This window comes from Oribacterium sp. HCP3S3_B9, assembly GCF_052064255.1.
GTDB lineage: Bacteria > Bacillota > Clostridia > Lachnospirales > Lachnospiraceae > Oribacterium.
This window is the reverse complement of sequence record NZ_JBQHVY010000007.1, coordinates 1-105,877: the sequence shown is the minus strand read 5'-3', so window position 1 is coordinate 105,877 and position 105,877 is coordinate 1. Positions and strand designations below refer to the sequence as shown.

At 54.1% G+C, this 105,877-nt stretch carries 85 protein-coding genes, 3 tRNA genes, 1 rRNA gene, 1 other RNA gene and 4 pseudogenes; 85 read left to right on the top strand and 9 right to left on the bottom strand.

The features are described from left to right. The 28 genes from ACTNC3_RS05685 to ACTNC3_RS05550 all read left to right on the top strand — a co-directional run. Positions 1-87 (top strand): 23S ribosomal RNA (locus ACTNC3_RS05685); the annotation flags it as partial. Positions 88-229: 142 nt separating this feature from the next. Continuing rightward, a tRNA-Asn gene (locus tag ACTNC3_RS05680) sits at positions 230-302 on the top strand. 70 nt (positions 303-372) lie between these two features. Beyond that, positions 373-443 (top strand) — tRNA-Cys (locus tag ACTNC3_RS05675). Positions 444-449: 6 nt separating this feature from the next. Next, positions 450-521: transfer RNA gene (locus tag ACTNC3_RS05670), tRNA-Glu, on the top strand. 557 nt (positions 522-1,078) lie between these two features. Further along, complete coding sequence (locus ACTNC3_RS05665; RefSeq protein ID WP_410043180.1) at positions 1,079-1,282, top strand: hypothetical protein; 204 nt, start codon at positions 1,079-1,081, stop codon at positions 1,280-1,282. Between the two features lie 142 nt (positions 1,283-1,424). Then, positions 1,425-2,417: a biotin--[acetyl-CoA-carboxylase] ligase gene (locus tag ACTNC3_RS05660; RefSeq protein ID WP_441226763.1), complete on the top strand. Its 993-nt coding sequence runs from the start codon at positions 1,425-1,427 to the stop codon at positions 2,415-2,417. A gap of 18 nt (positions 2,418-2,435) precedes the next feature. Next, entirely contained in the window at positions 2,436-3,068 is a 633-nt protein-coding gene (locus ACTNC3_RS05655) for a hypothetical protein (protein ID WP_441226762.1), read from the top strand. 1 nt (position 3,069) lies between these two features. Beyond that, complete coding sequence (locus tag ACTNC3_RS05650; protein WP_441226761.1) at positions 3,070-3,645, top strand: guanylate kinase; 576 nt, start codon at positions 3,070-3,072, stop codon at positions 3,643-3,645. Between the two features lie 89 nt (positions 3,646-3,734). Further along, positions 3,735-4,652, top strand: coding sequence for a DNA polymerase III subunit (locus ACTNC3_RS05645; RefSeq protein WP_441226760.1), 918 nt, complete (start codon positions 3,735-3,737; stop codon positions 4,650-4,652). Between the two features lie 22 nt (positions 4,653-4,674). Then, positions 4,675-5,748 carry a PSP1 domain-containing protein gene (locus ACTNC3_RS05640; RefSeq protein ID WP_441226759.1) on the top strand — a complete coding sequence of 358 codons (1,074 nt, stop codon included), beginning with the start codon at positions 4,675-4,677 and terminating at the stop codon, positions 5,746-5,748. Positions 5,749-5,753: 5 nt separating this feature from the next. Further along, positions 5,754-6,479: a tRNA1(Val) (adenine(37)-N6)-methyltransferase gene (locus tag ACTNC3_RS05635; protein ID WP_441226758.1), complete on the top strand. Its 726-nt coding sequence runs from the start codon at positions 5,754-5,756 to the stop codon at positions 6,477-6,479. A gap of 278 nt (positions 6,480-6,757) precedes the next feature. Next, positions 6,758-7,867, top strand: a complete 1,110-nt coding sequence (locus ACTNC3_RS05630) for a hypothetical protein (protein ID WP_441226757.1) — start codon at positions 6,758-6,760, stop codon at positions 7,865-7,867. Next, positions 7,842-8,291 carry a signal peptidase I gene (locus ACTNC3_RS05625; RefSeq protein WP_410043172.1) on the top strand — a complete coding sequence of 150 codons (450 nt, stop codon included), beginning with the start codon at positions 7,842-7,844 and terminating at the stop codon, positions 8,289-8,291. Before ACTNC3_RS05630 ends, ACTNC3_RS05625 begins: the two co-directional genes overlap by 26 nt. Positions 8,292-8,344: 53 nt before the next feature. Continuing rightward, a complete protein-coding gene (locus ACTNC3_RS05620) occupies positions 8,345-9,040 on the top strand; it encodes a TasA family protein (RefSeq protein ID WP_441226756.1) in 696 nt (231 codons plus the stop codon). Beyond that, positions 9,037-9,939, top strand: coding sequence for a hypothetical protein (locus ACTNC3_RS05615; RefSeq protein ID WP_410043170.1), 903 nt, complete (start codon positions 9,037-9,039; stop codon positions 9,937-9,939). Before ACTNC3_RS05620 ends, ACTNC3_RS05615 begins: the two co-directional genes overlap by 4 nt. After that, positions 9,936-10,652 (top strand): hypothetical protein, encoded by a 717-nt coding sequence (locus ACTNC3_RS05610; RefSeq protein ID WP_441226755.1) that lies wholly within the window; start codon positions 9,936-9,938, stop codon positions 10,650-10,652. Before ACTNC3_RS05615 ends, ACTNC3_RS05610 begins: the two co-directional genes overlap by 4 nt. Continuing rightward, on the top strand, positions 10,642-11,892 hold the full coding sequence (locus tag ACTNC3_RS05605) for a hypothetical protein (protein ID WP_410043168.1): 1,251 nt from the start codon (positions 10,642-10,644) through the stop codon (positions 11,890-11,892). The genes ACTNC3_RS05610 and ACTNC3_RS05605 overlap by 11 nt, the downstream gene beginning before the upstream one ends. A gap of 73 nt (positions 11,893-11,965) precedes the next feature. Continuing rightward, positions 11,966-12,964, top strand: a complete 999-nt coding sequence (locus tag ACTNC3_RS05600; RefSeq protein ID WP_410043167.1) for a DUF2156 domain-containing protein — start codon at positions 11,966-11,968, stop codon at positions 12,962-12,964. A 106-nt stretch (positions 12,965-13,070) separates the two neighbouring features. After that, positions 13,071-13,751, top strand: coding sequence for a GNAT family N-acetyltransferase (locus tag ACTNC3_RS05595; protein WP_441226754.1), 681 nt, complete (start codon positions 13,071-13,073; stop codon positions 13,749-13,751). Positions 13,752-13,868: 117 nt separating this feature from the next. Then, positions 13,869-14,054: a DUF951 domain-containing protein gene (locus ACTNC3_RS05590; protein ID WP_410043165.1), complete on the top strand. Its 186-nt coding sequence runs from the start codon at positions 13,869-13,871 to the stop codon at positions 14,052-14,054. A 227-nt stretch (positions 14,055-14,281) separates the two neighbouring features. Then, positions 14,282-14,626 carry a 30S ribosomal protein S6 gene (rpsF, locus tag ACTNC3_RS05585; RefSeq protein WP_410043164.1) on the top strand — a complete coding sequence of 115 codons (345 nt, stop codon included), beginning with the start codon at positions 14,282-14,284 and terminating at the stop codon, positions 14,624-14,626. A 23-nt stretch (positions 14,627-14,649) separates the two neighbouring features. After that, a complete protein-coding gene (locus ACTNC3_RS05580) occupies positions 14,650-15,135 on the top strand; it encodes a single-stranded DNA-binding protein (RefSeq protein ID WP_410043163.1) in 486 nt (161 codons plus the stop codon). Positions 15,136-15,178: 43 nt separating this feature from the next. Continuing rightward, entirely contained in the window at positions 15,179-15,442 is a 264-nt protein-coding gene (gene rpsR, locus ACTNC3_RS05575; protein ID WP_410043162.1) for a 30S ribosomal protein S18, read from the top strand. 124 nt (positions 15,443-15,566) lie between these two features. Beyond that, positions 15,567-17,600, top strand: a complete 2,034-nt coding sequence (locus ACTNC3_RS05570) for a DHH family phosphoesterase (protein WP_441226768.1) — start codon at positions 15,567-15,569, stop codon at positions 17,598-17,600. After that, positions 17,600-18,046 carry a 50S ribosomal protein L9 gene (gene rplI / locus ACTNC3_RS05565; protein WP_410043161.1) on the top strand — a complete coding sequence of 149 codons (447 nt, stop codon included), beginning with the start codon at positions 17,600-17,602 and terminating at the stop codon, positions 18,044-18,046. Before ACTNC3_RS05570 ends, rplI begins: the two co-directional genes overlap by 1 nt. 89 nt (positions 18,047-18,135) lie before the next feature. Then, positions 18,136-19,494 (top strand): replicative DNA helicase, encoded by a 1,359-nt coding sequence (dnaB, locus tag ACTNC3_RS05560; protein ID WP_441226753.1) that lies wholly within the window; start codon positions 18,136-18,138, stop codon positions 19,492-19,494. A 188-nt stretch (positions 19,495-19,682) separates the two neighbouring features. After that, positions 19,683-20,453, top strand: a complete 771-nt coding sequence (locus ACTNC3_RS05555) for an adaptor protein MecA (protein WP_410043159.1) — start codon at positions 19,683-19,685, stop codon at positions 20,451-20,453. A 55-nt stretch (positions 20,454-20,508) separates the two neighbouring features. Further along, the gene (locus ACTNC3_RS05550) at positions 20,509-20,751 is read left to right on the top strand and encodes a DUF1858 domain-containing protein (RefSeq protein ID WP_410043158.1); all 243 of its coding nucleotides are present in this window, start codon (positions 20,509-20,511) and stop codon (positions 20,749-20,751) included. A gap of 131 nt (positions 20,752-20,882) precedes the next feature. Here the strand turns inward: ACTNC3_RS05550 and ACTNC3_RS05545 are convergent, their stop codons facing one another. Then, positions 20,883-21,476 (bottom strand): TetR/AcrR family transcriptional regulator, encoded by a 594-nt coding sequence (locus tag ACTNC3_RS05545; RefSeq protein WP_410043157.1) that lies wholly within the window; start codon positions 21,474-21,476, stop codon positions 20,883-20,885. Positions 21,477-21,775: 299 nt separating this feature from the next. On the opposite strand from ACTNC3_RS05545, the gene ACTNC3_RS05540 reads away from it, so the two are divergent. From ACTNC3_RS05540 to ACTNC3_RS05520, 5 genes are all read left to right on the top strand, one after another. Then, entirely contained in the window at positions 21,776-24,274 is a 2,499-nt protein-coding gene (locus ACTNC3_RS05540; protein WP_441226752.1) for an efflux RND transporter permease subunit, read from the top strand. Between the two features lie 13 nt (positions 24,275-24,287). Beyond that, entirely contained in the window at positions 24,288-26,918 is a 2,631-nt protein-coding gene (locus tag ACTNC3_RS05535) for a hypothetical protein (protein ID WP_441226751.1), read from the top strand. A 147-nt stretch (positions 26,919-27,065) separates the two neighbouring features. After that, the gene (locus ACTNC3_RS05530; protein WP_441226750.1) at positions 27,066-28,385 is read left to right on the top strand and encodes a hypothetical protein; all 1,320 of its coding nucleotides are present in this window, start codon (positions 27,066-27,068) and stop codon (positions 28,383-28,385) included. A gap of 200 nt (positions 28,386-28,585) precedes the next feature. Continuing rightward, complete coding sequence (locus tag ACTNC3_RS05525) at positions 28,586-29,482, top strand: AzlC family ABC transporter permease (protein ID WP_441226749.1); 897 nt, start codon at positions 28,586-28,588, stop codon at positions 29,480-29,482. Continuing rightward, positions 29,482-29,784 carry an AzlD domain-containing protein gene (locus ACTNC3_RS05520; protein ID WP_441226748.1) on the top strand — a complete coding sequence of 101 codons (303 nt, stop codon included), beginning with the start codon at positions 29,482-29,484 and terminating at the stop codon, positions 29,782-29,784. The genes ACTNC3_RS05525 and ACTNC3_RS05520 overlap by 1 nt, the downstream gene beginning before the upstream one ends. Before the next feature lie 39 nt (positions 29,785-29,823). Here the strand turns inward: ACTNC3_RS05520 and rsmI are convergent, their stop codons facing one another. Further along, on the bottom strand, positions 29,824-30,675 hold the full coding sequence (gene rsmI, locus ACTNC3_RS05515) for a 16S rRNA (cytidine(1402)-2'-O)-methyltransferase (protein WP_441226747.1): 852 nt from the start codon (positions 30,673-30,675) through the stop codon (positions 29,824-29,826). A gap of 357 nt (positions 30,676-31,032) precedes the next feature. Between rsmI and ACTNC3_RS05510 the strand changes: the two genes are divergently transcribed. From ACTNC3_RS05510 to ACTNC3_RS05485, 6 genes are all read left to right on the top strand, one after another. Then, the gene (locus ACTNC3_RS05510) at positions 31,033-31,596 is read left to right on the top strand and encodes a hypothetical protein (protein WP_441226746.1); all 564 of its coding nucleotides are present in this window, start codon (positions 31,033-31,035) and stop codon (positions 31,594-31,596) included. 73 nt (positions 31,597-31,669) lie between these two features. Then, positions 31,670-32,968 (top strand): glycoside hydrolase family 10 protein, encoded by a 1,299-nt coding sequence (locus ACTNC3_RS05505; RefSeq protein ID WP_441226745.1) that lies wholly within the window; start codon positions 31,670-31,672, stop codon positions 32,966-32,968. Next, the gene (locus tag ACTNC3_RS05500; RefSeq protein WP_441226744.1) at positions 32,968-35,037 is read left to right on the top strand and encodes an ATP-dependent helicase; all 2,070 of its coding nucleotides are present in this window, start codon (positions 32,968-32,970) and stop codon (positions 35,035-35,037) included. The genes ACTNC3_RS05505 and ACTNC3_RS05500 overlap by 1 nt, the downstream gene beginning before the upstream one ends. A 202-nt stretch (positions 35,038-35,239) precedes the next feature. Further along, a complete protein-coding gene (gene metG / locus ACTNC3_RS05495) occupies positions 35,240-37,330 on the top strand; it encodes a methionine--tRNA ligase (protein ID WP_410043147.1) in 2,091 nt (696 codons plus the stop codon). Positions 37,331-37,384: 54 nt separating this feature from the next. Then, on the top strand, positions 37,385-38,158 hold the full coding sequence (locus tag ACTNC3_RS05490; protein ID WP_441226743.1) for a TraX family protein: 774 nt from the start codon (positions 37,385-37,387) through the stop codon (positions 38,156-38,158). A 427-nt stretch (positions 38,159-38,585) separates the two neighbouring features. Then, on the top strand, positions 38,586-39,443 hold the full coding sequence (locus ACTNC3_RS05485; RefSeq protein ID WP_441226742.1) for a TatD family hydrolase: 858 nt from the start codon (positions 38,586-38,588) through the stop codon (positions 39,441-39,443). Between the two features lie 151 nt (positions 39,444-39,594). Here the strand turns inward: ACTNC3_RS05485 and ACTNC3_RS05480 are convergent, their stop codons facing one another. Further along, positions 39,595-40,473 (bottom strand): LysR family transcriptional regulator, encoded by an 879-nt coding sequence (locus tag ACTNC3_RS05480; RefSeq protein WP_441226741.1) that lies wholly within the window; start codon positions 40,471-40,473, stop codon positions 39,595-39,597. A gap of 185 nt (positions 40,474-40,658) precedes the next feature. Here ACTNC3_RS05480 and ACTNC3_RS05475 point away from each other — a divergent pair, with 185 nt between their 5' ends. After that, positions 40,659-42,050, top strand: a complete 1,392-nt coding sequence (locus ACTNC3_RS05475; RefSeq protein ID WP_410043143.1) for a sodium-dependent transporter — start codon at positions 40,659-40,661, stop codon at positions 42,048-42,050. Between the two features lie 162 nt (positions 42,051-42,212). On the opposite strand, the gene ffs is transcribed toward ACTNC3_RS05475, so the two are convergent. After that, an RNA gene (ffs, locus tag ACTNC3_RS05470) (signal recognition particle sRNA small type) lies at positions 42,213-42,311 on the bottom strand. Positions 42,312-42,470: 159 nt separating this feature from the next. Here ffs and ACTNC3_RS05465 point away from each other — a divergent pair. From ACTNC3_RS05465 to ACTNC3_RS05440, 6 genes and pseudogenes are all read left to right on the top strand, one after another. Next, a complete protein-coding gene (locus ACTNC3_RS05465) occupies positions 42,471-44,330 on the top strand; it encodes an MBOAT family O-acyltransferase (protein ID WP_410043142.1) in 1,860 nt (619 codons plus the stop codon). A 143-nt stretch (positions 44,331-44,473) separates the two neighbouring features. Next, the gene (locus ACTNC3_RS05460; protein ID WP_441226740.1) at positions 44,474-45,880 is read left to right on the top strand and encodes a DHHW family protein; all 1,407 of its coding nucleotides are present in this window, start codon (positions 44,474-44,476) and stop codon (positions 45,878-45,880) included. A 217-nt stretch (positions 45,881-46,097) separates the two neighbouring features. Then, positions 46,098-47,393, top strand: coding sequence for a UDP-N-acetylglucosamine 1-carboxyvinyltransferase (locus tag ACTNC3_RS05455; RefSeq protein ID WP_441226739.1), 1,296 nt, complete (start codon positions 46,098-46,100; stop codon positions 47,391-47,393). Positions 47,394-47,556: 163 nt separating this feature from the next. Further along, complete coding sequence (locus tag ACTNC3_RS05450; RefSeq protein ID WP_410043139.1) at positions 47,557-48,837, top strand: SLC13 family permease; 1,281 nt, start codon at positions 47,557-47,559, stop codon at positions 48,835-48,837. A 221-nt stretch (positions 48,838-49,058) separates the two neighbouring features. After that, a pseudogene (gene adhE, locus ACTNC3_RS05445) lies at positions 49,059-51,662 on the top strand (bifunctional acetaldehyde-CoA/alcohol dehydrogenase); the annotation flags it as partial. A 373-nt stretch (positions 51,663-52,035) separates the two neighbouring features. Then, a complete protein-coding gene (locus ACTNC3_RS05440) occupies positions 52,036-53,466 on the top strand; it encodes a GGDEF domain-containing protein (RefSeq protein ID WP_441226738.1) in 1,431 nt (476 codons plus the stop codon). A 232-nt stretch (positions 53,467-53,698) separates the two neighbouring features. Here the strand turns inward: ACTNC3_RS05440 and ACTNC3_RS05435 are convergent, their stop codons facing one another. Next, positions 53,699-54,292 carry a biotin transporter BioY gene (locus ACTNC3_RS05435; RefSeq protein ID WP_441226737.1) on the bottom strand — a complete coding sequence of 198 codons (594 nt, stop codon included), beginning with the start codon at positions 54,290-54,292 and terminating at the stop codon, positions 53,699-53,701. 162 nt (positions 54,293-54,454) lie between these two features. After that, positions 54,455-55,762, bottom strand: coding sequence for a hypothetical protein (locus tag ACTNC3_RS05430; RefSeq protein ID WP_441226736.1), 1,308 nt, complete (start codon positions 55,760-55,762; stop codon positions 54,455-54,457). Positions 55,763-56,197: 435 nt separating this feature from the next. On the opposite strand from ACTNC3_RS05430, the gene gdhA reads away from it, so the two are divergent. From gdhA to malQ, 7 genes are all read left to right on the top strand, one after another. Then, positions 56,198-57,532 carry an NADP-specific glutamate dehydrogenase gene (gene gdhA / locus ACTNC3_RS05425; protein ID WP_441226735.1) on the top strand — a complete coding sequence of 445 codons (1,335 nt, stop codon included), beginning with the start codon at positions 56,198-56,200 and terminating at the stop codon, positions 57,530-57,532. A 285-nt stretch (positions 57,533-57,817) separates the two neighbouring features. After that, entirely contained in the window at positions 57,818-60,814 is a 2,997-nt protein-coding gene (locus ACTNC3_RS05420; protein ID WP_441226734.1) for a response regulator, read from the top strand. Between the two features lie 17 nt (positions 60,815-60,831). Beyond that, positions 60,832-61,719, top strand: coding sequence for a DUF3881 family protein (locus ACTNC3_RS05415; RefSeq protein WP_441226733.1), 888 nt, complete (start codon positions 60,832-60,834; stop codon positions 61,717-61,719). Positions 61,720-61,944: 225 nt separating this feature from the next. Continuing rightward, complete coding sequence (locus ACTNC3_RS05410; RefSeq protein WP_441226732.1) at positions 61,945-62,703, top strand: exodeoxyribonuclease III; 759 nt, start codon at positions 61,945-61,947, stop codon at positions 62,701-62,703. Between the two features lie 138 nt (positions 62,704-62,841). Next, a complete protein-coding gene (locus ACTNC3_RS05405) occupies positions 62,842-64,944 on the top strand; it encodes an alpha-amylase (RefSeq protein ID WP_410043132.1) in 2,103 nt (700 codons plus the stop codon). A 17-nt stretch (positions 64,945-64,961) separates the two neighbouring features. Beyond that, a complete protein-coding gene (gene glgB, locus ACTNC3_RS05400) occupies positions 64,962-67,532 on the top strand; it encodes a 1,4-alpha-glucan branching protein GlgB (RefSeq protein WP_441226731.1) in 2,571 nt (856 codons plus the stop codon). Between the two features lie 100 nt (positions 67,533-67,632). After that, positions 67,633-69,360: a 4-alpha-glucanotransferase gene (gene malQ / locus ACTNC3_RS05395; RefSeq protein ID WP_441226767.1), complete on the top strand. Its 1,728-nt coding sequence runs from the start codon at positions 67,633-67,635 to the stop codon at positions 69,358-69,360. A gap of 141 nt (positions 69,361-69,501) precedes the next feature. On the opposite strand, the gene ACTNC3_RS05390 is transcribed toward malQ, so the two are convergent. Continuing rightward, the gene (locus ACTNC3_RS05390) at positions 69,502-70,164 is read right to left on the bottom strand and encodes a hypothetical protein (protein WP_410043129.1); all 663 of its coding nucleotides are present in this window, start codon (positions 70,162-70,164) and stop codon (positions 69,502-69,504) included. Positions 70,165-70,558: 394 nt separating this feature from the next. On the opposite strand from ACTNC3_RS05390, the gene rho reads away from it, so the two are divergent. From rho to ACTNC3_RS05235, 31 genes and pseudogenes are all read left to right on the top strand, one after another. After that, positions 70,559-72,775 (top strand): transcription termination factor Rho, encoded by a 2,217-nt coding sequence (rho, locus tag ACTNC3_RS05385; RefSeq protein WP_441226730.1) that lies wholly within the window; start codon positions 70,559-70,561, stop codon positions 72,773-72,775. Between the two features lie 565 nt (positions 72,776-73,340). Next, a complete protein-coding gene (locus ACTNC3_RS05380; protein WP_441226729.1) occupies positions 73,341-73,598 on the top strand; it encodes a hypothetical protein in 258 nt (85 codons plus the stop codon). A 433-nt stretch (positions 73,599-74,031) separates the two neighbouring features. Next, complete coding sequence (locus tag ACTNC3_RS05375; RefSeq protein ID WP_441226728.1) at positions 74,032-75,063, top strand: ATP-binding protein; 1,032 nt, start codon at positions 74,032-74,034, stop codon at positions 75,061-75,063. Positions 75,064-75,101: 38 nt separating this feature from the next. Then, positions 75,102-75,248 carry a hypothetical protein gene (locus ACTNC3_RS05370; RefSeq protein WP_441226727.1) on the top strand — a complete coding sequence of 49 codons (147 nt, stop codon included), beginning with the start codon at positions 75,102-75,104 and terminating at the stop codon, positions 75,246-75,248. Beyond that, positions 75,245-76,522: an AAA domain-containing protein gene (locus ACTNC3_RS05365; RefSeq protein ID WP_441226726.1), complete on the top strand. Its 1,278-nt coding sequence runs from the start codon at positions 75,245-75,247 to the stop codon at positions 76,520-76,522. The genes ACTNC3_RS05370 and ACTNC3_RS05365 overlap by 4 nt, the downstream gene beginning before the upstream one ends. Before the next feature lie 15 nt (positions 76,523-76,537). Next, a complete protein-coding gene (locus tag ACTNC3_RS05360; RefSeq protein WP_441226766.1) occupies positions 76,538-77,830 on the top strand; it encodes an AAA domain-containing protein in 1,293 nt (430 codons plus the stop codon). Between the two features lie 686 nt (positions 77,831-78,516). Next, positions 78,517-79,911, top strand: a complete 1,395-nt coding sequence (locus ACTNC3_RS05355; RefSeq protein ID WP_441226725.1) for an RNA-binding domain-containing protein — start codon at positions 78,517-78,519, stop codon at positions 79,909-79,911. 140 nt (positions 79,912-80,051) lie between these two features. Beyond that, positions 80,052-80,252, top strand: coding sequence for a 50S ribosomal protein L31 (gene rpmE, locus ACTNC3_RS05350; protein ID WP_410043125.1), 201 nt, complete (start codon positions 80,052-80,054; stop codon positions 80,250-80,252). A 467-nt stretch (positions 80,253-80,719) separates the two neighbouring features. After that, positions 80,720-81,703 carry a DUF1385 domain-containing protein gene (locus tag ACTNC3_RS05345; RefSeq protein ID WP_441226765.1) on the top strand — a complete coding sequence of 328 codons (984 nt, stop codon included), beginning with the start codon at positions 80,720-80,722 and terminating at the stop codon, positions 81,701-81,703. 140 nt (positions 81,704-81,843) lie between these two features. Beyond that, positions 81,844-82,104 (top strand): annotated as a pseudogene (locus ACTNC3_RS05340) (hypothetical protein); the annotation flags it as partial. Between the two features lie 42 nt (positions 82,105-82,146). Further along, a complete protein-coding gene (locus ACTNC3_RS05335; protein ID WP_441226764.1) occupies positions 82,147-83,016 on the top strand; it encodes a HemK/PrmC family methyltransferase in 870 nt (289 codons plus the stop codon). 125 nt (positions 83,017-83,141) lie between these two features. After that, complete coding sequence (gene prfA, locus ACTNC3_RS05330) at positions 83,142-84,221, top strand: peptide chain release factor 1 (RefSeq protein ID WP_410043182.1); 1,080 nt, start codon at positions 83,142-83,144, stop codon at positions 84,219-84,221. Positions 84,222-84,371: 150 nt separating this feature from the next. Beyond that, the gene (locus ACTNC3_RS05325) at positions 84,372-86,144 is read left to right on the top strand and encodes a glycosyl hydrolase family 18 protein (protein WP_441226724.1); all 1,773 of its coding nucleotides are present in this window, start codon (positions 84,372-84,374) and stop codon (positions 86,142-86,144) included. Between the two features lie 119 nt (positions 86,145-86,263). After that, positions 86,264-87,439: an L-threonylcarbamoyladenylate synthase gene (locus ACTNC3_RS05320; protein WP_441226723.1), complete on the top strand. Its 1,176-nt coding sequence runs from the start codon at positions 86,264-86,266 to the stop codon at positions 87,437-87,439. 115 nt (positions 87,440-87,554) lie between these two features. Beyond that, entirely contained in the window at positions 87,555-88,055 is a 501-nt protein-coding gene (locus ACTNC3_RS05315; protein ID WP_410043121.1) for a deoxycytidylate deaminase, read from the top strand. A 131-nt stretch (positions 88,056-88,186) separates the two neighbouring features. Next, positions 88,187-88,903, top strand: a complete 717-nt coding sequence (nth, locus tag ACTNC3_RS05310; RefSeq protein WP_441226722.1) for an endonuclease III — start codon at positions 88,187-88,189, stop codon at positions 88,901-88,903. 10 nt (positions 88,904-88,913) lie between these two features. Continuing rightward, on the top strand, positions 88,914-89,165 hold the full coding sequence (locus tag ACTNC3_RS05305; RefSeq protein WP_441226721.1) for a DUF6472 family protein: 252 nt from the start codon (positions 88,914-88,916) through the stop codon (positions 89,163-89,165). Between the two features lie 166 nt (positions 89,166-89,331). Further along, positions 89,332-89,544 (top strand): annotated as a pseudogene (locus ACTNC3_RS05300) (tRNA (cytidine(34)-2'-O)-methyltransferase); the annotation flags it as partial. Between the two features lie 222 nt (positions 89,545-89,766). Then, positions 89,767-90,036, top strand: a pseudogene (locus ACTNC3_RS05295) (tRNA (cytidine(34)-2'-O)-methyltransferase); the annotation flags it as partial. A 157-nt stretch (positions 90,037-90,193) separates the two neighbouring features. Then, positions 90,194-92,065 carry a hypothetical protein gene (locus ACTNC3_RS05290; RefSeq protein WP_441226720.1) on the top strand — a complete coding sequence of 624 codons (1,872 nt, stop codon included), beginning with the start codon at positions 90,194-90,196 and terminating at the stop codon, positions 92,063-92,065. A 224-nt stretch (positions 92,066-92,289) separates the two neighbouring features. Beyond that, the gene (locus ACTNC3_RS05285; RefSeq protein ID WP_410043181.1) at positions 92,290-92,619 is read left to right on the top strand and encodes an ArsR/SmtB family transcription factor; all 330 of its coding nucleotides are present in this window, start codon (positions 92,290-92,292) and stop codon (positions 92,617-92,619) included. A gap of 23 nt (positions 92,620-92,642) precedes the next feature. Beyond that, positions 92,643-92,858: a cation transporter gene (locus tag ACTNC3_RS05280; RefSeq protein WP_410043117.1), complete on the top strand. Its 216-nt coding sequence runs from the start codon at positions 92,643-92,645 to the stop codon at positions 92,856-92,858. Between the two features lie 13 nt (positions 92,859-92,871). Next, complete coding sequence (locus ACTNC3_RS05275; protein ID WP_441226719.1) at positions 92,872-94,902, top strand: heavy metal translocating P-type ATPase; 2,031 nt, start codon at positions 92,872-92,874, stop codon at positions 94,900-94,902. 141 nt (positions 94,903-95,043) lie between these two features. Next, on the top strand, positions 95,044-96,072 hold the full coding sequence (locus tag ACTNC3_RS05270; protein WP_441226718.1) for a hypothetical protein: 1,029 nt from the start codon (positions 95,044-95,046) through the stop codon (positions 96,070-96,072). Positions 96,073-96,298: 226 nt separating this feature from the next. Then, complete coding sequence (locus tag ACTNC3_RS05265; RefSeq protein WP_441226717.1) at positions 96,299-96,682, top strand: MerR family transcriptional regulator; 384 nt, start codon at positions 96,299-96,301, stop codon at positions 96,680-96,682. A gap of 144 nt (positions 96,683-96,826) precedes the next feature. Next, complete coding sequence (locus ACTNC3_RS05260) at positions 96,827-97,270, top strand: zinc-ribbon domain-containing protein (protein WP_441226716.1); 444 nt, start codon at positions 96,827-96,829, stop codon at positions 97,268-97,270. A gap of 304 nt (positions 97,271-97,574) precedes the next feature. Next, positions 97,575-97,814 carry a hypothetical protein gene (locus ACTNC3_RS05255; protein WP_441226715.1) on the top strand — a complete coding sequence of 80 codons (240 nt, stop codon included), beginning with the start codon at positions 97,575-97,577 and terminating at the stop codon, positions 97,812-97,814. A 50-nt stretch (positions 97,815-97,864) separates the two neighbouring features. Further along, complete coding sequence (locus ACTNC3_RS05250; protein ID WP_441226714.1) at positions 97,865-100,000, top strand: hypothetical protein; 2,136 nt, start codon at positions 97,865-97,867, stop codon at positions 99,998-100,000. Between the two features lie 52 nt (positions 100,001-100,052). Continuing rightward, positions 100,053-101,474, top strand: coding sequence for an HNH/ENDO VII family nuclease (locus ACTNC3_RS05245; protein WP_441226713.1), 1,422 nt, complete (start codon positions 100,053-100,055; stop codon positions 101,472-101,474). Further along, the gene (locus ACTNC3_RS05240) at positions 101,471-101,860 is read left to right on the top strand and encodes an SMI1/KNR4 family protein (RefSeq protein WP_441226712.1); all 390 of its coding nucleotides are present in this window, start codon (positions 101,471-101,473) and stop codon (positions 101,858-101,860) included. The genes ACTNC3_RS05245 and ACTNC3_RS05240 overlap by 4 nt, the downstream gene beginning before the upstream one ends. A 75-nt stretch (positions 101,861-101,935) precedes the next feature. Continuing rightward, a complete protein-coding gene (locus ACTNC3_RS05235; RefSeq protein ID WP_441226711.1) occupies positions 101,936-103,135 on the top strand; it encodes a hypothetical protein in 1,200 nt (399 codons plus the stop codon). A gap of 230 nt (positions 103,136-103,365) precedes the next feature. Here ACTNC3_RS05235 and ACTNC3_RS05230 read toward each other — a convergent pair whose 3' ends face one another. Beyond that, entirely contained in the window at positions 103,366-103,653 is a 288-nt protein-coding gene (locus ACTNC3_RS05230; RefSeq protein WP_441226710.1) for a DUF1653 domain-containing protein, read from the bottom strand. Between the two features lie 71 nt (positions 103,654-103,724). Next, the gene (locus ACTNC3_RS05225; protein WP_441226709.1) at positions 103,725-105,020 is read right to left on the bottom strand and encodes an ATP-binding protein; all 1,296 of its coding nucleotides are present in this window, start codon (positions 105,018-105,020) and stop codon (positions 103,725-103,727) included. A gap of 522 nt (positions 105,021-105,542) precedes the next feature. Between ACTNC3_RS05225 and ACTNC3_RS05220 the strand changes: the two genes are divergently transcribed. Beyond that, on the top strand, positions 105,543-105,734 hold the full coding sequence (locus ACTNC3_RS05220) for an AzlD domain-containing protein (protein ID WP_441226708.1): 192 nt from the start codon (positions 105,543-105,545) through the stop codon (positions 105,732-105,734). Positions 105,735-105,877 lie beyond the last annotated feature (143 nt).

Sequence of the window (105,877 nt, the reverse complement as noted above, 5' to 3'; positions counted from 1 at the left end):
TTGAAGACTACAAGGTTGATAGGGCTAAGCTGTAAGTGCTGCAAAGCATTCAGGTGATAGTTACTAATAGGTCGAGGGCTTATCCAATGTGCGCAAGACGAGTGAAGCGTGGAGATTTACATCCACATTCACGAGTATGCGGCATCTACGACAGTAGATGTGCTGGTAGGTTTGATGTTTTAAAATCTTTCTTTAGAATGAAAGATTTTGCAGATATTCTTGTTATTATTCCTTCATAGCTCAGTCGGTAGAGCACGCGGCTGTTAACCGCGGTGTCGTTGGTTCGAGTCCAACTGGAGGAGCTTCTGGACAGTGGGATTAAGACATCGATGCTTGTCTTAACCCTATTTGTTTTTTAAAAATGTATTTTATGGCGAGATAGCCAAGTGGTAAGGCATGGGTCTGCAACACCCTGAGCGCCGGTTCGAATCCGACTCTCGCCTCTCTTTGGCGCCATGGTCAAGCGGTTAAGACACCACCCTTTCACGGTGGTATCACGAGTTCGAATCTCGTTGGCGTCATCAGGTCCTGGGAAGTATCCTGGGACTTTTTTGTGCCCGGAAATAAAAAAAGATTCGGAATATGTGAATCAGAAGTATATGTTTCGAACATATCTCGCATATATAATGAGCAGAAATCCAGGTGTCAGAAAAAATTTTAAAATTATCGGTCGAAGATAATTCTCTACATATATAATATGAAAACGATTCAGGATGGAAATACATACTACATAAGGTATAGTCTGAAAACAGACCATAGTCGTTTTGCGGACTATAGTCTACATGTAGACTATATGCAGAATGAAATTTATACGGTATAATGCAATTGTTCACGAGAAAGTACAATCCTCGGAACATCCGGCAGATGTTGTTTGGAGAGCGAGACGTCTACGGATTGCGATCTGCGAAGGTTTAGTGGTGCCTCTGCGGTCGCAGATCCCCCTCTTTTCGAATCATCCTGACTATTTTAAATGTTTTGGCGATTCAGAACGAAAAAACAATGTGTTCATGATGTTCGGTGGTGCATACAGACGATCTGGGATTGGTCTGATGTGTATCTCCGGCAGGAGAGGAGCAGTATGGATTACCAGATGAACGTGAGATTTCTTGAAGGCCTTCAGAGACTTCGTGAGAAGGGCTTTCAGATCCTGTTTAATGGAGAAGAGTGCCCGGCTGAAAACTGGGACCAGATGCTTCATCGGAAAGATGGGGGATTTTTTAAACGAGAATATGTCGATGCGTGCTCATCCTCGATTAATTTCCAGTGGGTATCACTGGCATGAGGGAGCAGGTAGCGTAAAAATCTGTAGAAAATCGTAAGAAAGGGGGTCGGTATTGGTACGGCCTCCTTTCTTGTATTCAATATGGATTTTTGTTATTATTTACGGGTCAGAATAGTAAACTTGAGATCTGGTGGAGGCTGACATGACGGTTAAGGAAACATTGATCCGATTATTTGAAGAAAACAAGGGACACTATATCTCCGGTGAGGAAATCGCACAGGAGCTTCACTGCTCTCGTACGGCGGTCTGGAAGGCGGTAAATCAGCTGAAGGAGGATGGCTATGAAATCGAGGCTGTAAAAAATAAGGGATACATGCTTTCACTGGAAAGTGATGTGCTGTCAGAACAGGCCATCTCCCGTTATCTGGAGCATGCGTATCCGGTTTCGGTATTTCAGGAGATTACGAGTACGAATGATGTGCTGAAGAAGCTGGCGGTTTCAGAGCACGTGCCGGAAGGGACAACGGTGATTTCCGATTATCAGACCGGCGGCAAGGGAAGACTCGGGCGCAGTTTCTTCTCACCGAAAGGAACCGGTCTTTATATCAGCATGCTGCTTCGTCCGGAGGGTACCGTCATGGATAATCTGATGCTGACCGCGCAGTCTGCCGTCGCAGTTTATCGTGCTGTCTGCAAGGTCTGCGGAGTCGAGCTTTCCATCAAGTGGGTCAATGACCTGTATTATGAGGGCCACAAGGTCTGTGGTATTCTCTCGGAGGGGCAGACCAGTATGGAGTCGGGCCGCATGGAATTCGTCATCGTCGGCATCGGCATCAATCTTTATGAACCGGAGGAGGGCTTCCCGGAGGATATCCGCGAGAAGGCCGGATCGATTCTCGGAAAGCGTTCCGAGGGAAAAATCGTGGATCGTAACCGCATCGCAGCGGAGCTGATTCGGGAGTTCTATGCGCTCGCACCGGAGAAGACACTGGCACAGGAATACATCGATCATAACATGGTGCCGGGACATGACATCATGGTCATCGATGGAAAGACACAGCGGCCGGCCAGAGCCACCGGCATCCGCCCGGACGGAACGCTGGAGATCGTCGAGCAGGATGGAAGCGAGGGTACACTGGTTTTCGGTGAGGTCTCGGTGCGTCTGCGGGATGGCGATCAGATCGTGTACAAATAAGTTTGGGAGTCATGTGAAATGAGTGATTATAGAAAGCGGAGTACGAAACGAAAGAAGCGAAAGGAGGCGACGCTGGTCGGGGATCTGTTTAAGATTCTTTTTGCGGTGTCGATGCTGATCATCGCGATCCTGGTGGCGTTTTTCGTATTTAAAAATGTGAGTGGCTTTACGCTTCCAGATCTTCGGGTGACCGCGGCAGAAACACAGGAGAGTGAAACAGCGACCGTGGTCAGCATTGACACGAAGAAGAGTGCTGAGGTCGAAACGAGCGCTCAGATCCAGGTGACAGAAAGTGCGCAGCAGCCGTCGGAAACGGCAGCGACCGGTGCCGAGGATGAGGAGATCGAAAAGAAGATCGAGTCCGTTGAAGCCTCCATCGAGGAGAGTGTAAAGTCCTCTGAAGCAGAGTCGAAGAAGGAAAGCACGGCGGAAGACGAAAGCAGAGAGACGAAGGAATCGAAGTCCACGGATAAGGTAGAGGAGCTGCCGTCTCGAAAGGATACGGACATCGAAGGTCCTGTGCCTGGAGGTGACCGTCAGGGAGAGGTCAGTAACGGTCCGGTCGTCGGCCCGGATACCGTCAAGGAAAGTCCGGAGACGGTGCAGAAGGATGGTGCGATCATCAGCGAGGGCGGTCCGGTCGGAGGATGAGATGATCTATTATTTGTTTGGAAAGTCAGCAAGCGGAAAGGATACGATCTATAAGCGGCTGAAGGCGCTTCATCCGGACTGGAAGGAGGTCACGCCGTATACGACGCGTCCGATTCGTGAGGGTGAGCGCGAGGGTGTCGAGTATCATTTTGTGACGGATCAGAGGATGGATCAGTTTGAGCAGACGGGTCGGATCATCGAGGAACGGACATACCAGACGGTCTATGGTCCATGGCGCTATGCGACGGTCGATGATGGACAGATCGTGCTCCGGACGGGGCAGGATTACCTGATGATCGGTGTGCTCCAGAGCTATGTCAGTACCCGGGATTATTTCGGTGCCGGACATGTTTTCCCGATCTATATCGAAGTGCCGGATGAGATCCGACGGGCGCGTGCGCGGGCTCGAGAGATGAAGGAGGCGACACCGAAGCTTGCGGAGATGCAGCGCCGTTTCGAGGCGGACCGTGTGGATTTTTCCGAGGAGAAGCTTGCGGCCGCCGGCATTGACCGACGGTACCTGAATCTGGATCTCGAGGACTGCATCGAAGAGATCGAACGGGATGTGAGAGGCTGAAACCGGAAGAGCGCCTGTGGGTGGAATCGGAGGCAGAAGACGTGCAGGGGCATGCGCGGAGTGACCACGGATAAAAAAGAGCTGTATCAATGAAAGCAATTAAAATACCGGAAAATCAAATATACAATGCCTATCTGATCGAGGGCGAGGATATGGAGCTTCTGAAGTCGGCTGCGATGGAATTTACAGTGCAGCTGCTCAGCCGGGATCCGTCATCGGTGGATACAGGCGCGATGCCGATTTATCAGCAGCGTGGGTATGCGAGCTGTGAGGAGTGGGCGGACAGCGTCCGGAAGCGGGTGCAGAACCATGAGCATCCGGATATGCTTGAAATCGTGCCGAATAAGCCGGAGGAGCATCCGACGATCATCTCGGTCGACAATATCCGTGACCACGTGACGGATACGGTCGCCGTGCGTCCGTATGAGGCGGCCTATAAGGTCTATCTTATCGAGCATGCGGAGATGATGAATCCGCAGGCACAGAATGCGATTCTGAAGACCCTCGAGGAGCCGCCGGAGTATGTTGTGATCATGCTGCTTGCGGCGAACGCAGATGCGTTTCTGCCGACGATACTGTCGCGTGTCATCGAAATCAAGGCGGGCGAACGGGATGTCCGGGAGCGTTATGCGGAGATGATCACGGAGGAGTGGGCGCAGGAAACGGTGAAGCTTCTGTCCGAGATTCGCTTCCGCACAGGTCGCGAAATTCTCGATTTCTGTACACATGTGAGTAAGGACTGGAAGGTGCCGCAGGGAAGCCTGCTTGGCTTTCTTGAAATTATTTTACGGGATGTGCTATGCTATAAAAGCACGTCGCAGATGGAGCTTCTGTATGCACAGGACTCCGTCAATGTCATCATACGTATGGCCTCCGCGATGAGCTACGAAAAACTCGGTCAGGCCACGGATGATCTGGAGCGTATGCTTCGGAATCAGACGTTTAATGTGAACCGGGATCTGATGCTGGAGAATTTTCTGCTCCGGCTCAGGGATACCAGTATATAAAATGCGATAAAATGAGGAATATATGACAGAAGTAATTGGAGTTAGATTCAGAACCGCCGGGAAGATATACTACTTCGATCCGAAGGATATCCACTTCACCCGCGGAGAGCATGCCATCGTGGAAACGGCACGTGGTATCGAGTATGGTTTCGTCGTGATGGGAAACCGTGAGACGGAGGATGCGAAAATCGTACAGCCGCTGAAGGAAGTGATCCGTAAGGCGAACGCTGAGGATGATCAGCGCCACCTCGACAACGAAGCGAAGGAGAAGGAGGCCTATAAGGTCTGTCAGGAGAAGATTCGTAAGCATAATCTCGAGATGAAGCTGATCGATGTAGAGTATACCTTCGACAGCAGTAAGGTACTGTTTTACTTTACGGCGGATGGTCGTGTGGATTTCCGCTCTCTCGTGAAGGATCTCGCGGCGATCTTCCGTACGCGGATCGAGCTTCGACAGGTGGGCGTACGTGATGAGACGAAGATGCTGGGAGGCTATGGTATCTGCGGTCGCCCGCTCTGCTGTCATACCTTCCTGTCCGATTTTGCGCCGGTGTCGATCCGCATGGCGAAGGAGCAGGGGCTCAGCCTGAACCCGACGAATATCTCCGGTGTCTGTGGACGTCTGATGTGCTGCCTTAAGAACGAGGAGGATGTCTACGAGTTCCTGAATGCACGTCTTCCGTCCGTCGGTGATACAGTTACTACACCGGATGGTCTTCGAGGCGAGGTCAGCAGCATCTCTGTGCTCAGCCAAAAGGTAAAGGTCGTCGTCAGTCTCGAAAAGGAAGATGAGAAGGAGCTCCGGGAGTATAAGGTTTCCGAGCTTAAGTTCAAGCCGCGGAAGCGTCCGAGTGGCGATAAGAAGAAGCCGGAGCAGAAGGGCAACCGTGCACAGAACGCGCAGGGAAGTGCTTCGGGTGGAAAAAAGGAAGGTCGTAGCGGTCGCGGTGAGCATGCGGCGAGCGGTGGACATGAGCGTGCACATAGTCCGAAGGGCGGTGATCCGCAGAAGAAGGCGGCTCAGCCGGATGTGGTCGAGATCGTAGAGCAGGTGGAAAAGCTGGGTGTGGACATCGTGCAGGGACAGGATGCGTAAGGTGTATGGCAGAGCGAATCGACGATTTACAGTGTAATGGCTACAGAATCATACAGGACAGTGAGGGCTTCTGCTTCGGTATGGATGCCGTGTTGCTGGCGAACTTCGCCGTGCCGGCCGTGACGTCAGAAACCAGATTGCTGGATCTATGCAGCGGGACGGGGATCGTCCCGCTTCTTATTGCGGCGAAAACGGAGTGTAAGGAGCTGATCGGTCTGGAGGTGCAGCCGAGTGTACAGTCGATGGCGGAGCGCTCGGTGGCGCTGAATCACCAGGAGCAGCGGATGACGATGCGCTTAGGGGATCTCCGGGATATCCGATCGATGGGCTATGACTCGAGTATGAACATCGTGACGGTAAATCCACCATACATGAAGTCCGGCCTTCGAAACCAGACCGACCGGAAGCTCATCTCACGACATGAGGTCCTGTGTACCCTCGAGGATGTGTGTGCGGCAGCGGCCTTTACGCTGAAATCGAATGGCCGGCTGTTTATGGTCCATCGGCCGAATCGGCTCGCGGATATCTTCTGCGCGCTTCGTGCAGAGCATCTCGAGCCGAAGCGGATGCGTCTCGTGTATCCGTATCTCGAGAGTGAACCGAACATGGTGCTGATCGAGGCGGTGAAGGGTGGAAAAAGCCAGCTGACGGTGGAAAAACCGCTGATCGTGTACCGTCAGAAAAAAATTTATTCGGATGAAATAATGCAGATTTACGGCTTGAAACCGTGATATTTTATAGTCTGTTTTCAGATTATAGTCCGTTTTCAGACATTTTCAAAAATCACATACTGTGCTAGTCTTTGAGCATGAGAAATATCAAGAAGCTTTTAACGCTTACTTCCTTGTTTCTCGTGCTTTTTTCTTTTCCGGCAGCGGCGACGGCTGTTGCCGATTCTGAAAAATTCCAGTTTCAACTTGATCTCTCCAGTGTGGATGAACTTCTGCCGGGAGATCTCTCAGAACACATCCTTCTCGTACAAAACCATACAGACAGGCGCCTTGCGTACATGGTAGAATCCGTGACATTTACCGGGTCGGAGGCACTGGCAGAGGAGCTCGAGCTGAGCCTCCTGGATGGGGAAAAAGCCTTCCTTCATGGAACGGTCGCTTCGCTTTCCAGGACGGACAGCTTCGAGCAGATCCTCACACACCCTGCGGGGTGTGAACAACAGCTGGCGCTTCGACTCCACTTACGAAAGGAGACGACGAACGCGGTGGCCGGGAATACGCTGACGCTGTCGATCTGTTTCTCCGGAACGGATGCTCCACTGCAGGAGCAACCGCCGGAAGAGACGGAAAAACCACCGGAAACGGAAACACCGACGGAGACACAGAAGCCGCCGGGAACAGCAGAACCAGAAGAAACGATGAAACCACCGCCGTCATCCGGCGCCGGAACACAGGACGTGGAAAACGCAAGTGATGGCCGTCCTTCCGGAGGAAGCCAGACAGGTGGTGGTGGACACGGTGGAACCTCGATTCGCGGCGAGGGCTATGACGGAAAAACGCATGGTCTTCACGCAGAGGATCCGCCGGGAACACTGATGGATCAGCTCATGGAGTGGATCGACCGCATCTATGCGCATCCGGAGGATCTGGTGGAAACCGCCTCCAGACCGTATGGAGCTGCTGAGAAACATCCGGCGGAACTGTCCGGGATCGATTCGACGCCCGATGTGTCGGGGATATCGAAGCCTTCCCTGGAAGAAAGGAAATGTACGAAGAAGGAGCTGCCGGAGACGAGAAGGAAGGCAGCAGGCGCCGGAGCGGAGCGGGATTTTTCTGCAGCGAAAAGCGTGGGAAAAACGGAAAATGAGAAGAAAAACGGCACAACGAACGATGGCGGAAACGCCAGGCTGGCGCTTCGTATCCGGGATGTAAGCCCGAAGCACGCAAGCGTACAGATCAGTACAGAGGGTGGAAGCGGGACGATACAGGATCCGGTGACACTGTATATCGGGCCGACACAGCGGGAGAAGGTGCTGCTTGTCATCTGTCTCTTCCTCTTCGTCCTCTTACTGATCCTTATCATCATGAAGTGCTGGCTCCTGTATCGGGCCACACAGTCAGAAAACCAGGAGGACAGTGCATATGCATCGACAGAACAGAGCGTGTAAAAAAACAAAAGGAGGTCTCAAACGAAAGCTGAACACGTTCTTCGGATGGATATCCGGCATACTCACGCTGTTTCTCATGGTGATTGCAGTCTATGCCATGCTTTCATCCTATCGGGAGCGGCGGTATGGAACGCCGTTTTTCCTCTTCGGATGGAAGCCGGTCGTGGTACTCTCCGAATCCATGGAGCCCACATATACCTCTGGTGACATTCTTATCGTCAGGGAGCGGACGGGTGCCCCGGAACCGGATGATATCATCCTGTTTCGTGCGACTGGTTTCGGCATGGATACGTATGTCACCCATCGACTGATAGGGAAAGACGAGGGTGGCTATATCACAAAGGGTGATCATAATGAACACGCAGATCCGGGACGGGTGCAGGAGGCGGACATCCTCGGCACGGTGGAATATATTCTCTTCTGAGCACCGACCGGGTGGCGTACAGAACACGAATGAAAAAAGAAAAGGAGATGAACATGAAAAAACGAATACTGATGGCGGGTGTGATGGCGGTGACAGCGATTTCGGTCCTGGCGGGTGCCTATGCATTTTTCACAGATAAGAAGGATATCAAGGTGTCAGCGACCGCTGCGAAGCTCGGTATCACCGTCGATAAGACGAAGTTTTCGGACGATCTGGTCGCGAATATGGTGCCGGGTGATACCCGGGATCTCGTCTATACGATCAAAAAGGAAGTCGGCTCGAAGGATGCCATCGTTTTTTCTGAGGTGACACTGACCTCCAGTATCCCGATGTCGGATCCGGTGGAGTGGTTCATTCAGATGACCGGAACACCGCTGACGCCGGAGGAAATCAAAATGCTGCAGGATGAAGCCGGGAGCGTTGCCGGCGGCGGTACGGTCAATGACATCCCGCTGGCAGAGCTTTCGAAGGCGAATTCGCTCAAGTTTCTCTCGCTGTCGAAGGACAGTAAGGTCGCAAAGTTCATCGTCGGTCATGGTGTTCTGGACAGTCAGGCGAATGGTATCCCGGTGAATCTCACGCTGCGGCTGAGTCCGAGTGCCGATAACAGCTTCGCCGGTGGAAAATGTGATGTCGGCGCAGAAATCTATGCGATCCAGAAGGAAAATCTGGAGCAGGATGGTGCAGCCACAAACTTCGCCTATATCCAGGGGCTGATCGTCGCCAATGAGTCTAAGAAGGCATCATGAGACGGCGGCTCAACCTTCTCCTCACACTCATCTTTCTGATGCTCGTGTTGCTCTGTGGGGCTGGAGCGTATTTTACGGATCAGCAGCAGGCGAGCATACGGGCCGCCGCCGCATCGATGGGACTTACGGTTTCGAAACCATCGTACGGAACGATACCGAAGGAAATCGAGAAGGACAGCCGGCTGACGGTACAGTTTCAGATACGAAATGAGAGCAGTGTTCCGGTCTATCTCAGCGATCAGCACGTGCTCTATGTCAATGGAACAGAGGAGAAGGAACGTCGCGTACGACTCGAACGAACGACGGGCACAGCGTCGTCTGGTACAGGCGGAAACAGTGGGACGGCAGCAGGCACGAATGCGGTTCTTCGCCTCGATGCAGGTGAACGTCTGGTGCTGGACTATGTTCTGTCCTTCCCTGGTGCAGAAGCACTGCCGGAAGGCGTCCTCGCGCTGAAGGGAAAGCTGCTGCTTCGTGCAGCGACCAGTGCGGATGGGACATCCGGCTTTACGCATGGGCCGGTCACCGGCGTTCTCGACCTGACGGGTGGCGAGCTGCAGATCCCGACACGCAGTCGAAGTGTGCTTCTGTCGGAGCTGGTCGAGGCGGGCTCACACCCGATCGAGGAGATCCGCTGGTATCGTGCCGTTGGTATGGAGGGCGCAGGAACGCCTGGAAGTCAGATGCAGTGGAGCAGCTTCGATGCAGCGAAGCTGCTGACACTACAGCGAAACATCCCGCAGTATGTGCGCTATGAGCTCGTGGCAGAGGCCGGGGTGGTGCGTTCCCCTGTATATGAAATCACGCTGGCATCACAGGGGATTCAGGCGAAGGCGTACGATTATTTCGATGGGAAGGAAGTGAGTGCGGATATTTCCGTAAGCAAGGAGGCGATATGATCAGGTGCAGATACAGCCACCGTGGAAAAGCGAACACACGCTTTTTCCGGGCACTGCTTGTCCTCAGCGTATGGGCACTGCTGGAGGGCAGTCTGTTACGTGCACTGGCGGCGGAGCAGGATGTGCTGTTCTGGCAGGATGTCGGGGATGTCGGTGCACCGTTTCAGCCGGCGGAGGTGCTTCCGCTGGGCGTGGAGGAGTGCTTCATCCCGGCGACAGGAGAGGTGCAGGCCATCAGCTTCTCCTATCATGCGGCGAATCATCGCTATCAGCTCGATGGGCTCTGGAATGACCGGGGCATCACGAAGCATATACTGGAGGATAAAGGGATGTCACAGGAGGACTACATCCGGCATTTCGGATTTCCGGCCGGACGAAGCGCAGGCGGATTGACGCTCACGGATCCGGTCAGCGGGATCCGCTACCTGTACCGGGCGGGTGCCGGTGAGACTGCATTGACTGAGCCACGGGGATACAGCAGCTACCGCTGGCAGAAAAGCATCGACGGGGCGGGCTATGTGGATATCGGCACGGCGAGTGCAGCGCAGAACTGCTTCGAGCCGGAGGCGCTTCGATTCGGAACGACCTGCTATCGCTGTATCGCGACGGTGGCGGAGCAGGAGTGCATCCTGGGTGAGAATTATGCCGTGGTGTACTACCGTCTGCCGACGGCGCGCGGACTCAGGATCCGGGAGGTGAGCCATGGAAGCTAGAGCGCTGCGGCTGCCGATGCTGTCGATCGCACTGTCACTCAGCGTCAGCTTCTGCGCGCGGGCAGACATCTGCTTCGATACGATGTCCGGTGGACAGAGCCGTGCCTACATCGTTCATATGGATGCGGATGACAATACCGTCGAAGTGGAAATCACAGGAAATGTTCAAGTGAAGAGTCTGCGACCGGCGGGCGAGAGCGCTGCGTCGGGTATCCCCCGGGATAAGCTGCTGATCCGTATCCCGGAAATCAAGCTTAACTTCGCGGAGAATCCACATGCGGAATATCATGATTTTTTTGAAACCATGGAGGAGGCCATCGGTCTATCTGGTCAGCACGATGGTTTTCTGAATACGAAGATCCAGCGGGCGGGCTCGAGTATCCGCATCGATTCGGAGGAGTATACGGATTACAGCACGAGTGGAAGCTTCGAGACGGTCTTCATCAATAACCGGGAGTTTCGAATCGAGGACGAAAAGAACTGTCAGCCGATCCGCTTCATCGTGCCGGATCCGCCGGAAATCTATCTGTATTATAAGCAGGAAGAGGCGCTCGGAGAGCAGTATATCTTCAGCGGGCTGCCGGACGAGTTTCTGCTTCATGATATCTACCTCGGGGCCTATGCCGTACACCGGGACCATCCCGAACGAAGGGAGCAGATGATGGAGCGCCTGCTTCGACTGCGCTACCAGGATCTCTACTATCAGATCCGCTATGCACTGCATGACCCGACAGAGGAAGCCGCAGTGCCGTCGGCGGGGAGCACCTCGTATCAGACGCTGACAGAGAACCTCACGTATCTGTCACTGCCGGAGCTCCGGGAAAGCACTTCATCCGGGCGCAGAAGCGGGCGGGCATCCGCCGGGGCGACAGCAGAACGCTATGCCTTCGTCGGATGGAAGCTGACAGAGCTCGGTGTAGGGGCGGAGCTGAACGGACCATGTCGATCGGAAGAAAGCGGACTTCCTAAGACGAAACGAAAAGAAAGCCCGATGATGTCCTTTCTAGGCGGAAAAGCGGCAGCGATGAGCGCGCAGCTGTACGAAGATATCTGTGCCGAGGAGGTGATGGCGGGAGCTGCGATGATGACGATCGAGGCACAGGAGACGAATGCGTCGCAGGAAACGGATGTGTTACAGAAAACACCAGAAGAAGGAGGTGAGGAAGAAATGCTGCCCGATGAAACGGCCATCGCAGCGTGCCCGGATGCTGAGAAAATCGCCACCCCGAGCACACTTTAGAAAAAGTTAAGTTTTTATTTCGGGGAGGGAATGTATATACTGTAAGCGATTACTATGAAAAACAGGAGGTTTTATGGATATACATTTTAACAGGGCGAATCCGAAGGAGGCAGCGCGTATGGCCCCATTTTACGCGATGCGTCCGAATAAGACCTGTGACAGCGGTGTGCTGGATACATTTTTATGGAGCGAGTACTATGATGTAAAGACGGCCATCGTCGATGAGAGGGCGGTACTCGTACAGATGAAAAACGGCGATGAGTACTTCTCCGCGATGCCATACTGCAGCGAGACGGATCTGCCATACTACTTCGATCTCCTTCGTCAGTACTTTAATGAGGTGCTGAAGAAGCCGCTGAAGATCTATCTCGCAGATGAAGAGGCTGTGCAGCTCCTGAAGCTCGAGGAGGATCCGCACTTCCTCGTAAAGGAGGAGCGCGATCTCCGGGACTATCTCTACGATGGAGAGGAGCTCCGGACGCTGCCGGGAAAGAAGTTTCACAAGAAAAAGAATCTCGTGAACAAGTTCTGCCGGGAATATGAAGGACGCTGGGAATATCGTACACTTCATGCCGAAGATAAGCTGACGATCTGGGGATTTCTCGATCAGTGGTATGCGAAACACTCCGGGGATGAGGAAGCCGAAGCATCACTGGAGTACGAGGTGAAGGGAATTCACCAGGTGCTTCAGTCGGAGTTCTCTCTCCCGGACTACCACATCGGTGGCATCTTCATCGATGGAAAGCTGGAGGCCTTTTCCATGGGCGCCTTAAACCCTCGTGAGAATATGGCCTGCATCAGTGTCGAGAAGGGCAATGCAGACATTCCGGGCATCTATCAGATCATCAATCAGCAGTTTCTCATCCATGAATTTCCGGAGGCTGCGCTCGTCAACCGGGAGGACGATCTGGGACTCGAAGGACTGCGGCGCGCGAAGGAAAGCTACAATCCGTGCGGATATGCACGGAAATACATGCTCCTCCAGACGGATTTCACTGGCTGGCAGGCGGAAATCACCGACCGGTATGAGGCGGAGATCGATCAGTACGAACATACCGCATCCGAAGGATGAGTACGAGGGACGGCAGTTTCGGTGTTGCTCCGTGCAGTGCATGGATGCACATCGATACAGCAGAACCAGACAGCGATGCAGAGCATCAGAAAAGAGCAGACATCGTATGACAGAAATCAGAGTGCTACGAACACGCGAAGAAAAAGCAGGGACACGCGCACTGTATGAGCGGGTATTTCCGGAGGACAGTGCACGCTTTCTCGACTGGTACTATCAGGATCGCTGCAGCGACAGCATCATCCTTGCGATGTGGAAGGATGGACAGCTGGTCGCGATGGCGCATCTGAATCCATTTGTGATGCGTACAAAAAAAGGCACGCGTGCCCGTGTATACTATATCTATGCGGTGGCGACAGCACCGGAGGCACGCCATCAGGGCTGTATGGCAGCACTTCTTCGCCGCGGCTTCCAGCTGATGGAGGAAGCGCATATCCCGTTCTGCTTCCTCCTCCCCGTCGATGAAGCCATCTATCAGCCCTTCGACTTCCATACGGTATGTGACTTTCAGACCACGAAGGCCACAGACTATGCGGCGGTGCAGCAGGCGTATGACGTATATATAGAAGAAAACGATGATTATGTACGTCGTGTGCAGGCGCAGCAGGCGATGGCGGCGGAGGCAGATGAACTGTCCGATTCCGGGCTTCCGGCGCACCCGGTCATCATGGCGAGGATCCTCTCGCTGCCGGATTTTCTTTCGTTCAGTGGTCTCCCGGAGGAGACCGACCGGACGCAGGCGATCCACTGGCTTCGGCAGCAGCGGATCTATATCGCAGAAGCTGTATAGAAGTATGCAGTGGAACGATTATATCGTAAGATCGGATGATCCACGACGGGCATAAGCGATGATCGGATGGTACACTGTCTGATCGGGTCGTCGAACGTGGCATAGAAAGAGGTGTGTATGACAGAAATCCATGTCGGAGATATCATCAGTGCGAAAAAAAAGCATCCCTGCGGATCAGATGACTGGATCGTCCTCCGTGTGGGGGCGGATATCCGTCTTCGCTGTGCTGGATGTGGTCATCTTCTGATGCTTCCGAGGGCGAAGGTGGATGGGATGATCCGGCACATCCGTACGCCGGAATGAAGCGGCAGATGATAGATGATACTGTATAAAAGGATAGAATCATCTATCGAAGGGAGAATGTGCAGAAGCAGAAAAAAGCACGGAAAACCCGAAAAAAATAAGTTGCAAATTTCAATCAAAATAGCTTGCAAACAACTTTGTTTTCTGTTAAGATGCAATATCGTATGACTAAATTCCTTGTTTCCGCCCAGGAGCGGAAGCCAGAGACCAAAAGGAGGTAAAAGCAGATGAACAAATATGAGTTATGTGTTGTTCTGAGTGCGAAGCTCGAAGATGATGAAAGAGCAGCTGCAATCGAGAAGATTAAGGAGTATGTTACTCGTTTCGGTGGCGCTGTCGGAGAGAACATCCAGGAGTGGGGCAAGAAGAGACTTGCATATGAGATTCAGCATATGAAGGAAGGCTTCTACTATTTTATCCCATTCACAGGTGATTCCGAGACTCCGAACGAGCTCGAGAGCCAGCTTCGTATTATGGAACCAGTTATCAGATATCTTGTTGTTAAGCCAGAAGCTGAGACTGAAGCACCAGTAGCTGAGGAAGCTGCTCCTGCAGAAGAGAAAGCTGAATAAGCAAGCGGAAAGCGAGAAAAACAATGAACAAAGTTATCCTCATGGGTAGATTAACCAGAGATCCGGATATCAGATACGCACAGAGTGAGAGCCAGATGGCGATCGCAAGATATACGCTTGCAGTGGATCGTCGTATGCGCCGCTCACAGGATGGCGCCAGCCAGGATCAGCAGACGGCAGACTTTATCGGATGCGTAGCATTCGGACGTTCTGCAGAGTTCGCTGAGAAGTACCTGCGTCAAGGCACCAAAATCGTGGTTGAGGGTAGAATCCAGACCGGAAGCTACACGAACAAGGAAGGCCAGAAGGTCTACACCACGGATGTCGTCGTAGAGAATCAGGAGTTTGCAGAGAGCAAGAACGCATCGGCTGGAAATGGTGGAAACTATTCCGCAAACCGCAGCTATGGACAGCAGTCACATGGCGGCCAGCAGAGCAGTGCTGCGATCGGTGATGGTTTTATGAATATACCTGATGGGGTAGAGGACGAGGGTCTCCCATTTAATTAAGGTGAGGACATGCCCTTGTGACATTTTACAAGGAGGATTAACCATGGCATTTCAGAAGTCAGATAAGCCAGCTAGACCTAGAAGAGCCGGCGGCTTCCGCAGCAGACGTAAGGTTTGCGTATTCTGCAGCGAGAAGGCTAAGCCTATCGATTATAAGGACGTTGCTACATTAAGAAAGTACATCTCTGAGAGAGGTAAGATTCTTCCTAGAAGAATCACTGGAACCTGCGCTAAGCACCAGAGAGCGATCACCCTTGCAGTTAAGAGAGCAAGACACGTAGCACTTCTTCCATACCAGGTAGATTAATTTCAGCCTGACTGAAAAGAAGACGAGGCTGTACCGGAGTTTTCCGGTACAGCTTTTTTCGTATACCGGTTTATGCTATAATCGTATTCGAATTGCTATGCCTTCGTTTCAGGGAGAGCTTATGATGAAGAAAAAAACACAAAGTGTCATCGATATATATCTGGCCTGGCCAATTGTTATCATCGCCATCCTGCTGCTCGGCGATATCGTTCTCTGGCTGACGGAACCGCGTGGCGCATTGATCCTGCTGCCCTTTATTCTCATCGCCACTGCTTTTGCGCTGCTGCTGTACTTTACACGTCAGTCGAAGCTGCAGGGCGCACTGCAGGCTTACGCGATCGGCGCCTGTGAGGTGCATACGACCATCTTCGATGAGATGCCGACGCCATACTGTATGGTCGATGAGCGTGGCAATGTCCTGTGGGCGAACCGCAGCTTTCGTGAAATCGCCGGGAATCGTCCGGATGCCCGGAATATCCTGCAGATGTTTCCGAATATCCATAAGGAGATGCTGGAGGAGGATGACGTTATCCTGGAGATCCACTCGGATTATCAGGATCGAAAATATCTCGTCGATCTGATGAGGACAGCGGTTACGACAGAGGATGGCAGTGCGCCATCGCTGTATGCGCCGGATCAGAAAACCATCGCGGTTTACCTTCGGGATGAAACGGAAGAAACGGTACTTCGGACGCAGCTCAATCAGGAGCATATCGTCATCGGTCTCGTTTACATCGATAACTACGATGAGGTCCGCGAACAGATCGAGGAGGTTCGACGTTCACTGCTGACAGCGCTGATCGATCGAAAGATCAGCCACTATATCTCGTCGGTGAATGGACTGATCTATAAACTGGAGAAGGATAAATATGTTTTTATCCTGAAGGAGCAGTATTTCGATCGTATGCTTCAGGATCGCTTCTCGATTCTCGAAGAGGTGAAAAATGTAAACATCGGCAATGAAATGGCCGTCACACTGAGTATCGGTATCGGTTATGGTGCCGACTCCTATCAGAAGAACTATGAGTATGCACATACCTCCATCGATATGGCACTCGGTCGTGGTGGCGATCAGGCGGTCGTGAAGTCAAACGAAAATCTGACCTACTTCGGTGGGAAGACGCAGACGCAGGAGAAGGCAACCCGCGTGAAGGCGCGTGTGAAGGCACAGGCCTTCCAAGAGCTCCTGGAAACACGGGACCGCGTGCTCGTCATGGGCCATGCGAACAGCGATGTGGACTGCCTCGGTGCGTCCGCCGGTGTATATCGGATGGTGACGGAACTCGGAAAGCGATGCTACATCGTCGAAAATACGGTGACGGCACCGATTCTGCCGCTGAAGGAGCGCTTCCTGCAGAGCGCTGACTATCCGGAGGATATGTTCATCACCGGTGCGCAGGCGCTGCAGATGGTGGATAACAGTACCGTGCTCGTGGTGGTCGACTGTAACCGTCCATCCATCATCGACGAACCGGAGCTGCTCCGGGCATGTAAGACGATCGTGGTCTTCGATCACCATCGTCAGAGCAGTGAGACGATTCAGGGCGCGGTGCTCAGTTACTGTGAGCCGTATGCGTCGAGTGCCTGCGAGATGATCGCCGAGATGATGCAGTACATCGCCGACGGAATCAAGGTCAAGGGGCCGGAGGCAGATGCGATGTATGGCGGTATCGTCATCGATTCACAGGAGTTTACGGTGCAGACCGGCGTACGAACCTTCGAGGCGGCGGCCTATCTCCGCCGCTGTGGTGCAGATATCACACGTATCCGGAAAATCTTCCGTGAGAACTTCAAGGATTATCAGGCGAAGGCAGCGGCCATCTCCAGTGCGGAGATCTACCGCGACGCGTACGCCTTCAGTACGATCGAACCGAAGGGACTCGAGAGTCCGACGGTCGTGTGTGCGCAGGCTGCGAATGAGCTGCTGAACATTCGCGGAATCAAGGCCAGCATCGTACTGACACTGTATAATGATCTCATCTATGTATCTGCACGCTCCATCGATGAGATGAATGTACAGGTACTGATGGAAAAGCTCGGCGGCGGCGGACATCGCACGATCGCCGGGGCGCAGCTTCGCGAGGGCAGCTTGCCAGAGGCGATCGCCACGATCAAGCAGGCCATCGACGAGATGATTAAGGAAGGAGAGGCTTCATAATGAAGGTTATTTTATTAAAGGATGTAAAGTCACTGGGTAAAAAGGGTGAAATCGTAGAGGTATCCGAGGGCTACGGACGGAACTTTATTCTTCCGTCGAAGACAGGTGTCCTCGCAGATAATAAGAATCTCAACACACTGAAGCTTCAGAAGCAGAACGATGCGAAGATCGCAGCCGAGAAGCTTCAGGAGGCACAGGAGCTGAGGGAGAAGATCGAGGCGGTAAAGGTTACGATCCCGATCAAGTCCAGTAAGGACGGACGGACCTTCGGTTCTGTTTCCACGAAGGAAGTACAGGAAGCGCTGAAGAAGCAGGCCGGCATCGAGGTCGATAAGAAGAAGCTTTCCTGCGATGTACCGATGAAGAATCTGGGCGGTTATCGTGTAAACGTCAAGCTTCATAAGGATGTCACGGCGGTTCTTCAAGTTTCTGTGATCAGCGAATAAGCGTGACATATCCCATATCGATGTTCTGTGGGGAGATCCTGCAGGAACATCCGATACGGTAGGTTTACACAGAATCACACAGGAGTAGTATGGCAGAGAATAATGAAAACATTCTGACCAGGGTCGTTCCCCACAGTCAGGAAGCCGAACAGAGTGTCATCGGCGCCATGCTCCGGGATAAGGATGCGGTCTCCACTGCTGCGGAGATGCTTCGCCCGGAGGACTTCTATCAGAAGCAGTACAGTCTCATGTTCGACGCGATGACCCAGCTCTATCAGAAGGATCAGCCGGTCGACCTCGTGACGCTGTCCGAGAAGCTGAAGGCGACGAGCAACATCCCGCCGGAGGTATACGACATCGCGGTGATCCGTGATATCGTCATGTCGGTGCCGACGAGTGCCAATGTAAAATCCTACTGCACCATCGTGAAGGAGAAGTCGATTCTCCGTACGCTCATCCGGACGAACGAAGATATCGCAAATATGTGTTACAGCGGCACGGAGTCCGCGGATACGATCCTGAATGAGACGGAGCAGCGGATCTTCAAGCTCCTGGAAACCAGAAACACCGGCGACAGTGAGGATATCGCGACCGTCGCGATGAAGGTGCTCGAGAACATCCAGAAAGCCGCACAGAACGGTGGACAGATCACCGGTATCCCGACGGGCTTCAAAGCGCTCGACTATAAGACCGCAGGGCTTCAGCGCTCGGATCTCATCCTCGTAGCGGCTCGTCCGTCCATGGGTAAGACCGCCTTCGTCCTGAATATCCTCGATAATGTCGGCGTACGGCAGAAGAAGCCATGTATGATCTTCTCACTCGAAATGAGCCGGGAGCAGCTCGTCAACCGTATGCTCTCGATGGAGTCGCTCGTCGATGCAGATAAGCTCCGTAAGGGTTCCCTCACGGATGAGGACTGGGGCGAGCTGATCAATGCTGTCGACCGTGTCGCAGATGCAAATATCACCATCGATGATACACCGGGTATTACGGTCGGAGAGCTCCGCTCCAAGTGCCGTAAGCAGAAGCTCGAAAAGGGACTCGACCTCGTCATCATCGACTACCTCCAGCTCATGTCCGGTGGCGGACGTGGCGGCGAGAGCCGTCAGCAGGAGATCTCGGAGATCTCCCGTTCCCTGAAGGCGGTTGCACGAGAGATGAAGTGTCCGGTTATCGCCCTTTCCCAGCTGTCGCGAGCGGTAGAGCAGCGTCCGGATCATCGTCCGATGCTGTCCGACCTGCGAGAGTCCGGTGCGATCGAGCAGGATGCCGATATCGTGATGTTCCTGTATCGTGATGAGTACTATAATAAAGATACGGAGCATCCGCATGAGGCGGAGGTCATCATCGCGAAGCAGCGTAACGGTCCGATCGGTACCGTCATCCTCGGATGGCAGGCAGAGTATACACGATTCGTAAACGCTGCCCTCGATCGCGACAATCACTGATCAGACGCAGGATGAGGATGTAAGAACGTGCGGCTTCTGCAGATTTCACCAGAATCAGACGGAAATCTGCGGTTGCACGTAAAAGTTTTATAAAATCTCATGTAGAGATTTGCATTTTATACCGCTTTCAGTTACTATAATCTGAATATAAATACCGGAGTTCTTCCGGTAGCGAAGGAGGCGCCATTATGAAAATTGAACGAATTGATGACAACTCCATCAGATGCACACTGACGAGCCTGGATCTGAGCTCTCGAAACATCAATCTCCGGGATATGACCTATGGGTCAGAAGCCGCGAAGCGACTGTTCACGGAGATGATGCAGAAAGCGCAGAACGAGGTCGGCTTCACCGCCGACAGCGGACCTCTGATGATCGAGGCCGTACCGCTTCAGGGCGGTTCGATTCAGCTCGTGATTTCAAAAGTAGATGATCCGGAAGAGCTCGACACACGCTTTTCGAAATTTACAGCGGCTGCCGCCGGCAGTCAGAGCGGCTGGATCTCTCAGCTCGCAAGTGAAATTCTCGAGGGTGCACATGGACTTCTTCAGGAAATGAAGGATAAGGCATCGCAGCAGGCGAATACACTGGATGGTGGAAACGCCGCGACGAGTGGACCGGACGGACATGCGGAAGCAGATGCGGATCGCCACGATGACGATACGGATGTTTATCGCATCTACGCCTTCCAGTCCCTGGATCGTGTCATCGATGCAGCGACTGCCATCGGTGACATCTATGATGGTCCGAATACCCTGTATAAGGACCCGCAGGACCATCACTTCTATCTCGTTCTTCATGCCGGAAAGGGTGGGGCCAATGCACTCAACCGTGCGTCTAATCTCCTCTCGGAGTATGGAAGCAAACTGAAGGAGAATGAGCTATATGAGGCATATTTCAGTGAGCACTATGAGCTCTTCCTGAAGGAAAATGCCCTGCAGAAGCTGAGAAGCATCTGAGGATAGAAACATAGACAGGCTGCGGAACGCAGCCATGAAAGAGGAGAACACAATTATGACGATTACGAAGGATATGCGCATCGGCGATCTGCTTCAGATGAATGAGATGATCGCTCCATTTCTGATGCAGAACGGCATGGGCTGTGTGTACTGCCCGTCATCCATGATGGAGTCACTGGAAGAGGCCTGCATGGTGCACGGCATCGACTGTGATATGCTGACGGCCGACCTCAATGATGTACTGCTCGAGTACGAGGAGGCACAGAAGGCACAGCAGACAGAGCAGCCGGAAGCATAAATCCAAACCGAAACACAAAAACAGGGCGTCATGTGCGCCCTGTTTTTTTATACGCTCTGCAACCGTTCAGGCAGTACCGCCTCCTCCAGGTTCCCCACTGCCTGAATGGTTACGTATCCAGCATTCATATTTTATTTCGACTTCATCGAGAGTCCGCCGCTCAGCATATCGCCGGTGATGATGGCGAGCTCGTGTGGGGTCTCCTTCATGTTGCTCGAGAACCAGTACTGCAGCAGACTGATCAGTCCGCCGACGATGAAGGCATAGTAGCTGTCGAACTGCTCCGGGCGCTGCTTCTTCGTGATGAAGGACCACTCATTCAGGCACTTCTCACGGACCAGCTCCTTCAGACTGTTCAGGAAACGGATATCTCCGTTTTCGCCGATCAGGATGCGGATGAAATCGCCGTTTTTCATACAGAGCGTATAGACACTCTCGAAGAAGCGGGTCGCATCATCTGAAACACTCTTCTCGTCAAATTCGTTCAGCGTTTCCTTAAACTCCTCCAGGATATCATCCTCGGTCTTCTCCAGGAGATCGAAGACATCCTTATAGTGCAGATAGAAGGTGCCACGATTGACATCTGCGAGATCGGTGAGCTCTCGTACCGAGATATCCTTCACCTGCTTCACCAGCATCAGATTCGCCAGTGCACCCTTTAGTGCGGCTCTGGTCTTTCGGATACGACGATCCATCGTATCATTTTCTTTTATAGAACTTCCCATATCCATACCCTCCAAAGGCCATTAACAGCCTGAATATATATATTTCGTGGTTTTTCACACGTGTTAGACACATATTATGAAAATGTTTATTTATAAACCAAGTGGCCAAAATTGACCATTGATAATTTGCACGCTCGTCTATATAATGGACAGTACCACAGAAATAGACATGTGTCAATAAATGAAACGCAGGTTAATAAAGAACTCGTATCAATTAAAACACAAAATGTCGTGGATTCAGTGGCGGGACATACTAAAACTTGTTTTTTCATCGAAAAGACAGTGCAGGAGAGAGCAACATGAGCTTATTCAAGAAGAAAACGCAGGATACTGCCAGAGAAGCGTCTGTAAAGCAGGCACGAAATGAAATCCACCTTCCGGAGGATGAAGCCATCGAAGCCCACAAAAAGAAGAAGGAAGCGAAAAAAGCGAGGAAGCAGGAGTATAAGCACGGAAATCTCGCCGACTTCATCGTCGATCATAACAAGGGCATCCGAAATCTCATCATTCTGCTGGTGGTTTTCTTCGGTTTATGTTATCCACTCGTTTCGGTCAATTACGATCTGACGAAGTACCTTCCGAATGATGTGGATTCGAAGATCGCCATCAATAAGATGCGCGATGTCTTCGGCTATCCGGGTACCGGACGACTGATGCTGAAGGATGTCACTCTCTATGAGGCGAAGCAGTATAAGAATGAAATCGAGGCCATCGATGGCGTCGACCAGGTCATCTGGTGTGACCTGACGACGCAGGTCTATGGCTCCTCCGAGTTCATCAACTACGATGATATCGATGACTACTATAAGGATAACAACGCCGTCATGGATATCACCTTCGAAGAGGGCGATACCTCGAAGCGAACGCACAAGGCCATCCAGGAAATCGATGATCTGATCGGTGACCGCGGCTACCTCGTCGGCATGTCGCCGACGAATAAGTTCATCGAGGAAAACGTAAAGAAAGAGATGCAGCAGGTCATGGGCATCGTCGTCGTCCTGATCTTCATCATCCTCCTCTTTACGACGACCTCCTGGTTCGAACCGGTTCTCTTCCTGACGATCATCGGCTGTGCCATCGTACTGAATAAAGGAACGAACATCTTTCTCGGCGAGATCTCGTATATCACGAACAACATCTCGGATATCCTGCAGCTCGCCACCTCGATGGACTACGCGGTTTTCCTGCTCCATGCATATGAGCGACAGCGTGAGCAGGGCCTCGAAAAGGTCGCTGCGCTGAAGCAGGGCCTCATGAGTACCATCACGACCATCCTGGCCTCCTCACTGACCACCTTCTTCGGCTTCATCGTCCTCGTCTTCATGCGATTCAGCATCGGCTGGGACATGGGTATCGCGATGGCGAAGGGTATCATCTGTTCCCTTCTGATGGTCATCTTCCTGATGCCGTCCCTGCTGCTCAGCTGGTCTGACCGTATCGACCGCATGAAGCACAAGCCGTTCCTGCCGAAGTTTCACCGCTTCAGTATCGCGGTCAATAAATTAAGCCCGATCATCCTGGTGGCTGCCCTCGTGGTGGCCGGTCCGATCTACTTCGCACAGGGCATGAACAAGTTCATGTACGGCCCGGATGCGACGGGTGCCGGACCTGGAACCTCGATGTATGAAAACTCCGCGGCGATCGACGAGGAGTTCGGTCGAAGCAATCTGCTCGTCGCGATCTTCCCGGATACCGATCGGCTGAAGGAGAAGGAGCTCTGCGATAAACTGGAAGATCTTCCATATGTAAAGAATGTCACCGGCATGGAGGCTTACCTTCCGGAGGGACTTCCGGAGAGCTTCCTTCCGAGCTCTGTGACCGAGCTTTTCCATAAGGACGGCTATGCGCGACTGCTCATCTATATAAGAACGAAACCGGAATCCACGACCGCCTTCAAGTACTCGGATGAGGTCTCCGACATCATCAAGAGCTACTACCCGGGCGAGGCGTACATCACCGGTAACACCCCGACGACCCAGGATATGGAAACCGTCCTGATCCCGGATTATAACCTCGTCAACGGTCTCGCGATGATCTGTATTTTCATCGTCGTCGCGATCTCGTTCCACTCGGTCGTGATGCCGATCATCGCGATGATTCCGATCATGATGGCGATTTACGTGAACATGGCGTTCCCGTACTTCGCCGGCCGGGAGCTCATCTTCATCGCCTACGCCGTGGTCTCCTGCGTACAGCTCGGATCCACCATCGACTATGCGATTTCGTCGACCGAGAACTACCTGCAGACCCGTGCCGTCGAGCCGGATAAGCGGAAGGCTGCGATCCGTGCGACGCAGCTCAGCTTCCCGTCCATCCTGACATCGGGTGTCATCCTGATCGTCTGCGGTTATGTCATCAGCTTCATGTCGTCCATCCCGGCGATCAGCCAGGTAGGCCATCTCGTAGGACGAGGCGCGATTTTCTCCGTGACCTTCGTTACCCTCCTGATGCCGTGCCTCCTGCAGCTGGCCGACCGCTTCATCACCGTGCCGGCTGCCACCAAGCGTGCACGCCGTAGAGCCGCGATCAATGAAACGATCCTCGGTCTCCGCGAACGCCGCCGTGCCCGTCACCAGCGGGTGAAGGAGCTCCTCGGTGGACATGGCACAGCCACTTCCGAAGCCAATGTCTCCACCGCGAAGATAGATACCTCCGCCGGAAGCATTGACCAGGGCACAGCGTCCGAAGCCAATGTCTCCACCGCGAAGGGAGATACCTCCGCCGGCAGCATCACGAAAGACGAAGTGAAGGAAACCGCATCTGAAAACAGTGACCACGAAGCATCAAGCGAAAAGTGAAGGAGTGAGGACTATGAGAAAGCATTCAGTCCAGAAAATGATGAAAAAAACGGCGGCTTACACAGTGCTTTTAAGCTGCCTTACCACAAATATCCTGGTCGCACCGATGACGGCGTATGCCGGACAGGCGACCGCAGACGTCGATGAGACCCTGTACCTGAACCTCGACTACTATGGCAATGTCAGCGATGCCAATGTCGTGAAGGGCATCAACTTCAACGGCACAAGCAGCTACACGGACTTCGGTGACTATCTGAAGATCACCAACATGACCGATGAGCAGAAGCCGGAGATCAAGAACGGTTCCATCACCTTCGAGAAAAACAAGAACGGAAAGTTCTTCTTCCAGGGCGAGCTGAAGCCGGATAAGATCAAAGCACCGTGGACCTTCGACATCACCTATAAGCTGAACGGCGTGGTGACCGATGCGGATAAGATCGCCGGTGCGTCCGGCCTCGTCGAGATGGACATCGACTGCACGCCGAACAAGAGCGTGTCGAAGTACATGCAGGACAATATGATGCTCTTCGTGGCGATCCCGGTTGATATCCAGAAGTGCTATTCGGTCGATGCACCGGAGAGCCAGACCATGACCCTCGGCCAGTATACCGGTATCGTGTTCACTGCGCTCCCGGGCCAGGAGGGACACTTCCAGGTTCGTCTCGGTACCGATCAGTTCGAGTCGGTCGGCGCGATCTTCGCGATGACCCCGGGCACCGTCGGTGCGCTGAACAAGATTAAGGATCTCAAGGACCTCAAGGATGATTTCCGTGATGATACGAACGCCATGCTCGACGACTTCGATAACGTCCTCGATGATGTGACCGATGTCAGCGCACAGCTGAAGATCACAAACCAGATCCTCGAGCAGCTGCAGTCCGGCAAGAATAAGATCCACGGCAACGCGCAGGTCATCTTCGACGGCAATGACGTCGCCATCCAGGATCTCCGCGATCTGAACGGCACCCTGACCCCGCTGAACGACGATCTCAAGACCGCACAGTGGATGGTCTATGATGTAAACCAGAACCTGAACACCCTCGACTCGGATCTCATGGACTCCAGCTCGAAGCTGAAGAGCCTGAGCACGAAGCTCAAGCGGCTCGGCAGCTCCATGAGCGGCACCAGCATCGACAACCTGCAGATTCAGGATATGTCGGAGGAAATCCATGGTGTGACTTCGACACTCGGAAAGGTCAATACCGATATCAAGAATCTGACGGATTCTGAGAATCGGAAGGACTTCAAGGCGAGTGCGTCGGAGGTGATCACCAATGCAGCGCTTAGTCATGTGAAGAATCATACGGAAGGTGTAAGTTCGGAAGAAGCCGCAGCGGCAGAAGAAGTTGTGAAAAAGGTACAGAGAGCAGCGGAGATCGCACAGCAGAATCCGACCAGTACAGAGGAGTATGTACCAGAGATCGTTGCGAAGTGTAAAGAAGCCGTTGAGGATGCGTTTGCAGAAGCACAGCGCGCTGCTGCAACAAGTCTTGATACAGCGCTGGGCACACAGGTCATGACGGCTCTCAGCATGAATCCGACGCAGCTCGATGATGCGACGAAGGGTACGATTATCGTCCTTTCGACCGCGCTTCAGAATATGGGTATCACGGATACCACGACCATCGCAAAGGCGGTTGGTGCAGCACTGACCGATATGGCGAGTGGTGGCGATGGTAGCACTGCGCTGGCACCGTACCTCTCCTCCTCTCCGAAGGGACAGGAAGTGAAGGAGCAGGCCGTCAAGGCTGTGCTGGCGCAGGCAACTGCAACTACGCTTGGCAGGGACAAGGCGTCCGCTTATCTCGGTCATGTGAATGATCTTTCGAAGCTTCAGAGCGATGCGAAGGATCTGGAGAATACAGCCATCGGTAAGAATGCATCGCAGCTGGCAGATCATGTGAATGGTCTTACGAAAGCCATCGATGAGATTCTTAAGGCGACGGATGGTCTCGTCGACAGTGATGCGGCTGAGAATCTGGTCGACTACATCAACAGCGTCACCAGTGATCTGAATGAGATCATGGAGAACGGTGGTGCGGTGGCGTTCGATGCGGCGAAGACGCTGAACACTCTTCGCAGCGTGATCAGTGATATCGATGAGCTGATCGGCATCATGAACGCATACTACGGCGATGTGCAGAAGACCCTCGAGGATTCCGAGAATGTGCTGACCCAGATTCAGAAGACCTCTGGTGATGCAGCGACGGCGCTTCAGAATCTGAACTCGACGCTTCGCTCCGCAGAGCCTGACTTCTCTGCAGCGGCAGACAACTCCTTCAAGGTCGGTCACATGGCGATCGACAACACGAACAAGATCGTCGACGATACGAAGGATTTTAAGTCCACCGGACGCAATCTTCGTGATACGATTAATAACAAGCTCGATGAGGAGGAAGCAGACAACAACTTCCTGAACATGGACCCGGAGGCGACGAAGGTCTCCCTCACGAGTGATCAGAACCAGGAGCCGACCTCCATCGCGATCATCTGCCGTTCGGATGAGATTTCCGTCGACGATGACACGACGAAGACCCTCGATGCGGAGGTTCCGGATGCATCGACGACCCTCCTCGGCAGAATCAAGGCGGTATTTGTGAAGCTCTGGAACACGGTTCGTTCCCTGCTCGGCATGGACGACTAAAACGTAGAGGAAGAGAAGATCCCCGTGGCGTGGCGGATCCGCAGCGTGCGGCAGCCCGAACGACACGGTTTCGCCGCATCCCCCGCAGCGAGGGCTGATGGAAGCATTGGCCCAGGACGCGGGCGGATGGCGCGGAAAGGAAGCACTATGAAAAAGATACAGAAAACACTGATGATCACCGGTGCGCTCGCAGCACTGATGGCGTCGCCGGCACTGGCGATGATCAAGTCGATCGAGATCAACGCGGACACGGATTCCATCCCGAGCTACAGCGCGGGTACGGCGTTTTTCCCGGAGTACGAGGTATCGGATGACGACGCAGACGGGCTGGCCGTGGCCTTCTCCCCAGAGGCGAGGTCGGCGATGGGCAGCGCGAATCCGACGATTCCGGCGACCGTGAAGTTCACGATCCAGAGCGACAGCGAGGACCTCGATGACGACCTCCGGATCATCGGCACCGGCATCCGCAGCACCTATGTGGATACCGTGTCGGTGGATAACTCCGAGGCGACGGGCCGCCTGCTGGTGTACCCGTTTTACGAGCTGATCGCACCGACCGTGACGATCAACGGCACAGAGGCACAGTGGGCTGAGGTGCCATACGCCGGAAAATACGAGATCGTGACGACCTATGTAAATAAGAGCGGCAACGAAACCACGACGCATCATACGACGAAGAACTGTCACTATAGCATCGCGTCGGCGGTGGCCAATGCTTATAACGGTCAGGTCGGTGTCGCGGTGCGCGCGCTGCCGACGGGCGATGAGGGCTATCAGACGCTCACCGTCGCAAACGGCGGCATCGTGAATGGCATCGCGAAGTGGGATGCACTCACAGAGTTTGCAAACCAGTACGAGCTGAAGATCAGCTATACGCTGAACGACGGAAAGAAGCAGACCACCCGCTGCAAGACCACGGACACCAGCAAGGATGTCAGCGCGTATGTGAATTCCGCGGCGAACAACTCGCTCGTGGTGACCGTGCGTGCCCTGCCGAAGCAGAACGACGCGGCGTACTACAACATCGCGACCTCCGAGTGGGGACGTGCCGGCGGATATACAGCGGACACCTCGGACTATGAGATCGACGACAAGTGGGCATTCCTTTCCAGCTATCAGGCGACAGTCGAGGGAGACTTCGCGACGAAGCTCCGTGGCAGCGCAGCCCGCTTCGGCACCACGGCCTCGACCGGCAGCCAGGACGGCGCCTGGAACCGTGTCGCCTACCACTGGCAGTACATCGTGAACGGCACAGCGTTTAACCAGGGCTGGCGCCAGATCAACGGCAGCTGGTACTACTTCGACCCAGACGGCTACATGCACACCGGCTGGCTCGAGTGGAACGGCCACTGGTACTACCTCGAGTCGAAGGTCGGCGCGACCTGCGGCACCATGTACACCGGCACACAGCAGATCGGCGGCGCAACCTACAGCTTCGCAGCCGACGGCATCTGCCTGAACAAATGATTTATATACGTGAAGTCAGGTCCCCGGAGGGCTGTCTGCAGAAGCACCGTACTTCTGCCAGCAGCTCGCCGGGGATCTTTTGTGAATTTGTGATATAAATATCAGATATGGCAGATTCCACTTAACATTCCTGAGAAACTCCGTTATACTGTTTGTCGACTTTACATAGGGAGAACAGGCAGGGAAGCCTGTAAGAGAAGATGAACAAACAGTGGTTTTCAAAGGGATTACGCGATGGTATTCCGATCGCGGCGGGATATTTTGCAGTGTCGTTTGCGCTCGGCATCGCGGCGCGGAACGCAGGACTCAACGCGTTTCAGGCGACGCTCGCGAGCCTGCTGTGCAACGCCTCCGCAGGTGAGTTCGCGGGCTTCACGGTGATTGCGAGCAATGCCTCCTACCTCACCATGGCGGTGATCACGGCGATCACGAATGCGCGCTACCTTCTGATGTCAGCGGCACTCTCACAGAAGCTGCCGGCGGATACGAAGCTCGGTCATCGACTGCTGGTTGGTTTCTGGATCACGGATGAGATCTTCGGTGCCTCCGCGACGGTACCAGGCAAGCTGAATCCATTTTATAATTACGGACTCGCGGTGTGTGCGCTCAGCTTCTGGGCCCTCGGCACCTGCCTCGGCGTCGTGGTCGGCAATATCCTGCCGGCGAATGTCGTGAGTGCGCTCGGCGTACTCCTGTACGGCATGTTCCTCGCCATCATCATGCCGCCGGCGCGGAAGGACCGGATCGTACGTCTGCTGGTGGCAGTATCCATGCTGCTCAGCTTCATCTTTGCACGTGCACCCTGGATCTCACAGCTCAGCGATGGCACGCGCATCATCATCCTGACGGTCCTGATTGCCGGTGCCGGTGCCGTCCTCTTCCCGATTTCAGATGAAGAGGAGAAGGCTCAGGGTGAGGGGGTCGATATCAGCGCGGCAGATATGAAGAGTGCGCTGGATGCAGAAGTGGAGAAGCTCGAAGAAAATGTGGATAACGCTGCAGTCGCCACGTCCGTGGAGACAGCTGTGGTAGCGGCAGCAGGTGCGGAGCGGACGTCAGAAAGCGCGGAAACAGTGGAAAAGGAGGCCACGAAGTGATGCATCAGAAATATATGTATATCTTTATCATGTTCTTCGTGTCGTTCCTGATCCGGGTGCTGCCGCTGACGCTCATCCGGAAGGAAATCAAGAACCGGACGATCCGCTCGTTCCTCTACTATGTGCCGTACGTGACCCTGGCGGTCATGACCTTCCCGGCGATCATGGACGCGACCGCGCAGCCGATGGCGGGCCTCGCCTCGCTCCTGCTCGGCATGATCATCGCCTGGTTCGGCGGCGGCCTCTTCCCGACCGCGATCGCCTGCAGCGTGACGGTATTCGTACTTGAGATGATACTCTGATAGAAAAAGCCTGCGGAGGGCAGCCTCCGCAGGCTTTTATCAGGTCTTCAGCTCATTATAAATATCACGCTTCGAGACACCGCGGTCCTTCGCGACGGCCTTCATGGCGTCCTTCTCGCTCATGCCCTGATCGAGGTAGTGCTGCATATGCTCCGCAAGCGGCATGGCATTCCAGTTCGCCTGCGCCTCCTCGGTGATGGACTCCGGAGAGCGCCCCTCGATGACGAGCACATACTCGCCGAGCGGGTCCTCCTCCTGATACAGCGCGATGGCGTCGCCGAGGGTGGTACGGATCGCTTCCTCATGCTTCTTCGTGAGTTCACGACAGAGGGAGATACGGCGCTCCGTGCCGAGGACGTCCGAGAGATCCTGGAGCGTGACACGCAGCTTGTGCGGTGCCTCGTAGAGAATCATCGTGCGGGTCTCGGTGCGCAGCTCCTCGAGGATGCGCTGACGCTCCTTCTTGTTCGCCTTTTCCGTCGGCAGGAAGGCCTCGAAGGCGAAGCGGCGGGTCGGGAGTCCAGAGATCGTGAGGGCGGTGACGGCTGCGACCGGTCCCGGCAGCGAGGTGACGGTGATGCCGGCCTCGACGGCCTGCCGGACGAGCTCCTCCCCCGGATCGGAAACGCAAGGCGTGCCGGCGTCCGTGATGATCGCGACGTTCTTCCCGGCAAGCATATCCTGCACCAGCGCCCGGGCCTTGTCGTATTTGTTGAATTCATGGTACGCCGTCATCGGCGTTTTGATCTCGAAATGATTTAACAGCTTGATCGAGTTTCGTGTATCCTCCGCGGCGATCATGTCGACGGACTGTAAGCACTTCACCACGCGAAAGGTCATATCATCGAGATTACCGATCGGTGTCGCGCATACATACAGTGTTCCTGCCATTGTAAACCTCCATAACTGCAGCTTCTTCCGGGACCGTCACGATCCGCGTCGCGAGAACATGGGCGGTCGACGACATTGGCCGACCGGCATATGCGGTCGGCGTCCCCAGCGGGAGCTGCATCGTTAAGCTCCATTGTAAACGAAACGCTTCCTATAAACTATTAATTTTTTTCAGAATGTTTAAGATTTCAGCACATTACTTGCAAATATAGTAGGGCTCTGCTATATTACGAATGATTAAAAGGCTCTTCGGGGCTTTATTTTTTACTTACAGAGTATATAAAATCGGTCGCCGGTGCTGTGTATATGCGCATATATCCGCGTAGTCACGTACCGGACGATGATGAGGAGAAAAAGATGAAGAAACTCATGGCGATGCTTGTCCTGGCAGCGACGATCTGTATGGCAGTTGCAGGATGTGGTAAGAAGGCAGATGATCAGACACAGGAGACCGTAAAGGCAGCGGAGACCGCGCCGGATGGTTCTGCGGTTACGAAGGCAGCTGCAGAGGTAGAGACCAATGCAGAGAATGGTCTCCCGGCGAATCGTCAGCCGGATGCGACGGCTCCGGTCGTAGATACCGTGATGGTATATGCGATGGTCAATGGCAAGATGTCTCAGGTGATGGATTCCGTAGAGGAGCTCAACGAGCAGGCACTGCTTGATAAGCTGATCGAGCTGGGCACCGTCGCAGAGGGCACGACCCTCGTCAGCTTCGAGAAGGTCGATACGGGTGAGACCGTTCTGGCCGGCCCGGGTGCTCCGGAGGGACAGGATACCATGTCGGTGCAGGATGGTGTGCTGACACTGTCCGGTTTCAAGCCGGGTGAGGGCCTCGATGAGGCAACTGCAGAGAAGGCTGTAGCCGATACCTATGCTGCAAACTTCGAGCTGAACCAGTGCACGGTAACACTTCAGTAAGACACGAGACGAAAACACCGCAGGGCCTCCTGCGGCGTTTTTTCATATTCGGGGACCGATGAGAGGAGGAAGCATGAATTTTAAACGTTTGGCAGCCATGGTGCTCAGCGTCGTGATGATGCTCGGGGCGACAGCGTGGACCGGTGGTACAGAGGCATACGCGGCGAGCGTCGTGGGCCGAGGCGTGACGCGGACGGGCAGCCCGGCGGGGGACAATGGCTCCGGCGCAGGCAGCAGCACCTCCGCGGGCAGTGCCTCGAGCGCGGACAGCGGCGAGCTTCGCGGTGTGTGGTTTTCCTACCTCGACTGGCAGAACATGCCGACGGATGAGGCGGGCTTCAAGGTCGCGGCAGATCAGGTGATGTCCGACATTCAGAAGAACGGCATGAATGCGATTTTCTGTCATGTGCATAGTCACTCGGATGCGTATTATCCGTCCTCCGTACTTCCGACATCGAAGTTTCTCCCTGGAAATGGCCGCTTCGACGCACTCCAGTACATGATCGACAGTGCGCACCGGCACGGTCTCAGCTTCCATGCGTGGTTCAACCCGTACCGCGTGACGGGCTACCAGATGAAGTGGTCGGATGTGCCGGCGGGCTCCATCGTGAAGCAGTGGTATGCGTCTGGCAACCGGAACGTGCTGCTCTTCGACGGGAACTATTACCTGAATCCGGCGCAGCCGGCGGTGCGTGATCTCGTCGTCTCTTCGATCCGCGAGGTGCTCACGAAGTATGCGATCGATGGCGTGCAGTTCGACGACTACTTCTACCCGGACCTCGGAAAGGGTGCCGCGACGAACTTCGATTACCCGGAGTACCAGCTCTACAGCGGGAACGCGTCGATCACGGAGTGGCGGAAGGCCAATGTCTCGGCCCTCATCGCCGCCGTGTACCAGACCGTGCATGCGGTCCGTCCGTCTGCGGTGTTCGGCGTGAGCCCGGTGGGACCGCTCCGGAATCTGCGAAGTGAGAAGAGTTACTTCGTAGACATTGACACATGGATGAGTCACACGGGCTACATCGACTACGTGCTCCCGCAGATCTACTTCGATTTCGAGCAGAAGACCGGCAGCGGTGTGGCGTCGGATGCTGCGTATGCGACCTGCCTCGACAGCTGGCTGAAGCTTCGCCAGAAGACCGGCGGGAAGGTGAAGCTCTACGTCGGCCTCGCGCTCTATAAGTGCGGTACGAACAGCTGGGACGGCAATGCGAAGCCGGAGTGGCTCCGCCGCAGTGACATCCTCCTCCGGGAGGTGCAGCTCGCACGACAGAGCGGCCAGGTGAGCGGCTTCGGCATCTATGCGTACCAGAACTTCGATGATGCCGCGGCACAGGCAGAGCTCGCGAACTTAAGGACGGTATTTCAGTGATGACCTGGACCGAATTCACCAGTCGATTTCCGATACAGTTAAATCAGCAGCAGGAGAGCGCCGTACAGTCCGTCGAGGGCCCGGTGCTTCTTCTCGCGGTGCCGGGCTCCGGTAAAACGACCGTGCTCGTGACACGGCTCGGCTACATGATTTTCTGTAAGGGCATCGCACCGGAGCGGATCCTGACGGTGACCTATACGGTAGCGGCGACGAAGGATATGGCGGAGCGCTTCGCATGCCGCTTCGGAGCGGAGATGGCCGGGCGCCTCGAGTTCCGCACCATCAACGGCATCTGTGCCCGTGTGATCCAGTACTGCAGCTGGAAGAGCGGCCGCACCGCGTTTTCGCTGCTCACCGATGAAAAGCGTATCGCTGCGATGCTCGCCGGCATCTACCAGCGGATCGAGCACAGCTATCCGACCGAGAGCGACCTGCAGAATGTCCGCACCCTCATCACCTTCATCAAGAACCGTATGCTTGGGGAGGAGGAAATCCGGACGCTCGAAAAGGACGCGGAGATCCAGCTTCTCCGGATCTATAAGGCATACAATGCTGAGCTCAGGGAGCATCAGCTCATGGATTACGACGACCAGATGGTCTATGCCTATACCATGCTGCAGCGCTTCCCGTGGCTGCGCGAGCATTTCCAGCAGCAGTACCCGTACATCTGTGTCGATGAGGCCCAGGACACCTCGAAGATCCAGCACGCCATCATCGCCCTCCTCGCGTCCCGGACCGAAAACCTCTTCATGGTCGGCGACGAGGATCAGAGCATCTACGGCTTCCGTGCGGCCTATCCCGATGCGCTTCTCGAGTTTGAGCAGCATCATCCCGGTGCCCGGGTCCTCCTGATGGAAGAGAATTTCCGTTCGGATGCCAGCATCGTCCGCGCCGCTGACCGCTTCATCCAGAAGAACACCCTGCGCCACGAAAAGCACATGCAGCCCGCCCGACCGAAGCAGCGCGAGATCCGGGAAATCCCGCTCGCGAACCGGAAGGCCCAGTACAGCTATCTCCTGAAGGTGGCGGAGGGCTGTACGGCCGCGTATGCAGCGGATCCGAAACAACGGGCGGTCGCAGCCGACGAAGTGAAGGAGAGAGCGGATGGCGGCCCGGCGACCGACACGCTGCACGCGGACAGGCGTAGAAGCTTGTCTCCGATCGCGGTCCTCTACCGGGACCACGAATGCGCGCTCCCACTGATCGACCTCCTCGAACGAAACGGCGTGCCATATAAGATGCGGAACGCCGATATCGGCTTCTTCACGAACCGGGTTGTGCTCGACATCTGCAACATCATCCGCCTCGCTGAGAACCCGCTGAACACGGAGCTTTTCATGCAGCTCTACTACAAGCTCGGCACCTATCTCCGCAAGCAGGATGCGCAGAGCATCGCAGACATCAGTCAGCTCGAGGGACTCTCCGTCTGGGACGTAGCACTCAAACACGGCGGGCTCAATGCCTATACCAAGGGAAAGGTCCGCGCCATTCAGACCCACATGCGGAACATGCTGAAGGAGAACGCCGGCCGCGCGGTCCATCGCATCGTCGAGTACATGGGCTACCGTGAGTATATGGAGCGAAGCGAGATCAAGGACACGAAGCTTGACATCCTCCGCATCCTCGCGGATCAGGAGGACAGCCCGCGCCATCTCGTCGACCGCCTCGAGAAACTCCGACAGGTCCTGAAGGAGAAGTCGTCGGAGCGGGACTGCCCGTTCATCCTCTCGACCATCCATGCCAGCAAGGGCCTCGAGTACGACAGCGTGTATCTCCTCGACGTCATCGACGGTGTCCTCCCGGCGCAGATTCCGAAGGACCTGAAAAAGGCCGAAAAGGCGGAGCTCGAAGCCTACGAAGAAGAGCGACGCCTCTTCTATGTCGGCATCACCCGCGCGAAGGACCAGCTGTACGTCTTCACGATGAAGACCCAGCACTCCAGCTTCTGCGATGAGCTCTTCCAGCGGATGCCGAAGAAGAGCAGCGTGAAGCCGGCCCCGACGTACAGCGGCACCGCACCCAGCAGCTGGAGCGGCTACATCAGCATCACCGGACGTAACCGGCGCTGAGGGTAACAGTTCAGACAGAGGACCCTAAATGCGTCATCGATCGCCAGTCCTCAATGCCGGATACTGTCGCCCGCGCCTTCGGCCCCGATTCTTGCATTTACGCCCTAAATAAATTATAGTTAATAAGTTAATGCACCCACATACGGTGCGCAGATCTATACATCAGGTCGCCTTCCATTCGGGCGCCCGGAAAGCGAGTATTATGGAAAAGAAACCTTACTACATCACCACGGCGATTGCCTATGCATCCGGCAAGCCGCATATCGGAAACACATATGAGATCGTCCTGGCTGACGCCATCGCACGATACAAGAGATTCCAGGGCTACGACGTCCAGTTCCAGACCGGAACCGACGAGCATGGCCAGAAGATCGAGGAGAAGGCCGCTGCTGCCGGCATGACACCGAAGGCCTTCGTCGACAAGACCGCAGGTGACATCAAGACCATCTGGGATCTTATGAACACCTCCTACGACAAGTTCATCCGTACCACCGACGACTACCACGAGAAGCAGGTACAGAAGATGTTCAAGAAGATGTACGACAAGGGCGACATCTACAAGTCCGAGTACGAGGGCTGGTACTGTACCCCATGTGAGTCCTTCTGGACCGATTCTCAGCTCGTGGACGGCAAGTGCCCGGACTGCGGACGCCCGGTACAGAAGGAGCGTGAGGAGGCTTACTTCTTCCGGATGAGCAAGTACGCGGACCGTCTCATGCAGTACTACGACGAGCATCCGGAGTTCATCCAGCCGGTATCCCGTAAGAACGAGATGGTCAACAACTTCCTGAAGCCGGGTCTCCAGGATCTCTGCGTCTCCAGAACCACCTTCAAGTGGGGAATCCCGGTCGTCGAGGACCCGAAGCACGTCGTATATGTATGGCTCGACGCGCTCACGAACTATATCACCGGTCTTGGCTATGATGCAGACGGAAACAGCGACCCGATGTTCGACAAGTTCTGGCCGGCGGATCTCCACCTCATCGGTAAGGACATCATCCGCTTCCATACCATCTACTGGCCGATCTTCCTGATGAGCCTCGACCTTCCGCTTCCGAAGAAGGTCTTCGGCCACCCGTGGCTCCTGACCGCCGCCGGTAAGTCACAGGAAGGCATCAAGATGTCGAAGTCCCGTGGCAACGTGATCTACGCCGACGACCTCGCGAAGCTCTTCGGTGTCGATGCCGTCCGTTTCTTCGTCATCCACGAGATGCCGTACGAGAACGATGGTGTCATCTCCTGGGAGCTCATGGTCGAGCGTTACAACTCCATGCTCGCAAACATCCTCGGAAACCTCGTGAAGCGTACCATCTCGATGAGCAACAAGTACTTCGACGGCGTCGTCGAGGACAAGGGCGTGACCGGCCCGATGGATGAGGATCTGAAGAACACCATCCTCCAGGCGGTGAAGACCACGAGCGAGAAGATGGATCAGCTCCGCGTCGCCGACGCCCTGACCGCTGTGTTCGATATCTTCCGTCGCTCTAACAAGTACATCGACGAGACGGAGCCGTGGGTGCTTGCGAAGGACCCGGCACAGGCCGATCGCTTAAAGACCGTTATGTACAACCTCACCGAGGCGCTCAACATCGGTGCGTCGCTCCTTGAGAGCTTCATGCCGGAGACCGCCGAGTCCATCCTTTCTGAGCTCCATGCCGAGAAGCGTGCCCTCGAGGATATGGATCGCTGGGGTCTCTACAAGTCCGGTACGAAGGTAACCGATGCACCGGCGACCCTGTTCGAGCGTAAAAAGGAAGAGGAGGTTATGGTCGAGGTCGAGAAGATCGAGGCAGCGCAGCGTGCACAGTACGAGGCGCAGCAGGCGAAGGATGCCGCCGTTTCTTCCGAGGCCAATGCAGGCGACCAGGCAGCAGATACCGACGCAGAAGGCGATGGCATGCCAGAGGAGATCCTCGAGAACGGTGACTGTGCACCGGATACGCACATCGCGACTCCGGAAGCAAAGCCGGAAATCACCTTCGAGGACTTCGATAAGGTCGAGCTCCGTATCGGAAAGATCCTTCACGCAGAGGAGGTTCCGAAGTCGAAGAAGCTCCTGAAGCTCAGTGTGCAGGTCGGTGCCGAGACACGTACGATTCTCAGCGGTATCAAGAAGTCCTACAAGCCGGAGGACCTCGTCGGTAAGCGCGTGATGATCGTCGCCAACCTCGCTCCGCGGAAGATCGCAGGTGAAGAGTCCCAGGGTATGATCGTAGCGGCAGAGGATGATGATGGAAACATTGCCCTTATGAGCCCGATGGCGAAGATGCCGAGCGGTTGTCTCATCGGCTGATGTATAAACACGACCGGCGCGCAGGAAACTGTGTTCCGGTCGTCGCTTAAAATTATGTCTACATATCAAAGTGTTTTAAAAAGCACCCGAAAAGGAATCGGACTGTCCGGTGGCCTCCTGAAGCTCTTCGCGACCCTCATGATGACCGCGTACAGCTTCGCGGTCGTCATCATTAAGAACGGCAAGCTCTACGGATACTCCAAGGAATACTATCAGATGGCGATCGCCACGGCGGAAGGGATGCGCTGGCTCCGACTCTACGACATCCTTCATTTCTGCGGCTTTTTCTGCTTCCCGATCTTCGCATTTCTCTGCGTCGAAGGTTTCATCCATACGTCCGACTTCTGGAAATATTTCGGACGTATGCTCGTGTTCGCACTGCTGAGCGAGGTTCCGTTCGACCTCTGTATGTACAACGAGACCTATCACTTCGCGCTGCAGAACCCGATGCTCACACTCGCACTCGGACTCCTCGTGATGTATGGCATGAAACAGAACCGGAAGCGCATAGAGCGGAAGTGGCTCTGTGTCGTGGCCGGCTGTGCCGCCGCCTATATCGCACATCTCCAGTTCGGCGTGTTTGCGATCCTCGGTATGGCACTCATGTATAATTTTCATAAGGAAAAGACCCTGCAGATCGCGAGTGGCGTCCTGACCACCGCCGCCGGCTCCGTCAGCGCCCACTTCCTGCCGGCCCTCTGCTTCCTGCCGATCGGGTTCTACAACGGCGAGCGTGGCCGCCTGCATCCGAAGTGGCTCTTCTACCTTTATTACCCGCTCCACCTCACCGCGTTCTACCTGATGATCTATATCGGCGCACTGCTTTAGTTACAATTCACGCAGGGGCCCGGAGGCCGGCAACAGAAGCACAGTACTACGATACCGGTGAAATCTAAGCCAGGGACCCTAAGCGGCACTAGGCCCTCTGCAATCGCTGAGTTTTCTTTATGAAAACTCAGCGTTGCTAGAGGGTTCCAAGGAGAGATAACACAAAGAGACGATGCCATTAGATGCGCCTACGGCGCGGGCATCGTCGTTTGATTTTGCCACTAAAGTGGCAAAACGGCCTCGCCGCCCGGGGGCATCCATGTGCCAAGGCACATGGATATTTACCAAGTGCCGCTAAGGGGACCTGACTTGATTTCACACGGTCTCTTCGTATGGCTTCTGTTGTCGGCCTCCGGGCCCCCTGTCTGAACTGTTACCTTCTATAGCTTGAGAAAAAATGAATGTGGTCAGACCAGATTGGATTATTATGAAAGAATCAAGTGAAATTTTTGACACCCATGCACACCTCTGCGATGCGGCTTTCGATGATGAGCGCGAGGCGATCATCGCGGATCTCGGCGCCCATGGTGTCGGTGCGTTTACAGAGATCGGCTTCGATCTACCGTCGAGTCGCGCGGCGCTTGCGCTCGCGGAGCGCTATCCGCAGGTCTATGCGGCGGTGGGCTTCCATCCGGACCACAGTGATCATCTGCGCGACGAGGATGTGGAAACGCTTCGGCAGATGGTGGAAAATAATCAGAAAATCGTGGCGATCGGCGAGATCGGCCTGGACTACCACTATACACGTGAAGGTATTTTGCGGCGGGCCGCCGCTTCCGGACAGGAACCGGACCCGGAGAGTCTCGCGACGGCCGATCCGGAGCCGGAGATTCAGAAGGCCTGCTTCCGACGGATGCTCCAGCTTGCGCGTGCGCTCGGGCTTCCGATCAATGTGCACTCGCGGGAAGCAGCGCAGGATACCTACGATCTCATCGTGGAGGAGCACGGATATGAAAATTCCGGCATCATCCACTGCTTCGGTTATCCGGTGGAGATGGCCGAGCGCTTCGTGAAGCTCGGCTTATATGTCGGTGTCGGCGGTGTCGTCACCTTTAAGAATGCCCGAAAGCTGAAGGAAGTGGTGGCGCGCATCCCGATCGAGCGCATCGTCCTCGAGACGGACTGCCCGTACATGGCACCGGTACCGAAGCGCGGCACCCGGAACGATCCACGAAATCTCCCGTATGTCGTAGAGGAAATCGCGGCGCTTCGCCAGATGGATCCGGCGGAGGTCATCCGCATCACCACCGAAAACGCGAAGCGCGTGTATCGCATCAGTGAATAAAGAAAACGCAGGCGGTCATCCTCCGCGTAACCATGGTCAATGGCTCCGGAAGAACGACCGCCTGCGTTTTTATATTCTTGACGTACTGTGTTTCCAGGAAGCATTCACGGTCGCGATCTGCTCGGCGGTGCGGTAGCTGCACGGCTTTTTTCTATAGTGACGGCCTACGGTTCTGGAGATACGTAAGCAGCGTCCGGCTGACGACGGAGCTCGCTGTTTTTGAGAAGGCGAGGCCGAGGGTGCGGCAGGAGGCCGGCTCGAGCGGGCGGGAGACGACGCCGGGACAGCCGAAGGCCTGCATGACGAGCTCCTGCGAGATGGTGACGCCGAGGCCGCTCCGCACGAAGGCCATGATGAGCGGATCGTCGCGGAAGCTGTAGGCGATGTCCGGTTTCACCGGACACTTATGGATGAGGTGCTGGATGTCGTTATCACAGCCCGGGGTCTCGATAATCAATGGATACTGAAACAGCTGCGGCAGGGTCACGCTTTCCTGCGCTGCCAGCGGATGCCCTTCCGGGAACACCGCGCAGAGCGGGTCATCGAGGAGCGGATAGAAGGCGAGATCATCTGCGACGATCGACGAGAGGAAGCCGCAGTCGATCTGTCCGTGGATGATCCAGTCGCGGATCTCGTCGTAGTTTCCATCCAGGATCGCCATCTCCACCTTCGGATAGTGTTTCTTAAAATAATGTACGACCTCCGGCATCCAGCGGGTGGTGATGCTGGAAATGCTGCCGACGCGCAGCTTTCCCTCAACCTTATGGTTGATGTTGAACGCCGCCTGGCGCAGCCGGTCCTTCTGGTTCGCGAGCTCCCGCACATAGGGAAGCAGCCGTGTGCCGTTGTCGGTCAATGTCACGCCGCGGTTGATGCGGGCGAAGAGCTGTACGCCCAGTTCCTCCTCGAGCCCCGCCATCATCTGGCTGATGCCGGACTGCGTATAGTTCAGTGCCTCGGCGGCCTTCGAAAAGCTGCCGGTCTCGCAGACCTTCAGAAATATCTCATATCGATCCTTCAGTTCCCGCATGATCAGAATCTCCATTGCTGCTATTTGGGCCAGCCGACAAACGGCTTCACATGTCGTCGATGTGGCACATCTACCAGGTATCAGTAAAATTAATATCCCGTCATAAAATCATTCGTTTCACTGATATAATACCCCATGCTATCTTATATTGCAAAAGATTATAGTAATCAGGGAGTCTTATAACTATGGAAAAGAAGTCAAGCAGTTTCTCAGGACAGATCGGATTCGTCCTTGCGGCGGCCGGCAGTGCCGTCGGCGTCGGTAATCTCTGGCGTTTCCCGTACCTCGCAGCGAAGGACGGCGGTGGGCTCTTCCTGCTGGTCTATCTCGTGCTGGTGCTGACCTTCGGCTTCACGCTGCTGACCTCCGACATCGCGATCGGACGACGCACGAAGCAGAGCGCCATCGGTGCCTATGCGACGATGAATCCGAAGTGGAAATTCCTCGGCATCCTGACCTTTCTCGTGCCGGTGCTGATCATGACCTACTATGCGGTTATCGGCGGATGGATCACGAAGTATGCTGTTGCGTATCTTTCGGGGCATGCGGCCGCTACGGCAGAGGATGGCTACTTTACAGGCTTTATTACCTCCCCGGTTTCACCGGTGGTGTTCGCCCTTCTGTTCATGGGCATCACCGCTATTATCGTATATAACGGTGTCGAGGGCGGCATCGAGCGTGTATCCCGCTGCATGATGCCGATCCTGCTCGTGCTGGTGATTGTGATCGCGGGCTATGCATTGACCCTGCATCATGAAGATGCCTCCGGACAGGTGCGTACCGGCATGGATGGTCTCCGTTACTACCTCACCCCGCATCTCGAAGGCCTGACCCTCGGCCGCTTCCTGCAGATTCTGCTCGATGCGATGAGCCAGCTGTTCTTCTCCCTCAGTGTATCGATGGGCATCATGATCACCTACGGCTCCTATGTAAAGCCGGAGGTCAATCTGAACACCTCCGTGAATCAGATCGAGATCTTCGATACCGGCGTCGCACTGATCGCCGGCGCGATGATCATCCCGGCAGTGTATGTGTTCTCCGGTACGGAAGGCATGAGCGCCGGTCCGAGCCTGATGTTTGTGTCCCTTCCGAAGGTCTTTGCAGCGATGGGGAAGGCTGGCGTCTTCGTCGGCATACTTTTCTTCGTCACTGCGATCTTCGCGACGCTCACCTCCTGCATCTCCGTGCTCGAATCCATCACCGCGAACTGCATGGAGATCTTCCACACCGGTCGTAAGAAGACGGTGCTGGTACTGTCGGTCATCTACCTCGCAGCGTCAGCCATCATCGCCCTCGGCTACAGCATCTTCTACTTTGAAGTGCAGCTGCCGAACGGCTCTGTCGGCCAGCTGCTCGACATCATGGACTACGTCAGCAACAGCGTGATGATGCCCTTCATCGCACTGCTGTCTACCCTCCTGCTCGGCTGGGTTGTGACGCCGAACTACGTCGTCGATGAAATGGAGCGGAACGGCGAGACGTTCCACCGGAAAAAGCTCTACTGCATCATGATTCGCTTCGTGGCACCGTTCCTCATGCTGATCCTCTTTCTGCAGTCGACCGGCATCCTCGCATGATATACATTGTGAGGACGAGATGATCTGAATTATGTATAACAAAAATCCGAATCCTTCTCGATAAAGCGCATGCCATACATGATATGACGGCCGGAAGAAGGACTCGGATTTTTCTGCGTTTATGTAAACGAATCAGAGCACATGTGTGTAAATAAAAAACTTCGGGGCCAGGTGTATCCACGTCACATAGAAGGATCCTCTTAGTGCTGCTACGTTCCCGTCCTGACACGGTTCGAGGGATCTATTGCGTGGGGCCCAGCGCCCGAAGCATAGAAAGTATAGCTGAAAATCGCGGAAATGGCAAGCTGTACTTGACATCCTGTGATATAATACCTTGATTCATGGTAACAGTTTAGACAGGCAGGGGACCCGCAGGGGCGGCAACGGAACTGTTATGATTCATAGTGATGTGAGGTTTTTATGAGCTTTTCGAGTCTGATTTTCATAGCGCTGTTTCTGCCGGTTTTCATGATCGCTTCTGTGCTTGCGCGTGGAAATCAGCGGAAGAACCTCGTGCTGCTCCTCTTTTCTCTGATTTTCTATGCCTTCGCGGGGCTCACGAAGCTTGCGCTGCTCCTCATGGTGACGATGCTCGCCTGGTTCAGCGGGCAGCGCATCGGACGGGCGCTACAGTTCGCGGCTTCGGAAAATCCGGACTATCAGGAGGGCGATGATGATTTCCAGAGTCCGGACGCGGAGCGGATCCGTGTCGAGGGGCAGAGGCGTGCCCGTGCGTGGCTGATCCTCGCGCTCGTGCTGCTGATCGCGGTGCTTCTCTTTTATAAGCTTGCCGGACCGATCTGCCGGAGTCTGTTTCTGACCAATGCAGACGACCTGGACGCAGGTGGTGGTGCCACGACGGGAATGGCTGCGGCCATCCTCGCGTATGTCCGAAACATTGGCCTCCCACTCGGCATTTCCTTCTATATATTTAAGCTGATCAGCTACGTCGCCGACGTCTATACGAAAAAGACGGAGCCGGGCGATTTCTTCCATGTGCTGCTCTATACCGTGACCTTCCACCAGGTGGCGCAGGGCCCGATCACGCGCTTCGGCGAGATGGCCGAGGAGATGGACCATCGGCGCGCGGATGCCGAGGATCTGGTAGAGGGCCTCTGGCGCTTTATGGTGGGCCTCGCGAAGAAGACCGTACTCGCGGATCATCTCGGCACACTCGCGGAGACCTTCCTGCCGCTCGCCGGTAACACCACGTTCTCCGTCGGCGGTGCCTACCTCGGTGCGCTCTGCTACATGCTGCAGCTCTATCTTGATTTCTCAGCCTACTCCGACATGGCGCTCGGCCTCGGTCGGATGATCGGCTTCCACTATCCGGAAAACTTCAACTATCCATATATCGCGGTTTCTGTGCGTGACTTCTGGCGTCGCTGGCACATTTCGCTGAGCCGTTTCTTCCGGGATTATGTATACATCCCGCTGGGCGGGAATCGTGTATCGACCGGACGGCTGATGCTGAATCTGCTTGCCGTTTGGGCGTTGACCGGCTTCTGGCATGGCAGCAGCTGGAATTTTATCCTCTGGGGACTTTACTACTTCGTCTTCATCGCGATCGAGAATTTCGTGAAGAAATTCCAGAAAGCGAAGGCAGTGTCTGGCACAGACGCTACGGACGGCGCAGTTGCCGCTGCAGGCCCGGCTTCAGCTGCGGACACGAAGCGCAACGCGCAGGCACCGCGTCGCTCGCCGCTGCCGGCGCTCACGCGTGCGCTTGGTCACCTCTACACCCTGATCGTCGTGTTCTTCGGCTGGGTGCTGTTCCGCTTCAGTGATTTCCAGGTGCTGCGCGAGGTGCTCCGCACGATGTTCTTCCTGAGCGGACGTGCGACGGTCGATGCGGCGGAGCTTTTGACCCTCCGCAGTAATCTGTTCTTCCTGATCTTTTCCATTATCGCCTGCACACCACTCGGTGCCCGTCTCGCCGCGAAGCTGCGGGCGTTCTATGATGCGAGCCTTCAGCAGGAGGCGCGCGAGAAGCAGCAGCTCGAGCGTGAGAAGGCGCGTTATCAGAAGGAAACCGAGATCGATCAGCAGGTGCAGCGCCTCGACGCCAGCATCGAGGGCCTCGAGGAGGAAGACGCCGAGAATCACGAGCGCGTCGCTACCCGGATGAAGCGCCGCATCACGAAGAGCAGCGAAGCCCGTCGCCGGAGCGAGGGCCTGTACTACGGCCTCCGCCTCCTCCTGATGCTCCTGCTCCTCGCACTCTCCATCGTCTCGATGGTCGGCGCCAGCTACACCCCGTTCCTGTATAATCAGTTCTGATGTCTCCGGCGACCCGCGGGCGTCGCGCGTAAAGCGCTGCGCCCGTTCCACGTCCATGGCATCCCGTGACCGGCTGAGCCGCCGGCCTATCGAAAAGCATGAAACCAGTTTCTGAAAATGAACATGAAAAACCGCATAAAGAGATGCGCGGCGTTCAGATCGTTGCGGTCGCCGCAGCGCTGATCGCCACCGTACTTCTCGGCATTGGCCTCGCCCTGCCACTCCGCCCGACGTACTCTGCCTCCGAGAAGCGCGCCCTCGCGAGCTTTCCGACCGCGACCACGGAGACCCTCCTGTCCGGTGCGTACTTCACAGACCTCGCGACCTGGTTCTCCGACACCTTTCCGTGCCGCGAGACCCTGCTCAGCCTCGGCGCGAAGCTCGAGAGCCTCTATGGCCCGCAGGGTGAGTCCTTCTACGGAAACCGGTCCACGGCCGTCGCGGATACGATTCCGGAGACCGCCGAGTCGCTCGCGCCGGTCATGACCCTCGCCGCTGCGGAGCCGGAGGGCGCCGCGGATGAGGCCAATGCTTCGGCCACGCCATCGTCACTTGCACATGACAAGTCGGCGACGGGTGCGCTCGATCAGTATGCCGCCCTCGTCGAGACGAATGCCGACGGTACGCTGAAGGAGAAAAAGGCAGAAAAAGCGGAGGTGAACGGCGAGCAGGCCGGCAGCATCTACGTCACGAACCACCGCGGCTACGAAATCTACTATTATAATCAGGGCGGTGCAGTGAAGTATGCGTCCATGATCAACACCTATCGGGCGCGCTTCCCGAAGTGTGAGGTCTACGATATCCTCGTGCCGAACAGCTTCGGCGTCGAGCTCGACCGCAGCACGCAGGCGGCGCTCGGCTCCAGCAACATGGAGGACGCGTTCAACTACATCTACAGCATGATCGATCCGGAGGTCCATAAGGTGTCCGTCTTCGAGACGCTTCTGCAGCATAAGAACGAGTACATCTACTTCCATACCGACCACCACTGGACCGGACTCGGGGCGTACTATGCCTACATGCGCTTCTGCGATGCGAAGGGCATCGAGCCGCACAGCCTCCGGGACTACCAGAAGGAGAGCTTCGATGGCTTCTACGGCACCTTCTACTTCTCGACGAACCGCTCCGAGGCGCTAAAGCAGAACCCGGATACTGTCGAGGCCTGGCTGCCGATCGCGACGAACGAGATGGAGTACATCAACCAGCTCGGCGAGCAGGGCCATGCCCAGGTCATCAACGACGTCACGAATTCGAACGCCGGCGACAAGTACAGTGCTTTCATCCATGGCGATAATCCGCTGACGGTCATCCATAATCCGCATCGAAGCGACGGCTCGGCCTGCGTCCTCATCAAGGAATCCTATGGCAATGCCTTCGCTCCGTACCTCGTGGATCACTATGAGGATGTCTATGTCGTCGACTATCGTCACTTTGAGGGCAGCATCGCGCAGCTGATCGAGGAGTACGGTGTGCAGGATATCATCTTCTTAAATAACGTGATGGCGCTCAGCGAGCGGGCATCCGGGATGATGATGGGACTGCTCGGGTGAGCGCCTGGAGGGCTGGCAGCAGAAACGCAGTACCCCGAGCTCGGAAGACTCTAAAATTCCAGTCCTCCGGGCTCTCATGCCCGAGCGGTTACCGGCAGCAGAAGCAAAAAGTACAAACGCTTGCAAAAGCGTGTACACTCACTTATAATTTATAAGATTTAACAGTCTGAATAATGCGGTTCTTATGCTCTGCGCATAGGAAACTTACAGGAGATATATGGAACAGTTTATCATGAAAGGTGGCACCCCTCTTCACGGCGAGGTCGTGATCGGCGGGGCGAAGAATGCCGCACTGGGCATCATCGCCGGCGCACTTTTAACAGATGAAGATGTGATTATAGAGAATCTGCCGGACGTGCGTGACATCAACGTTATGCTTGAGGCATTGAAGGAGATCGGCGCCGTCGTCGAGCGTATCGATCGTCATACCGCGAAGATCAGCGCCGTGGGCGTGACGAGCGTATCGATCGACGACGAGTACATCCGGAAGATCCGGGCATCCTACTACTTTATCGGCGCACTGCTGGGCAAGCATCACATGGCGGATGTTCCGCTTCCGGGCGGCTGTGCGATCGGTTCCCGTCCGATCGACCAGCACATCAAGGGCTTCCGGGCCCTCGGTGCGAAGGTAGAGATCCGGAACGGCTGTGTACAGGCCGCTGCCTCCGAAGGACTTCACTCCTCCCACATCTACCTCGACGTCGTATCCGTCGGCGCGACCATCAACATCATGCTGGCTGCCGTCCTCGCAGAGGGCAGAACCATCATCGAGAACGTGGCGAAGGAGCCGCACATCGTCGATGTCGCGAACTTCCTGAACTCGATGGGGGCCAACATCAAGGGCGCCGGTACGGATACGATCCGCATCCGTGGCGTCCGCCGCCTGCATGGCACGACCTACGCCGTTATCCCGGACCAGATCGAGGCAGGCACCTTCATGTGTGCCGCCGCGGCGACCCGTGGTGACATCCTGATCAAGAACGTCATCCCGAAGCACCTGGAGTCGATCACCGCGAAGCTGCTCGAGATGGGCAACACGGTCTATGAGTACGATGAGGCCGTACGCGTCGTGGGCGCGCCGGTGCAGCATCCGACCGATGTGAAGACGCTCCCGTATCCGGGCTTCCCGACCGACATGCAGCCGCAGATGTCCGTGACCCTGGCCCTCGCCGATGGCACCTCGGTCGTCACCGAATCCATCTTCGAGAACCGTTTCAAGTATGTCGATGAGCTCGCGCGTATGGGCTCGAACATCAAGGTGGAGGGGAACGTCTCCGTCATCGATGGTGTGAAGCGCTTTACGGGTGCCAGTGTCAATGCACTCGACCTCCGCGCTGGTGCCGCTCTCGTCATCGCCGGCCTCGCCGCAGATGGCATCACGACGGTCCGCGACATCGTCTACATCCAGCGTGGCTATGAGCACTTCGAGCAGAAGCTGCAGGCCCTCGGCGCACAGATCGAGCTGGTGGACAGTGAGCGCGAGGCGCAGAAGTTCCGGATGAAGATCGGCTGATGTAGAAAGAGATAATTTATATAGCTTGTGTAGAATAGAAACTGTTTTCAACAGGGTCTGAAAGAACATCGCCGTGCAGGCGACACAGCTTGGGATACGAAAAGACAGTGTTGAGTCCATGATTCGATACTGTCTTTTGTGAATTTATGAAGGAGAAATGATTATGGATCTAAGAGCCATCGCTTTTATTTTGTTCATTTTAATGTATGTGATTATGATTGCGAAGCCGAACTGGAAGATCTACGCGATCTGGGGCGTCGCCATCGTCTTTATGCTGGTCGGGATCCTCCGGCCGAATCCGCTGTACATCCTGTCGGTCATCAACTGGAACGTCCTTATGATGATCGGCGGCACGATGCTCGTCGTCTGGTTCTTCATCGAATCGAAGATGCCGAATCTGCTGGCGGATATCATCCTCGATAAGTGTGCAAATGTCATGTGGGTCATCATCCTGATGTCGCTGTTTGCCGGTGCGGTGTCGGCGTTTATCGATAATGTCGCTACCGTCCTCATGATCGCACCGGTGGCACTTGCGGTATGTAAGAAGCTCGATATCTCGCCGGTATCGATGATTCTGTCCATCGCCGTGTCCTCGAATCTGCAGGGTGCGGCGACGCTCGTCGGCGATACGACCTCCATCATGCTCGGTGACTATGCGAACATGAACTTCATGGAGTTCTTCTTCATGCATGGGCGTCCGGGTATTTTCTGGTCCGTCGAGTTCGGTGCACTGATGACGGTACCGGTGATGATTTTTCTCTTCCATAAGTATCGACAGCCGGTGGAGGCCAGCGAGAAGACCGTGGTGACGGATTACTTCCCGACGATCGCCCTGTGTGGTATCGTCGTTGCGCTCATCGTCGCGTCCTTCATCCCGAATACACCGGATATGATCAACGGTATCATCTGTATGACGATCGCGGCGATCTGTATGATCTGTGACTATGCGCGGCATCGGAGTCACCTCAACCTCAAGCATGCGATCGCTTCGGTGGATGCGGATACGCTGCTGATCCTCGCGGGGCTGTTTATCGTGATCCGTGGCATCACGGATGTCGGGATCATCGATGCGGCCGCAGACCTGATCGTACGTGCAGGTGGCAGCAACATCTTCATGCTCTATACGATCATCGTGTGGGGCTCGGTGCTGTTCTCTGCGTTTATCGATAACATCCCGTATGTGGCGACTATGCTGCCGATCATCACGGGCATCTGTCAGCTGCTCGGGATCGAGCCGTATCTTCTGTACTTCGGACTGCTGACCGGCGCGACGCTCGGTGGAAACATTACCCCGATCGGTGCGAGTGCGAATATCACGGCGGTCGGAATGCTGAAGGCCGGTGGCTATGAGGTATCGTTCGGTGATTTCATGAAGATCGGACTGCCGTTTACGCTGGCGGCGGTGCTCACCGGGTATGCGTTTATCTGGGTGTTCTGGGCGTGACCGGATGAAGATGGAGACGGAGACAGGGCTGTCCGAAGGGCAGCCCTGTCTCCGTCTCCTATTTGTATGTGGTGAAAAATAATCTGAATTAGTGATTGACAATTAATTAACAGGCATGTATACTACTTGTAGTTTGATTGATAAATAATTAACGATAATTAATTATCAATCGACGTGAGATAATTTGATCTATAGTTGTTGCCACAAAAAGGAGATCACACATGAGTAAGGAATTAAAGAATCCGGAGATCGTTAAGGACATGGATTCTCTGCAGGCGAAGATCGCGGTTGTCAGAGAAGCACAGGAGAAGTACGCAAACTTCACACAGGAGCAGGTAGATAAGATTTTCAACGCCGCTGCAACGGCTGCAAACCAGATGCGTATTCCGCTTGCACAAATGGCAGTAGAGGAGACCGGTATGGGTCTCGTCGAGGATAAGGTCATCAAGAACAACTACGCCGCTGAGTATATCTACAACAAGTATAAGAATACGAAGACCTGTGGTGTCATCGATGAGGATCCGGCTTTCGGAACCAAGACGATCGCAGAGCCGCTGGGCCTCGTGGCTGCAGTTATCCCGACGACGAACCCGACATCGACCGCTATTTTCAAGACGCTGATCTGCTTAAAGACCAGAAATGGTATCATCATCAGCCCGCACCCAAGAGCGAAGAAGTGCACCACTTATGCTGCAAAGGTCGTTCTCGATGCTGCTGTCAAGGCAGGTGCTCCGGAGAACATCATTGGCTGGATCGATGAGCCGTCTCTTGAGATGACGGATGAGATCATGCATGACGCAGACTGCATCCTTGCAACCGGTGGTCCTGGTATGGTAAACGCAGCGTATAGCTCTGGTACACCGGCACTCGGCGTAGGTGCAGGTAATGATCCTTGCATCATCGATTCGACTGCAGATATCCAGATGGCAGTTTCTTCCATCCTTCATTCGAAGACCTTCGACTATGGTATGATCTGTGCTTCTGAGCAGACCTGCACCGTCGTAGCAGATGTGTATGATAAGGTAAAGAAGGAGTTTGAGTACAGAGGTGCGTACTTCCTGAGTAAGGAGGAGAAGGAGAAGGTTGGTAAGGTTATCATCATCAACGGCTCCATGAACGCAAAGATCGTCGGCCAGCCGGCATGGAAGATCGCCGAGATGTGCGGCATCGAGATCCCGCACTCGAAGAAGGTCCTCATCGCAGAGGTGACCGATAACTCGAAGGCAGAGCCGTTCGCACATGAGAAGCTCGCGCCGGTACTCGGTATGTATAAGGCGAAGGATTTCGACTCTGCACTTGTAAGCTGTGAGAAGCTTCTGATGGAGGGTGGTCCTGGACATACTGCGTCCCTCTTCATCGATCCACGTGAGACCGAGAAGATCGCAAAGCACGCACATGTGATGCATGCCTGCCGTATCCTCCTGAACCAGCCGTCTGCCCTGGGTGGTCTCGGTGATCTTTACAACTTCAAGCTCACTCCGTCTCTGACACTGGGCTGCGGCTCCTACGGTGGAAACTCTGTTTCTGAGAACGTCGGTGTCAAGCACCTGCTGAACTATAAGACTGTGACAGAGAGGAGAGAAAACATGCTCTGGTTCCGTACCCCATCTAAGGTTTACTTCAAGAAGGGCTGCATGCCAGTTGCCCTCGCTGAGTTAAAGGAAGTTTATGATAAGAAGAAGGTGTTCCTCGTAACCGACTCCTTCCTCGATTCTGCAGGATACATCAAGCCGATCACCGACAAGCTCCATGAGCTCGGCATCGACTACCGCGTATTCTCACACGTACAGCCGGATCCTACCCTGGCCAATGCTGAGGAAGGCGCTGAGCAGATGCGTCGTTATCAGCCGGATTGCATCATCGCCTTCGGTGGTGGTTCTGCGATGGATGCCGGTAAGATCATGTGGGTTCTCTATGAGCACCCGGATGTAACCTTCGCCGATATGTCGATGCGTTACATCGATATCCGTAAGAAGGTTTACCAGTTCCCGAAGATGGGTGAGAAGGCACTCTTCGTAGCCATCCCGACCTCTTCTGGTACCGGTTCTGAGGTGACTCCGTTCGCGGTTATCACCGACCAGACCACGGGCACCAAGTACCCGATCACGGACTACGAGCTGCTTCCGAACATGTCGATCATCGATACCGACAACATGATGACACAGCCACGCGGCCTCACCGCTGCATCCGGACTCGATGTTCTCGTACACGCACTCGAGGCATACGCTTCCATGATGGCTACACCGTATACGGATGGTCTCGCTCTTCAGGCGATGAAGCGCGTCTTCGAGTACCTGCCGACTGCTTTTAACGAGCCGACCAATGTCAAGGCCAGAGATGAGATGGCACACGCATCCTGCATGGCAGGTATGGCCTTCGCCAATGCCTTCCTCGGTGTCTGCCACTCCATGGCACACAAGCTCGGTGCTTACCACCACATCCCGCACGGCATCGCAAACGCACTCCTCCTCACCGAGGTCATCCGTTACAATGCTGCGGAGCAGCCACAAAAGATGGGTACCTTCCCTCAGTATGAGTATCCGCACACACTCCACAGATATGCAGAGTGCGCACGTTTCTGCGGTGTCGTTGAGAAGGATGATGCCAAGGCTGTTCAGAAGTTCTGCGATAAGATCGTAGAGCTGAAGCGTACTGTCGGCATCAAGGAGCGCATCCAGGATTACAACGTAACCGAGGAGGATTTCCTGAAGACCCTCGACGAGATGAGCACCAACGCATTCGATGATCAGTGCACCGGTGCAAACCCGAGATACCCGCTGATCTCCGACATCAAGGAGATGTACAAGCTTGCATTCTACGGCAAGGCTTACCAGAAGAACGACGCAACACCAGTCGAGGTTCTTCCTTGCATGGATGAGTACACCGCTTAATCAAATCGTTTGAACCTTGTGGCAACAAGTTCATAAATAAAAGCCGTCCGGATGTTTCCGGGCGGCTTTTTATTGCGGTGTCTTAAGAATTTCGTAAGGGGGTCTGACCCCATAAATTTCAGTTTAGATTCTGTTTAGAAAAAATTAATGGGGTCAGACCCCATAAACTTAAGAGGCGCAATAAACTGGTGCTTGGCGGTGAGCCATGATATGATAAATGTGTTGATTCATCGGCACTTCGACAGAGTTTTTTCTGTTCGAGCCGGCAGAAGCTGATTTCTGTTCGGACAGGCAGAGGGTGGCGTTTATGAAGAAGAGAAGGCTGGCGGCGCTGGCGGTCGCCGTCATCGTGGTCGCGCTGATGCTGGAGGCCGGCATTTTAAAATATGTAAATGATCAGATGACATACAGGATCTCTGAGGTGATGCTGGATCGTGTGTTTACGGTACTCGAAAAGAATGAGCAGAGTGAAGCGGATATGATCGAATCGCTGAAGTCGGACTATATCGTCCGGGCGCGTGCGGTGTCCTATATCCTGGATGCGAAGCCGGAGGCGGAGCTTGATGTCGATGAGCTCCAGCGGATTGCAAAGCTGATTTCGGTGGACGAGATCCACCTTCTGGATCAGACGGGCATGATCTACAGCGGCACGCTCCCGAAGTACTTCGGCTATAATTTCGATACCGGCGAGCAGATGGCGTATTTTAAGCCGATGCTGACAGATAAACAGCTGTCGATGTGCCAGGATGTGACGCCGAATACCGCTGAAGGCAAGGAGATGATGTATGCTATCGTCTGGGATGAAAGTGCTTCGAAGATGATTCAGGTGGGCATCACGCCGAAGCATCTGCTGCAGGAGCTGAAGCATAACCAGGTTCCCGCTGTGGTGGCCGATATGCCGCTCTATAAAGGCATGGAGCTCTATGTCGCAGATCCGGAGACGAAGCAGATCGAGGGGGCCACGGACAGTACGCAGCTCGGCCGGCGTCTCGAGGAACTCGGCATCGATGCAGAGGCCGTCAGCATTGGCCAGACCATACGAATGGATGCCGTCGTAAAGGGAGAGGACTGTCGATGCATGCTGCAGAAGGACGCGAAGTACCTCGTGGTGATCACGGAGGAGAAGGCAGTGTACCTCGAAAGCAGCTTCGTCGCGATGCTTATCGTCGGAGTGTACCTGATACTCGCGTCGTGTGGCATGATCTATATGCTCGCGGAGGTGATGAAGGAGAAGTACGAAAAGGAGAAGCTGCTCTATACCTCGATGACGGACGAGCTTACGCGCTGCGGGAACCGGCACGCGTACGAGACGGATATCGCGAAGCTCGATCTGCAGGCGGCCTGGGCCTACCTGTCGATGGATGTGAACGGACTTAAGCAGGTCAATGATACGCGCGGGCACGCGGCTGGCGATGAGCTGATCTGTGCGGCGGCCGAAACGATGAAGCACAGCTTCGCGGATATCGGCAGGGTGTACCGCATCGGCGGCGATGAGTTCGTCGTGATCGTCACCGGGGAGCTGGAGGCGCTGGACGCGCGGCTTCAGGACTTCGATGTGGATGTCGCGCACTGGCAGGGCGAGCTCGTGGACAGCATGAGCATCGCCTGGGGATATGTGCTGAGCACCGAGCACCCGTGGGAAAGCGTCCATGAGATCTCGAAGGCAGCCGATATACGTATGTACGAACGGAAGGCGTACTTCTACCGTGAAAGCGGCGTGGACTGTCGGAAATCATAGGATGAAAAGGCCGTCGTGGCGGGGAGAGCCCCATCACGACGGCCTTAAGAATTTTGTAAGGGGGTCTGACCCCATAAACTTTCACCCATTTATTTCTTTCCGATGGGGATTTGCGTTGAATTCAGCGCCTTGAAAACGGGGATTCCTCTTCCTGGCCTAATGAAAGAAGCACCCGGGCCATATGACTCGGGTGCTTCTGTATGGAGAAAAAATGAATAAGTAAAATAACGCGTTACGCGACCTTCACTGCGAGGCCGGCGGCATTCAGTGCTCTCTCGAGTACCGGGATGACGATGCAGACCGCGATCATCTTCGCGCAGTCACCTGGCAGGAACGGGATCACACACGCACCGAGCGCGCCACCGAGTGTCGCCATGGCAGCATTGCCCTGCGCACCCATGAGGTACATGAACCAGGCGGTTCCGAAGATATAGAGGATCACCTCGCCGGCGAGCTGTGCGACGAAGAGAAGCAGGTACTTCTGGCCGCCCTTCTGCTCACGACCGAAGCGGTGATAGATGAGGCCGGTCAGGAATGCGAGGAAAAGATAACCGATGAGGTAACCGGAGGACGGCTTCACGAAGGAGCCGAAGCCACCGCTGTAGCCGGCGAAAACCGGAAGACCGAAGGCACCGAGCAGAAGATAGATCAGCACGGAAAGTGTACCGTACTTCGCACCGAGCAGCGCACCGGCGAAGGCCGCCGCTAGGGTCGCGAGGGAAATCGGAACACCACCTGGAAGCGGGATGGACATCGGAGACAGTACACAGAGAAGTGCTGCACATAAAGCCGTCAGGGTCAGAGTTTTCGTGGTTGTATTCGTCATAAGAAGTTAACCTCACTTTTTTCACAAGTTTACAGAACGTGAAAATTATAAGAAGTTAACCCGCAGATGTCAATAGGTTGCCAGCAGAAACCGGTGATTCCGACCGTTCAGTCATAGCGGTTCAGAGAGTGGTGGCTATTTAGCTGGACTGTAACAGGTGATCTACTGCGGCGTGCGCGCCGAGACGGCGTAGACATTGACCGTATGAGCCATGCGGCTGTTGAAGAAGATGCGGTCGCCGGCGTGGGCGTAGATCGGGTGCGGGTGCGCGTCCTGGCCGAGCCAGTCGGAGTCATGCTTACAGAGTGGAACCCAGTGGAGGATGCCCTCATCCCAGTCCGGCTCCACCTTCGTGATGTAGGCGCCATCCTTTCGATGCGGATCCGGGCCGTTGTCGGTCGAGTTCTCGCGCTCGATGATTTTTTCACCCGGCATGCGATAGTAGCCGTCGCAGGTCAGATTGCCGCGGTGGTCCATCAGGAAGTGGCCGTAAGCATTGTACTCATCCGGCAGGGCGATCTCCCAGAAGTTGCGGACGGGCAGGCCATCTGCGTCGGTGTGTGTGAAGTCAATGTCACAACGGCCAACCATCGCCGGGCCGTGATCATAGCCGCCGTGGTAGATGATGCTTCGACCGTCGTCCGTCCACATCTCGTGGCAGACCCAGTCATGGCGACTGCGCGCATAGCCACGCGGGTTGCCTTTGGTATCATCGCCTTCCTTCCGGACGTGATAGAAGATGTCCTGATGATGGTCATAGATATTCACACGACGGATGCCGCAGTCGAAGGCGGACCACTCGTGGTTATACATGATGATGTCCGAATCGAGCGGGTGGAACTGTACATGCGTGATCCAGCAGCGCGGGATCGTCTTTTCATAAAGCAGCGCACCGCTCTCTGTGTCATACACGCAGAGATACGAGTTGAGACCCTCGTCCTGTGCACGCTGGTCGATGTTGTACTTCGGACGCTTGTCGAGGCCCTCACCCTCGGTCTCCGGATCGAAATCAAGGATGCGCCCGTCAGTCATCGGCACGCACAGCTTCGTGCCGTCCAGGCTGACGTGCGTGAATGCGGTCATCCGGCCATCCGGCACGCGGTTCAGCACCCGGATGTTGCCGTCCCGGTCGGTCCGACAGATTTTATCATCCTGAATATAGTAGACACGCTCACGGATATAGTCGAGGCAGACGCTGGCCTTGCCGAGGCCCTCATCCTGCGTGCCATCGAAGTAGACGTAGCTCTTCAGGATGCCCTTCTGATTATCCGTCAGCTTCCGGTCGGTTCCGCGGAACATGTCATGCATCCAGACATTCGGATGGCCGTCCCGGTCCGAAATCAGATAGATACGCTCGTCATCCGCGCTGAGTGACGAGCAGGTGAAGTAGAGAAGCTGGGTGTTGAAGCAGTCTCTGCCCAGCCCATCGCTGATTAAAACTCTTCCATTTAAAAGCTTCGATGTGTTCATAAGACTTCCTCGATTCGTATTTTCGTTATACAGGTCTTCTTTTTAGAGGGACGGATATAGTTTCTCTGTTTGTTCAAATCAATTTGACTCAAATCCAGTTTATTCAAATGGATTTGAATAAACTATCATGAGACAAACATATCATTCATCGTAAAAATATCAACTATTCGTAACCATTTCAGATGCATAGACCCCAGAGCCAGCTTCGGCCCAAGACGATCCCAAGCCTGAACAGTAGCGCCCGCGCCACCATAATATTTGTTTATATCAGGAATTTTTTGTTTACGTAAAGATTATACCATGTTATAGTTACCCCGATAAAACATGGATTCGGAGCCAATGGGGGCGCCTTCAGGAAAGAACGGGCGCACTATGTCTTGGTATCCGGATTTTTTAAACTAAACCAAATAAGCTGTTCCTGAAGGAGGAAATTTTATGTCTTATGTTGATGAAGTTTACGAAGGATTAAAGGCAAAGCATCCGCACGAGCCGGAGTTTCTCGAGGCTGCAAAGAGAATTCTCGAGTCTCTGGACCCGATCGTTTCGAAGAACGAGGATGTATACCGTAAGAATGCTCTTCTGGAGAGATTTGTCGAGCCGGAGAGAATCATTACGTTCAGAGTACCATGGACCGATGATAAGGGTGTAAACCACGTAAATCTCGGCTACAGAGTACAGTTCAATTCAGCCATCGGACCGTACAAGGGCGGTCTCCGTTTCCATCCGTCTGTAAATCAGTCGATTCTTAAGTTCCTCGGTATGGAGCAGATTCTGAAGAACTCCCTGACCAGCCTTCCGATCGGTGGTGGTAAGGGTGGTGCGGACTTCGACCCGCACGGCAAGTCGGATGCAGAGGTGATGCGCTTCTGCCAGAGCTTCATGACGGAGCTCTATAAGTACATCGGTAAGGATACCGACGTTCCGGCCGGTGATATCGGTGTCGGCGGACGTGAGGTAGGCTACCTCTATGGCCAGTACAAGAGACTTACCGGCCTCTATGAGGGCGTACTGACCGGCAAGGGTCTCACCTTCGGTGGTTCCCTCGCTCGTCCAGAGGCAACCGGCTATGGTCTCGTTTACATCACGGATGAGGTAGTCAAGGGTGCCGGCAAGGAGCTGAAGGGAAAGACCATCGTCGTTTCCGGTTCCGGTAATGTCGCACAGTATGCGATCCAGAAGGCCGAGCAGCTCGGTGCGAAGGTTGTTACCTGCTCTGACTCCAACGGCTATATCTATGATCCGAACGGTATCAACTTCGAGGTTCTCTGCCAGATCAAGCAGGTCGAGAGAGGGAGAATCAAGGAGTACGCAAACCGCGTTCCAGGTTCCGAGTACCACGAGGGTGAGCGTCCATGGGGCGTAAAGTGTGACATCGCACTTCCGTGTGCAACCCAGAACGAGGTCAACGGTGAGGACGCGAAGAAGCTCATCGAGAACGGCTGCTGGTGTGTATGTGAGGGTGCAAACATGCCTTCCGACGAGGCTGCGATCGATACTTACCTCGCTGCGAAGATTCTCTATATGCCAGCTAAGGCAGCCAATGCTGGCGGCGTAGCGGTTTCTGCACTCGAGATGTCTCAGAACTCCGAGAGACTGAGCTGGAGCTTCGAGGAGGTCGACAGCAAGCTTCACGACATCATGGTGAACATCTATAAAAACGTTTCAGAGACTGCAAAGAAGTATGGCTATGAGAACAACTTCGTCGTTGGTGCGAACATCGCCGGCTTCGAGAAGGTTGCAACGGCTATGCTTGCACAGGGCCTCGTATAAGAGATATAAAATTGCAGCATATAAAACGACGTCATAGAGAAATCTGTGACGTCGTTTTGTTTTGCTCTGCGATGTTCTGCAAAAGAACCCCAATATGGAGGGATAATGTGCTATAGTGTGTAGAACGATGTATGAAAACACCACACGCAGTTAGCAGGGGGAATTATGAACAGAGCGCAGCAGTATCGATATCAGCCCGGACATAGAGGGAGTGGGCTCTTTTCGTATCTGGATACGTTTTTCAGAAAGTATGCCGACAGGGAGTTCTTCTTTATGGGGAGAACTGTGGCATACTTTTTCTTTTTTGCGCTGCTGTTTACGCTGAGCGCGTTCGCTGCGACGGAGGGGAGTGCAGCGCAGGTGCAGTCGGAGGATGTGGTCACAGGATCTGCGTCGCTGGATGGGCCGTCGGCGGCAGCTTCTTCGGCAGAGGAGGCGTCGGCGCTGGAAACGTCAGCGAGTGCCTCTGATATGTATGTCAATGTCCGTGCAGCCTGGTACGAGGATTCCTACCACATCACGAATCCGGATGGCGGTCGCAGTGGCTACGGCTACGAGTACGAGCAGGCGGTGGCATCCTACACCGGCTGGGATTACATCTATGTGAAGGATGACTGGACGACGCTGTTTGAGAAGCTTGAGAGCGGGCAGATCGAGATCATGAGTGCCATTTCCTATACCGACGAGCGTGCAGAGCATATGCTTTTCTCTGAGCAGCCGATGGGGAAGGAGCGCTACTATCTGTACGTGGATCTGGAGCATTCCGACATTTCTCCGACGAAGCTTTCGAGTCTCGAGGGAAAGCGCATCGCGGTGATGGAGAAAACCGTTCAGTACACGCAGTTCTGTGCGTGGGAAAAGAAGCATGACATCACGACCATCCACGTGCCGGTCGACAGCATTGACGAAGCGAAGGCGCTGTTTGAAGCGGGGCAGCTGGACGGCGTGGTGTCGACGGAGACCTCTATCTGGGCGGATGCGGGGCTGACGGCCATCATCGACACGGGCAGCTCGGATATTTACTTCGGTATCTCGAAGAGCCGCCCGGATCTGAAGGAAAAGCTGGACGCAGCGATGCGCGCGATGGAGAGGGATAAGCCTTTCTATGCGAACGAGCTCTACAAGCGCTACATCGCGACACAGCAGCTCTCGCCGCTGACCGCGGAAGAGAAGGACTGGCTTTCGCAGCATGGCAGCATCCGCATCGGCTATCTGCGAAACGATCCGGGCTTCAGCGTGGAGGATCCGAAGACCGGGCAGGTGACGGGCGTGCTCAATGACTACATCCTGCACGCGACGGACTGTCTCAACGAGACCATCCATTTCGAGATCGTCGGCTTCGATACGCTGCAGGCCGCGCTTTCGGCGGTGCAGAACGGGAAGATCGATATGGTCTTTCATGTCAGCCAGAATCCATACTACGCCGAGCGGAGTGGCGTGTCACTGTCGAACACCGTACTGTCCATCCCGCTCGCCGTCGTGACCGCGCAGGATGCCTTTAATGAAAGTATGACGAATACCATCGCGATCGTAAAGAGCGATGCGCAGGCCAAGTGGTATATTTCGAACAATTATCCGTTCTGGACGATCGCGAAATATGACGGCTACAAGGAAGCGGAGCAGGCGGTCAAGCGAGGAGATGTCGATGGTATGCTCATCCGCTCCGCTGAGGCTATGCAGTATGTCAATGATAAGGCGCTCCACAGCGTCTACCTCACCCAGGCGGAGGATGTCTCCTTCGCTGTGGATCGTGGAAACCGCGTACTGAACTCGATCCTTAACAAGACACTGAAGACCATGCAGACTGCGAAGCTGATCGGCGCGGTCTCGATGTATGAGGATGTGGTGAAAAAGGTTACACTGCTCGATTTCGTGAAGGATAATCTCCTGCCGGTGACGATATCCTGTCTGTCTCTCTTCCTTCTGATCCTTACGGTGATTCTCGGCTTCCTTCGGAATGCGCGCCTCGCCGCGGCCCGTGCGGAGCGGCTGAATGCGAAGCTGCAGGAGAGCGAGCAGGAGCTGAAGCAGGCGCTCACCGAGGCTGAGAGTGCCAATGCGGCGAAAACCACCTTCCTGAATAGCATGTCGCACGATATTCGTACCCCGATGAATGCCATCATCGGCTTCACCAGGCTTGCATCCGCACAGCTCGAGCATCCAGAGAAGCTGCGGGATTACCTCGGGAAGATCGGGATGTCGAGTGAGCATCTGCTCTCCCTCATCAATGATGTTCTCGATATGAGCCGCATCGAGAGCGGCAAGGTGACACTGCAGGAGAAGCCGCTCCATCTGCCGACCCTCATGGAGGATCTCAGTACGATGATCCGACCGTCGCTCGAGGAGAAGCAGATCGATTTCCGGATGGAGCTGCAGGATGTCGAGAACGAGGATGTACTGGCCGATCCGTTGCGTCTCACGCAGATCCTTCTCAATCTGCTCAGCAACGCGGTGAAATATAACCGCATGAACGGCAGCGTCCGCTTCCTTCTGCGTCAGGAAAAGAGCGGGCTGGAGGGCCGTGCCTGCTATCACTTCATCGTGCGGGATACCGGTATCGGCATCAGCGAGCGCTTCCAGCAGCATCTTTTCGAGAACTTCTCACGTGAGGAGACCGCGACGGTCAGCGGCATCCAGGGCACCGGACTCGGCCTCGCCATCACGAAGAGGATGGTCGACATGATGGGTGGCACCATCGAACTCAGCAGCGCCGAAGGACAGGGCAGTACCTTCGATGTCGGCCTCTGCTTCCGCTGCTGTGTGTCGGCGGAGAGGACGTCCGCTTCGGATACCGCTGCTTCTGAACCGACGTCGGAAACGTCCGCTTCCGGACAGACGCTGACCTCGTCGACGTGTCATTCCAGCGGGGAGCGGATCACAGCTGAGCAGAAAGAGGCTGATTTCCGTGGAAGGAAGATCCTTCTCGTCGAGGATAACGAGCTCAACCAGGAGATCGCCACCGAAATCCTGAAGGAGGCCGGCTTCCTCGTCGAGGTCGCGGAGGATGGTGCCATCGCCGTCGGGAAGATGGCGGACGCTGCACCGGGACAGTATGATCTCATCCTGATGGATGTCCAGATGCCGGTCATGAACGGGTATGAAGCGACGCGCCAGATCCGCGCGATGGACAGCGCATACTGCCGTATGATCCCGATTCTCGCGATGACGGCGAACGCCTTCGAGGAGGATCGGATGCTGGCGACCGAGGCTGGTATGAATGGGTACTTGACGAAACCGATCGATGTTGAGAAAATGATGAAAACGATCGCGTCATTTTTATAAAGAGGGTAGATACATCCATGCATAAATTTTTGAGATCCGTCGGATTTTCAAAACTGAATACAGAGCTGCAGCTCGAGCCACTGCTCGTGCGGGCTGAGAATGAAAAGTACCGGGTGTTGACGATCAATGCCGGCGAGGGTGTCGTGACCGAGGAGTATCAGCTTCCGGTGGCACCGTCCATGGGCATCACGCTGGTCGGTCAGCGCACGCCGGATGGCGTGTTTCACCGGGGATACTACTTTCCGTACATGCGTTCCTACGATGGGACACTGACGGAGGAGGGGGCCGTCGAGCGGCATCTCGAGAAGGAGACCTATGCCGGCGTGCTCGAGGATTTCCGTTCAGGCATCCCGCTGATCTTTTACATCACGAATTCGGTGCAGCTCACCGAGCTTCGCCGTATGCAGATGCCGCTGCGCGCGCGTCAGGCCTTTCTGACCGGTCTCGCGGAGAGCGGCAAGATCCTGCTTCCGGTCGAGAAGCGTCCGGAGGATCCGGAGATCGTGAAGCATCGTCAGAATGAGCGGAAGCGACTCTTCGAGGCGGCCCGCCAGGGCGACCCGGAGGCGATCGATACGCTGACAGAGACCGATCTCAACCTCATGCACGAGGTGCAGCAGCGCTATCAGACGGAGGATCTCTACAGTCTCGTGGAGACCACCTTCATGCCGACCGGTGTCGAGTGCGATATGTACCAGATCCTCGGCGAGATCGTCTCTCTCCGGGTGAAGGAAAATGTCTACACCCACGAAAATGTGGTGGACATGAAGGTCAGCTGCAACGAGTGTATCTTCCATGTCGCCATCAACGAATCGGATCTCACGGGTGTGCCGGCGGTCGGCCGGCGCTTCAAGGGAAAGATCTGGATGCAGGGCTCGCTCGAGATCGTCGAGCAGACCGAATAAATCTTGAAAAGCCTTCTGGAGAACCGAAAGGCTTTTTTTGTAGAGAAGTCTAGCAGGGGACCCGGCTTGATTTCACACGACCTCTACGTATGGCTTCTGTTGCCGGCCCTCCGGGTCCCCTGCTTAATTTCTTTTTATCACCGAATTATAAAAGAAAATACCACTAAATCATGCTAGAATAGAGCTGTTCAGAATTTTAGAGAGATAAACAGAGGAATTTACTATATGAAGAAAATGATTTCGTGGAATGTGAACGGGCTTCGGGCGGTCATGGGGAAGAACTTCATGGAGGTGTTTGAAAGCCTGGATGCGGATATCTTCTGTCTGCAGGAGACGAAGCTGCAGGAGGGGCAGCTGGAGCTGGACCTTCCGGGCTATCACATGTACTGGAACTATGCGGAGAAGAAGGGCTATTCCGGTACGGCGCTTTTTACGAAGGAGGAGCCGCTGTCCGTGACCTATGGCATGGGGATCGAGGAGCATGATCATGAGGGACGTGTGATCACCGCGGAATTTCCGGATTACTACGTCCTGACCGTCTATGTGCCGAACTCCCAGAATGAGCTGAAGCGTCTTCCATACCGTATGACGTGGGAGGATGCCTGGCGGCAGTACATCGGTGAACTGAATAAGAAAAAGCCGGTGATCTACTGCGGCGATCTGAACGTCGCCCACGAGGAGATCGACCTGAAGAACCCGGCGACGAATCATAAGAACGCCGGTTTCTCGGATGAGGAGCGTGCGAAGATGTCGCGGCTGCTCGATTCCGGCTTCATCGATACCTTCCGTCTGCTGTATCCGGATGCCACCGATGAGTACAGCTGGTGGTCCTACCGTATGAAGGCGCGTGATCGGAACGTCGGCTGGCGTATCGACTATTTCATCGTCTCCGAGCAGCTCCGTGACCGGGTCAAGGGCGCGTCGATCCACCAGGAGATCTTCGGCTCCGACCACTGTCCGATCGAGCTGGACATCGAGATCTGAAGTGAAAATCCGAATTCATGAATGCTATAATAGGTGTATACGAAGGTTCGGATACATCGCAGCAGCACATGCCATGTAGGGGGAAATGCTTGGCGACACGAGGATAGAGAAAGACAACGACAACGAAGAAGGGACATCATGCTAGGCTTAAAGAAGGAAAATGACCATTACATCTTCGAGGCAGCGGTTCGTACAGAGCAGCTGTTTCTGAATCTATATCATAAAAACAGACGTGTCCGTCAGATCGCCTTCGATCCGGCGGATCGGATCGGAGATGTCTGGCATCTGGAGCTGCTGGTCACATCCGAATCACGAAGTGGCGAGGGGGACGCTTGCAGGGAAGCTGCGGGCGCAGCGGATGCGCAGGCGAGGGTGCACGAGAAGAGGCAGCCTGCATTGGCCCTCCCGCTCACGGAGCTCAGCTACTGCTACGAGGCGGATGGCCGCATCTTCACCGATCCGAACGGCACGGTGTTTGAGGGGCGGAAGAGCTTCGGGAATCTGAAGGATGGTACCCGCATCCTGAAGACGCCGATCGGTGAGGCGACGGCGATTCCGGAATCGAGTGAGGCCTGGCGACAGGATCGGGCGCTCGATCTGCCGTACGAGGACAGCATCATCTACCGCCTCCATGTGCGCGGCTTCACCGAGCACCACAGTTCCGGTCTCGACCATGAGCTCCGGGGAAGCTTCCAGGGCATCCTCGAGAAGATTCCGTACCTCGAGGCGCTCGGCGTCACGACGCTCGAGCTGATGCCACCGTACGAATTTAACGAGGTCATGCTCCCGGACTACGGACATGATAACCCATACGAGGTCGAGCTCCGCCCGACGGGCCGCATCAACTACTGGGGCTTCACGAAGGATGCCCTGCAGCTCGCACCGAAATCGAGCTTCACCTCCGACCACAAAAATCCGCGGAACGAGTTCCGAAAGCTCGTGCATACCCTGCACGCGCACGGCATGGAGCTCGTGGTCGACCTGTACTTTACCAGTGAAACCATCCCGGATCACATCGTGAACGTCATGCGCTACTGGCGCATCCACTATCACGTCGACGGCATCCACCTGATCGGTGCTGCGCCGTATAGTGTCATCGCCCGTGATCCGTGGCTGAGTCGCTTCAAGATCTGGGCCGACAGCTGGCAGGGCCAGATTCCGGAGATGCCGACCCATGGCGCTGCGCAGGTAGCCGCACCGGGGCGTTACCTCGCCGATTATAACGACGGTTTCCAGAACGACATGCGCCGCATCCTGAAGGGCGACGAGAGCATGCTGCCGACGCTCATGCAGCGCGTGCGCGAGAACCCGTCGAACCGGGCGAGCATCCAGTATATGGCCAATGTCTCGGGCATGAGTCTGATGGATGTCCTCTCCTATGATCGCAAGCACAACGAAGAGAATCATGAGGATAACCGCGACGGTACCGACCAGAACTACAGCTGGAACTGCGGCGAGGAGGGTCCGACCCGAAAGAAGTCCATCAAGCTTCTCCGGAAGAAGATGTGGCGGAACGCGTGGCTGCTGCTGATGCTGAGCCAGGGCACCCCGCTGATCCACGCGGGTGACGAGTTCGGTCAGTCCCGCCTCGGGAACAATAACCCGTACTGTCAGGATAATCCGACGAACTGGCTCGACTGGCGGCTCATCGATCGGAATCGGGAGCTCTACGATTTCGCGCGTTATGCGATTCAGTTCCGTAAGCAGCACCCGGTGTTCCATCAGGGCACAGCGCTTCGACAGATGGACTACCGCTCCGTCGGTATCCCGGACATCAGCTTCCATGGCGAGAACGCCTGGCGGCCGGACAGCGAGAACTTCCGCCGACAGCTCGGTGTCATGTATGCCGGTGCCTATGCCGGCGATGATACCTTCCTCGTGCTCTACAACATGCACTGGGAAAAGCACAGCTTCCTGCTGGCGCATCCGCCGCTCGGCATGAAGTGGGCCGCGGTGATCGATACCGCCATGGAGGAAACGAACGGCATCTATCCGGAGGAGAGGATGCTTCTCGAGGAGCGGTATACCGTAGAGCCGCGCTCCATCGTCGTACTGAAGGCGGTGAAGGATCCGGACTTTCAGCCGAAAAAGAAAGTACATAAACGCCATCTGAAGCAGCGGGCGACAGCATTAGCCCAGGAAACGCAGACGGAGACGGCAGCGGCAGGCGTGGCATCCGGGCACACGGCGACCGAGAAGAGGTCGCCTTCCGAAGTGAAGAAACATCCATCTGATGTATGAGATGAAGGAGATAAAGCATGAATGAGAGATTAGAAGAGATCATGAACTGGGCGGAGGTGGAGGACGTCACCTACGCGGAAACCGCGAATCCGAAGAAGATCCTCGGTGCGCACATCATCCCGGAGGGGCTGCTGGTACAGAGCTTCGTACCGACCGCAAAATCGATCGAGCTCGTGCTCGGCGGACAGCGCTATCCGATGGAGCTCGTCGATGAGGCCGGCTTCTTCGCGACCCTCCTGCCGGTGGAGGAGGCCTGGAACGAGGCACTTCCGGCCTATACCTACCACATCACCTATGACAACGACACGACGGAGGACACCGAGGATCCGTATGCCTTCCCGTCGACCTATACCGACCGTGATATCAAGAAGTATCAGGGCGGCATCTGGTATGACATCTATGAGAAGATGGGCGCGCATCCGATCCGGATCAACGGCGTCGATGGTGTCGCGTTCTCCGTATGGGCTCCGAACGCAGAGCGTGTTTCTGTCGTCGGCGACTTCAACCTCTGGGATGGCCGCCGCCATATGATGCAGCGCCTGGGCGATTCCGGCGTATTCGAGCTGTTCATCCCGCACCTCACCCCGGGCAGCCTCTATAAGTATGAGATCAAGTGTCACCACCAGGAGCCGTTCCTGAAGATCGACCCATATGCCTTCGGCTTCGAGCTTCGTCCGGGCAATGCCTCCATCGTGGAAGACATCGGACAGTTTGCGTGGACGGATGCGGCGTGGCAGCAGCAGAAGGCGGAGCGCGGTGTCGCCGGCGTCAAGGAGGAAGCGATGTCGGTCTATGAGCTGCACCTCGGCTCCTTCGCACGGAAGCAGCAGGCGGTCAATGAGGACGGCACCACACAGCTCGGCTCGGAGTTCTACAACTACCGTGAGCTCGCGGTGAAGGTGGCGGATTATGTGAAGCAGGAGGGCTATACGCATGTTGAGCTCATGCCGGTGATGGAGCATCCGCTCGATGCGAGCTGGGGCTATCAGGTGACCGGCTACTACGCTCCGACAAGCCGTTACGGCACCCCGGAGGACTTCATGTACTTCATGAATTACATGCATGAGGCTGGCATCGGCGTCATCCTCGACTGGGTACCGGCGCACTTCCCGCGCGACAGCTGGGGGCTCGCACAGTTTGATGGATCGGGGCTCTATGAGAATCCGGATCCACGTCTCGCGAGCCACCCGCACTGGGGCACCCTGACCTTCAACTACCGGAAGAACGAGGTGTCGAACTTCCTGATCGGCAGTGCGATGTTTTGGGCAGACCGCTATCATGCCGATGGTATCCGCATGGATGCCGTGGCCTCCATGCTCTACCTCGACTATGGACGTCAGGGCGAGGACGCACCACGGAACATCTACGGCGGCAACGAGAACCTCGATGCGGTGGAGTTCCTGAAGCATCTGAACTCCCAGTTCCACAAGCGCTTCCCGGGCACCCTGCTCATCGCAGAGGAGTCCACAGCATGGCCGAACATCACCGGTGACGTCGAGCAGGACGGCCTCGGCTTCGACCTCAAGTGGAACATGGGCTTCATGAACGACTTCCTCAGCTACATGGGCACGGATCCGTTCTTCCGGAAGGGCAGCTATAACCAGCTCACCTTCTCGATGATCTATAACTACTCCGAGGACTTCATGCTCGTGCTCTCGCATGACGAGGTCGTGCATGGCAAGGGCTCGATGCTCGGGAAGATGCCGGGCGAGACCTTCGAGGAGAAGGCGCAGAATCTTCGTGCCGCGTATGGCTACTTCTGGACGCATCCGGGCAAGAAGCTTCTCTTCATGGGCCAGGACTTCGCGCAGTATGACGAGTGGTCCGAGAACCAGGAGCTCGAGTGGAATCTCCTCGAGTACCCGGTACACGAGGGCGTCCAGGACTTCGTACGGGATCTCAATGCTGTCTACCGGACACATCCGGCGCTCTGGCAGCAGGATTACGTCACGGACGGCTTCGAGTGGATTAACTGCTCCTACCAGGAGGAGTCCATGGTGATGTTCGTTCGAAAGACCGACAAGCCGGAGGAGACGATCCTCGTGGTATCGAACTTTGATAACGTCGCGCATCCGAAGTTCCGTGTCGGTGTTCCGTTCATGTGCTCCGCGAAGCCGCTCATCTCCAGTGATGATAAGAAGTACGGCGGAAGCGGCGCAGTGAAGCGCACGGCACATAAGGCTGTGAAGGCTGACTGGGATGAGCGGGACTACGCCGTCGATCTCGAGATCCCGGCGATGTCGACCACCATCTACCAGCTGACACCATGCGCGGAGCCGGCACCGAAGGCGACGGAAGCGAAGAAGGCAGCTGCAAAGAAGACCGCTGCGAAAAAGACGGTGACGAAGAAGGCTGGATCGGAAGAGAAGGCAGCGCTCGTAAGTCCGAAGAAGACGACCCGGAAAAGGACGACGGTGCCGAAGCAGATGACGGAGGCGAAGGCCGCCGCAGCACAGGCTGTCGAGGCGGCGAAGGCGGATTCGAAGAAGCCGGCCGCGAAGTCGACGGGCACGAAGGCCGCGGTACAGCGAAAGAGCGTGCAGAAGGCTGCACTCGACCAGAAGCTGACGAAGCGTCGCAAGGGCTGATCCGTGATCAAAAAAACTGCACGATCCGCAGGAAGGGGCGGGACTTGTGACATCCTTTGATATAAGGAGGGGTTTGAGCGTGAAAAAAGCAGGCATTTTGATGCCGGTGTTCTCACTGCCGGGAAAGTACGGCATCGGAACACTTGGCGAGGAAGCATATCGTTTTATCGATTTATTATGTGAGACCGGAAATAAGATCTGGCAGATCCTGCCGATGGGCCCGACGGGCTTCGGTGATTCACCGTACCAGGCATTTTCCGCCTTCGCGGGGAATCCGTATTTCGTGGACCTCGACCTGCTGGTCGAGGAGGGACTGCTGAGCAGAGAGGAGCTCGCAGATCCGGAGGCGTTTGACTTCGGTGATGCGGTCGACTATGCGGCGCTTGCGCGCGCCGAGGACGCAGCGAGGGCACAGAAGCAGCCGGCGGCAGATAAAACCGAAGAAGGCGCAGATGTATCGGATGCGAAGAACGCGCCGGCCATCTGGTTCGCGCATGATCGTGATGTGGCGTTCCGCGACCTCCGTCGCTGGCTGAAGCAGCCGGCGAATGTACGGCAGGAGGCAGGCGTGCCGGTCGACAGCATTGAACGCGTCAACTATGGAAAGCTCTACAGCAGTAAGAACAAGGCACTGAAGCTTGCCTTCACGCATTTCAAGGAGCAGGGCGGTGATGTCGAGGCGCTTTTCGCAGAGCTTCGTCCGGAGACGGTCGAGTATTGCGTCTTCATGGCCATCAAGGATTCGCTTTCCGGCGCGAGCTGGGATGTCTGGCCGGAGGAGCTGCGCGACTGCGATCCGAAGGCGGTGGCTGCGTTCCGCGCAGAGCACGCGGACGAGGTCGCGTTCTACGCCTTCGTGCAGTATGAGTTTAATAAGCAGTGGGCGGCGCTTCGCGCCTACGCGGCGGCGAGGGGCATCGAGATCCTCGGGGATATCCCGATCTACTGTGCACCGGATTCTTCAGATGTCTGGGCGCATCGCGAGCTCTTCCAGTACACGAAGGACGGCCATCCTTCGAAGGTAGCGGGAGTTCCACCAGATGCCTTCTCTGCGAGCGGTCAGCTCTGGGGCAACCCGCTCTATGACTGGGCCGCGCATAAGAAGACGAAGTACGCCTGGTGGTGTGCGCGCATGGAGTACTGCCTCTCGATGTACGACTATCTCCGCGTCGATCATTTCCGGGGCTTCGAGGCCTACTATGCGGTGCCGTTCGGTGATGACACGGCGGAAAACGGCGCGTGGGTGAAGGGCCCGGGCATGGGACTGTTCCGTGCGATGTACCAGCACTTCGGTACGAAGGACCTGCCGATCATCGCGGAGGACCTCGGTGTCATCACCGACGAGGTTCGGAAGCTGATGGCCGCGACCGGCTTCCCGGGTATGAAGGTGCTGCAGTTCGCCTGGGATTCGGGTGCGGGCAATGCTTATCTGCCACACAACTTCACCACGCCGAACTGTGTCTGCTACACAGGGACGCATGATAATGACACCCTTCGCCACTGGTTCGAGACCATCCCGGACTGGCAGCGGGACTATATGTACCAGTACATGAGTCGTTCTGGCAACGACTGGAATGCGATGCCGGAGCTGCTGATCAAGCGTGCGATGGCGTCCATCGCGGATACCGTGATCGTGCCGGTGGGTGACTACCTCGGCCTTGGCGGAGAGGCGCGCATCAACCAGCCGGGTACCGCCGGTCACAACTGGCAGTGGCGTATGACAGAGGACGCGTTCACTGAGCATGAAAAGCAGGTGATCTGTGGGATCCAGCGCACCTATGGTCGCTTCTATGAAGCGCCGGCGAAGCCAGAGAAGCCAGAGAAGTGACATCTATACAGGGCCCCGGAGGGTTGCCGGTAGAAGCACAGTACTCTGAGCTCGGAAGACTCTAAAATCCCATCTTCCGGGGGCTCTGAAAGAATACATACAGAAAAAGCTGGTCGATCCGACCAGCTTTTTTGATGAAGTTTAATTCACGGAGAAGTTCGCGGAGCTTTCGTTGTCGGCGAGGTCGCGGATATAGACGGTGATGGCGTCGCCGGCCATGGAGAAGGTGACGCGACCGGTCTGCTTATTGATGTCGGTCGGCTTTACGTTATTGCCGAGCGAGTCAACACCGTAGATCGAATCCCAGTTCACACCGGACTGGGTGTCGGAGACGGTGAACTCGAGGTAGCCGGCACCGAGATTGACGGACTCTTCATCGACGGTCGGACCGACGTCGTCGAGGAGATTGATCTGTACATAGGTCGTCTTCGACATGCCGTTGATGGACTTCGCGTTCAGGGTCAGGGTTCCGTTCTTCGTAACATCGGCGGTCCAGATCGAACCGGACTTCTCGAGCGGAAGCTCTGCGCCGTCCATGGTCGCGGTCAGCGACTTCAGCGGCACCAGGGAATCGACCTTGATTTCGATCGAAGCCGTCTGGTAATCCTTCGTATCCGGTTCGGTCGTCTCGATCGTCGGCTGCTGGATCACGAAGAGGAGAATCAGGCCGTTGATGATCAGGTACGGAAGCAGGTAGCAGAGGATGAAGTGCAGAACGCGCGACTTCGGTTTACTTTTTACGAGCTGTCCACGGGCGTCGTAGCGAAGCGACGGCCCCGGGGTGGATCTATAATTTTTCGCCATAATAACCTTCTTTTTAATAGGGATTGTGCCGCTAGTATAACAAAATGAAACTTGCGTTACAAGGGCACGGTTGTTATACTTATTTTACGATTTTCCTAATTTCTTCGTTTGACGAACATGATTTCAAATCGATGATTTCCGGAGCGGTCTTTCCCGTATCCATGAATTCCAGATTTTAAGATAGCGTTTTATACATTCCCTTAACGAAACAGTACAGGTATGCACGGAAGCTGAGTCATAGCTGCGGTGTTTTGGCCTTCGTTCGACATGTATTCCAGTATGCATCCGACAGAGGACCGACACAGCTGAAACAGCTTTCGGCTGGCAGAAAAAGTAAACAGCGGAGCGTTTCCGTAAACATAGCATGGTTTCAGAGAAACCATATGGAGGCAGTATGGCAGCAGAAGAAGAGAAGAAGACAGCGGTCGAGCGCAAGCCGAGAGGACGGAAGCCGAAAACTGCAGAGACAGTGGATGCGGCGGCAGTGGTAGAAGAGAGTAAGCCGAAGCGTACTACCCGAGCACGCAAGGTGAAGGAAGAGAAAAGTGCAGAGGTGGTTCCGGTGACCGAAGAAAGTAAGCCGAAGCGCACGACTCGTGCGCGGAAGCCGAAGACAGAGGAAGTTGCAGAGACAGCTCCGGTGGCCGAAGAACGTAAACCGAAGCGCACGACCCGCGCCAGAAAGACGGAGGAAGGCAGGGAGATGCTGGAAAGCGGTGAAGAAAGCACACCGAAGCGCACGACCCGCGGACGAAAGCCGAAGACAGCGGGAGTAGAAGCGCATGAGCAGAAGCGCACGACACGAGGTCGACAGTCTCAGAGCGGGGACACCGGTGAGCCTGCGACGCCAGAAGCAGTGGAGATGACGCTGTCGAAGAGCACAGAGGTGCAGACGACGGAAGCGGCTGCCGTACCGGAGAACTCCGGGGCGGTGGTGGTTGCAGAAGAAACGGGCGCAGTCGCTGTGGCGGAGCCTGCACAGGATCGTGCGGTAGTATCCGAAGCACCGGCGAAGGAAGCCACCCGAGCTTCGGCGGAGACATTGGCCGACGACACGAAGGGCAGAGCAGCAGAGCCGGGAAGTCTGGCCGAGCAGGCGGAACGTATCCGGGCACGGCGCGCGAAAGCATACGCCGGCCGCAGCAGTGGAGCGGCCGCGGGGCAGGGCGAGCGGATGGAGCGTGACAGCGATGCTGCAGCGTCGGATGCCATGTCGACAGCCCATGATGGTGAGACCGCGCGGACGGAAGTCGTTGAGAAGACGGACGAGCTCGACAACGAGACCCAGAAGGCACCGAGCGGTAATCCGTGCGGCGGCATCCTCGAGGTCATGCCGGACGGCTTCGGCTTTACGCGCTCGGATAACTTCATGCCGGGTGACAGTGATGTCTATGTGAATCCGGCGATCATCAAGCGTTACCGCCTGAAGACCGGCGATGTCATCCATGGTCTGTCGAGGGCGAAGAATCCGAACGAGCGCTATGCGGCGCTTTCCTACATCGAGACGGTCAATGGCAAGCCACTTTCCGAGATGTTCCGTCGGCGGAGCTTCGAGTCGCTGACCCCGATCTTCCCGAATCAGCGTATCCGCCTCGAGGTGCCGGGGGAGAGAACCTCGACCTCGCTTCGTATCCTCGACCTGCTGGCGCCGATCGGAAAGGGACAGCGTGGTATGATCGTATCGCCGCCGAAGGCTGGTAAGACGACGCTGCTGAAGCAGGTGGCGAAGGCCATCGTGAAGAACGAGCCGAAGATGCATCTGCTGATCCTCCTCATCGATGAGCGGCCGGAGGAGGTCACCGATATGAAGGAAGAGGTCGAGGGCGGCCTCGTCACCGTCATCTACTCGACCTTCGACGAGGTCCCGGAGCACCACAAGCGGGTGGCCGAGATGACCATCGAGCGTGCAAAGCGTCTCGTGGAGCAGGGCGAGGATGTCACCATCCTGCTCGATTCCATCACCCGTCTCGCGCGTGCCTATAATCTCGTGGTACCGGCGTCCGGACGTACGCTTTCGGGCGGTCTCGATCCGGCAGCGCTCCACATGCCGAAGCGCTTTTTTGGTGCGGCCCGTAATATGCGTGAAGGCGGATCCCTGACGATCCTGTCCACCGCACTCGTCGAAACCGGCTCCCGCATGGATGATGTTATCTACGAGGAGTTCAAGGGCACCGGCAACATGGAGCTCGTCCTGAACCGTGAGCTTCAGGAGCGCCGGATCTTCCCGGCCATCGACATCGTGAAATCCGGAACCCGTCGTGACGACCTGCTCCTCTCAGAGCTCGAGCAGAGAGCGGTCGACATCATTCATAAGCGCGTGTCGGATGAAAAGGCCAGCTCCGCGGAGGAGGTGATCCAGCTCTTCGAGCGCACCTCCAGTAACGAAGAGGTCTGTCAGTTCGTCGTAAACGGAAAACCGATTTCGAGCATGAACTCGCGGACAGGCAGTGGCTTCCGTGGAAATACGGATCTGAGTACAGGGCCGAAGCCGGGGATGAACTCAAATCCTGGAATGAAAACAAATGGAAATTCAAACAGCAGCACACAGAAGACCGGCGTAAAACCAGGCAGCAACCCGAACAGCCGCCTCGCGATTAAAATTAACCGCTGATACGCAGGCAGGCGCCGATTTCAGAAGTATTTTTATAACAGTTCAGCCGGGTTTATTTCTTAATCCAGTTGTGTTTTTAAGGGACGTCCAGACCGGGCGTCTCTTCTTGTTTGTTTGCCCACCCCATTCGACGTTCTGTATCTATTTACTTATCGGACCCGCCCCATGCAAACAAACAAAAATCGACGCCCATGCATCCTGACTGTGGGGAAATCTGATGAAAATCTGGGGATCGGAGTTTTAGGAAGGTAGCATGTGAATTGTACCCCTTGTCAAGAACACAAGAGATTTTAGTTGCCCCAATTTTTAGACAGCTACGTGTATCACTAATCATGACGATTTCCGAAGTTTTCACAAAAACTGTTGATAGCACTCTTGCGCCATTAGGTTTTATAATCTTTGTTACGAACAAGCGGTTTTCAGTCTGAGCGGCATTAGATGTTTTTCGCAAAGATAGGATTTCATAGAGCGATGCCATTATATTTTCTGGGATTTGTTACAAACGGGGCGTTTTCAAGAGTCGTGCCATTAAGTGACTTTTACAAATCATGGATTTCGGGGATCTGTGCCATTAGATTATTTCACAGACAGGGAAATATTCGAAGCTGTGACATTAAGTATTTGGCTTCGCGAAGGGACAAAGGAGCGATTTACGAAGAAAAATCTGGGTGGAGATAAAGTCACTGCTTCCGAAAAGGGCGGTTTTGCGTCAAAAATCGGTTTTTTACGCAAATGGCTCAGGGCGAGCGTGACTGGACTTAATGTCACAGGTTCGTCAGGAGATAAAAATGTGACAAAGCCTAATGGCATACGATCCGAATAAAGCGAATTTGCTAAATACCGGGTGGCAGCATCAAGACCTTCGGATACACTTTTACCGTTGGCATCATTTTCATATTGGGATGTTTTGATACAGCATTATGATCCTCGGTCTCCTCTTACCGTTGACATCCTTCTCATTTTTCGCTGCTTTGATACAGCATCACTCGCTCGGACGAAAACAGGCGCCGATTTTTTGTTTGCCTGCACGGGCGGAGCCAATATGTAAGTAGATAAAGGCTGTATACTGGGGTGGGCAGGCAAACGAGAAGAGGCACCCGGTATGGACATCTTTTGAAAATGATCCAGGTTACAAAATCACCCAGGCTGAACTGTTACGTATTTTCGTTTGTAGTATTGGAAAAAAGTTATAAAGAGTTATATAATATTAAAAAGCTTATAAAGAGTTATATAAAGTTATATAATAGGAGGACGGAATGAATAATCCTTTTACATTGACATTCGGAAGAGAACCTATAAACAGAATTGATCGCCTCGAGCAAAAGGATTACGTAGTGAACAGCTTCGAAAGTAATCCGCCATCCAATCAGGTTTGTATGGTTACGGGTGTCCGCGGTTCTGGAAAAACAGTGTTTTTGACAGAAATCGGGAAGTATTTTGCATCGAAAGAGGACTGGATCACGATTGACCTCACACCAGAAAGGGATCTTCTGCAGTCCTTCGCTGCAGAATTATATAACTATACTGGTATGACAGAAATCTTCAAACGTGCAAAATTAAATCTGCCCTTCCTTGGTATTGGCGTGGAAATCGATGGTACAGACCCGATCAAGGACATGAACATCGCCATAAAGCGGATGCTTCAACATACAAAGGACCATGGTAAAAAGGTTCTTGTTACGATTGATGAAGCGATCTGCAATAAAACGATGAAAGAGTTTGTATCTGTATTTCAGATTTATATGCGTCAGGATCTTCCAGTATTTTTACTGATGAGTGGGTTATATGAAAAAATCTATGAGCTTCAGAATGAAGACACACTGACATTTTTATACAGAGCACCCAAAATCGAACTGCAGCCACTGAATATCAGCATGATTGCGACACGTTACCAGGCTATTTTTAACCTTACCGACGAAGATGCTCGGAATATGGCGAAAGAAACCAGAGGATACGCCTTTGCATTTCAGGTACTTGGGTATCTTACCTGGAATGCAAAAGCATCATGGCGGACCGTCCTTCCGGAATATCGTCAGTATCTTGAAGAATTTGTCTATAATAAGATCTGGTCTGAGATTTCCGCAAAGGACCGGGAGGTCCTGTTTGGTGTGCTTCATTCCGAAAATCATAAGGTGAGTACCATTCGGGAAACGCTTCAGATGTCTTCCAGTGCATTCAGTATTTACCGTAACCGACTGATCAAAAAAGGTATTCTGAACGGAGATGTGTATGGCTATTTAGCGTTTGCGCTGCCGCAATTTGAAGAATTTCTGCGAGATATGGATTAAGCATCGGAGTCACCACCATGACTGACTTAGGGAGTTTTATGGATGCAAGAACAAAAATGATTATTGCAAATGGAAAGCCGATCTCTTCGGATGTTGTCTGCTGCCATTTCGATGGATGTGCTAAAAAATGGGACATTACATTCAAAAAACTTACCATTACTCCAAATGGAAAGTTACAGTTTTGAAGGAGTCGAAGAGTTTAAACCCGAAGAGCTACCAAGTGAGGTACAAGGGAAAATTTCTTTCGAACATCACAGCCATCAATTCTTTTCGTGACGGAAGGGTGGAATATTGGCATATATGCTTTTTGAATGGGTATGAGCAAGATTATATCGTTGATGAACTGGAAGTCAGAAAATCTGTTCTGGATCATGACAGAGCAAAACAGGTATTTGACTATCTGAGAGAAGTTGCAGGATACATCGGCACCAGCGACTGGCCAGATGATAATAGCGTATTTCTGTTAAAACAGTATGAAAAGATAGATTTTCTTGGTGGCGATACGGCGGCAGCGGTATATTTGAATCCGGAAGAGTATGATGCAGGAACAAAACTGGATTCGTCGGCACCTGTATTTCCGTTTGGCTGTAATGAGAGTCAGTATCAGGCAGTTGTGAATGCTCTTTCAAATCGAATCAGTGTGATCGAAGGGCCTCCGGGGACAGGAAAGACACAGACAATTCTGAATATCATTGCAAACCTTATACTTCAGGGGAAAACCGTTCAGGTGGTCAGTAATAATAATTCCGCGATCGATAATGTGATGGAGAAGCTGGCTTCGTCGAAGTATAAGCTGGATTTTATGGTTGCCCAACTGGGACGTGATGAGCGTAAAAGTGCATTTATCGCAGCACAGACCGGAGCCTATCCGGATATGTCCGACTGGAAAAGCGCTGAGAATGCATCATCAGAATTTTCTGATTCTATCAGAGAAAAGTCCGTAGCACTGCAGGAAATCTTTCGTGAGAAGAATAGATTGGCTAAATTGCGTGAGGAACGAAATAGAGTTCAACTTGAATGCGAACATTTACATGCCCTGATTCAGGATAATGAACTCATTCTTTCGAGCAAGAATCTATCTTCTGATCAATTGATGGAATTCTGGCAGGAGTATCAGGATATTCAGGATGGAACGAAAAAAGCGGGCTTGATATATCGGCTTATGCGTAGGATTTCTCTGGGGATTCGCGTTGGAAAGCTTTTGAAAGAAGATACGGCAGGTGTTATTAACAAGCTGCAATATATATTTTATGAAACCCGGTTAAAAGAAATAGATACTGAAATATCAGATATTACCGTGAAATTTGAAAACGATGATGCGGATGCACGAATGGATGAACTTATAGAGCTTTCATTGTGTTGCTTTCGATCTCGCCTCGCAGAACGATATTCAGATAAAAATAGTCGCCGCGTTTTTGTAAAAGATGATTTATGGCAGCATCCGGAGGAATTTATATAAGAATATCCGGTTGTACTGAGTACAACGTATACTGCTCGAAGCAGCTTGGGGAGACAGGCCCAGTTTGATTATGTCGTTATGGATGAGGCCTCACAGGTGGATGTTGCAACCGGTATGCTTGCGCTTTCCTGTGCAAAAAATGCGGTTATTGTCGGTGATACGAAACAGCTTTCTAATATTGTGAAAACGCAGCAAAGAAAACCACTGGAAACAATTTGGAATGCGCATAAAATAAGCGCAGAATATAATTTTGCAGAGTATAGTTTTCTGTCGTCGTTGTGTTCACTTATGAGTGAACGGATACCACAGGTTGTTTTACGCGAGCATTATCGTTGCCATCCGCAGATTATCGGCTTTTGTAACCAGAAGTTTTATAACGGTGACCTGATCGTCATGACGGATAGCAACGGAGAGAGTGCGCTGAAGCTTGTAACCACTGTGCCAGGAAACCATCAGCGTGACCATATGAACCAGAGGCAGATTGATGTGATCTGTAAGGAGATTCTGCCGGCACTGGATGAACCTGAGGATGAAGTCGGTATCATTGCTCCCTATCGTAATCAGGTTGCTCAGATGAAGAAGGAGCTGGGAGATACTGCGATAGAGGTTGCAACTGTACATAAGTTTCAGGGACGCGAAAAGAATGATATCATCCTGTCTACAGTTGACGACACGATTACAGAGTTTTCGGATGATCCAAATCTTCTGAACGTTGCGATTTCCAGGGCAAAGAAGCAGCTGATCCTTGTTGTAGCTGATCAGGAGCAACCGGCAGGAAGCAATATAGCCGACCTTATCGGATATATTCGCTATAACAACTGTGATGTGCAGCACAGTAAAATCAGTTCCGTTTTTGACTATTTATATAGTCAATACACCGAAAGCAGGCTTGAGTATCTCAAACGGCATAAAAGAATTTCGGAATATGATTCAGAGAATCTTATGTACGCGCTGATTCAGGATGAACTGAAAAATTGCGGTAATGTTGCGCTTGGGGTGGTATGCCATCAGCCGTTGCAACTACTATTCCGTGATTGCTCCAGAATGAATGCTGAAGAACAGAGATTTGTGAATACTGGACTTTCCCACATTGATTTTCTGATTTTTAATAAGGTCAGCAAAGAGCCAATGCTTGCAATTGAAGTAGATGGTTTCCACTATCATAAGGATGGAACGAAGCAGGCAGAAAGAGATAAGCTGAAAAATCATATTCTTGAAATCTACGGACTGCCACTCGTGAGATTTTCGACGAATGGTAGTGGGGAGAAGGAAAAATTAAGGGAAAAGATTGCAGAGATCACAGCATGAATACTGCTCGATTTCCATAGAATCATCGCGCGCGGCCCGGAAATTCTTACTGGCAAACCGGGTGAAATAGATGAAGATGGATGGCACTATCCAATAACCGGTTGATTACGAAATCGTGGATATTTTTAGCACCAGCTATCATTTTTGTGTACGGAGCTAAACTATCTAAGATTTTCAAATAGGGCGCTTATTGGATAGGTTTCTGCAAAATCAGGCATACGCATATAAGCGTACTATCGAAGAAGCCTCGTTTTTTAAAACAGTGGATATGTATTTTTGACTTCAGAGAAGAGTTTCTTTCGGCTGATATCTAATAAACCTTCTTTTTTGAAATACTGGATATGCGAGTGTGGATTCCTCTTAGGAAATAAGGATTTTCGTATCCAGTATTTTTGAAATCGCCTAATAGTAGATAGTTTGCAGTCACCTGTCATGCTTACAGTCAAAAAACATATCCAGTATTTTTATAATCAAACCATATTGGATAGGAACGTTGGCCAGGGGCGACGAAGAGGCGGCGGCAACGGAGTACTGTTCCTACGTTGCTGCCCCTCCGGCTCTTGCCTGATCAGTACACGAGTGAACAGTAACAGTCGTTGTCTAATGCTTATCTAATGTCTGTACAATGTTTCGAACGTACTGTATAATGTCTGTACAATGTCCGGATGGTGAAATGGAGGAGCACTATGAAGATTTCGGAATTATTCCCTGATGTCGTAACGGAGGATACGGAATATGAGTTTAAAGCGCTTCTTAAGCAGGATAATCCTGTGAAATGGGCGAAGACCATCGTCGGATATGCGAATGATCAGGGTGGCATCATCTTTGTGGGTGTGTCCAATGATGGCGAAGCCTTCGGTCTGGATCTGAACGAAATCGATCAGACAAAAAATCTGGTGGCGAGGGTAAATGACCGGAATATTTTTCCTCACGTGAAAATCAGCTACATGATGCGAAGTGTAGATGAAACGGCAGATCATTTTGTGCTGGGGATGAAAGTGCTGCCTGCGGAATCCGTTGTCAGATATCGGGAAGGGGATTTCAACGAAACTGTATACATCCGAGGAAATGGTAATTCTACACCTGCAACACCAGAAGACATTATTTCATTATCCAAAAGACGTTATGGTGTGGACAATGAAACAACCGAGGTGCGCTATCGAGAGGAAGAGTGGACAGATTATCTGACGCTCTGCAGGGAGTATCGAAATGATGGTGCTGTGCCGTCTTTAAAAGAGTTGCAGAGTGAGGAAATCGTATCAAAGGATGGCTTTGCAAAATCAGGATTCATCATGTTCCGCGATGGGTATGATCGGGATGACACGATGATCTGCTGTCGTCTCTGGAAGGGGATGAATAAAGCCGGCACCGTGCTGGATAGTGCGAGATTCAAGGGCTCGATCGCGCTTGTCTTCGAGAATGCGCTGCGTTTTATCGAGCGAAATACGAAAAGCGGGTGGCAGAAGACGGCGAATGGTGGACGTAAGGAAATCCGTTCCTATCCGAAGGAGGCGATACGAGAGGCACTGGTGAATGCCATCGCACACCGTGATTACTCGATTTCCGGGACACAGATCGATGTGGATATCTATAATGACCGAATGGAAATCGTTTCTCCGGGATCATGGTTACTGCCGAAGGGATATGCGGAATATCCGGTAGGCTCGATACCGTCGATTCGAAGAAATTCGATTATCGCCGCTTGTCTGGATGCTGCAAACCTGATGGAGCGTGGAGGAACCGGATTTCTCACGATGATGGAGGCCTATAAGGCGTTCTCTGAACAATTCCAGCCGGTGATTTCGATTTATCCGGGATTTTTAAATCTGAAATTATATGATGTTTTATATCGTGTGGATGAAGCACCGCGTTCGGTGGAGTATACAGCGAGTGAAAATAAAGTGTGGAAACTTCTGAAAGAAAATGGACCGATGAAGGTTAAAGATCTCCAGTGCGCCTATGGCTATTCGAATCGATCTCGATTTTTAAAGGATGTGATCAACCCGATGATTGAAAGGGGCGACATCTATCGGGATGGAAGCACGAAATCCCCGACCGCAGTGATTAAAATTAAGCGCTGAGGTCTTGCAATATTTTTTGCTTTATGGTAGCTTATAAAGGCTTAACTATTTTCTAAGCGGTCGAGTCTCGTGAGTGCACTGCATTCAGCGGCCGACACGCAAGCTGGCATGGTTGGGAACCATGCAGAAAGAGGTACGAGATGAAGGAAGGAATCCATCCAAAGTATTATCAGGCTACCGTTACCTGCAACTGCGGTAACACATTCGTAACTGGCTCCACAAAGCCGGAGATCCACGTCGAGGTTTGCTCTGCTTGCCACTCATTCTACACTGGTAAGGAGAAGGCATCCAGCCTGAAGGGTCAGATCGATAAGTTCAACAAGAAGTTTGGTCTTGCTTGATTTATACGAAGCTGAAAACACTGTCCCATACCTGTATCCGAGAGGTGCAGGTGTGGGATTTTTTTGTACAGATTCATGTATATGGCATCGTTTCTTTATACATATCCATGAGAGCGTCGCCCGCCGTCATAAAAGTTTCACTTTCCTGTTATTGAATTCATGTTTTCCATCGTTTACACTTAGGTGCGTGAAATTTTATAATCATGATGTGTTTTTCTTCCTTTTAGCAGGTATTTACTATTCTGGTACCTGTTCAGGAACAGGATATGAAGTAGTTTGAGAAGCAGATGTGAAAACATCACTTTTGATATAAAAAAAGAAATCCAGAAAGCGATATGACAGATACAGAAAAGATTTTTTCAAATGATACAACAAATGCAGAAGTCCCGGCAGAGAATAGGACGCCGTCATCGCTCCCACATACCCAGATCTACAGTGGTATCGGTGGTCAGGCCGTCATCGAGGGGATGATGATGCGAAACGGTCAGCGCTATTCGGTGGGCGTCCGGAAGCCGGATGGCTCCATCGCCGTGATGGAGGACACGTACATCTCCATGACGGATAAGCATCCGTTTCTGAAGGCACCGCTGATCCGTGGTGTCTTTTCCTTCGTGGATTCCATGGTGCTCGGCATGCGCTGCCTCACCTTCAGTGCATCCTTCCTCGAGGATGATCCGGAGGAGGCGGAGAAGGAGCCGACGAAATTCGAGGCCTGGCTGGACCGTACCTTCGGCGATAAGCTCGAGCCGGTGCTCGAAACGATCGTCATGATCTTTTCCTTCGTGGTCGCGATGCTCCTCTTCGTGATCTTTCCGACCTGGATCGCCGGCTTCCTGAAGCCGGTGTTGCCGCATGCATCGCTGCTCGGCCTCATCGAGGGCGTGATTCGTGTGCTGCTCTTTATCATCTATATTAAAGTGATTTCCCGTACGCCGGACATCGCGCGTACCTTCCAGTACCACGGTGCGGAGCATAAGTGCATCAACTGTGTCGAGCATGGCCTCCCGCTGACGGTGGATAACGTCGCCGCCTCCAGCAAGGAGCACAAGCGCTGCGGCACCAGCTTCATCGTCTATGTCATGCTGATCTCCATCCTGCTGTTCATGGTGATCCGCGTAGATACCCTCTGGATGCGCCTCCTCAGCCGGATTATCCTGATTCCGGTCATCGCCGGCGTCAGCTTCGAGGTGCTGCGCCTCGTCGGCACGCATGATAACGCGCTGACCCGACTTCTCTTTATCCCGGGTATGTGGATGCAGGGCCTCACCACGCGCGAACCGGACCGCGATGAGATCGAGGTGGCCATCGCCGCCGTCGAGCGCGTCTTCGACTGGCGCGATTTCGAGAAGCAGACCTTCGGCCTCGACTTCTCCGACCGCCCATCCGACGTGCACTCCACCCTCGTGGACATCCCGGTCGTCGATGGAAAACCGGTGATCGAAAATTCATAGCGGATCGCATGCATCGATTCATCACGCAACGGCCTTTTCGAACGCACATAAGGAGATATATCATTATCTGCGCTGCATATTCTGCGAGGCTCGTTGCATCATCATGTGCCGATTTTCGGATGCATTTATGAAGGAGTATCATGCCGATCACCACGCTGCGTCAGCTTCTCGATGAAGCGACGGAAACACTGAACACCGCCCAGGTACCGGACCCGCGCTACGATGCGCGGGCTCTTCTGATGTCCGCCTATCAGCTCTCGCCTGCGCAGTATCTGCTCTACGAGCACGACGCGCCGGAGACCCTGATCCCGCGGGTGCTGCCCGACGCGGCGGCCCTGTCGGCTGCGACCACGCTGTTTCAGGCCAATGTTGACCGCCGTAGTCGACGGGAACCCCTCCAGCAGATCCTAGGCACCGCCGGCTTCTATGGGCTCGACTTCCTCGTGACGAAGGACGTGCTCTGCCCGCGTGCCGACACCGAGACGCTCGTGGACGCGGTGCTCGGAAATCTCATGCCGGAGCAGATTGGGGCTGTACACGCAGCGCCGTCGGTCGACCCGACATGCGCAGCGCGCACGGAGGTGGAGAACCTGGCAGTGGACACGTCCTCTTCCGAGCACACGGTGGATAAGTGCCCTGATTTTCTGGCACATGTGGATAACGATGGCGCGTCGCTCCTCGATGTCTGCACCGGCTCCGGCTGTATCGCCATCGCCCTCACGAAATTCGGCACTTTCCGCGATACCACGGCGGTGGATATCTCCGACGCTGCGCTCGCCATCGCGCGCCAGAACGCCGAGCGACTGTTGATAACGGAGGCGGATACCGCCGCGACCATGACGCCGTGCGCTGTGTCGGCGGACGAAACCATGGTCGCTACGTCGACGCGGATGAACCCAGGTCCGCGGACGGAGGTGCATCTTCAGCACGCGGCGGTCGACTTCACCCTTCTGCGGAGTGACATGTTCTCTGCATTGGCCGAACGCACGGAAGATGGGGCGCTGAAGCGATACGACGTCATCGTCTCGAACCCGCCGTACATCCCATCGGCGGTGGTGGACGAGCTCGAGCCCGAGGTCCGGGACTACGAGCCGCGCATCGCCCTCGACGGCACCGCCGACGGACTGCGCTTCTACCGCATCCTCGCGGAGGAATCCGTCCGCTACCTGAAGCCCGGCGGGCGCATCTACCTCGAAATCGGCTACGACCAGGGCGAGCGCGTCCCGGCGCTCCTCGCAGCCGCCGGCTTTCGCGACATCACCGTCATCCGCGACTTCGGCGGAAATGACCGCGTGGTCGCTGCACATCTATAAATGAAGAATTGCAAAGTCGGAGGTCCGGAGGGGCGGCAACCGAGGCCATACGGAGAGACCGTGTAAAATCAAGCCGAGTCCCCTGGACTGACCGCTATGAAATATAAAGGAGTATTACCATGGATATGTTTGACCGTCTGGAGTCCATCTCCCGACACTATGAGGAAATCCAGCGCTTCATGACGGAGCCGGATATCGTAAACGATACAGAAAAATACCTGAGGCTGATGCGGGAGTCGAGTGAGCTCGAGCCGCTGTATACGACCTACAAGCGTTACCTCGAGGCCGTGGCCGGCGAGAAGGAGGCCCTCGAGATGCTGGCGTCCGAGAAGGATCCGGAGATGATCGAGCTCGCGAAGGCAGAGCTTGCCGAGGCGAAGGAAAACCAGCCGACCCTCATCAAGGAGCTCCAGATCCTTCTGCTTCCGAAGGACGAGAATGATGATAAGAACATCATCATGGAGATCCGTGGTGGTGCCGGCGGTGATGAGGCGGCGCTTTTCGCCGCAGAGCTCTACCGCATGTACATCAACTACGCGGAGCGTCGTGGCTATAAGACGGAGCTGATGTCGGTCAATGAAACCGGCATCGGCGGGATGAAGGAGGTGGTTTTCGTCGTCACCGGAAAGGGCGCGTACAGCCGTCTCAAGTATGAGGCGGGCGTGCACCGTGTACAGCGTGTGCCGGTGACCGAGTCCGGCGGACGTATCCACACCTCCACCGCAACGGTCGCTGTGATGCCGGAGGCTGAGGACGTCGATGTCGAGATCAATCCGGCGGATGTAAAGATGGAGGTCTTCCGTTCCTCCGGTGCCGGTGGACAGCACATCAATAAAACTTCATCTGCGGTACGACTCATCCACATCCCGACCGGTATGGTGGCCGAGTGTCAGGAGGAGCGTTCTCAGCTTCAGAACCGCGAGAAGGCGATGCGACTTCTTCGTGCGCGCCTATATGAAATAGAGTATAATAAAAAGCACGACGAGGCGGCGGAGGCCAAGCGCTCCCAGGTGGGCACGGGCGACCGTTCCGAGAAGATCCGTACCTACAACTTCCCGCAGGGACGTGTGACGGATCACCGGATCGGACTGACGCTGTACTCGATCGATAAGGTACTGAATGGAGACCTCGATCCGCTCCTCGACCCGATCATCGCCGCCGACCAGGCAGCGAAGCTCGCGGAGCTGAATCAGGAGGTTATCTGACATAAGCGATGATTCTGCACACCGGCTGTCTGGTGCTGCAGGATGCCGCCATTTTCTGCAGCATGTGGCGTGTCCGGAGCCGGGAAGCGCAGCGCCTGCAACAGGGGGCCGTGCGCCGGGATCGGACGCAGACAGAAGAAGGAGAAAAAAGTGGCCAGGGAAAGAATATCTGTGGATCCGCATCAGCGCTCCCGTCGCCGGCAGCAGCCGGGCGGTGGAAAGCACTTCATGCCGGCGATCATCGGACTTCTCATGCTCCTCGTGTTTGCCGGTGCCGCCGGTGGATACATCTATGAGAAAAAATATGCGCCGACGAAGGAGCTCGCCGACCAGGCGGACTACTTCGGTGTCAGCGGCGATGAGGTGACGATCTACCTCGATGAGGAGCAGCAGGCGGATGAGAACGGAAAGCTCGTGCTGGCGAAGTGTGTGAACGGCGGCGTCTTCCTCCCGTATGAGTGGGTGATGTCGAACCTGAACCGCCGTTTCTTCTGGGCCTCGGATGCGACGGAGGTCCTCTATACGATGCCGACCGAGACCCTGAAGTACGGGATCGGCGACACACTGAGCGATGGCTCGACGCCGTTCCTGAAGCTCGGAAACGGCACGGAAAATCTGTATCTGAACGTAAAGCTCGTCGCGGAACACACAAACATCCGCTTCACGAGCTACGTGAGCGCAGAGCAGAAGCGCATCTTCATCTTCGACGACTTCTCGCCGTATACCGAGGCGACCGTTCAGAAGAAGGAGGCGGTGCGTCTCCTCGGTGGCGTGAAATCACCGGTGCTGACGACGCTCGAGCAGGGGGCCAATGTTAAAATCCTCGAGGCGATGGAGAACTGGTCACGGGTTGAAACCGAAGACGGCTATATCGGCTGGCTCCGGAACAAGCGTCTCTCCGACGAGCGTTCGGTGACCCCGGAAAGCACGTTCACTGCGCCGGAATATACACATAAACTCCTCGATCAGAAGGTCGTGATGGGCTTCCATCAGGTGACCTCGCAGGCGGGCAACGCAAGCTTCGCGAGTGCGACCTCGCAGCCGGGCAGCACGATGAATGTCATCGCGCCGACCTGGTTCATCCTGAATTCCGATCAGGGTACCTTCACCTCCTACTGGAGTGCGGACTATGTGCAGGCGGCTCATGCAGCCGGCTACCAGGTCTGGGCCGTGGTCAATAACTTCGACGCCGGAAACATCGACGAGTCGGTCTTCCTCGAGAACACCGCGCTTCGTGCGCAGCTCGTCGCTTCCCTCGTGTCCACCGCCGTCGCGGGTGGCATCGATGGTCTCAACATTGACTTCGAGCTGATCCCGACCGGCCTCGGTCGCGCGTATATTCAGTTCATGCGGGAGCTCGGCGTCGCCTGCCGTGAGGCGGGACTCGTGCTGTCTGCGGACTGCTATGTACCATATAATTACAACAGTCACTACGACATCGAGGAGCTCGGCGAGTGCATCGACTACGTCGTCATCATGTGCTATGACGAGCACTATGCCGGCAGCGAGGAAGGCTCGGTGGCTTCGATCGATTACGTAAAGCGTGGCATCCGCGAAGCGAGCAGCGCCATGGACAGTGATCGCGTCATCATTGCCCTCCCATTCTATACACGCGTGTGGATCACCGGTGCGGATGGCAAGACCCGCTCCGAGGCGCTCAGCGTCCAGACCGCACTAAACTGGGTAGCGGAGAAGGGCGTGCAGCTCGAGTGGCAGGAGGACCTCGGCCAGAACTACGGCGAGATCACCGACGGCACGGAGGTCAAGAAGGTCTGGATGGAGGATGATCAGTCCATGCAGCGGAAGGTCGATGCCGTGAAGGAAGCCGGCTGTGCGGGCGTCGCGGGCTGGAAGCTCGGACAGGAGCCGCAGAGCTTCTGGAGTATACTGAATCTCAATGCAGACAGCGCGGCACAGAACTGAGCCGTGGAATGTCGGCAGCGTGAGCGTGGGCGCACTGCGCCTGAAGCGTGGTGCCGGTACAGAGAATATAGATGCGGATGCGCTTCGGCGCAGACGCTGAAAGATAGAAGGAAGTTAAGATGGAAACAATCGTAAAAGGTATGGAGGGCGTGCAGCAGGCGGCGGAAATCATCCGCCGGGGCGGCCTCGTGGCATTTCCGACCGAGACAGTCTATGGTCTCGGGGGCAATGCATTGGATCCGGAGGCGAGCCGGAAGATATATGCGGCGAAGGGACGGCCGTCGGATAACCCGCTGATCGTGCATGTCTCCTGTATCGACGAGGTCCCGCCGCTCGTGTCGGAATTTCCGGACAGCGCGCGGAAGCTGATGGAGGCGTTCTGGCCGGGGCCGCTCACGATCGTGCTGCCGAAGGCGGCGATCGTGCCATATGAAACGACGGGCGGCCTCGAGACCGTCGCGATCCGCTGCCCGGAGAACCGCGTGACCCTCGCGTTTATCAAGGCGACCGGTGTGCCGATCGCCGGACCGAGTGCAAACACCTCCGGCAAGCCGAGTCCGACGGAAGCGGCGCATGTGTACCATGATCTTCAGGGAAAGATCGAGATGATCCTCGATGACGGCCCGGTGGGCATCGGCGTCGAGTCTACCATTATTGATCTCACCGGTGATGTACCGACCCTGCTTCGACCGGGTGCGATCACCGTGGAGGAGCTGTCCGAGACGCTCGGCACCGAGGTCCGGATCGATCCGGCCATCATCGCCGGCGGCGTGAAGGAGGGTGTGCACCCGAAGGCACCGGGGATGAAGTACCGGCATTATGCGCCGAATGCGCGCATGGCGCTCGTGACGACCCGGCTGTCGAAGGAACGTGACTATGCGCTCTCCGAGGAAGAACGCGCGGAAGCCGATCAGATGGTGGCCGCCTGCATTGTCCGACTCGTGGATGCGGACGAAGCCGCCGGCCTTCGGGTCGGGATCATCTGCTGCGAGGAGACGTGGGCGCGCTACCTCAGTGCGGGCGACCGCCGTGCGGACATCAAGGTGATCGGTCGCCGAAGCGATCCGCTGTCGATGACACATGAGCTGTTCCGTGTGCTGCGTGAGTTCGACGAGGACGGCACGGAGCGGATCTACGCCGAGAGCTACAGTGATCGCGGCGTGGGCTTCGCGCTCATGAACCGCATGCGGAAGTCCGCCGGGATGCTGGAGGTCTGCGCGGATGATCAGCCGACGGATGTTTTCCGGAACGGCATCTCCCCGCTCGCCGGCCTGCAGCCGCACGCGGATAAATAAAGGCAAGCGTTTAGACAGGGGCCCGGAGGATGGCAACGGAGGCACAGCACTCCGAGATCGGTGAGATCTAAGCCGGGGTCCCTGAGCTGAACCGTTACAAATAAAGGAGAATGAGATGGAAGAGAGTGGAAAGAGACGAGACTATATCACCTGGGATGAGTACTTCATGGGGGTCGCCGAGATGTCGGCGCGCCGTTCGAAGGACCCGAGTACCCAGGTGGGCGCCTGCATCGTGAGCCCGGAGAACAAGATTCTCTCGATGGGCTACAACGGCTTCCCGCAGGGCTGCTCCGATGACGCCTTCCCGTGGACGAAGATCCATGCGGAGGACGACCCGTACAATGCGAAGTACTTCTACTCGACGCATGCAGAGCTGAACGCGATCCTCAACTATCGCGGCGGTTCCCTCGAGGGCTGTAAGCTCTATGTCACGCTCTTCCCGTGCAACGAGTGTGCGAAGGCGCTGATCCAGGCTGGCATCCGGACGCTGATCTACTACTCTGATAAGTATGGCGACACGCCGTCGACCCGAGCCAGCAAGCGCATGCTCGATGCCGCCGGCGTCCGCTACTACCAGTACCAGCCGACCGGCCGCACCGTGACCCTGGCGCTGTGACGCCGGAATTTAATGGGGTCTGACCCCATTAAATTTTTCTAAACAGATTCTAAACTGGACTTTATGGGGTCAGACCCCCTTACGAAATTCTTAAGATGATGCCATGACGGGGTGATCGGAAAGAGGACGAGATGTTTGTAAAGGGAGAGAGCCCGGAGGCGCGGGAGAAGCGCGTCCGGGAGATCATGAAGCGGCTCGATGAGCATTATGGTGCCGAGCCGCCGATTTTTTTGAAAAGTGAAAATGCGTGGCAGCTGCTGTTCGCGACGATTCTGAGTGCACAGTGCACTGATGCCCGCGTCAATATGGTGACCGAGAAGCTGTTTAAGAAGTATACCTGTCTCGAGGATTTCGCCGAGGTGCCGATCGAGGAGCTCGAGGAGGACATCCGTTCCACCGGCTTCTACCATAACAAGGCGCGGAACATCAAGGCCTGCGCCGCCGATCTCCTCGCGCGCTATGACGGCGTCGTGCCCGACAGCATTGACGAGCTCACCTCGCTCCCGGGCGTCGGCCGCAAGACGGGGAACCTGATTCTCGGCCACATCTACAACAAGCCGGCGCTCGTCGTGGATACGCATGTGAAGCGCATCTCGAACCGTCTCGGACTTGCGGCGTCGAGCGACCCGACGCGCACCGAATTTCAGCTCATGGAGACGGTGCCGGAGGAGTTCTGGATCCGCTGGAACACGCACATCATCTCACTCGGACGGAGCTACTGTATGTCGGCGCGCCCGGACTGTGGCGCGTGCTTCCTTCGGGATCTCTGCCCGAGCTGCGACAACACGGAGCTGCTGGAGGCGACCCGCGCCGGCGTGACGAGCGGGAAGAGCCGGAAGAAGAAATAAAGGAAAGATTATGTCAGAATGTGAAATGTGTTTAAACTACGTCTACGATGACGACGATGAGGAGTATGTCTGCGAGGCCGACATCGACGAGGACGACATGGCCCACATGTGGGGCGGTCGCCGTCGGCACTGCCCGTACTGGCGCTCGAACGACGAGTACCGCACGGTCAAGCACCAGTCCATCGGCCACCTGCCAGGCTACAGCGACGCCGGGTATTTCGTGGATGATCAGAAGGAAGAACTGTCGGATGGGGAGGCGTAGGCCTTCGCGGAGTGTATGAGCGCGTCGGTGGCGCGCAGGTGTGTACGGCGTCGAATGCCCGGGCATGCCGGAGTGAGGGCGTGCGCGGGACTGGACTTCGGCGGCATGCCAGATGGAGAGCATGCGCGGTGCTGGGCTTCGGCGACATGCCGGGAAAGGTGATTTTATGCTACATGTTGTACTTCATGAACCGGAAATTCCGTTCAATACCGGTGCGATCGGTCGTACCTGCGTGGCGACCCACACGTCGCTTCATATGATCCGGCCGTACGGCTTCACCCTCGATGACCGCTACATCAAGCGTGCGGGCATGGACTACTGGGCGAAGCTCGATCTCCACGAGTACCTCGACTACGAGGACTTCCTCGCGCAGCACCCGGAGCTCCACTTCGCCGACGAGTTCGAGCCGGCCAATGCAGGCGATCCGGCAGCAGATGGTGCTGCGGATGCCTCGGCAGCTGGCGGAGCTGCGCAGGGCGATGGTGCCGGAAAGGATGGCGAGCCGGCGCCGGTGGATGTGGCGAGCCTTTGGGATGACGGCATGTACGCCGGTCAGGCGCACTGTGCGGACTGGTCTCAGGAGACCATCGAGACACCGAAGCTCTGGTTTGCGACCACGAAGGGCCGGCAGGTCTACAGCGACGTCCACTTCGGGCCGAATGACTACATCATGTTCGGAAAGGAATCCGCCGGCATCCCGGAGGAGATCCTCGTCCAGCACCCGAAGTCCTGCATCCGCATCCCGATGTGGGGTGACATGCGTTCCCTGAACCTCAGCAACTCCGCCGCGATCCTCCTCTACGAAGCCTACCGCCAGAACGACTTCGAAAACCTGGAAAAACGCGGAGAACTGCACCGGCTGCACTGGTAAATATCATGGGGTGCGCCGACAGGCGCAGTTAATGGGGTCCAGTTAATGGGGTCTGACCCCATTAAATTTTTCTAAACAGATTCTAAACTGGACTTTATGGGGTCAGACCCCATTACGAAATTCTTAAGATGAACGAATAGGTGGAAAGGAGTGCGCGATGGCGAGGAAAACTGAAAAGAAAGCCGGGCTGCCGATGGCAGTGACGCTGGTCGCGCTACTTCTTTTCGTCAGTGCCGTCGGGACCGTCCTGTACGTGAAGAAAGCGGGCAGCGGTGGGCCGGACGAGGCCGAAACGACGAGTGCAGCGGCAGACAGCAGCGCCGCTGACGTCGACGCTGCTGCCGGGGAGCCGGCGCCGGACGCTGCGGCGGCCGGTGATGAGGAAGGCGAGGATACGGCACTCATCGATGAGACGCTCGATAATGTGCCACACGCCTATCAGGCCTACCTCGAGGCGGTCGACGAGCTGGAAGCGAGCTTCGGCACACCGGCGGCGATCGAATCTGCCCAGGGCTACCTCGACCTCGACGCGAGCCACTTCGCAGATCTCAGCGGCCTCTGCCTCCTCGAGCTGATCGATTTCGACCGTGACGGCCTCGACGAGCTCGTGGCGGGCTATCGTGAGCCCACGGACGGCAGCTACCATTTCCGCGTTTACGGCTACGCGCAGGGCCAGCTTCACATGTACATCGATTCGATCATGGGCGGCGTCGGCCAGCCGGTGATCTACGAGCTCGCGACGGAGACCCTGAACGACGGCCAGGAGTACCTGATCACGCACGACGGCATCCGCGGTCACCGCATCTACGGCTTCGATGCGACGGGCCACTTTATGAAGCGCATCGAGATCGGCGCGCATCAGATCAACGGTGAGCCGGTCTATGACAACTCTGTCGTGAAGGCCATGCGCGCCTGGATCGCCGATGAGCAGACACGCTACCCGATGACGATGCTGCAGGATGCCGACGTCGCACTGCAGGCGATCGAAGCGACGCGTGCAGAACTGGAGGCCGGTGCAGCGCTGACCGATCCAGAGGTCCTCGAGGCCGAGGATCCGGCGTCGGCCAATGCAGACGACGCGGAGATCGTCAGCTACGCGGATGGTCCGACGGGCACGACCACGGATGGTCATCTGCATCTTGATCAGTCAGATGCGGCTCCGGATACGGAAGCGCATCTCAATTCGACGGAGGTCGGTCCTGCGGGTACAGACGAATCTGCATCCGAGCATGCGACGACGGCCGGCGATATCATCGGTGCAGCGAAGTCGACGGCTGAAACGACGGAAAGTGAGGATGCGGAGCCGCCGAAGCCACGTAACTGTACGGCGAAGCAGCTGCTGGCGCAGATCCACGACGTGACGGACGACAGCATTGCCGACTACCTCTATGCAGATTTCGATGGGGACGGCGTGCGCGACCTCGTCGCCCTCAGCCTGCACTGCACTCCGCCGAAGGAGACGGCTGCGAGCGACTGGAGCGCGATCTATGCGGCACCGGACGGAAGCGAGGACGGCGATGCGATGCGCTTCAGCAGCGGTACGGACTATACACTCAGCTGGTGGTTTGCGAATGGCGAGCAGGTTTATACCTTCGACAGCATGCGTGCCCCGGTGGTGACCGGCGCGAAGCTTCTGAAGCTCGAGACGGATGTGGGACTCCAGCTTGCAGCGACGGTCTACTGGGAAGATGAGGACACGGATGCGGTGAACACGAGTGCCGGGACATCACTGTTTTCCGGCACCCACAGCGCAGCAGCCTATGCGGCGGACGCCGGCGCGAATCAAGGTGGACTCAGCGCCACCCGTCAGACCGACAGCACCAGCCTCATCTACCGCTTCGATGACAGTGGCGCGACGGAGCTCTTCCGTGAGGATGGCTACCGCCTCTCGAACCCGGGCGCGAACCGCATCGGTTTCTCCAGTGTTCACTACACGAAAGGAGACGACGGCAGTCTGAACGAAAGCTGCGCGTACGGGACACTCCGCTACAACACGGCGGACGACAGCTATCAGGAATATGCATTTTGATTCAGCGAGGGGACGAAGAATCCTCTCGCTGAATTTTTATAGAAATATATTGACATCCGCACAACATATGATAACATATTCATATGAACGATAATTCATTTGATGCGGCGTGACGATCGTCGCTGAACACATTGAAGGCACGCTCGAGGGAGCGCCGATACTGTGTCCGCATCCAGAATCCATCTGTCTGATATCAAATCGCTATGAACGAAACGGAGGAAGCCATGCCGAACGCATACGACACAAAGAAAATATCTCATCTCATTCAGAATGTTTCCGAGGATGAGCTCAGCGATCTGGCAGAGCTTTTCAAGATTTTCGGGGATTCCACCCGGATCAAGATTCTGTTTGATCTCTTCCAGGGTGAGAAGAACGTCACAGAGATCTGTGATGACCTCGAGATGAACCAGTCCGCGGTTTCACATCAGCTGAAGATTCTGAAGGTGAGCAAGCTCATCACCTCCCGCCGGGATGGAAAGGCGGTGTACTACCGTCTGGCTGACGAGCATGTGAAGACGATCATCGCGATGGGTAAGGAGCATATCGAGGAGTAAAAACCGACGAAGAAAGGACCATTATGAAGAAGAAATTCAAGTGTGAGATCGATTGTGCAAACTGTGCAGCGAAGGTAGAGGATGCCATCAAGAAGCTCGATGGCGTGCAGGATGCGAAGGTAAACTTCATGCTTCAGAAGTTTACGCTCGAGGCCGCCGACGAGCAGTTCGACGCGATCCTCCAGCAGGCGATCGAGGTCGGAAAGAAGATCGAGCCGGATTTCGCCGTGGAGCTGTAATCAGAGGAATGATATGGAACCGAAATTAAAGAAGGAACTGCAGAAAATTCTCACCGCCCTCGCGATTTTCTTCGCCATGATGGTGGTGGATAAGACGGGCCTCTGCCCGCTGATCTTCGCGCACCGCCTCCCGAGCCTGTTCGCGTACCTGATTCCGTACCTCCTGTGCGGCTATGACGTGGTTCGCAAGGCGCTCCTCGGCATCCGGAACCGCCAGCCGATGGACGAGTCGCTCCTCATGTTCGTGGCGACGATCGGTGCCTTTGCGACCGGTGAGAATTCTGAGGCCGTCGCCGTCATGGCCTTCTACCTCGTCGGTGAGTGGTTCCAGAAGTACGCCCTCGGAAAGTCCCGCAAGAACATCGCGAGTCTCATGGACATCGTTCCGGAGGAGGCCAATGTTGAGCGCGCGGACGGGTCCATCGAGACGGTGGATCCTGACGACGTCGAGATCGGCGACATCCTCGTGATCAAGCCGGGCGAGAAGATCCCGGTCGACGCCGAGGTCCTGAGCGGTGAGTCCATGGTGAACACCGCAGCGCTCACCGGCGAGTCCGTTCCGCGGAGCGTTCATGCGGGCGAGGCGGTCATCTCCGGCTGCATCAACGGTGAGGGACTCCTCCGCGTCCGGGCGACCAAGGCCTTCGAGGATTCCACAGTCTCGAAGATCCTCGAGCTCGTCGAGAACGCTTCCGAGAAGAAGTCGAAGACCGAGAATTTCATCACTCGCTTCGCCCGCGTCTACACCCCGATCGTCGTGTACTCCGCGATCGCCCTCGCGATCATCCCGTCGATCCTCACCCGCGATCCGGCGACCTGGATCTACCGTGCATGTACCTTCCTCGTCGTGTCCTGCCCGTGCGCCCTCGTGATCTCCGTTCCGCTCGCCTTCTTCGGCGGCATCGGCGCGGCCAGCTCGAACGGCGTGCTCGTGAAGGGCTCGAACTACCTCGAGCTGCTCTCGCACCTCCATACCGTCGTGTCGGATAAGACCGGTACCCTGACCGAAGGCAACTTCCAGGTGTCCGAGGTCCTGCCGGCTCCTGGCGTCGAAAAGGCCGAGCTTCTCCGCATGGCCGCCCTCGCCGAAGGCATGAGCACCCATCCGATCGCGAAGTCGATCCGCGACGCGTACGTAGCGGAAGCGGCGGATACGGAAATCAACACCGCCCTTGTCACGGACACGGTCAATGTCTCTGGCCAGGGTCTCATCGCGACCCTCCCGGGTCGCCGCATCTTCGTCGGCAACGCGAAGCTCATGCAGGCCTACGGCATCGACTTCACCGAAGCGACGAACGCCGCCGCGACGGTATCGTATGTGGCCGTGGAAGAAGATCGCCAGTCGGCAGATGCCAGCGCTGTGGCTGCTGTAGCCGGGAACCTCACGGGAAGTGACGGTGCAGACGGCGGAAGCATTGGCACTGGAAAAGAGAAGGGAAGCATCCGCTACCTCGGCGCGATCCTGATCCGGGATCAGCTGAAGCCGGAGGCGAAGGACGCCATCGCGGAGATGAAGCGCGAGGGCGTGCAGAGCGTCGTGATGCTCACCGGTGATCGAAAGGCGGTCGGTGAGGCGGTCGGACAGGAACTCGGACTCGACTGCGTCTATACCGATCTGCTCCCGCAGGAGAAGGTCGAAAAGGTCGAAGCACTGCTCACGGAGCTCGATCATCACGGACGGCAGCAGGACAGGGCAGAACTCGCCTTCGTCGGTGACGGCATCAACGACGCGCCGGTGCTGGCCCGCGCGGACGTCGGTATCGCGATGGGCTCGATGGGTTCCGACGCCGCGATCGAAGCCGCCGACATCGTCATCATGGACGACGACCTCGCACGCATCCCGATCGTCATCCGCATCGCCCGTCGCACCGTCGCCATCTCGACCCAGAACATCGCCTTCGCCCTCTTCGTGAAGATCCTCATCCTCGTACTGACCGCCTTCGGCCTCACGAACATGTGGATCGCCGTCTTCGGAGACGTCGGCGTCGCCGTCCTCTGCATCCTGAACTCGATGCGACTCCTCACCATCAAACGGACGATATAAGAAAACAGAAGATCATACGAAAAAACAGCTGGAGACACATGGCGGTGTGCTCCGGCTGTTTTTTTACACTAGATTTAAGGCGGAGGCACTCGTAAAATATAATGCAACAGAAACACTTGAAGTGTGAATTGGAGATTCGTTATGGAGCAGGAAGAGTTAAGGTTTGGTGACATTGCCGGTATCTACTATGACTTCGTAGGGGAGAAGATGCCGAAGCAGATGGATCTTCTGGATACATGGTTTCCAGATCTGGTCATCGCGGTGGATGAATCGGATGGAAATACGAAGGTGCCTGCCGAGTATAAGGATCTGGAGTATAAGATCCATGCGGTGCGCTATAAGGGAAGACTGTATTCCGGAGAGAGTAAACGGGTCTCGCAGATTCTGGGCAGGCTGACCGGAACCGCTGCGGGAAATAAGGAGAAGGAGCGGAAAACAGCGGAGCTGATCCAGAAGCATGTCGTGGAACAGTTTATCGTCGATATGGAGCTGACGCCGCGCCTGAAGGATCATGTGGACGAGCTCTTTCAGCGTCTGACGTATGATCAGCTGGAGGAGCTGTATCAGTTTCTGCTGGAGCATCTCTATGAGCTCATACATTATCGGAAAAGCCTCGATGACTATCATCGAAAAACAGAACCATTCCCGTTTGACGATGAAGTGTTTGACAGCATCCTCTATAATGCGGCGTATCAGCTGAATCTGGAGTCCTATGAAGGGCTTCGCAATGCCTACCTGTGGCTTCTGACCGGAGGGCTTCTGCGGAATGAAACAGGACGGATATTAAGAATGTACGACAGCTCGTTCATCGCCATTTATCGGCAGCAGGGAGCTACAGAAGATATCGAGGATAAGCTGAATTATTTATTTTATCCGGAGAATTACCACTCCTTTTATGCGGGCGATGATCTCGATAAGCAGTTCCCCGGCATCGAGTGGTATTGCGACCAGTGCAGAGCACATCTGAATGAACAGGAAGGCTTCGACGATCATCTGCCGGAATGGACGTGCACACAGTGCGGATACATAAACCCGATCGGCATCGACCAGATCTATGAGACCGAAGAAGACTATCGACATGGCGTGCGCAAAGTAGATCACGTGGATTTCGCACATGCCATCGACGAGCGGCGGAAGGAAATCGAAGAAGAGAAAAATAAAAAATCATGATCCTGCCTTTGACAGGATAAGTGCCAAAAAAGTCCTGGGACTGGCTCTACGAGCCGGTTCCGGGACTTTTCTGTATTTTCGCGAAGTGCGTAATAATCTTCGATTTTTATCGCTTGCCCTTTTGCTCGTTCCTTGCGCCTCATTTTATCGTATGGATTTTTGGAAAAAACTTGGGCATATAAATGAGGTGTTCCCCGGGGTACTCTATGTACAGGAGGGGAACAGAATGGAAAACAGAGGAGAAACGTACGGGAAAGAAGAAAAGCTGTATACGGTTGGCGATGTCTGCGAACAGATGGGTATAACCAGAAAAACGCTCTTCTATTATGATCAGATCGGACTGCTGAAGCCGTCCGAAAGAGTTTCCTCGCAGCAGGTGAAGCTGTATGACAGCGAGAAAATCGCACGACTTCGATGCATTTTGCAGTATCGAGAGGCCGGGCTCCGCATTTCGGAAATTCGTGAGCTTCTCGACGATCAAAATGTACATCGTCTAAGTATTCTGCAGGCGGCGATGACGCGTCTTCAAAAAGAGCGGGATGGTGTGGAACAGGAAATCGTCAATCTGACAAAGCTGATTGAAGCAGAAAAACGTGCAACTTCATCATGACGTATGTCCTTGACCGTTCCGTGGGGAACGGTGTCATAGTAAAGCCGGATACTTACAGAAAAATCTGCGAGTACCCACAGGTTTATTTTTCTAGAGTTTCTGCGGGCAATGCAGGAAACGTAAGAACAGCAAAGAAGGGGGATCATGATGGCTTTTTGTAAACAGTGTGGAAGTGAACTTGAAAATGGTGTGAAATTCTGCCCGAAATGTGGCGCAGCGGTTGAAAGTAGTGTGGAGGTTAATACCACACCGCCGACCGTTTCTGAATTCCGGCAGCAGCCGGAGGTAAAAGCAAAATCAGCCGATGCAGGGCATGGGCTCGCCATCGGCAGCCTGGTGTGCGGCATCATCGGCATCGTCTTATGGTTTTTCGGATATACTTGCCTTATTTCCGTCGTTCTGGGCATCGTAGGACTGGTGCTGGCCGGAAATGCGAAGAAGGAAGGAAACACAGAGGGAATCCGGACCGCAGGTTTCATCGTATCCCTGATTGCGCTGATTATCGGCATCATCATTACGATTTATCTCTGCCTGGTCGTAGCCCTGGTAGGAACCGCCGTAAATGGCGTTTTCAGTATGCTTCAGTGAATTCAGATAGAACAATATGGCTGTTGACGGAAATCACTGAATCGTATACGGAATGAATTTGGGTATACAGAAACCTGCCTTTTTGAAACTCTATAATATAGAGCGAAGGGCATGGATTCTTTTACCATATCAGTTGTGGCGAGACGACGAAAAGTTTCGCCCAACCTCCTTTCAGGCGGAGTAGTAGCAAGATACTGCTCCGCTTTTTGTAATGGTAGTTTTTTTCCCTTTTTTTCTTCTGTTTCAGAGTTAAAATGAATATGACATGCAATGATGAATATCAGCACAAGATGGAGGAATAGAGATGTTTGGTGCATTCGGCATTTTCAGTATGATCGTTGTTATTATGTTGATGGTTCTTATGTTTAAGCTCACGCTGTTTACGTTCCGCGTCGTCGGCAAGGTGATCGGATGGGTCTGGGGGATCCTCGGATGGCTGATCGTCGGCATCCTGGCAGTGAGTGTATGCGGACTTGCAGTGGTTTTCCTGCCGATCATCCTGGTCGTCGGACTGTTTTCGATTTTCATGGCGATCGCAGGCTGAGGCTTTAAAATCGTTATCAGAATAAACAGGTTATACGCGGGGGAGTTTTCATGAATACGAAAAAATCTAAAATGATCAGTCTGTCTGGAATGTTTATATTAACGGCGGTTGCATTTCTGTTTGGTGGAGTGAGGACATATGCCGCAGATAAAAAAGTACCCATTGAAGGGCAGGTATTTACACTTGCTGGAAAAAACAAGGGTTTTGTGATCGATCAGCAGCAGGCTACGGAAGCGACAGATGATAACACGTATGGAAACTTCTTTATTTCGGGCGATTTGAAAGATACCGGGGAGGGAAATGGAATCCCATGTTTTGATGCCAGAATGTCTGCTGCGACAGATGATGAGGCAGAAGTATCCTTTGTCTACGCATACGATGATAAACTTCTGAATGCAGATGATGAGACCAGCTGGAAACTGGTGGAGGATGATTCGAAAAAGGTTGGAGACATTGATCTCGGAGGAAAAGCAAAGGCCGGTACAATCATCATTCAGAGTTCGTTTGATAAAGAGCACTGGATGGTAAATGAGGTCAAGACCAATATTTTCAAGGATACTCCGAAGAATCAGAGTGCGTTTCTGTATACAACGGTTCCAAATCAGCTTGTAAATGGTTGCTATTACAGGGTGACCGTTGCTTATCAGACCCGTAAGAAATCTGGTACAAAGCAGATTAAATCGTTCAAGATAAAGACAGAATATGATTATCGAGAGCATGTAGAAGTATACGAATTCTATATCATTGATAAAGCGAAAAATGCGCAGGCTGCAAAACCGAACGATACGCCAAAATACAATCTGGATTCTGAACCTGTAAATGCCGGAGTCGACAGTGAATACGCGAAAACCGATGCGGTGACCAGTGATGACGTCATAAAAGGATGTGAAATCGGTCAGTTCTATATCAATGGATTTTCTGGGAATGCTCATTTTTATAAAGGCGACGAGAGTGAAAAAGAAAATCCGATTTTTCTGAAAAATGTGGGCGATAAGGTAACACTGTGGTTTGATCTGAAACAGAAAGATATTGAGGCCCTTAACGGAAATACACATTATAAAGTTCATTCTGATGAGAAAGGCGCCGATAAGTATTTTCATATTACACCGCAAAACTTCAAGAGGGGCGCGCTGATCATTCGTTTTACCGATTATCAGAATAACGCAAGGACGAATGTTTACACTGATTATCTGGCATCAGCGGCGACAACAAACGCAGATACGAAGGTGCAGCTGTTTGAAGAGGGAGACTATGAAGTTGCGCTGGATTATGAGATCGAGGACAGTTCTCCACTGGCATGGAAGATTCCGAAGCCGGCAAACTACAGTGCATACCGGATTTTCTTTAAGTTTTCTATTCGAAATTCAAACTGCATGGTCTATCCGATGGATTTAAAGACGGGAAGTGAGCTGCGGGTTCCATATACAGAGAATGGATTTAAGCTGGATCTTGCCCGTTCGCGTTATCTTGATCTGAGTATCCGGAAAAAAGTCCTTTCTTCAAACGGCCTCGACCTGCGTGAAAGCCAGATATCAAGTGATCAGGCGGAGTTTTCCGATGAAGGATTATACGTTTTTACAGTTCGGAATAAGGTCACCGAGGATACGGTTTCTAAAGTGATTTATGTGGGAAGCGATAATCTCTTAAAGGCATATGCAAGATATGGGAAAGACAATGACAATGGGGAGTACACTATCGGTGAATTAATTCGAATGCGGGATGAGGGATACACGTTCCTTGATGATGGTCGCATTGAGGCACCGGAACCTGAGGTTCAGGAAGAACTTGATCAGGTGGAAGATGCCATCATCGCGAACAATGCAGAAAAGGAATCTTCGGATGGAAATGCCACAAATGTTGTGAATGAGTCCATGCCGGAAAAGGCTTCGATCTATGAAGGTGCATCAGACCATAAAGTGGATTCTGGCATGGGGAATTCTGAAGGATCTTCGGCGGCATCCACAAAAGCTGCGGATAAATCATCCACTGAAATTCGAGTGGAAACATCGGTGGCTTCGAATGTGGCTGACCATAAAGCAGAAGCAGAAACAGATAAGAATGCGAAGGAAGCAGTTCAGGCATCTCAGAAAGAGTCCCATACATCAAAAGCACCATTCATTATCCTGGTTATTATAGCAGCTGGCGTTGTCTGTCTGTTTTACTTTCAAAAGCAGAAGAAGGCGTAACGGTGGGCCAGTGCTCTGAGAAAAAGTCGAGAAGAAGAAAGAAGGAACCGCTATGAAAAGAATCATCTCGCTGATACTTATCTTTTCATTTATATTGACGGCATGTGCTTCGAATCAGGCGTCGGTGGAAACAGGCAGTGGCGCAGTGGTGACATCGATGGAATCCACATCAGCAGTTGCAACAGATACTGATGCAGATATTGAAACGAAGCCATCGGATGGCGTATTACCGGAAGAAGCATCCGTATCAGAAAGCAAGGAATCTGAAGACGGGCTCAAGGATGTTGCTGAAAAAGCAGAGGATTCCGAAAATGGAAATGCAGAATCGCAGGATGCGGAGCGTTTAAAGGAATACGCAGTCCGATATCAGCAGATCGAGGATCAGGAAATCGCAGATGAAAACCTTGATTTAAGTGATGAAAGACTGCAGCAGTATCTGAAAGATCGGATTTATCAGGAAGCCATCACCAGTTTTGACAGTGATCAATATATCATCGATAACATTGAAACCACATACTACTCCAGAGAATATATCGATAACCTTGCCTATAATTCGCTGGAAAATGTGTATTTCGGTTTCACGCAGGCGGAACTGGATCAGCAGTTTGCCGGGAAGAAATATGTTTTCACATTAGGAGAAAACGGTGAAACGACTGTACAGGAAGTTCAGTCTTACGAAGACCATACAACGGAAGAGGTTCTTAAAAACGTAGCAATCGGCTCCGGCGTGCTCTTAGTCAGCGTCACGGTGTCCACTGCTACCATGGGTGTTGCGCCAGCTGTAGGTATGATTTTTGCGGTGGGAGCCAAGACTGGAACGGCCATGGCTATTTCCGGAGGAACGATTGGCGGAATATCGGCAGGCGTTCTGAAGGGGTACCAGACGGGAAATTTCGAAGACGCGATGAAAGCAGCTGCAGTTGGTGCCAGCGATGGCTTCAAATGGGGCGCAATCACAGGCGCATTATCAGGTGGCGCATCTGAAACGTGGGGACTTTTCAAAGCTACTGAAGGTGGACTGACCATGAAAGAAGTTGCAATCCTCCAGAAAGAAACGAAATATCCACTTGATGTGATAAAGAATTTTCATAGTTTAGAAGAAGGCGATGCTCTAAGAGCGGCTTGTCCTAGAACAATGATGGTAGATGGGAAAACAGCACTTGTTCAGGATATTGATCTTAATTATGTTGATGACGTGACTGGAAAAACGAACCTCCAGCTTATGAGAGAGGGAAATGCTCCGATAGACCCGATAACGAAAAAACCTTTTGAACTGCACCATATTGGACAGCAAGTCGATTCGCCACTCGCTGTTCTTAATCGGGAACAGCATAGAGGGAAAGGGACATTTAAAAAACTGCATGAATTCTTGAATAAAGTTGGTTCTGAGAATCCATCAAGTCGTCCGGGATGGGATAAACAAAAGGAAGATTTCTGGATAGATATGGCGAAACAGTTAGGAGGAGTTGTATGAGTGAATTGACACAGGCGATGCAGGACCTGCCATCATTTTTTGCAAAAGGACCGGTTGAACTGACGGATATAAATAAAGCGGAAATGATGCTGGGCCTTACGTTTGCTGAGGAATATATTGATTATGTGAGAGAATATGGATTTATAACCTTTCGGGGACATGAACTGACGGGTGTTTGCGAAGCTAAGAGGCTAAGTGTTGTAGATGTCACTGAAGAAGAAAGAGAATACAATCCATTGATTCCGCATGATTTATATGTGATTGAACAGACGCATATAGATGGCATTGTTATCTGGCAGAATTGTTCTGGAAAGATTTACGAATCTATGGGTCAAGAACCTAAGGTGATTGCGAATTCACTAAAAGAGTACTTGAATTTGCAGTGAGTGCTTTTCATGGATTTCATAATCAGGCTGTTGGCACGGAAGTTGACTTGATTTAATAACAAAGGAACAAGTTCTATGAACACATATAATAATCACGAAATCGTTGAATCTATGGACGATATGCATCTGAATTCACTTGTGGCGATGTCTCAGCAGGATGGTGAACATGACCTTCAGAATCATATAGCGTTCAGCATTCCTGTTGCGGAGCTGTCAACATTGGGAGCGGGCATTTCATCGCTTGTGCCGGCATTTCATACGGTGACTGAGACAGTGTCTATCTCTGTAGATGGGCTTTATAAGATTGCCAATGCAGCACCGGGAGACACTCTGAAAATGGCTCGTAATGGCAACGCGTGGGGTGCGCTTAAAACCGCTGACGGTGGTTCGAAGATGCTGCAGCTCAAACAGGCGGGGGCTTTGTCGGCCAATACGCAGGCGGTGGCCGCTTTTAATCCGGCAACGATGATGATGGCCGCGGCGCTGTATTCGATTGAAAAAGACTTATCGGAAATCAGCGAAACGCAGAAGAAGATTCTGTCGTTTCTCGAGGCGGAAAATGAATCGCAGATTGAAGCGGATGTAGATTCTTTGACGAACATCGCATCTAATTACAAATATACCTGGGACAATGAGGTTTCCGTTGCGGGAAACCATAAGCTGGCGCTGGATATTCAGAACCGGGCCAGAAAAAATATCCGTCTGTATGCCAAACAGATAGCGGATACGATTTCGGCGAAACACATGATTGTGGCGCAGAAAGACATTGATCGGGCTCTGTCGGATCTGGAAAAGAAGTTTAAGTACTATAGGCTATCCTTGTTTACATTTTCGCTGGCATCCTTGATGGGAATTATGTTGAGCGGTAATTTCGAGGAAGGATATATCGATATGGTTAAGGAAGAAATCGAGACACTGTCTGATGCCTACCGTGAGCAGTTCGAAAAGGGTTCTCTGTATTTGGAGAGACTGGGCAATGCTGGCGCCGAGACAGCCATCGTAAAACGAATCGCTTCGACAGGCAAAACGTTTGGAAAGCTCATCGGAAGCATTCCAGTGGTGAAAGAAGGGCCTGTGGATGAATTCCTTCAGGAAAAAGGTGAGCTGCTGCAGAATAAAGCGAGCGAAAAAGAGATGAAGGCGATCAGCACATTTTCTGCGTTAAGCAATCCTGGAACCAGAGTGTTTGTAAACAAAATGGAGGATATGATTCAGATCTATAACCATACCTCCAGTATTTGCGTGGATAAGCAGAACATATATCTTATCGCGTGAATGTGCTTTCAAGCTGTGAGGAAAGGAGCTTCTTTACGGACGTACATGGAAACAAGTTTTAGCATAGCAATTTCAAAAAAGTAGCTTATCTTGAAATTGAAGAACGAATGAAATTTCAAGAAAACGGCTTTTTGTGAAATTTCAAGACGAAATTGTCGTAGAAATTTCAAGTTCAGCGTTTCTGACTCGAAATCTGTCTTATCTGTTTCTCGATTTTTATGGCGATCGCATCATGAGATGCGATCGTCTGTCTTTTCGAAGCGATAGTGCTGCTTGATGTCCGGGTACTTCTCATGATCCACTTCTTCCATGAACATGTCATATGGACGGGCGAAGAGGCCCATGTCGTCATAGAGGGCCTGGTAGATCATGAGTGCTTCGCGGGTTTCGGAGTGTGTGGCGACGCCGATGATACGATACAGATAGCGGGTTTTATTTTCAGGTTTCGTCAGGTCGAGCATCTCTCGTTTGAAGTGCCGGACGAGATCACCGGCGTGAAACGTTCTCAAATTCTCCATGGTTCTTATCCTCCATCTTCATCAAAATACGGCTTCCGCATAGCTTATAGTATGACAGCAGACCAGGCTGCTCAGATACAGAATGCGGCATAGAGCGGAACGATCTTCAGATTGTTCTCCATGCCGAAGTTTTTCGCAGAGAGCTTGATGGCATATGCGGGCTTGTAGCTGTCCATGTAAATCCGCAGGCTTTTCGCTCTGGTGTTGTCGGCAGATTTTACTTCGATCGGGATGAGCTGACCTTCACGTTGTATCACAAAATCGATTTCAGCTCCACGCTCGGATGTCCAGTAGTAGCTACGGTAGCCGTTGATGGTGAGCTGAACATGAACATAGTTTTCCGTCATACCGCCTTTAAAGTCGTTGATTTCATCCACCATATAGAGGATATCATCGGCGGCGACATCCTTTTTCGCGCAGAGAAGTCCAAGATCAGATACATAGATTTTGAATGCATCGATATCCCGGTAGTTGTCAAGCGGCTTTTTGATCTGCTCCACCCGGTAGACCTGCGACACGATGCCGGACAGGCAGAGCCATTCGATCGCGTTTTCAAATTCAGAAGCGCGTGCGCCTTTCTTCAGCAGCTTATACTGGAAGCGGGTATTCGTTTTTGAGAGCTGCACTGTGATATTGTCGTAGGCCAGCCTCGTTTTTTTGATTTCATTCAGGGTATTATACTTGCTCATATCATTCAGATAGCTGGCAAGGATGGTATCCTGTGTATGCCGGACCAGAATATAATTTTTCGTGTTCACGAACTGCATCACACACTCTGGCATGCCGCCGACGACCAGATACTGACGATAGAACTGCATGGCTGCTTCGTGTAATGCAGACGGCAGCGGGGTATCGGTCTGGAAGCTCTGCCGGATTCTCTCCACCAGTTCCTTTTCACCGAGCGCCAGCATGAATTCTTCCATATCCATCGGATAGAGCGTTTTCATATCGACCTTTCCGACAGGAAAAGAGAATTTCGAGCGGTTCACTGCGACTCCGAGCAGACTGCCGGCGACGATGATGTGATAATCCGGCGCGCTCTCGCAGAAATACTTGAGAGAGGTCAATGCTCTTTCACAGAGCTGCACCTCATCAAATACGATCAGCGTTTTTTCTTTTACGATGGTCTGATCAGCGATACGGGAGAGGATAGGAATCAGATAATCCGGGCTGATGTCTTCATCGAAGGTCTCGCTCAGCTTCGGGTTTGTCTCAAAGTTAAAGTAGGCCACATTCTCATAGTGTGTACGTCCGAACTCGAGAATAGAATAGGTTTTTCCGACCTGCCTCGCTCCCTGTAAAATCAGAGGTTTGCGATGGCTGCTTTCTTTCCAGGATTCTAGAAAGTCAAAGATTTTTCTATACATGATCGGTCCTCCTTCACAGTGATACATCCAGTATAACAGATGTTTGCGTTGAATAGTGTGAAAATGCTGAAAAAGTTCGTGTAAAATTACGCGAAAAAACAGCGAATAATTACACAAAACGACATGAATGTAAAATAGCTGGTATTTTAAGCCAGGGTTTATATAATGTTGCAAAAAATCTGCTGGATTTACAAATTCTTTCTTATAGCCAATAAAAATGATAGTAATAACGTAGTGTTTGCTGATTATCATGAAAAACTATCGGCCACAGCAAAGTTTTTCCGCCTGTGGAGTAAAAACTATCGGTCACAGCAAAGTTTTTTCGGTTGAAAAGTAAAAACTATCGACCGCAGCAAAGCTTTTTTGCTGCACTGATATTACCTGCGCCTATAGCAGGTGAGAGCTTTTCCGTAATAGAATCCACCCTGCGTCCATGATAGTCTAGTAAGAGGTGCCTCCGGCACCTGCGGACAGGACATCGCATCATGATGCCGCTCGTCCAGAAAGCAAAGGAGGCCATCGATGATCCAGCTTAGTACGACGCAGATTTTTCTTATGATCTTCATCCCGGGGCTCATCACGCAGCTCCTCCGGGCACTGCCGTTTGTGATGTTCGGACGCCGCGCGATTTCGCCGACGATTCGTACACTTGGCGCGACCCTGCCCTTCGCCATCATGGCGGTGCTGGTTGTGTACTTGTTGTTGACTGCCTAGATTGACTTCGGGCTGATCTGCTTGCGTGTCACGAGATTGATCTGTATACTGTCATGAGATTAAAAAGAAAGAAGGTCCGGGGTACCCTCTTTGCACGTCGTGTCCCCCGAACCTCTGGTATCAAAACCATGTTCAGTGTATCA

Excerpts from the sequence above, each read along its gene's own strand:
- ACTNC3_RS05320 (WP_441226723.1), top strand. The coding sequence starts at position 86,264 with ATGGAAACAATCGTAAAAGGTATGGAGGGCGTGCAGCAGGCGGCGGAA.
- ACTNC3_RS05665 (WP_410043180.1), top strand. The coding sequence starts at position 1,079 with ATGGATTACCAGATGAACGTGAGATTTCTTGAAGGCCTTCAGAGACTT.
- ACTNC3_RS05275 (WP_441226719.1), top strand. The coding sequence starts at position 92,872 with ATGGAACCGAAATTAAAGAAGGAACTGCAGAAAATTCTCACCGCCCTC.
- rpmE (WP_410043125.1), top strand. The coding sequence starts at position 80,052 with ATGAAGGAAGGAATCCATCCAAAGTATTATCAGGCTACCGTTACCTGC.
- ACTNC3_RS05505 (WP_441226745.1), top strand. The coding sequence starts at position 31,670 with ATGAATTTTAAACGTTTGGCAGCCATGGTGCTCAGCGTCGTGATGATG.
- ACTNC3_RS05520 (WP_441226748.1), top strand. The coding sequence starts at position 29,482 with ATGCATCAGAAATATATGTATATCTTTATCATGTTCTTCGTGTCGTTC.
- ACTNC3_RS05620 (WP_441226756.1), top strand. The coding sequence starts at position 8,345 with ATGAAAAAACGAATACTGATGGCGGGTGTGATGGCGGTGACAGCGATT.
- ACTNC3_RS05555 (WP_410043159.1), top strand. The coding sequence starts at position 19,683 with ATGAAAATTGAACGAATTGATGACAACTCCATCAGATGCACACTGACG.
- ACTNC3_RS05370 (WP_441226727.1), top strand. The coding sequence starts at position 75,102 with ATGGATGCAAGAACAAAAATGATTATTGCAAATGGAAAGCCGATCTCT.
- ACTNC3_RS05645 (WP_441226760.1), top strand. The coding sequence starts at position 3,735 with ATGAAAGCAATTAAAATACCGGAAAATCAAATATACAATGCCTATCTG.
- ACTNC3_RS05605 (WP_410043168.1), top strand. The coding sequence starts at position 10,642 with ATGGAAGCTAGAGCGCTGCGGCTGCCGATGCTGTCGATCGCACTGTCA.
- ACTNC3_RS05440 (WP_441226738.1), top strand. The coding sequence starts at position 52,036 with ATGAAGAAGAGAAGGCTGGCGGCGCTGGCGGTCGCCGTCATCGTGGTC.
- ACTNC3_RS05435 (WP_441226737.1), bottom strand. The coding sequence starts at position 54,292 with ATGACGAATACAACCACGAAAACTCTGACCCTGACGGCTTTATGTGCA.
- dnaB (WP_441226753.1), top strand. The coding sequence starts at position 18,136 with ATGGCAGAGAATAATGAAAACATTCTGACCAGGGTCGTTCCCCACAGT.
- ACTNC3_RS05460 (WP_441226740.1), top strand. The coding sequence starts at position 44,474 with ATGCGCGGCGTTCAGATCGTTGCGGTCGCCGCAGCGCTGATCGCCACC.
- ACTNC3_RS05280 (WP_410043117.1), top strand. The coding sequence starts at position 92,643 with ATGAAGAAGAAATTCAAGTGTGAGATCGATTGTGCAAACTGTGCAGCG.
- ACTNC3_RS05390 (WP_410043129.1), bottom strand. The coding sequence starts at position 70,164 with ATGGCGAAAAATTATAGATCCACCCCGGGGCCGTCGCTTCGCTACGAC.
- ACTNC3_RS05500 (WP_441226744.1), top strand. The coding sequence starts at position 32,968 with ATGACCTGGACCGAATTCACCAGTCGATTTCCGATACAGTTAAATCAG.
- malQ (WP_441226767.1), top strand. The coding sequence starts at position 67,633 with ATGCCGGTGTTCTCACTGCCGGGAAAGTACGGCATCGGAACACTTGGC.
- ACTNC3_RS05290 (WP_441226720.1), top strand. The coding sequence starts at position 90,194 with ATGGCGAGGAAAACTGAAAAGAAAGCCGGGCTGCCGATGGCAGTGACG.
- ACTNC3_RS05375 (WP_441226728.1), top strand. The coding sequence starts at position 74,032 with ATGAATAATCCTTTTACATTGACATTCGGAAGAGAACCTATAAACAGA.
- ACTNC3_RS05270 (WP_441226718.1), top strand. The coding sequence starts at position 95,044 with ATGGAGCAGGAAGAGTTAAGGTTTGGTGACATTGCCGGTATCTACTAT.
- rho (WP_441226730.1), top strand. The coding sequence starts at position 70,559 with ATGGCAGCAGAAGAAGAGAAGAAGACAGCGGTCGAGCGCAAGCCGAGA.
- ACTNC3_RS05315 (WP_410043121.1), top strand. The coding sequence starts at position 87,555 with ATGGAAGAGAGTGGAAAGAGACGAGACTATATCACCTGGGATGAGTAC.
- ACTNC3_RS05625 (WP_410043172.1), top strand. The coding sequence starts at position 7,842 with ATGCATCGACAGAACAGAGCGTGTAAAAAAACAAAAGGAGGTCTCAAA.
- rpsR (WP_410043162.1), top strand. The coding sequence starts at position 15,179 with ATGGCATTTCAGAAGTCAGATAAGCCAGCTAGACCTAGAAGAGCCGGC.
- ACTNC3_RS05410 (WP_441226732.1), top strand. The coding sequence starts at position 61,945 with ATGAAGAAAATGATTTCGTGGAATGTGAACGGGCTTCGGGCGGTCATG.
- gdhA (WP_441226735.1), top strand. The coding sequence starts at position 56,198 with ATGTCTTATGTTGATGAAGTTTACGAAGGATTAAAGGCAAAGCATCCG.
- ACTNC3_RS05240 (WP_441226712.1), top strand. The coding sequence starts at position 101,471 with ATGAGTGAATTGACACAGGCGATGCAGGACCTGCCATCATTTTTTGCA.
- ACTNC3_RS05355 (WP_441226725.1), top strand. The coding sequence starts at position 78,517 with ATGAAGATTTCGGAATTATTCCCTGATGTCGTAACGGAGGATACGGAA.
- ACTNC3_RS05510 (WP_441226746.1), top strand. The coding sequence starts at position 31,033 with ATGAAGAAACTCATGGCGATGCTTGTCCTGGCAGCGACGATCTGTATG.
- ACTNC3_RS05595 (WP_441226754.1), top strand. The coding sequence starts at position 13,071 with ATGACAGAAATCAGAGTGCTACGAACACGCGAAGAAAAAGCAGGGACA.
- metG (WP_410043147.1), top strand. The coding sequence starts at position 35,240 with ATGGAAAAGAAACCTTACTACATCACCACGGCGATTGCCTATGCATCC.
- ACTNC3_RS05480 (WP_441226741.1), bottom strand. The coding sequence starts at position 40,473 with ATGCGGGAACTGAAGGATCGATATGAGATATTTCTGAAGGTCTGCGAG.
- ACTNC3_RS05305 (WP_441226721.1), top strand. The coding sequence starts at position 88,914 with ATGTCAGAATGTGAAATGTGTTTAAACTACGTCTACGATGACGACGAT.
- ACTNC3_RS05235 (WP_441226711.1), top strand. The coding sequence starts at position 101,936 with ATGAACACATATAATAATCACGAAATCGTTGAATCTATGGACGATATG.
- ACTNC3_RS05535 (WP_441226751.1), top strand. The coding sequence starts at position 24,288 with ATGAGAAAGCATTCAGTCCAGAAAATGATGAAAAAAACGGCGGCTTAC.
- ACTNC3_RS05630 (WP_441226757.1), top strand. The coding sequence starts at position 6,758 with ATGGTAGAATCCGTGACATTTACCGGGTCGGAGGCACTGGCAGAGGAG.
- ACTNC3_RS05660 (WP_441226763.1), top strand. The coding sequence starts at position 1,425 with ATGACGGTTAAGGAAACATTGATCCGATTATTTGAAGAAAACAAGGGA.
- nth (WP_441226722.1), top strand. The coding sequence starts at position 88,187 with ATGTTTGTAAAGGGAGAGAGCCCGGAGGCGCGGGAGAAGCGCGTCCGG.
- ACTNC3_RS05570 (WP_441226768.1), top strand. The coding sequence starts at position 15,567 with ATGAAGAAAAAAACACAAAGTGTCATCGATATATATCTGGCCTGGCCA.
- ACTNC3_RS05265 (WP_441226717.1), top strand. The coding sequence starts at position 96,299 with ATGGAAAACAGAGGAGAAACGTACGGGAAAGAAGAAAAGCTGTATACG.
- ACTNC3_RS05650 (WP_441226761.1), top strand. The coding sequence starts at position 3,070 with ATGATCTATTATTTGTTTGGAAAGTCAGCAAGCGGAAAGGATACGATC.
- ACTNC3_RS05245 (WP_441226713.1), top strand. The coding sequence starts at position 100,053 with ATGAAAAGAATCATCTCGCTGATACTTATCTTTTCATTTATATTGACG.
- rpsF (WP_410043164.1), top strand. The coding sequence starts at position 14,282 with ATGAACAAATATGAGTTATGTGTTGTTCTGAGTGCGAAGCTCGAAGAT.
- ACTNC3_RS05525 (WP_441226749.1), top strand. The coding sequence starts at position 28,586 with ATGAACAAACAGTGGTTTTCAAAGGGATTACGCGATGGTATTCCGATC.
- glgB (WP_441226731.1), top strand. The coding sequence starts at position 64,962 with ATGAATGAGAGATTAGAAGAGATCATGAACTGGGCGGAGGTGGAGGAC.
- ACTNC3_RS05255 (WP_441226715.1), top strand. The coding sequence starts at position 97,575 with ATGTTTGGTGCATTCGGCATTTTCAGTATGATCGTTGTTATTATGTTG.
- ACTNC3_RS05345 (WP_441226765.1), top strand. The coding sequence starts at position 80,720 with ATGATGATGCGAAACGGTCAGCGCTATTCGGTGGGCGTCCGGAAGCCG.
- ACTNC3_RS05615 (WP_410043170.1), top strand. The coding sequence starts at position 9,037 with ATGAGACGGCGGCTCAACCTTCTCCTCACACTCATCTTTCTGATGCTC.
- ACTNC3_RS05475 (WP_410043143.1), top strand. The coding sequence starts at position 40,659 with ATGGAAAAGAAGTCAAGCAGTTTCTCAGGACAGATCGGATTCGTCCTT.
- ACTNC3_RS05225 (WP_441226709.1), bottom strand. The coding sequence starts at position 105,020 with ATGTATAGAAAAATCTTTGACTTTCTAGAATCCTGGAAAGAAAGCAGC.
- ACTNC3_RS05590 (WP_410043165.1), top strand. The coding sequence starts at position 13,869 with ATGACAGAAATCCATGTCGGAGATATCATCAGTGCGAAAAAAAAGCAT.
- ACTNC3_RS05640 (WP_441226759.1), top strand. The coding sequence starts at position 4,675 with ATGACAGAAGTAATTGGAGTTAGATTCAGAACCGCCGGGAAGATATAC.
- ACTNC3_RS05545 (WP_410043157.1), bottom strand. The coding sequence starts at position 21,476 with ATGGGAAGTTCTATAAAAGAAAATGATACGATGGATCGTCGTATCCGA.
- rsmI (WP_441226747.1), bottom strand. The coding sequence starts at position 30,675 with ATGGCAGGAACACTGTATGTATGCGCGACACCGATCGGTAATCTCGAT.
- ACTNC3_RS05530 (WP_441226750.1), top strand. The coding sequence starts at position 27,066 with ATGAAAAAGATACAGAAAACACTGATGATCACCGGTGCGCTCGCAGCA.
- ACTNC3_RS05455 (WP_441226739.1), top strand. The coding sequence starts at position 46,098 with ATGGAACAGTTTATCATGAAAGGTGGCACCCCTCTTCACGGCGAGGTC.
- ACTNC3_RS05405 (WP_410043132.1), top strand. The coding sequence starts at position 62,842 with ATGCTAGGCTTAAAGAAGGAAAATGACCATTACATCTTCGAGGCAGCG.
- ACTNC3_RS05430 (WP_441226736.1), bottom strand. The coding sequence starts at position 55,762 with ATGAACACATCGAAGCTTTTAAATGGAAGAGTTTTAATCAGCGATGGG.
- rplI (WP_410043161.1), top strand. The coding sequence starts at position 17,600 with ATGAAGGTTATTTTATTAAAGGATGTAAAGTCACTGGGTAAAAAGGGT.
- ACTNC3_RS05250 (WP_441226714.1), top strand. The coding sequence starts at position 97,865 with ATGAATACGAAAAAATCTAAAATGATCAGTCTGTCTGGAATGTTTATA.
- ACTNC3_RS05485 (WP_441226742.1), top strand. The coding sequence starts at position 38,586 with ATGAAAGAATCAAGTGAAATTTTTGACACCCATGCACACCTCTGCGAT.
- prfA (WP_410043182.1), top strand. The coding sequence starts at position 83,142 with ATGTTTGACCGTCTGGAGTCCATCTCCCGACACTATGAGGAAATCCAG.
- ACTNC3_RS05580 (WP_410043163.1), top strand. The coding sequence starts at position 14,650 with ATGAACAAAGTTATCCTCATGGGTAGATTAACCAGAGATCCGGATATC.
- ACTNC3_RS05415 (WP_441226733.1), top strand. The coding sequence starts at position 60,832 with ATGCATAAATTTTTGAGATCCGTCGGATTTTCAAAACTGAATACAGAG.
- ACTNC3_RS05450 (WP_410043139.1), top strand. The coding sequence starts at position 47,557 with ATGGATCTAAGAGCCATCGCTTTTATTTTGTTCATTTTAATGTATGTG.
- ACTNC3_RS05220 (WP_441226708.1), top strand. The coding sequence starts at position 105,543 with ATGATCCAGCTTAGTACGACGCAGATTTTTCTTATGATCTTCATCCCG.
- ACTNC3_RS05550 (WP_410043158.1), top strand. The coding sequence starts at position 20,509 with ATGACGATTACGAAGGATATGCGCATCGGCGATCTGCTTCAGATGAAT.
- ACTNC3_RS05635 (WP_441226758.1), top strand. The coding sequence starts at position 5,754 with ATGGCAGAGCGAATCGACGATTTACAGTGTAATGGCTACAGAATCATA.
- ACTNC3_RS05260 (WP_441226716.1), top strand. The coding sequence starts at position 96,827 with ATGATGGCTTTTTGTAAACAGTGTGGAAGTGAACTTGAAAATGGTGTG.
- ACTNC3_RS05655 (WP_441226762.1), top strand. The coding sequence starts at position 2,436 with ATGAGTGATTATAGAAAGCGGAGTACGAAACGAAAGAAGCGAAAGGAG.
- ACTNC3_RS05230 (WP_441226710.1), bottom strand. The coding sequence starts at position 103,653 with ATGGAGAATTTGAGAACGTTTCACGCCGGTGATCTCGTCCGGCACTTC.
- ACTNC3_RS05540 (WP_441226752.1), top strand. The coding sequence starts at position 21,776 with ATGAGCTTATTCAAGAAGAAAACGCAGGATACTGCCAGAGAAGCGTCT.
- ACTNC3_RS05600 (WP_410043167.1), top strand. The coding sequence starts at position 11,966 with ATGGATATACATTTTAACAGGGCGAATCCGAAGGAGGCAGCGCGTATG.
- ACTNC3_RS05465 (WP_410043142.1), top strand. The coding sequence starts at position 42,471 with ATGAGCTTTTCGAGTCTGATTTTCATAGCGCTGTTTCTGCCGGTTTTC.
- ACTNC3_RS05490 (WP_441226743.1), top strand. The coding sequence starts at position 37,385 with ATGTCTACATATCAAAGTGTTTTAAAAAGCACCCGAAAAGGAATCGGA.
- ACTNC3_RS05285 (WP_410043181.1), top strand. The coding sequence starts at position 92,290 with ATGCCGAACGCATACGACACAAAGAAAATATCTCATCTCATTCAGAAT.
- ACTNC3_RS05610 (WP_441226755.1), top strand. The coding sequence starts at position 9,936 with ATGATCAGGTGCAGATACAGCCACCGTGGAAAAGCGAACACACGCTTT.